The organism is Pseudomonas japonica, assembly GCF_900188455.1.
Lineage (GTDB): Bacteria > Pseudomonadota > Gammaproteobacteria > Pseudomonadales > Pseudomonadaceae > Aquipseudomonas > Aquipseudomonas japonica.
In genome coordinates, this window is record NZ_FZOL01000007.1 from 57,672 (window position 1) to 173,014 (window position 115,343).

Annotated in this window: 95 protein-coding genes, 1 other RNA gene and 1 pseudogene (1 of these 97 only partly in view); 53 read left to right on the forward strand and 44 right to left on the reverse strand. The window is 64.1% G+C overall.

Annotation, left to right across the window (positions count from 1 at the left end; all coding sequences use genetic code 11):
* The 6 genes from carB to grpE form a co-directional block, all read right to left on the reverse strand.
* Positions 1 to 2,854 carry the 5' portion of a carbamoyl-phosphate synthase large subunit gene (carB, locus tag CHB99_RS10845; RefSeq protein ID WP_042125719.1) on the reverse strand. It extends 368 nt beyond the left edge of the window, so only the first 2,854 of its 3,222 coding nucleotides appear in the window; it begins with the start codon at positions 2,852 to 2,854; its stop codon lies off the left edge, out of view.
* A 106-nt stretch (positions 2,855 to 2,960) separates the two neighbouring features.
* The gene (gene carA / locus CHB99_RS10850) at positions 2,961 to 4,097 is read right to left on the reverse strand and encodes a glutamine-hydrolyzing carbamoyl-phosphate synthase small subunit (RefSeq protein WP_042125717.1); all 1,137 of its coding nucleotides are present in this window, start codon (positions 4,095 to 4,097) and stop codon (positions 2,961 to 2,963) included.
* A gap of 261 nt (positions 4,098 to 4,358) precedes the next feature.
* Positions 4,359 to 5,162, reverse strand: a complete 804-nt coding sequence (gene dapB, locus CHB99_RS10855) for a 4-hydroxy-tetrahydrodipicolinate reductase (protein WP_042125715.1) — start codon at positions 5,160 to 5,162, stop codon at positions 4,359 to 4,361.
* 12 nt (positions 5,163 to 5,174) lie between these two features.
* On the reverse strand, positions 5,175 to 6,299 hold the full coding sequence (dnaJ, locus tag CHB99_RS10860; RefSeq protein ID WP_042125713.1) for a molecular chaperone DnaJ: 1,125 nt from the start codon (positions 6,297 to 6,299) through the stop codon (positions 5,175 to 5,177).
* Between the two features lie 192 nt (positions 6,300 to 6,491).
* On the reverse strand, positions 6,492 to 8,411 hold the full coding sequence (gene dnaK / locus CHB99_RS10865; RefSeq protein ID WP_042125711.1) for a molecular chaperone DnaK: 1,920 nt from the start codon (positions 8,409 to 8,411) through the stop codon (positions 6,492 to 6,494).
* A 102-nt stretch (positions 8,412 to 8,513) separates the two neighbouring features.
* Complete coding sequence (grpE, locus tag CHB99_RS10870) at positions 8,514 to 9,080, reverse strand: nucleotide exchange factor GrpE (protein WP_042125710.1); 567 nt, start codon at positions 9,078 to 9,080, stop codon at positions 8,514 to 8,516.
* A 228-nt stretch (positions 9,081 to 9,308) separates the two neighbouring features.
* On the opposite strand from grpE, the gene recN reads away from it, so the two are divergent.
* Positions 9,309 to 10,982 (forward strand): DNA repair protein RecN, encoded by a 1,674-nt coding sequence (gene recN, locus CHB99_RS10875; protein WP_042125708.1) that lies wholly within the window; start codon positions 9,309 to 9,311, stop codon positions 10,980 to 10,982.
* Between the two features lie 58 nt (positions 10,983 to 11,040).
* Here the strand turns inward: recN and fur are convergent, their stop codons facing one another.
* Entirely contained in the window at positions 11,041 to 11,445 is a 405-nt protein-coding gene (gene fur / locus CHB99_RS10880) for a ferric iron uptake transcriptional regulator (RefSeq protein ID WP_042125706.1), read from the reverse strand.
* 97 nt (positions 11,446 to 11,542) lie between these two features.
* On the opposite strand from fur, the gene CHB99_RS10885 reads away from it, so the two are divergent.
* The gene (locus CHB99_RS10885; RefSeq protein ID WP_042125705.1) at positions 11,543 to 12,064 is read left to right on the forward strand and encodes an outer membrane protein assembly factor BamE; all 522 of its coding nucleotides are present in this window, start codon (positions 11,543 to 11,545) and stop codon (positions 12,062 to 12,064) included.
* Positions 12,065 to 12,120: 56 nt separating this feature from the next.
* Here the strand turns inward: CHB99_RS10885 and CHB99_RS30555 are convergent, their stop codons facing one another.
* Together CHB99_RS30555 and CHB99_RS10895 are read right to left on the reverse strand one after the other, a co-directional pair.
* Positions 12,121 to 12,384, reverse strand: coding sequence for an RnfH family protein (locus tag CHB99_RS30555; protein ID WP_084702763.1), 264 nt, complete (start codon positions 12,382 to 12,384; stop codon positions 12,121 to 12,123).
* Positions 12,291 to 12,725 (reverse strand): type II toxin-antitoxin system RatA family toxin, encoded by a 435-nt coding sequence (locus CHB99_RS10895; protein WP_042125703.1) that lies wholly within the window; start codon positions 12,723 to 12,725, stop codon positions 12,291 to 12,293. The genes CHB99_RS30555 and CHB99_RS10895 overlap by 94 nt, the downstream gene beginning before the upstream one ends.
* Before the next feature lie 205 nt (positions 12,726 to 12,930).
* Between CHB99_RS10895 and smpB the strand changes: the two genes are divergently transcribed.
* Positions 12,931 to 13,413, forward strand: a complete 483-nt coding sequence (gene smpB, locus CHB99_RS10900) for an SsrA-binding protein SmpB (RefSeq protein WP_042125701.1) — start codon at positions 12,931 to 12,933, stop codon at positions 13,411 to 13,413.
* Between the two features lie 140 nt (positions 13,414 to 13,553).
* Here the strand turns inward: smpB and CHB99_RS10905 are convergent, their stop codons facing one another.
* Positions 13,554 to 14,318 (reverse strand): GntR family transcriptional regulator, encoded by a 765-nt coding sequence (locus CHB99_RS10905; protein ID WP_042125699.1) that lies wholly within the window; start codon positions 14,316 to 14,318, stop codon positions 13,554 to 13,556.
* 254 nt (positions 14,319 to 14,572) lie between these two features.
* Here CHB99_RS10905 and CHB99_RS10910 point away from each other — a divergent pair, with 254 nt between their 5' ends.
* From CHB99_RS10910 to ssrA, 5 genes are all read left to right on the forward strand, one after another.
* Positions 14,573 to 16,237 (forward strand): lactate permease LctP family transporter, encoded by a 1,665-nt coding sequence (locus tag CHB99_RS10910; RefSeq protein WP_042125696.1) that lies wholly within the window; start codon positions 14,573 to 14,575, stop codon positions 16,235 to 16,237.
* Between the two features lie 69 nt (positions 16,238 to 16,306).
* A complete protein-coding gene (lldD, locus tag CHB99_RS10915) occupies positions 16,307 to 17,452 on the forward strand; it encodes an FMN-dependent L-lactate dehydrogenase LldD (RefSeq protein WP_042125694.1) in 1,146 nt (381 codons plus the stop codon).
* Between the two features lie 78 nt (positions 17,453 to 17,530).
* Complete coding sequence (locus CHB99_RS10920; protein WP_042125691.1) at positions 17,531 to 20,341, forward strand: FAD-binding and (Fe-S)-binding domain-containing protein; 2,811 nt, start codon at positions 17,531 to 17,533, stop codon at positions 20,339 to 20,341.
* 92 nt (positions 20,342 to 20,433) lie between these two features.
* Complete coding sequence (locus tag CHB99_RS10925; protein ID WP_042125689.1) at positions 20,434 to 20,712, forward strand: hypothetical protein; 279 nt, start codon at positions 20,434 to 20,436, stop codon at positions 20,710 to 20,712.
* 95 nt (positions 20,713 to 20,807) lie between these two features.
* Positions 20,808 to 21,199, forward strand: a transfer-messenger RNA (tmRNA) gene (gene ssrA, locus CHB99_RS10930).
* 74 nt (positions 21,200 to 21,273) lie between these two features.
* On the opposite strand, the gene CHB99_RS30075 is transcribed toward ssrA, so the two are convergent.
* Positions 21,274 to 21,771 carry a twin-arginine translocase TatA/TatE family subunit gene (locus CHB99_RS30075; protein ID WP_141137281.1) on the reverse strand — a complete coding sequence of 166 codons (498 nt, stop codon included), beginning with the start codon at positions 21,769 to 21,771 and terminating at the stop codon, positions 21,274 to 21,276.
* A gap of 213 nt (positions 21,772 to 21,984) precedes the next feature.
* Here CHB99_RS30075 and CHB99_RS10940 point away from each other — a divergent pair, with 213 nt between their 5' ends.
* The 3 genes from CHB99_RS10940 to CHB99_RS10950 are packed head-to-tail and all read left to right on the forward strand — an operon-like array spanning position 21,985 to position 25,210.
* Positions 21,985 to 23,604, forward strand: coding sequence for a methyl-accepting chemotaxis protein (locus tag CHB99_RS10940; protein ID WP_042125688.1), 1,620 nt, complete (start codon positions 21,985 to 21,987; stop codon positions 23,602 to 23,604).
* A 29-nt stretch (positions 23,605 to 23,633) separates the two neighbouring features.
* Complete coding sequence (locus tag CHB99_RS10945) at positions 23,634 to 24,794, forward strand: porin (protein ID WP_084702761.1); 1,161 nt, start codon at positions 23,634 to 23,636, stop codon at positions 24,792 to 24,794.
* An 11-nt stretch (positions 24,795 to 24,805) separates the two neighbouring features.
* Entirely contained in the window at positions 24,806 to 25,210 is a 405-nt protein-coding gene (locus tag CHB99_RS10950) for a hypothetical protein (RefSeq protein ID WP_042125686.1), read from the forward strand.
* 138 nt (positions 25,211 to 25,348) lie between these two features.
* Here the strand turns inward: CHB99_RS10950 and CHB99_RS10955 are convergent, their stop codons facing one another.
* Positions 25,349 to 26,089: a thioesterase II family protein gene (locus CHB99_RS10955; protein ID WP_042125684.1), complete on the reverse strand. Its 741-nt coding sequence runs from the start codon at positions 26,087 to 26,089 to the stop codon at positions 25,349 to 25,351.
* Positions 26,090 to 26,235: 146 nt separating this feature from the next.
* On the opposite strand from CHB99_RS10955, the gene CHB99_RS10960 reads away from it, so the two are divergent.
* From CHB99_RS10960 to CHB99_RS11005, 10 genes are all read left to right on the forward strand, one after another.
* Positions 26,236 to 27,516 carry an MFS transporter gene (locus tag CHB99_RS10960; RefSeq protein WP_084702759.1) on the forward strand — a complete coding sequence of 427 codons (1,281 nt, stop codon included), beginning with the start codon at positions 26,236 to 26,238 and terminating at the stop codon, positions 27,514 to 27,516.
* 112 nt (positions 27,517 to 27,628) lie between these two features.
* Positions 27,629 to 29,365, forward strand: coding sequence for a fatty acyl-AMP ligase (locus tag CHB99_RS10965; protein WP_042125680.1), 1,737 nt, complete (start codon positions 27,629 to 27,631; stop codon positions 29,363 to 29,365).
* 5 nt (positions 29,366 to 29,370) lie between these two features.
* The gene (locus CHB99_RS10970; protein WP_052419448.1) at positions 29,371 to 29,643 is read left to right on the forward strand and encodes an acyl carrier protein; all 273 of its coding nucleotides are present in this window, start codon (positions 29,371 to 29,373) and stop codon (positions 29,641 to 29,643) included.
* Positions 29,640 to 30,455 (forward strand): thioesterase family protein, encoded by an 816-nt coding sequence (locus tag CHB99_RS10975; protein WP_042125676.1) that lies wholly within the window; start codon positions 29,640 to 29,642, stop codon positions 30,453 to 30,455. Before CHB99_RS10970 ends, CHB99_RS10975 begins: the two co-directional genes overlap by 4 nt.
* A 63-nt stretch (positions 30,456 to 30,518) precedes the next feature.
* Complete coding sequence (locus CHB99_RS10980) at positions 30,519 to 37,118, forward strand: type I polyketide synthase (RefSeq protein ID WP_167335866.1); 6,600 nt, start codon at positions 30,519 to 30,521, stop codon at positions 37,116 to 37,118.
* Positions 37,119 to 37,135: 17 nt separating this feature from the next.
* Positions 37,136 to 40,321 (forward strand): aminotransferase class III-fold pyridoxal phosphate-dependent enzyme, encoded by a 3,186-nt coding sequence (locus tag CHB99_RS10985; RefSeq protein WP_052419446.1) that lies wholly within the window; start codon positions 37,136 to 37,138, stop codon positions 40,319 to 40,321.
* 80 nt (positions 40,322 to 40,401) lie between these two features.
* The gene (locus CHB99_RS10990) at positions 40,402 to 40,953 is read left to right on the forward strand and encodes a hypothetical protein (RefSeq protein ID WP_141137282.1); all 552 of its coding nucleotides are present in this window, start codon (positions 40,402 to 40,404) and stop codon (positions 40,951 to 40,953) included.
* A gap of 4 nt (positions 40,954 to 40,957) precedes the next feature.
* On the forward strand, positions 40,958 to 41,812 hold the full coding sequence (locus CHB99_RS10995) for a hypothetical protein (protein ID WP_042125673.1): 855 nt from the start codon (positions 40,958 to 40,960) through the stop codon (positions 41,810 to 41,812).
* 62 nt (positions 41,813 to 41,874) lie between these two features.
* A complete protein-coding gene (locus CHB99_RS11000; protein WP_042125670.1) occupies positions 41,875 to 43,374 on the forward strand; it encodes a class I adenylate-forming enzyme family protein in 1,500 nt (499 codons plus the stop codon).
* A gap of 28 nt (positions 43,375 to 43,402) precedes the next feature.
* Positions 43,403 to 44,245 carry an SDR family oxidoreductase gene (locus CHB99_RS11005; RefSeq protein WP_052419445.1) on the forward strand — a complete coding sequence of 281 codons (843 nt, stop codon included), beginning with the start codon at positions 43,403 to 43,405 and terminating at the stop codon, positions 44,243 to 44,245.
* Positions 44,246 to 44,397: 152 nt separating this feature from the next.
* Here CHB99_RS11005 and CHB99_RS11010 read toward each other — a convergent pair whose 3' ends face one another.
* From CHB99_RS11010 to CHB99_RS11030, 5 genes are all read right to left on the reverse strand, one after another.
* Complete coding sequence (locus CHB99_RS11010) at positions 44,398 to 45,765, reverse strand: DUF1329 domain-containing protein (RefSeq protein ID WP_042125667.1); 1,368 nt, start codon at positions 45,763 to 45,765, stop codon at positions 44,398 to 44,400.
* Between the two features lie 15 nt (positions 45,766 to 45,780).
* On the reverse strand, positions 45,781 to 47,697 hold the full coding sequence (locus tag CHB99_RS11015; RefSeq protein ID WP_042125665.1) for a DUF1302 domain-containing protein: 1,917 nt from the start codon (positions 47,695 to 47,697) through the stop codon (positions 45,781 to 45,783).
* 194 nt (positions 47,698 to 47,891) lie between these two features.
* Positions 47,892 to 49,565: a 4Fe-4S binding protein gene (locus tag CHB99_RS11020; RefSeq protein WP_042125663.1), complete on the reverse strand. Its 1,674-nt coding sequence runs from the start codon at positions 49,563 to 49,565 to the stop codon at positions 47,892 to 47,894.
* Positions 49,550 to 51,727, reverse strand: a complete 2,178-nt coding sequence (locus CHB99_RS11025) for a molybdopterin-containing oxidoreductase family protein (protein ID WP_042125661.1) — start codon at positions 51,725 to 51,727, stop codon at positions 49,550 to 49,552. The genes CHB99_RS11020 and CHB99_RS11025 overlap by 16 nt, the downstream gene beginning before the upstream one ends.
* Positions 51,728 to 52,670: 943 nt before the next feature.
* Complete coding sequence (locus CHB99_RS11030) at positions 52,671 to 52,973, reverse strand: hypothetical protein (protein WP_042125659.1); 303 nt, start codon at positions 52,971 to 52,973, stop codon at positions 52,671 to 52,673.
* A gap of 835 nt (positions 52,974 to 53,808) precedes the next feature.
* Between CHB99_RS11030 and CHB99_RS11035 the strand changes: the two genes are divergently transcribed.
* Entirely contained in the window at positions 53,809 to 54,786 is a 978-nt protein-coding gene (locus CHB99_RS11035) for a helix-turn-helix domain-containing protein (protein WP_042130615.1), read from the forward strand.
* A gap of 51 nt (positions 54,787 to 54,837) precedes the next feature.
* Here CHB99_RS11035 and CHB99_RS11040 read toward each other — a convergent pair whose 3' ends face one another.
* Together CHB99_RS11040 and CHB99_RS11045 are read right to left on the reverse strand one after the other, a co-directional pair.
* A complete protein-coding gene (locus CHB99_RS11040) occupies positions 54,838 to 56,712 on the reverse strand; it encodes a tyrosine-protein phosphatase (protein WP_042130617.1) in 1,875 nt (624 codons plus the stop codon).
* 175 nt (positions 56,713 to 56,887) lie between these two features.
* Complete coding sequence (locus CHB99_RS11045) at positions 56,888 to 57,841, reverse strand: LysR substrate-binding domain-containing protein (protein ID WP_042130612.1); 954 nt, start codon at positions 57,839 to 57,841, stop codon at positions 56,888 to 56,890.
* A gap of 135 nt (positions 57,842 to 57,976) precedes the next feature.
* Between CHB99_RS11045 and CHB99_RS11050 the strand changes: the two genes are divergently transcribed.
* Together CHB99_RS11050 and CHB99_RS11055 are read left to right on the forward strand one after the other, a co-directional pair.
* Positions 57,977 to 58,711, forward strand: a complete 735-nt coding sequence (locus CHB99_RS11050; protein WP_042130611.1) for an AzlC family ABC transporter permease — start codon at positions 57,977 to 57,979, stop codon at positions 58,709 to 58,711.
* On the forward strand, positions 58,708 to 59,034 hold the full coding sequence (locus tag CHB99_RS11055) for an AzlD domain-containing protein (protein ID WP_042130609.1): 327 nt from the start codon (positions 58,708 to 58,710) through the stop codon (positions 59,032 to 59,034). Before CHB99_RS11050 ends, CHB99_RS11055 begins: the two co-directional genes overlap by 4 nt.
* Positions 59,035 to 59,041: 7 nt before the next feature.
* Here the strand turns inward: CHB99_RS11055 and CHB99_RS11060 are convergent, their stop codons facing one another.
* The 3 genes and pseudogenes from CHB99_RS11060 to CHB99_RS11065 form a co-directional block, all read right to left on the reverse strand.
* Positions 59,042 to 60,262: an RtcB family protein gene (locus tag CHB99_RS11060; RefSeq protein ID WP_042130606.1), complete on the reverse strand. Its 1,221-nt coding sequence runs from the start codon at positions 60,260 to 60,262 to the stop codon at positions 59,042 to 59,044.
* A 57-nt stretch (positions 60,263 to 60,319) separates the two neighbouring features.
* Positions 60,320 to 60,448, reverse strand: a pseudogene (locus CHB99_RS30080) (PDDEXK nuclease domain-containing protein); the annotation flags it as partial.
* A 39-nt stretch (positions 60,449 to 60,487) separates the two neighbouring features.
* The gene (locus CHB99_RS11065; RefSeq protein ID WP_042130604.1) at positions 60,488 to 60,940 is read right to left on the reverse strand and encodes an Lrp/AsnC family transcriptional regulator; all 453 of its coding nucleotides are present in this window, start codon (positions 60,938 to 60,940) and stop codon (positions 60,488 to 60,490) included.
* 112 nt (positions 60,941 to 61,052) lie between these two features.
* Between CHB99_RS11065 and CHB99_RS11070 the strand changes: the two genes are divergently transcribed.
* From CHB99_RS11070 to CHB99_RS11080, 3 genes are all read left to right on the forward strand, one after another.
* Entirely contained in the window at positions 61,053 to 61,667 is a 615-nt protein-coding gene (locus tag CHB99_RS11070) for a LysE family translocator (RefSeq protein ID WP_042130601.1), read from the forward strand.
* Between the two features lie 534 nt (positions 61,668 to 62,201).
* Complete coding sequence (gene chrA, locus CHB99_RS11075; protein ID WP_042123840.1) at positions 62,202 to 63,386, forward strand: chromate efflux transporter; 1,185 nt, start codon at positions 62,202 to 62,204, stop codon at positions 63,384 to 63,386.
* A 148-nt stretch (positions 63,387 to 63,534) separates the two neighbouring features.
* Positions 63,535 to 65,742 carry a TonB-dependent receptor gene (locus CHB99_RS11080; protein WP_042123838.1) on the forward strand — a complete coding sequence of 736 codons (2,208 nt, stop codon included), beginning with the start codon at positions 63,535 to 63,537 and terminating at the stop codon, positions 65,740 to 65,742.
* Between the two features lie 120 nt (positions 65,743 to 65,862).
* Here the strand turns inward: CHB99_RS11080 and CHB99_RS11085 are convergent, their stop codons facing one another.
* Positions 65,863 to 66,870: a zinc-dependent alcohol dehydrogenase family protein gene (locus CHB99_RS11085; protein WP_042123837.1), complete on the reverse strand. Its 1,008-nt coding sequence runs from the start codon at positions 66,868 to 66,870 to the stop codon at positions 65,863 to 65,865.
* Between the two features lie 142 nt (positions 66,871 to 67,012).
* On the opposite strand from CHB99_RS11085, the gene CHB99_RS11090 reads away from it, so the two are divergent.
* From CHB99_RS11090 to CHB99_RS11100, 3 genes are all read left to right on the forward strand, one after another.
* Positions 67,013 to 67,513 (forward strand): sigma-70 family RNA polymerase sigma factor, encoded by a 501-nt coding sequence (locus CHB99_RS11090; protein WP_042123834.1) that lies wholly within the window; start codon positions 67,013 to 67,015, stop codon positions 67,511 to 67,513.
* 1 nt (position 67,514) lies between these two features.
* A complete protein-coding gene (locus CHB99_RS11095; protein ID WP_042123832.1) occupies positions 67,515 to 68,462 on the forward strand; it encodes a FecR domain-containing protein in 948 nt (315 codons plus the stop codon).
* 105 nt (positions 68,463 to 68,567) lie between these two features.
* Positions 68,568 to 71,039 (forward strand): TonB-dependent siderophore receptor, encoded by a 2,472-nt coding sequence (locus CHB99_RS11100; protein WP_052419412.1) that lies wholly within the window; start codon positions 68,568 to 68,570, stop codon positions 71,037 to 71,039.
* Positions 71,040 to 71,216: 177 nt separating this feature from the next.
* Here CHB99_RS11100 and CHB99_RS11105 read toward each other — a convergent pair whose 3' ends face one another.
* The 3 genes from CHB99_RS11105 to CHB99_RS11115 form a co-directional block, all read right to left on the reverse strand.
* On the reverse strand, positions 71,217 to 71,807 hold the full coding sequence (locus CHB99_RS11105) for an HAD family hydrolase (RefSeq protein WP_042123829.1): 591 nt from the start codon (positions 71,805 to 71,807) through the stop codon (positions 71,217 to 71,219).
* Positions 71,804 to 72,673, reverse strand: coding sequence for an acyl-CoA thioesterase II (tesB, locus tag CHB99_RS11110; RefSeq protein WP_042123827.1), 870 nt, complete (start codon positions 72,671 to 72,673; stop codon positions 71,804 to 71,806). The genes CHB99_RS11105 and tesB overlap by 4 nt, the downstream gene beginning before the upstream one ends.
* 75 nt (positions 72,674 to 72,748) lie before the next feature.
* Positions 72,749 to 73,318 carry a GNAT family N-acetyltransferase gene (locus tag CHB99_RS11115; RefSeq protein ID WP_042123825.1) on the reverse strand — a complete coding sequence of 190 codons (570 nt, stop codon included), beginning with the start codon at positions 73,316 to 73,318 and terminating at the stop codon, positions 72,749 to 72,751.
* Positions 73,319 to 73,427: 109 nt separating this feature from the next.
* Between CHB99_RS11115 and CHB99_RS11120 the strand changes: the two genes are divergently transcribed.
* The gene (locus tag CHB99_RS11120; RefSeq protein ID WP_042123822.1) at positions 73,428 to 74,342 is read left to right on the forward strand and encodes a histone deacetylase family protein; all 915 of its coding nucleotides are present in this window, start codon (positions 73,428 to 73,430) and stop codon (positions 74,340 to 74,342) included.
* 151 nt (positions 74,343 to 74,493) lie between these two features.
* Positions 74,494 to 75,741, forward strand: coding sequence for a TIGR03862 family flavoprotein (locus tag CHB99_RS11125; RefSeq protein ID WP_042123820.1), 1,248 nt, complete (start codon positions 74,494 to 74,496; stop codon positions 75,739 to 75,741).
* 185 nt (positions 75,742 to 75,926) lie between these two features.
* On the opposite strand, the gene rhlE1 is transcribed toward CHB99_RS11125, so the two are convergent.
* Both rhlE1 and yedA read right to left on the reverse strand, forming a co-directional pair.
* On the reverse strand, positions 75,927 to 77,249 hold the full coding sequence (gene rhlE1 / locus CHB99_RS11130) for an RNA helicase RhlE1 (protein ID WP_042123800.1): 1,323 nt from the start codon (positions 77,247 to 77,249) through the stop codon (positions 75,927 to 75,929).
* 58 nt (positions 77,250 to 77,307) lie between these two features.
* Positions 77,308 to 78,231: a drug/metabolite exporter YedA gene (gene yedA, locus CHB99_RS11135; protein ID WP_042123798.1), complete on the reverse strand. Its 924-nt coding sequence runs from the start codon at positions 78,229 to 78,231 to the stop codon at positions 77,308 to 77,310.
* A 143-nt stretch (positions 78,232 to 78,374) separates the two neighbouring features.
* Here yedA and CHB99_RS11140 point away from each other — a divergent pair, with 143 nt between their 5' ends.
* A complete protein-coding gene (locus tag CHB99_RS11140; RefSeq protein ID WP_042123797.1) occupies positions 78,375 to 78,833 on the forward strand; it encodes an Lrp/AsnC family transcriptional regulator in 459 nt (152 codons plus the stop codon).
* Here CHB99_RS11140 and CHB99_RS11145 read toward each other — a convergent pair.
* The 3 genes from CHB99_RS11145 to CHB99_RS11155 form a co-directional block, all read right to left on the reverse strand.
* Positions 78,820 to 79,425: a 3'-5' exonuclease gene (locus CHB99_RS11145; protein ID WP_042123795.1), complete on the reverse strand. Its 606-nt coding sequence runs from the start codon at positions 79,423 to 79,425 to the stop codon at positions 78,820 to 78,822. The two genes, CHB99_RS11140 and CHB99_RS11145, sit on opposite strands and share 14 nt — an antisense overlap.
* Positions 79,426 to 79,434: 9 nt before the next feature.
* Entirely contained in the window at positions 79,435 to 79,914 is a 480-nt protein-coding gene (locus CHB99_RS11150; RefSeq protein WP_042123793.1) for a LabA-like NYN domain-containing protein, read from the reverse strand.
* Positions 79,915 to 80,177: 263 nt separating this feature from the next.
* On the reverse strand, positions 80,178 to 80,888 hold the full coding sequence (locus tag CHB99_RS11155; protein WP_042123791.1) for a DUF2076 domain-containing protein: 711 nt from the start codon (positions 80,886 to 80,888) through the stop codon (positions 80,178 to 80,180).
* Positions 80,889 to 81,028: 140 nt separating this feature from the next.
* On the opposite strand from CHB99_RS11155, the gene CHB99_RS11160 reads away from it, so the two are divergent.
* The 3 genes from CHB99_RS11160 to CHB99_RS11170 all read left to right on the forward strand — a co-directional run bounded on the left by CHB99_RS11160 (position 81,029) and on the right by CHB99_RS11170 (position 84,388).
* Positions 81,029 to 81,694 carry a YciC family protein gene (locus tag CHB99_RS11160; RefSeq protein WP_042123789.1) on the forward strand — a complete coding sequence of 222 codons (666 nt, stop codon included), beginning with the start codon at positions 81,029 to 81,031 and terminating at the stop codon, positions 81,692 to 81,694.
* A 46-nt stretch (positions 81,695 to 81,740) separates the two neighbouring features.
* Entirely contained in the window at positions 81,741 to 82,826 is a 1,086-nt protein-coding gene (locus tag CHB99_RS11165; RefSeq protein WP_042123787.1) for an endonuclease/exonuclease/phosphatase family protein, read from the forward strand.
* A 209-nt stretch (positions 82,827 to 83,035) separates the two neighbouring features.
* A complete protein-coding gene (locus CHB99_RS11170) occupies positions 83,036 to 84,388 on the forward strand; it encodes an APC family permease (RefSeq protein WP_042123785.1) in 1,353 nt (450 codons plus the stop codon).
* A gap of 6 nt (positions 84,389 to 84,394) precedes the next feature.
* On the opposite strand, the gene hrpB is transcribed toward CHB99_RS11170, so the two are convergent.
* Positions 84,395 to 86,914: an ATP-dependent helicase HrpB gene (hrpB, locus tag CHB99_RS11175; protein ID WP_042123783.1), complete on the reverse strand. Its 2,520-nt coding sequence runs from the start codon at positions 86,912 to 86,914 to the stop codon at positions 84,395 to 84,397.
* A gap of 119 nt (positions 86,915 to 87,033) precedes the next feature.
* On the opposite strand from hrpB, the gene CHB99_RS11180 reads away from it, so the two are divergent.
* Both CHB99_RS11180 and CHB99_RS11185 read left to right on the forward strand, forming a co-directional pair.
* Positions 87,034 to 87,453, forward strand: coding sequence for a hypothetical protein (locus tag CHB99_RS11180; RefSeq protein ID WP_042123780.1), 420 nt, complete (start codon positions 87,034 to 87,036; stop codon positions 87,451 to 87,453).
* Between the two features lies 1 nt (position 87,454).
* Positions 87,455 to 88,324 (forward strand): cation diffusion facilitator family transporter, encoded by an 870-nt coding sequence (locus CHB99_RS11185; RefSeq protein ID WP_042123778.1) that lies wholly within the window; start codon positions 87,455 to 87,457, stop codon positions 88,322 to 88,324.
* Between the two features lie 159 nt (positions 88,325 to 88,483).
* Here the strand turns inward: CHB99_RS11185 and CHB99_RS11190 are convergent, their stop codons facing one another.
* On the reverse strand, positions 88,484 to 89,302 hold the full coding sequence (locus CHB99_RS11190) for a DUF6515 family protein (RefSeq protein WP_042123777.1): 819 nt from the start codon (positions 89,300 to 89,302) through the stop codon (positions 88,484 to 88,486).
* A gap of 398 nt (positions 89,303 to 89,700) precedes the next feature.
* Here CHB99_RS11190 and CHB99_RS11195 point away from each other — a divergent pair, with 398 nt between their 5' ends.
* Both CHB99_RS11195 and CHB99_RS11200 read left to right on the forward strand, forming a co-directional pair.
* Positions 89,701 to 90,177 carry an Lrp/AsnC family transcriptional regulator gene (locus CHB99_RS11195; protein WP_009394930.1) on the forward strand — a complete coding sequence of 159 codons (477 nt, stop codon included), beginning with the start codon at positions 89,701 to 89,703 and terminating at the stop codon, positions 90,175 to 90,177.
* A 38-nt stretch (positions 90,178 to 90,215) separates the two neighbouring features.
* The gene (locus tag CHB99_RS11200; protein WP_042123774.1) at positions 90,216 to 90,422 is read left to right on the forward strand and encodes a DUF2788 domain-containing protein; all 207 of its coding nucleotides are present in this window, start codon (positions 90,216 to 90,218) and stop codon (positions 90,420 to 90,422) included.
* A gap of 3 nt (positions 90,423 to 90,425) precedes the next feature.
* Here the strand turns inward: CHB99_RS11200 and CHB99_RS11205 are convergent, their stop codons facing one another.
* From CHB99_RS11205 to CHB99_RS11220, 4 genes are all read right to left on the reverse strand, one after another.
* A complete protein-coding gene (locus CHB99_RS11205) occupies positions 90,426 to 91,055 on the reverse strand; it encodes a pseudouridine synthase (protein ID WP_042123772.1) in 630 nt (209 codons plus the stop codon).
* Positions 91,056 to 91,061: 6 nt separating this feature from the next.
* Complete coding sequence (gene amn, locus CHB99_RS11210) at positions 91,062 to 92,534, reverse strand: AMP nucleosidase (RefSeq protein ID WP_042123770.1); 1,473 nt, start codon at positions 92,532 to 92,534, stop codon at positions 91,062 to 91,064.
* 66 nt (positions 92,535 to 92,600) lie between these two features.
* Positions 92,601 to 94,253 carry an acyl-CoA dehydrogenase family protein gene (locus tag CHB99_RS11215; protein WP_042123768.1) on the reverse strand — a complete coding sequence of 551 codons (1,653 nt, stop codon included), beginning with the start codon at positions 94,251 to 94,253 and terminating at the stop codon, positions 92,601 to 92,603.
* 81 nt (positions 94,254 to 94,334) lie between these two features.
* Positions 94,335 to 96,308, reverse strand: a complete 1,974-nt coding sequence (locus CHB99_RS11220; RefSeq protein WP_042123766.1) for a sensor histidine kinase — start codon at positions 96,306 to 96,308, stop codon at positions 94,335 to 94,337.
* Between the two features lie 260 nt (positions 96,309 to 96,568).
* Here CHB99_RS11220 and CHB99_RS11225 point away from each other — a divergent pair, with 260 nt between their 5' ends.
* The 4 genes from CHB99_RS11225 (at position 96,569) to CHB99_RS11240 (ending at position 100,207) form a co-directional block, all read left to right on the forward strand.
* Positions 96,569 to 97,366, forward strand: a complete 798-nt coding sequence (locus CHB99_RS11225; protein ID WP_042123765.1) for a hydroxymethylpyrimidine/phosphomethylpyrimidine kinase — start codon at positions 96,569 to 96,571, stop codon at positions 97,364 to 97,366.
* 25 nt (positions 97,367 to 97,391) lie between these two features.
* Entirely contained in the window at positions 97,392 to 98,018 is a 627-nt protein-coding gene (thiE, locus tag CHB99_RS11230; protein WP_042123763.1) for a thiamine phosphate synthase, read from the forward strand.
* Between the two features lie 16 nt (positions 98,019 to 98,034).
* On the forward strand, positions 98,035 to 99,318 hold the full coding sequence (gene hemL / locus CHB99_RS11235) for a glutamate-1-semialdehyde 2,1-aminomutase (RefSeq protein ID WP_042123760.1): 1,284 nt from the start codon (positions 98,035 to 98,037) through the stop codon (positions 99,316 to 99,318).
* Between the two features lie 334 nt (positions 99,319 to 99,652).
* On the forward strand, positions 99,653 to 100,207 hold the full coding sequence (locus CHB99_RS11240) for a tetratricopeptide repeat protein (protein ID WP_042123758.1): 555 nt from the start codon (positions 99,653 to 99,655) through the stop codon (positions 100,205 to 100,207).
* Positions 100,208 to 100,213: 6 nt separating this feature from the next.
* Here the strand turns inward: CHB99_RS11240 and CHB99_RS11245 are convergent, their stop codons facing one another.
* Entirely contained in the window at positions 100,214 to 100,540 is a 327-nt protein-coding gene (locus CHB99_RS11245; RefSeq protein ID WP_042123754.1) for a DUF1820 family protein, read from the reverse strand.
* Between the two features lie 206 nt (positions 100,541 to 100,746).
* Here CHB99_RS11245 and CHB99_RS11250 point away from each other — a divergent pair, with 206 nt between their 5' ends.
* From CHB99_RS11250 to lnt, 4 genes are read left to right on the forward strand one after another with little or no spacing between them, the layout of a single operon-like run.
* Entirely contained in the window at positions 100,747 to 101,745 is a 999-nt protein-coding gene (locus CHB99_RS11250; RefSeq protein WP_042123752.1) for a PhoH family protein, read from the forward strand.
* A complete protein-coding gene (ybeY, locus tag CHB99_RS11255; protein ID WP_042123750.1) occupies positions 101,738 to 102,232 on the forward strand; it encodes an rRNA maturation RNase YbeY in 495 nt (164 codons plus the stop codon). Before CHB99_RS11250 ends, ybeY begins: the two co-directional genes overlap by 8 nt.
* A 5-nt stretch (positions 102,233 to 102,237) precedes the next feature.
* Positions 102,238 to 103,077 carry a CorC family transporter gene (locus CHB99_RS11260; RefSeq protein ID WP_042123748.1) on the forward strand — a complete coding sequence of 280 codons (840 nt, stop codon included), beginning with the start codon at positions 102,238 to 102,240 and terminating at the stop codon, positions 103,075 to 103,077.
* 8 nt (positions 103,078 to 103,085) lie between these two features.
* Positions 103,086 to 104,603, forward strand: a complete 1,518-nt coding sequence (lnt, locus tag CHB99_RS11265; protein WP_042123747.1) for an apolipoprotein N-acyltransferase — start codon at positions 103,086 to 103,088, stop codon at positions 104,601 to 104,603.
* A gap of 3 nt (positions 104,604 to 104,606) precedes the next feature.
* On the opposite strand, the gene CHB99_RS11270 is transcribed toward lnt, so the two are convergent.
* The gene (locus CHB99_RS11270; RefSeq protein WP_042123745.1) at positions 104,607 to 105,368 is read right to left on the reverse strand and encodes a YdcF family protein; all 762 of its coding nucleotides are present in this window, start codon (positions 105,366 to 105,368) and stop codon (positions 104,607 to 104,609) included.
* A gap of 126 nt (positions 105,369 to 105,494) precedes the next feature.
* Complete coding sequence (locus tag CHB99_RS11275; RefSeq protein WP_042123743.1) at positions 105,495 to 105,812, reverse strand: hypothetical protein; 318 nt, start codon at positions 105,810 to 105,812, stop codon at positions 105,495 to 105,497.
* A gap of 239 nt (positions 105,813 to 106,051) precedes the next feature.
* Here CHB99_RS11275 and leuS point away from each other — a divergent pair, with 239 nt between their 5' ends.
* From leuS to CHB99_RS11300, 5 genes are all read left to right on the forward strand, one after another.
* The gene (leuS, locus tag CHB99_RS11280; RefSeq protein ID WP_042123740.1) at positions 106,052 to 108,658 is read left to right on the forward strand and encodes a leucine--tRNA ligase; all 2,607 of its coding nucleotides are present in this window, start codon (positions 106,052 to 106,054) and stop codon (positions 108,656 to 108,658) included.
* 66 nt (positions 108,659 to 108,724) lie between these two features.
* Positions 108,725 to 109,330 (forward strand): LPS-assembly lipoprotein LptE, encoded by a 606-nt coding sequence (locus tag CHB99_RS11285; protein ID WP_042123738.1) that lies wholly within the window; start codon positions 108,725 to 108,727, stop codon positions 109,328 to 109,330.
* A 34-nt stretch (positions 109,331 to 109,364) separates the two neighbouring features.
* Positions 109,365 to 110,402: a DNA polymerase III subunit delta gene (holA, locus tag CHB99_RS11290; protein ID WP_042123736.1), complete on the forward strand. Its 1,038-nt coding sequence runs from the start codon at positions 109,365 to 109,367 to the stop codon at positions 110,400 to 110,402.
* A gap of 67 nt (positions 110,403 to 110,469) precedes the next feature.
* Positions 110,470 to 110,634: an alternative ribosome rescue factor ArfA gene (gene arfA / locus CHB99_RS11295; protein ID WP_042123734.1), complete on the forward strand. Its 165-nt coding sequence runs from the start codon at positions 110,470 to 110,472 to the stop codon at positions 110,632 to 110,634.
* A 61-nt stretch (positions 110,635 to 110,695) separates the two neighbouring features.
* Positions 110,696 to 112,006, forward strand: coding sequence for a lytic murein transglycosylase (locus CHB99_RS11300; protein ID WP_042123732.1), 1,311 nt, complete (start codon positions 110,696 to 110,698; stop codon positions 112,004 to 112,006).
* A 183-nt stretch (positions 112,007 to 112,189) separates the two neighbouring features.
* Here CHB99_RS11300 and lipA read toward each other — a convergent pair whose 3' ends face one another.
* From lipA to CHB99_RS11320, 4 genes are all read right to left on the reverse strand, one after another.
* Positions 112,190 to 113,188: a lipoyl synthase gene (lipA, locus tag CHB99_RS11305; RefSeq protein WP_042123730.1), complete on the reverse strand. Its 999-nt coding sequence runs from the start codon at positions 113,186 to 113,188 to the stop codon at positions 112,190 to 112,192.
* Between the two features lie 2 nt (positions 113,189 to 113,190).
* Positions 113,191 to 113,838 carry a lipoyl(octanoyl) transferase LipB gene (gene lipB, locus CHB99_RS11310; protein WP_042123727.1) on the reverse strand — a complete coding sequence of 216 codons (648 nt, stop codon included), beginning with the start codon at positions 113,836 to 113,838 and terminating at the stop codon, positions 113,191 to 113,193.
* Positions 113,838 to 114,110: a DUF493 domain-containing protein gene (locus CHB99_RS11315; RefSeq protein WP_042123726.1), complete on the reverse strand. Its 273-nt coding sequence runs from the start codon at positions 114,108 to 114,110 to the stop codon at positions 113,838 to 113,840. Before CHB99_RS11315 ends, lipB begins: the two co-directional genes overlap by 1 nt.
* A 72-nt stretch (positions 114,111 to 114,182) precedes the next feature.
* The gene (locus tag CHB99_RS11320) at positions 114,183 to 115,343 is read right to left on the reverse strand and encodes a D-alanyl-D-alanine carboxypeptidase family protein (RefSeq protein ID WP_042123724.1); all 1,161 of its coding nucleotides are present in this window, start codon (positions 115,341 to 115,343) and stop codon (positions 114,183 to 114,185) included.

Genomic DNA, 115,343 nt, shown 5'->3' on the forward strand with positions numbered 1-115,343 from the left:
CGTCGTCGCGCACGCTGATGAAGGCGGTACCGCCAGTCGGCAGGCGCTCGCTGGCACCCATCTGGGCCTTGGCGAAGGCTTCGCCGAAGCTGTCGCCGACACCCATGACTTCGCCGGTGGATTTCATCTCAGGGCCGAGGATCGGGTCAACACCCGGGAACTTGGCGAACGGGAACACCGCTTCCTTGACGCTGTAGAAGTTCGGAATGATTTCCTTGGTGAAGCCCAGCTCCTTGAGGGTCTTACCCGCCATCACGCGCGCGGCGATCATCGCCAGCGAAGTGCCGATGCACTTGGACACGAACGGCACGGTACGCGAGGCGCGCGGGTTGACTTCGATCACGTAGATCTTGTCGCCCTGCAGAGCCAGCTGGACGTTCATCAGGCCGACGACACCCAGCTCCAGGGCCATCTTCTTGACCTGCTCGCGGACTTCGTCCTGCACGTGGGCAGGCAGGGAGTACGGAGGCAGCGAGCACGCGGAGTCACCGGAGTGAACACCGGCCTGCTCGATGTGCTGCATGATCGCGCCGATCACCACGTCGGTGCCGTCGCAGACCGCGTCCACGTCCATCTCGATGGCGCAGTTGAGGAAGTGGTCGAGCAGCACAGGGCTGTCGTTGGACACCTGTACCGCTTCGCGCAGATAGCGCTTCAGCTCGTCCAGCTCGTAGACGATTTCCATGGCACGACCGCCCAGGACGTAGGACGGGCGCACGACCAGCGGGTAACCGATATCGCCAGCGGCACGAATCGCTTCGTCTTCGCTGCGTACGGTAGCGTTTGGCGGCTGCAGCAGGTTCAGGCGCTGAACCATCTGCTGGAAGCGCTCGCGGTCTTCGGCGCGGTCGATGGCGTCAGGGCTGGTGCCGATGATCGGTACGCCGGCTTCTTCCAGGGCACGCGCCAGTTTCAGCGGAGTCTGGCCCCCGTAGTGGACGATGACGCCCTTCGGCTTCTCGACGCGAACCACTTCCAGCACGTCTTCCAGGGTCAGCGGCTCGAAGTACAGGCGGTCGGAGGTGTCGTAGTCGGTGGAGACGGTTTCCGGGTTGCAGTTGACCATGATGGTCTCGTAACCGTCTTCGCGCAGAGCCAGCGCCGCGTGCACGCAGCAGTAGTCGAACTCGATGCCCTGGCCGATACGGTTCGGACCGCCACCCAGGATCATGATCTTCTCGCGATCCGACGGGTTGGCTTCGCACTCTTCCTCGTAGGTCGAGTACAGGTACGCCGTGTCGGTGGCGAACTCGGCGGCGCAGGTGTCGACGCGCTTGTACACCGGGAACACTTCCAGCTTGTGGCGGTGGCGGCGCAGGTTCTTGTCGGTGATGCCCAGCAGCTTGGCCAGACGCTGGTCGGAGAAGCCCTTGCGCTTCAGGCTCAGCATCAGTTGTTTGTCGATGGCGGCCAGACCCAGGGTCTTGACCTTCTCTTCTTCCTTGATCAGGTCTTCGATCTGGATCAGGAACCAGTGGTCGATGCTGGTCAGGGCGAAGATTTCGTCGCGGGTCATACCGGCACGGAAAGCGTCAGCCACGTACCAGATGCGCTCGGCGCCCGGTACGGTCAGTTCGCGCTTGAGGATGCTCGGGGTTTCCGGGTTGGCCAGGTCGACTTTCGGATCGAGGCCGCAAACGCCGACTTCCAGACCGCGCAGCGCTTTCTGCAGGGATTCCTGGAAGGTCCGGCCGATGGCCATGACTTCACCCACGGATTTCATCTGGGTGGTCAAGCGAGCGTCGGCTTTCGGGAACTTCTCGAAGGCGAAGCGTGGCAGCTTGGTGACGACGTAGTCGATCGACGGTTCGAAGGACGCCGGAGTGCGACCGCCGGTAATGTCGTTCTGCAGTTCGTCGAGGGTGTAGCCGACCGCCAGCTTGGCGGCGATCTTGGCGATCGGGAAGCCGGTGGCCTTCGAAGCCAGGGCGGACGAACGCGATACGCGCGGGTTCATCTCGATCACGACCATGCGCCCGGTGTCCGGGCAGATGCCGAACTGGACGTTGGAACCGCCGGTCTCGACGCCGATCTCGCGCAGCACCGCCAGGGAGGCGTTGCGCATGATCTGGTATTCCTTGTCGGTCAGGGTCTGTGCCGGTGCGACGGTGATCGAGTCACCGGTGTGCACGCCCATCGGGTCGAAGTTCTCGATGGAGCAGACGATGATGCAGTTGTCCTTTTTGTCGCGGACCACTTCCATCTCGTACTCTTTCCAGCCGATCAGCGATTCGTCGATCAGCAGTTCCTTGGTCGGCGACAGGTCCAGACCACGGGCGCAGATTTCTTCGAATTCTTCACGGTTGTAGGCGATACCGCCGCCGGTGCCGCCCATGGTGAAGGACGGACGGATGATGCACGGGAAGCCCAGCTTCTCGAGGACCGCATTGGCCTCTTCCATGCTGTGGGCGATACCGGAGCGCGGGCATTCCAGGCCGATGGCCTTCATTGCCTTGTCGAAGCGCGAACGGTCTTCGGCCTTGTCGATGGTGTCGGCGTTGGCACCGATCATTTCCACACCGAATTTTTCCAGGACGCCTTCGCGCTCCAGGTCCAGGGCGCAGTTCAACGCGGTCTGGCCACCCATGGTCGGCAGCAACGCGTCTGGACGCTCTTTCTCGATGATCTTGGCCACCGTCTGCCACTTGATCGGCTCGATGTAGGTGGCGTCGGCCATGGCCGGGTCGGTCATGATGGTGGCCGGGTTGGAGTTCACCAGGATGACGCGGAAACCTTCCTCGCGCAGGGCTTTGCAGGCCTGGGCGCCGGAGTAGTCGAATTCGCAGGCCTGGCCGATCACGATCGGGCCGGCGCCGAGAATCAGGATGCTTTTAATGTCTGTACGTTTTGGCATGGTTGTCACTCAAATCCGCAGGTCAGTCGGCAAGCCGTCTTGAACAATCTTGGTCAGGCGCGCCTGAACCGGACCGAGCCGGTTCAGGGCCTTCTCGCAGGGATGCTTAGCGGCGCTTGGCCATGGCATCGATGAAGCGATCGAACAGTGGCGCGACGTCGGTCGGGCCAGGGCTGGCTTCAGGGTGGCCCTGGAAGCTGAACGCGCTCTTGTCGGTGCGCTCGATGCCCTGCAGGGTACCGTCGAACAGCGACTTGTGGATGGCGCGGACGTTGCTCGGCAGGGTCGCTTCGTCGACGGCGAAACCGTGGTTCTGGCTGGTGATCATCACCACGCCGGTGTCCAGGTCCTGGACCGGGTGGTTGGCACCGTGGTGGCCGTGACCCATCTTCACGGTCTTGGCGCCGGAGGCCAGGGCCAGCAGTTGGTGACCGAGGCAGATGCCGAAGACCGGGACTTCGGTCTCGAGGATCTCCTTGATCGCCTGGATCGCGTAGTCGCAAGGCTCCGGATCGCCAGGGCCGTTGGACAGGAACACGCCATCAGGATTGAGGGCGAGGACTTCGCTGGCCGGGGTCTGCGCCGGCACGACGGTCAGGCGGCAGCCGCGGGCGACCAGCATGCGCAGGATGTTCAGCTTGACGCCGTAGTCGTAGGCGACGACGTGGTACGGCAGGTCGGCGGCTTCGATGGTCGGGTGGCTGTCGGTCTTCAGTTCCCAGACGCTGGAGCGCCACTCGTAGGAAGCCTTGGTGCTGACCACCTTGGCCAGGTCCATGCCCTTCAGGCCCGGGAAACCGCGGGCAGCGGCGATGGCGGCTTCTTCGCTGATGTCGTCACCGGCGAGGATGCAACCGTTCTGCGCACCCTTCTCACGCAGGATGCGGGTCAGGCGGCGAGTGTCGATACCGGCGATCGCCACGACGTTGTTGGCTTTCAGGTAGTCGCTCAGGGACAGGGTGTTGCGCCAGTTGCTGGCGATCAGCGGCAGGTCACGGATGACCAGGCCAGCCGACCAGACGCGGTCGGATTCGGCATCTTCCGGGGTAGTGCCGGTGTTGCCGATGTGCGGGTAAGTCAGGGTGACGATCTGTTGCGAGTACGAAGGGTCAGTCAGGATTTCCTGATAGCCGGTCATTGCGGTGTTGAACACCACCTCACCAACGGTCTGACCGTCGGCTCCAATGGCTTCACCGCGAAAAATGCTGCCATCGGCAAGGGCGAGTATGGCTGGCTTAGTCAAGAAGACCTCCCGTAAATCAAGCCTGAAGGGGCGATCGCAGGTTGCAAAAAAGCGGAATGACGTATAGACACGTCACCCCGCTTTCTTCGTCGAATTATCTGCGCGCTTTTAGTGGACACACTAAAGCTGTAGCTTACAGAAAAACGCTTTTTTGGTCTACCACTGATGTGTCTGAAAGACGCAGGAATGCGACAGGGCGCATCTTGAGGCGGGATTGCAAAAAGGGGCCGCTCACGGCGACCAGCCCCTTTCGCTCGTGGATCAGTGCAGTTCGAGCACGTCCTGCATGTCGTACAGACCCGCCTCACGACCGTCGAGCCACATGGCCGCACGCACCGCCCCCTTGGCGAAGGTCATGCGGCTGGAGGCCTTGTGGGTGATCTCGACCCGCTCGCCTTCGGCGGCGAACAGCACGGTGTGATCACCGACCACGTCGCCGGCACGCACAGTGGCGAAACCGATGGTCTGGCGATCGCGGGCGCCGGTCTGACCTTCGCGACCATAAACGGCGACTTCGCGCAGATCGCGACCCAGCGCCGACGCCACCACCTCACCCATGCGCAGCGCAGTCCCGGACGGCGCATCGACCTTGTGCCGGTGATGGGCCTCGATGATCTCGATATCCACCTCGTCGGCCAGCACACGCGCCGCGGTATCCAGCAGCTTCAGGCAAAGGTTGACACCGACACTGAAGTTGGCGGCGAAGACGATCGGAATCTCCTTGCCCGCCTCCGCCAGCAACTGCTTCTCTTCAGGCGAGAAACCGGTGGTGCCGATGACCATGGCCTTGCCCGCCTTGCGGCAGAACGCCAGGTTTTTCAGGGTCACCGACGGGTGAGTGAAGTCGATCAGCACATCGAACTCCTCGCCCACCTTCGCCAGGTCGTCCGAGATCGGCACACCGATCCGCCCCAGCGCAGCCAGCTCGCCCGCATCCGCACCAACCAGCGTGCTGTCCGGACGATCCACCGCCGCCGTCAGGCCTGCGCCCGGAGCCTGCTGGATCGCCTCGATCAGGGTCTTGCCCATGCGCCCTGCCGCGCCCATTACCGCAATACGTCGCATGTCCCGTTCCTTTTACAGATCGCCGAAGAAGCGTTTCACACCCTCGAACCAGCCACTGGCCTTGGGCGAATGGGAACTGTCGCCTTCCAGGGAAGCACGCAGCTCTTCCAGCAGTTCACGCTGGCGACGACTCAGATTGACCGGCGTCTCCACCGCAACACGACACATCAGGTCGCCAGCACCACCACCGCGCACCGGAGCGACACCCTTGCCGCGCAGGCGGAACTGCTTGCCGGTCTGGGTGCCCTCCGGAATCTTCAGCTTGACCCGACCGTCGAGCGTCGGCACTTCCAGCTCGCCACCCAGGGCCGCGTCGGTGTAGCTGATCGGCACCTCGCAGAACAGGTGCTTGCCGTCGCGCTGGAAGATCGAGTGCTCGCGCACGTTGATCACCACGTACAGATCGCCCGTCGGACCACCCTGGGTCCCGGCCTCGCCCTCGCCGGAAAGGCGGATGCGGTCGCCGGTATCGACGCCAGCCGGCACCTTGACCGAGAGGGTCTTGTACTCTTCGAGGCGCCCCTCGCCGTGGCAGGAGTCGCAAGGATCGGTAATGATCTTGCCCTGGCCCTGGCAACGCGGGCAGGTCTGCTGGACCGAGAAGAAGCCTTGCTGCATGCGCACCTGACCGATGCCACCGCAGGTCGGGCAGGTCGCCGGCGAAGAGCCTTTCTTCGCCCCCGAACCGTCGCACGGCTTGCAGTTGACCAGTGTCGGCACACGGATATTGACCGTGGTACCGCGCACCGCTTCTTCCAGGTTCAGTTCCAGGGTGTAGCGCAGGTCGCTGCCGCGCTGGGCGCCGCCGCGGGAACCGCCACGACCGCCACCGAAGAAATCACTGAAGACATCGCCGAAGATATCGGAGAAGTTGGCACCGCCGAAACCGGCACCACCGCCACCCATGCTCGGATCGACGCCGGCGTGACCGTACTGGTCATAGGCCGCGCGCTTGCTCGCATCGGAGAGGACTTCGTAAGCCTCGTTGGCTTCCTTGAATTTCTCTTCCGACTCTTTGTCGTCGGGATTACGGTCCGGGTGATGCTTCATCGCCAGACGGCGATAGGCCTTCTTCAGATCGGCCTCGCTCGAGCCTCGCTCGACTCCCAGAACCTCGTAATAGTCACGCTTCGCCATGGTTCTCTGCACTCTTGAGGACGTTCGGCAAACCTCTGCGCATCCGCGCTGTGCCGTCAGCACCGGCAATGGGGCCAGTACTGGAAAAAATTCGGGTATTCCAGACACGCCAACGCGGGAGCAAGCCCCCGCGCGGCGACATCCTACCAGTCAACGTCAAACCTCAGTCAACCGGCCGACAACAAGCAGCAATTACTTGTTGTCTTTGACTTCTTCGAACTCCGCGTCGACGACGTCGTCGTGCTTGGCGTCGTCAGCCTGCTGCGCCTGGGCACCCGCTTCCGGCTTCTCGGCCTGCTCGGCGTACATCTTCTGGGCGACCGGAGCGGAGACCTTCGACAGCTCTTCGATCTTCGCCTCAATGGCAGCCTTGTCGTCGCCCTTGACCGCCGCTTCCAGCGCGGTAACGGCAGCTTCGATGGCGGACTTCTCGTCTGCAGTCACTTTGTCACCGGCATCGGCGACCATCTTGCGAGTCGAGTGGACCAGCGCATCACCCTGGTTGCGGGCGGCGGCCAGCTCTTCGAACTTGCGGTCTTCCTCGGCGTTGACTTCAGCGTCGCGGACCATCTGCTGGATTTCTTCCTCGGACAGACCGGAGTTGGCCTTGATCACGATGGACTGCTGCTTGCCGGTAGCCTTGTCCTTCGCGCCGACGTGCAGGATGCCGTTGGCGTCGATGTCGAAGGTCACTTCGATCTGCGGAACGCCACGTGGCGCTGGCGGGATCTCGGCCAGGTCGAACTTGCCCAGCGACTTGTTCTGCGCGGCTTGCTTGCGCTCACCCTGCAGGACGTGAATGGTCACGGCGCTCTGGTTGTCGTCGGCGGTCGAGAACACCTGCGACTTCTTGGTCGGGATGGTGGTGTTCTTCTCGATCAGCGCGGTCATCACGCCACCCATGGTTTCGATACCCAGGGTCAGCGGGCTGACGTCGAGCAGCAGAACGTCCTTCACATCACCGGCCAGGACCGCGCCCTGGATAGCAGCGCCCATGGCGACCGCTTCATCCGGGTTGACGTCCTTGCGAGCTTCCTTGCCGAAGAAGTCGGCAACGGTTTTCTGTACCAGCGGCATACGGGTCTGACCGCCGACCAGGATCACGTCGTCGATCTTGCTGACGTCGATACCGGCGTCCTTCATGGCGATGCGGCAAGGCTCGATGGTGCGCTGAACCAGGTCTTCGACCAGCGACTCCAGCTTGGCGCGGGAGATCTTCACGTTCAGGTGCTTCGGACCGCTGGCATCGGCAGTGATGTACGGCAGGTTGACGTCGGTCTGCTGGCTGGAGGACAGCTCGATCTTGGCTTTTTCAGCGGCTTCTTTCAGACGCTGCATGGCCAGGGGATCGCCCTTCAGGTTCATGCCGGTTTCTTTCTTGAACTCGTCGACGAGGTAGTCGATCAGGCGAATGTCGAAGTCTTCACCACCGAGGAAGGTGTCACCGTTGGTGGCCAGCACTTCGAACTGATGCTCACCGTCGACTTCGGCGATTTCGATCACGGACACGTCGAAGGTACCGCCACCCAGGTCATAAACGATGACGGTGTGGTCACCCTTGGCCTTGTCCATGCCGTAGGCCAGCGCGGCAGCGGTCGGTTCGTTGATGATGCGCTTGACGTCCAGACCGGCGATACGACCGGCGTCCTTGGTCGCCTGGCGCTGGCTGTCGTTGAAGTACGCAGGAACGGTGATGACCGCTTCGGTCACTGCTTCGCCGAGGTAGTCTTCGGCGGTTTTCTTCATCTTCTTCAGGACTTCGGCGCTGATTTGCGGCGGAGCCATTTTCTGGCCGTTGACTTCGACCCAGGCGTCGCTGTTGTCAGCCTTGACGATCTTGTACGGAACCATCTGGATGTCTTTCTGCACGACGTCTTCTTCGAAACGACGGCCGATCAGACGTTTTACCGCGTACAGGGTGTTGTGCGGGTTGGTGACGGCCTGACGCTTGGCCGACTGGCCAACCAGGATTTCGCCGTCATTGGCGTAAGCGATGATCGACGGCGTGGTGCGAGCGCCTTCGGCGTTCTCGATCACCTTGACGTTGCCGTTTTCCAGAATGGAGACGCAGGAGTTGGTGGTCCCCAAGTCGATACCGATGATTTTGCCCATGTTAACTCTCCCGAAACTTTGGATTTGGTTGCCGCAGCGGTGGTTGCCAACTGCGGTAGCACTTAAACGCTTGACACCTAGATGGGGGTCAGCCAGCTAATTTCAAGCCTTCTCGTCGATCGAAGGCGAAACAGGAGCCGGCGACTTGCTGACCACGACCATGGCCGGGCGCAGCAGACGTCCGTTGAGCTGATAACCCTTCTGGAACACCTTGAGCACGCTGTTCGGCTCGACGTCGGCGCTTTCCTGCATGGCCATCGCCTGGTGCTGCTCGGCATTGAACGGTTCGCCGTGCGGGTCGATAGCTTCGAGATTGAAGCGCTTGAGGGTGTCCTGGAACATCTTCAGGGTCAGCTCGATGCCTTCGCGCATCGGACGAATGCTTTCGTCGTCCGGGCTGGACAGTTCCAGGCCACGCTCCAGGCTGTCGATGACCGGCAGAAGGTCGCCCGCGAACTTCTCCAGGGCGAACTTGTGGGCCTTTTCCACGTCCTGCTCGGCGCGGCGGCGCACGTTCTGCAGGTCTGCCGCGGTACGCAGAGCCTGATCCTGGGCGGCAGCGACCTGCTCTTCGAGCAGCTGTACGCGCGCGACCAGATCCTCGCTACCCGCTTCGGCGTTGGTTTCGACGTTCGGATTCTGTTCGTCCAGCTTCTGCTCATCAGCCATGAAATATCTCCTCTCAATGTCGTCGGCGAGCTCGACTCGCGCATCTGCCGGCCTATATGGGGTCGCAAACAGCGGCTTCAAGGGCGATTGAACATCAATGTGGCAAAGACATAACTGTCCGCGATCAAAAACCGGCGCGGACAAGCGAATCGAACTAAAGGCAGGCATTGTCAGAAAATTCCAAAACACTGTATAAATAACCAGATCAGATCTCTGGGAGCCGCCCGCATGCTGGTGCACCTGTCCATTCACAACTACGCCATCGTCGAACACCTCGACCTCGAACTCGCCCGCGGCATGAGCGTGATCACCGGCGAAACCGGCGCCGGCAAGTCGATCATGCTCGATGCCCTCGGCCTGACCCTGGGCGACCGTGCCGACAGCGGTGTGGTGCGCCCAGGCGCGGACAAGGCGGACATCCTCGCCACCTTCGACCTGGACGACATCCCCGAGGCCCGCGCCTGGCTCACCGAGCGCGACCTGGACAGCCAGGGCCCGTGCATCCTGCGCCGGGTGATCACCGCCGAAGGTCGCAGCCGCGGCTATATCAACGGCACCCCCTGCCCCCTCGGCGACCTCAAGGCGGTGGGCGAACTGCTGATCGATATCCACAGCCAGCATGAGCATCAGTCGCTGCTCAAGACCGATACCCACCGCCGCCTTCTCGACGAATATGCCGGCGCCACCGACCTGGCCCGCCAGGTCCAGCTGGCCGCCCAGCGCTGGCGGCAGACCCGCACCGAACTGGACCGGCTGTGCAACTCCGGCGACGAGCAACGCGCCCGCCACCAACTGCTCAGCTACCAACTGGAAGAGCTGGACAATCTCGGCCTCGGCGAGAACGAACTGGAGCAACTGGAGCAGGAACACAAGAACCTCACCAACGCCGAGGCGCTGTTCGGCATCTGCCGCCAGGTCATCGATCACTGCAGCGAGAGCGACTCGGGCAACGTGCTCAGCGCCCTCACCGCCAGCCTCAACCGCCTGACCGCGGTACAGAACGCACCACGCGCCCTGGGCGAAGCGGTGAACCTGATCGCCAGCGCACAGATCCAGGTAGAGGAAGCGGTGGGCGAGCTCAATCGCTTCCTCGACAACTTCGACGCCGACCCACTGCGCCTGCAGCAACTGGAAGAGCGCCTCGACACGCTGTACACCCTGGCACGCAAGCACCGCGTCCACCCCAGCGAGCTGATCCCGCTGCAACAGCGACTGGGCGAGGAACTCGAAAGCCTGAACGCCAACGACGAATCCATCGAGCGCCTGGAAGAAGAACTCAAGGCCTACGCCCGTCATTATCAGGAAAAAGCCAGCGAACTCAGCGCCCTGCGCCAGGCCGCCGCGACCCAGCTCGCCGCGGCGGTGGAGCAGGAGATCCAGCGCCTGGGCATGCCAGGCGGACGCTTCTGCATCGAACTGCGCCCTGGCACCGGCGAGGATCTTCATCCGCACGGCCGGGAACAGGTGGAACTGCTGGTCAGCGCCAACCCTGGCCAGCCACTGAAAGGCCTGGCGAAAGTCGCCTCGGGTGGTGAGCTTTCCCGCATCAGCCTGGCGATACAGGTGATCACCGCGCAGACGTCGCGCATCCCGACCCTGGTCTTCGATGAAGTGGACGTAGGTATCGGTGGCCCCACCGCGGAGATAGTCGGCCAGCTCCTGCGTCGCCTCGGAGAACGCGGCCAGGTGCTGACCGTGACGCACCTGCCGCAAGTCGCGGCGCAGGGCCATCACCACCTGTTCGTGCACAAAGTGCGCAACAGCGATGCGACTCACACTGCCGTGGCCAGCCTGGGCAAACGCGAACGGGTCGAGGAAGTCGCGCGGATGCTTGGCGGTATCGACCTGACCAAGGAATCCCTGGCCCACGCCAAGAAGATGGTGGTGACCAGCAAGGGCTGATCACCGGAAACAAAGAAGGCGACCCTGGGGTCGCCTTCTTTGTTTCCAGCACAAGTGATTACTTCTTCTTGCGCACGTACAGCACCAGATTGTGATCGACCAGCTCGTAACCGTGCTGGGCGACGATTTCCTTCTGGCGCTTCTCGATTTCAGGATCGAAGAACTCGATCACCTCACCGGAATCCACGTTGACCATATGGTCGTGGTGGCCGCCGTCGGCCAGTTCGAATACCGCATGGCCGCCGTCGAAGTTGTGACGCACGACCAGGCCAGCCGCCTCGAACTGGGTCAGTACACGGTAGACCGTGGCCAGGCCGACATCTTCTCCAGCTTCCATCAATGCCTTGTAGACATCTTCAGCGCTCATGTGGCGCTGCTCGGTGGAGTCGAGCATCTGTAGGATCTTGACTCGAGGCAGGGTTACCTTGAGACCGGCTTTGCGCAGTTCGCTATTTTCAACCATGGTCAGCTTTCTCGCCGATGCTGCTTCGCAGCTTCTCTGAATACGGGTATGATCGGGGTTTACGTTGTCCAGCCAAGATAGTGGAAGTCGCCCACCGATGCAAAACACCAAGCTCTTGCTAACCAGCCTCACCCTCGTGGGACTGCTCGCACTCGCCGGTTGCTCGTTTCCCGGGGTTTACAAAATCGACATCCAGCAGGGCAATGTCGTAACGCAAGACATGATAGACCAATTGCGCCCCGGAATGACCCGTCGGCAAGTAAGGTTTATCATGGGCAATCCGCTGATCCAGGACACTTTCCACACCAATCGCTGGGACTATCTCTATAGCCTGCAACCGGGTGGCGGCGAGCGCCAGCAGGAACGCATCAGCATCTTCTTCAATGAAAACGACCAACTGTCCAGCCTGTCCGGCGACTTCATGCCGGGCGTGAGCCGCGACCAGGAAATCCTGGGCAGCGAAAGCGGCACCACGGTCAGCCAGCCTGAGCAACAGGCCCAGCCAGTGAAAGAAGACAAACCCGCACGTCCGGGCTCGCTTGAAGAGAAGATCCAGCGCGACGTCGACACCATCGAAGTCATGCCGGTTCCGGTTCAGGAACCACTGCGCACGGAGTGAATCCGCCGCAGACAAAAAAGCCCGAACAGTGTTCGGGCTTTTTTATTGCCGGTACTTCAGCGCCGTTCTTTCCTGTAGAAACGCTTCGCCTTGTCGGCGCGCTGCTTGCGCGCCTCCTTCGGATCGACCAGCAACGGACGATACAGCTCGATGCGATCACCGACAGCCTCACGCCCTCGACAGCTGCTCGGGCGTTGCGTAAACCACTTCCACCCGCAACATCGCCTCAGCCATTGAGCTGCTTGGCCCGCTGGCAGAACGCATCGACCAAGGTGTTGGCCGCCTGGTTGAACAGCGGCCCGAGGGTCGCCTTCACCAATGCACCGGAATACTCGAAGGACAGGTCCAGGCTGATCTTGCAGGCCTTCTCGCCGAGCGGCTTGAACACCCAGAGACCATGCAACTGGCTGAACGGGCCTTCTTCAAGATTCATCTCGATCGACTGCCCCGGCACCAGCACATTGCGTGTTACGAAATGCTGACTGATCCCTCCCTTGGCCACGTCGACCTTGGCGCGCATATGGGTCTCGCTTTCCTCCAGCACGGTGCTCCCCGAGCACCAGGGAAGGAACTCCGGATAGCGCTTTACATCATTGACCAGATCGTAAAGTGCCTGAGCGGGATAAGGCAGCAGGGCCGACCGTTGAATATGGGTAGTCATCCAGGCGTCATGTCCAAAACTGAGCAAAAAACAGAGCGGCGACACTAGAACAAAGAATAGGCGCCGATCAACTGGCCGATTGCCACATAGCGGGTGACAACAGCGGCCGCGCGAAAAATCCGCGCATTGTCCGGGATTCGTCTCGATGGCTCAAGCTCACCGCCCCGTAGCCGGCGGCGCAACGACTGCCTATAATGCCGCCCCTATGGCCAAACAAAAGAAACATCCGACAGGGACCATCGCGCAGAACAAGAAAGCGCGACACGATTACTTCATCGAACACAAATTCGAGGCCGGACTGGTCCTGTCCGGTTGGGAAGTAAAAAGCCTGCGTGCCGGCAAGGCTCACCTGGTAGACAGCTACGTGCTGCTCAAGGACGGTGAAGCCTGGCTGATGGGCAGCCACATCACTCCGCTGACGACCGCCAGTACCCACGTCATCGCCGACCCGACCCGCACCCGCAAGCTGCTGCTCAATCGCCGCGAGCTGGAGCGTCTGTTCGTGGGCGTGCAGCAGAAGGGTTACACCTGCGTCGCGCTGTCCATGTACTGGAGCAAGCACCTGATCAAGTGCGAGATTGCGCTGGGCAAGGGCAAGAAGGAATACGACAAGCGCGATACCCAGCGCGAGCGTGATTCCGATCGCGAACTGCAGCGCGCGGTACGGAGCAAGGGGCGGGACGACTAACGCTTCCAACGCCTTCAAGGGCCTCATCGCCGGCAACGCCGGCTCCCACAGGATTGTGTCGATCACCGGATACCGGCCAGATACAAGACCCTGTGGGAGCTGGCGTTGCCAGCGACAGGGCCAGCAGCAACACCTTCAATTCAGCGCTTGCGCCGCTCCGCCCGCGCCACCCGCTGCACTTCCTGGCGCACCTCCTCCAACACTTCCTGAACATACAGAATGTGCCGGCTCGACACTTCGCGGGCATCCTGCGCACGCCCTTCGACAATCGCCAGATACAAGTCGCGGTGCTGACTGATCAGCATGTCGCGAGTCTCGGTGCGCTGTTTGTACATACCACCGATATTGGTCACCACATTGCGCTTGAGCAGGTCGAACAAGCCACGGATGGTGTGCAGCAACACGGCGTTATGGCTGGCCTCGGCGATAGCCAGATGGAAACGCGCATCGGCCGCGCCCTCCTCGGCCCGGCTCACTTCGTCATGGCGGGTATAACAGTCCTGCAAGGTATCGAACGCCGCCTTGAGCCGCTCCCGATCGACATCCGTCGCGCGCATCGCCGCGTAGTAGGCACATGACGCTTCCAGGGTATGGCGGAACTCCAGCAGATCGCGCTGCGCTTCAGGGTTGCTTTCCAGCAACTGCAGCAGCGGATCGCTGAAGGTCGTGCCCAGCGACTCGGCCACGTAGTTGCCCCCGCCCTGGCGACTGACCAGCATGCCCTTGGCCACCAGTTTCTGGATGGCCTCGCGCAGCGACGGACGGGAAACCCCGAACTGCTCCGCCAGTACCCGCTCCGCCGGCAGGCGCTCGCCCGCGGTCAGCGTGCCCTCAAGAATCATCCCTTCCAGTCGCTCGACGATGTCGTCGGACAAACGGCGCTGGCGGACCTGATCGAAAACCATCACGTGCTCTCCACAATCCCGAGTCAGTTCGGGGCCGCCTATTCTGGCGCATCCAGCCCTCCACCACACCCATCAGTTGGCAAGTTTCCTTACCACTCAGACAAATCCCGTCACCACCTTTCGACGAAAGTTTTGCAGGGACAAATTGACACACCCGCGGCGAGGCTTTTACCCTAGCGCCTCGCCATTGTAAATTGGTCTTACCAATTATCCAATGCCAGCGCCTTACCAACAACAATTAGGGGCCACCCCATATGCAAACCTGGCAACAACTCTATAGTCCGCTTGGTAGTCTTGGCCTGTCCGCCCTGGCGGCGGTCATCCCAATCGTATTCTTCTTCCTGGCGCTGGCCGTGTTCCGCATGAAGGGACACATCGCGGGCAGCATCACCCTGGCCCTGTCGATCCTGGTGGCGATCTTCGCTTTCCAGATGCCTGCCGACATGGCCTTCGCCGCCGCCGGTTACGGTTTTGCCTATGGCCTGTGGCCCATCGCCTGGATCATCGTCGCCGCGGTATTCCTCTACAAACTGACGGTCAAGAGCGGCCAGTTCGAAGTGATCCGCAGCTCGGTGCTGTCGATCACCGATGACCAGCGCCTGCAGGTCCTGCTGATCGGCTTCTGCTTCGGCGCCTTCCTCGAAGGCGCGGCCGGTTTCGGTGCGCCTGTCGCCATCACCGCCGCCCTGCTCGTCGGCCTGGGCTTCAACCCGCTGTACGCCGCCGGCCTGTGCCTGATCGCCAACACCGCGCCGGTCGCCTTCGGCGCCCTGGGCATCCCTATCATCGTCGCCGGCCAGGTCACGGGGATCGACGCGTTCCACATCGGTGCCATGACCGGTCGCCAACTGCCGCTGCTGTCGCTGTTCGTGCCGTTCTGGCTGGTGTTCATGATGGACGGCCTGAAAGGCGTGAAAGAGACCTGGCCAGCCGCTCTGGTCGCCGGCCTGAGCTTCGCCGTCACCCAGTACTTCACCTCGAACTTCATCGGCCCTGAACTGCCGGACATCACCTCGGCCCTGGCCTCGCTGATCTCCCTGACCCTGTTCCTCAAGGTCTGGCAGCCGAAGAACTCCTTCACCACCGCGACCGCCAGCGTCGGCGCCGCCGTGGTCCGGGGTGGCAGCCAGCCGACCCCGTACAGCTTCGGTGAAATCTTCAAGGCCTGGTCGCCGTTCCTGATCCTCACCGTGCTGGTCACCATCTGGACCCTGAAACCGTTCAAGGCCGCATTCGCCAGCGGTGGCGCGATGTACAACTGGGTGTTCAACTTCGCCATCCCGCACCTGGACCAACTGGTGATCAAGAGCGCACCGATCGTCGCCAACCCGACCGCGATCCCGGCAGTGTTCAAGCTGGACCCGATCTCCGCCACCGGTACCGCGATCTTCCTGTCCGCACTGATCTCGATGCTGGTGCTGAAGATCAACCTCAAAACTGGTCTGACCACTTTGAAGGAGACCTTCTACGAGCTGCGCTGGCCAATCCTGTCGATCGGCATGGTCCTGGCATTCGCCTTCGTCACCAACTATTCGGGCATGTCCTCGACCATGGCTCTGGTCCTGGCCGGTACCGGCGCCGCGTTCCCGTTCTTCTCGCCGTTCCTCGGCTGGCTGGGCGTGTTCCTGACCGGTTCGGATACCTCGTCCAACGCCCTGTTCAGCTCGCTGCAAGCCACCACCGCGCACCAGATCGGGGTCAGCGACACCCTGCTGGTCGCGGCCAACACCAGCGGCGGCGTGACCGGCAAGATGATCTCGCCACAGTCCATCGCCGTGGCGTGCGCCGCCACCGGCCTGGTCGGCAAGGAATCGGACCTGTTCCGCTTCACCCTCAAGCACAGCCTGTTCTTCGCCACCATCGTCGGCCTGATCACCCTGGTCCAGGCTTACTGGCTGACCGGCATGCTGGTTCACTAAATTGACAGGGGCCGGGTGCGTTGCGACGTACCCGGTAGCCGCCCTCTCAACCAAACGCTGCGAGATCCCATGATCATTTCCGCCTCCACCGATTATCGCGCCGCGGCCCAACGCAAGCTGCCGCCGTTCCTGTTCCACTATGCCGACGGTGGCGCCTACGCCGAGCGCACCCTGCGCCACAACGTCGAAGACCTGGCCGGGATCGCCCTGCGCCAGCGCGTGTTGAAGAACATGTCCGAGCTCAGCCTCGAAACCCGCTTGTTCAACGAGACCCTGAGCATGCCGGTGGCCCTGGCCCCGGTCGGCCTGACCGGCATGTACGCCCGGCGCGGCGAAGTACAGGCTGCGCGCGCGGCGGCGGCGAAAGGCATTCCGTTCACCATGTCCACGGTGTCGGTGTGCCCGATCGAGGAAGTCGCACCGGCCATCGACCGGCCGATGTGGTTCCAGCTCTATGTCCTGAAAGACCGCGGTTTCATGCGCAATGCCCTGGAGCGGGCCAAGGCCGCCGGCGTCACCACGCTGGTGTTCACCGTTGACATGCCGGTGCCCGGTGCCCGCTACCGCGACGCCCACTCCGGCATGAGCGGCCCGAACGCGCCGTTGCGCCGCGTCTGGCAAGCCATGACCCATCCGCAATGGGCCCTGGACGTCGGCCTGCTGGGTCGTCCGCACGACCTCGGCAACATTTCCAAATACCGTGGCAACCCCACCGGCCTGGCCGACTACATCGGCTGGCTGGGCGCCAACTTCGACCCGTCCATTTCCTGGAAAGACCTGGAATGGATTCGTGAATTCTGGGATGGCCCGATGGTCATCAAAGGCATCCTCGACCCCGAGGACGCCAAGGACGCGGTGAAATTCGGTGCCGACGGCATCGTCGTCTCCAACCACGGCGGTCGCCAGCTCGACGGCGTGCTGTCCAGCGCCCGCGCCCTGCCGGCAATCGCCGACGCGGTGAAGGGCGACCTGAAGATTCTCGCCGACTCCGGCATCCGCAGCGGCCTCGACGTGGTGCGCATGATCGCCCTCGGTGCCGACAGCGTGCTGATCGGCCGCGCCTTCCTCTACGCCCTGGCCACCCACGGCGAGGCCGGGGTGAAGAACCTGCTGGAGCTGTTCGAGAAGGAAATGCGCGTCGCCATGGTGCTCACCGGCGCCAAGTCGATCAGCGAGATCAGCCGCGAATCGCTGGTCCGCGAACTGGGCGCCTGAGCGCGCCCGTCACACCCTACCGCCTGATTGACCGGGGCACGCGACGCAGCAGACGCCGCGACCCCGCGAGGAGACTGCATGAGCCTGCCCGCCGCGTTCCTCCGCGAGGCCGAGCGCCTGATCCCCAGCGAGCGCCGTTTCGACGATCCCACCTCGACCCTGGCCTTCGGCACCGACGCCAGCTTCTACCGACTGATCCCGAAACTGGTGGTACGCGTCGAATCCGAAGACGAAGTGGTCGGCCTGATCAAGCTCGCCCAGCGCGAGTGTGTCCCGGTGACCTTCCGCGCCGCTGGCACCAGCCTGTCCGGCCAGGCCCTCAGCGACTCGGTGCTGATCGTCCTTGGCGACAACTGGAACGGTCGCGAGATCCGCGGCCAGGGCGAGCAGATCCGTCTGCAGCCCGGCGTCATCGGCGCCCAGGCCAATGCCTGGCTGGCGCCGTTCGGACGCAAGATCGGCCCCGACCCGGCCTCGATCAACGCCTGCAAGATCGGTGGCATCGTCGCCAACAACGCCAGCGGCATGTGCTGCGGCACCGCGCAGAACACCTACCACACCCTCGCCGGCCTGCGCCTGGTGCTCGCCGACGGCACGCGCCTGGACAGCGAGGACCCGGCCAGCGTGGCCGCCTTCGAAAGCAGCCACGCCGTCCTGCTCGCGGAACTCGCCCGGCTCGCTCGCGAGACCCGCGCCAACACCGCCCTGGCCGACCGTATCCGGCATAAGTACCGACTGAAGAACACCACAGGCCTGTCGCTCAATGCACTGGTCGACTACGACCAGCCACTCGACATCCTGCAGCACCTGCTGGTCGGCTCCGAAGGCACACTCGGCTTCATCAGCGCGGTGACCTACGACACCGTGCCCGACCACCCGCACAAGGCCTCGGCGCTGATCGTTTTCCCCAGCGTGGAAAGCTGCTGCCGCGCGGTGACCGTGCTCAAGCAACAGCCGGTGTCCGCCGTGGAACTGCTGGACCGCCGCAGCCTGCGTTCGGTGCAGAACAAGCCGGGCATGCCGGAATGGGTGAAAGGCCTGTCGGACAACGCCTGCGCATTGCTCATCGAATCCCGTGCGGCCAGCCAGACCCTGCTGCATGAGCAACTGGCGCAGATCATGGCGTCCATCGCCGATTTCCCGCTGGAGCAGAAGGTCGACTTCAGCGAGGACCCGGCGGTCTACAACCTGCTGTGGAAAATTCGCAAGGACACCTTCCCGGCGGTCGGTGCGGTGCGTCAGACCGGTACCACGGTGATCATCGAAGACGTGACGTTCCCGGTCGAGCAACTGGCCGAGGGCGTCAACCGCCTGATCCAGCTGTTCGACAAGCACCACTACGACGAGGCGATCATTTTCGGTCATGCCCTGGAAGGCAACCTGCACTTCGTCTTCACCCAAGGCTTCAACAGCGCCGCGGAAGTGGCGCGCTACCAGGCGTTCATGGATGACGTCGCGCAACTGGTGGCGGTGGAGTTCGGCGGCTCGCTGAAGGCCGAGCACGGCACCGGGCGCAACATGGCGCCGTTCGTCGAGCTGGAATGGGGCCGGGACGCCTACCAGCTGATGTGGCAGCTCAAGCGCCTGCTCGACCCCAACGGCATCCTCAACCCGGATGTGGTGCTCAGCGAAGATCCCGATATCCACCTGAAGAACCTCAAGCCGCTGCCGGCCGCCGACGAGATCGTCGACAAGTGCATCGAGTGCGGCTTCTGCGAACCGGTGTGCCCGTCCAAGGGACTGACCCTGAGCCCGCGCCAGCGCATCGTCATGTGGCGCGATATCCAGGCCAGGAAACGCGCCGGCGAAGATACCTCGGCACTGGAGCGCGACTATCAGTACCAGGGTATCGACACCTGCGCCGCCACCGGACTGTGCGCCCAACGCTGTCCGGTAGGGATCAACACCGGTGAGCTGGTGAAGAAGCTGCGCGGCCAGGTCGCCCATCACGGCAAGACCGCCGACTGGCTGGCGGAGCATTTCCATACCGCGTTGAGTGGCGCGCGCCTGACCTTGCGTGCCGCCAATGGTGCGCGTCGCTTGCTCGGCGCACCGCGCCTGAGCCGGATCAGCAGGTCGCTGAGCAAGGCCAGCAACGGGCGCCTGCCGCAATGGACGCCCGCCATGCCGCAGCCATTGAAGAATCCGCTCGCCAGCATTGCCAGCAACGACGCGCGGCCACGGGTGGTCTATCTGGCCGCGTGCGTCTCGCGGGTAATGGGCCCGGCGGCGGGCGATCGCGAACAGACCTCGCTGCTGGACAAGACTCGCGGCCTGCTGGAAAAGGCCGGCTACCAGGTGGTCTTCCCGGAAAACCAGGACAGCCTCTGCTGCGGTCAGCCGTTCGCCTCCAAGGGATACGCCGAGCAAGCCGAGCACAAACGCCAGGAGCTGATCAGCGCCTTGCTGCACGCCAGCCGCGGCGGTCTCGACCCGATCTACTGCGACACCAGCCCGTGCACCTTGCGCCTGGTCCAGAATCTGGCCGAAACCCGGCTCGACCTGTACGACCCGGTGCGCTTCATTCGCAGCCACCTGCTGGACAAACTGGAGTTCACCCCGCAGGACGCGCCGATCGCCGTACACGTGACCTGCAGCACCCAGCACCTGGGCGAAAGCCAGGCGCTGATCGACCTGGCGCGTCTGTGCAGCAAGCAGGTGGTGATTCCGGAAGGCATCCACTGCTGTGGTTTCGCCGGCGACAAGGGCTTCACCACACCGGAGCTCAACGCGCACTCGCTGCGCAGCCTGAAGGACGCGGTGCAGTATTGCGAAGAGGGGATTTCCACCAGCCGCACCTGCGAGATCGGCCTGTCGACCCATGCCGGTATCGACTATCACGGACTGGTCTACCTGGTGGACCGGGTGACCCGTCCGCGGGCGCTCTGACCGGTCATGACATTCCTGTGAACTCCTTGGCGAACGCGGCAGTCCACCCATCAGGCCCCTCTTCCCGAGGCCTCCCAGCCAAGGAGATTCACATGAAGCGTACTGCGATTACCGGACTGTTCATGACCGCCGCACTGCTTGCCTCCCCTGTGTTCGCGGCGGACGACCTGTGCACGGCCAACCTGCAGAAGATCGACGATCAACTGGCCAGCCTCGGCGCCACATCGGAAGACCTGGTCAAATCGGTCAAGGAACAGGCCGACGATGCGCGGGCCGCGAAAACCGCCGGCAACGACAAGGATTGCATCGCCCTCACCAGCAAAGCCCTGCAGGACCTGCAGAACACCACCAAGGGTGGCGGCAGCGAGTGAAACAGAGCATCCGGGCGATGGTATACGTCGCCCGGATGATGTCGTATAATCCGCCTCACGCGCTTGAAAAAGCGTCAGCTTAGAGCAGAAAAAATGGGGCCGATTAGGATTCGACGCCGGTAACGAAACTCTAGGTGCATGCCGAGTTGGTAACAGAACTCGTAAATCCACTGTTGCAACTTTCTATAGTTGCCAATGACGAAAACTACGAGGGTTACGCTCTCGCTGCGTAAGCAGCCGAGCCCGCTCTCCTGGTAGCTTCGGCTCCAGCAATCATCAGGGGATGCCTGTAAACCCGAAATGATTGTCATACAGAACAGGATCGCCGTGCAGTACGTTGTGGACGAAGCGGCTAAAACTTACACAACTCGTCCAAAGCACCCTGCCCGTCGGGCGGCTGCGGATTAACTCAATAGACACGGCTAAGCATGTAGTACCGACAGCGGAGTACTGGCGGACGGGGGTTCAAATCCCCCCGGTTCCACCAAACACCTTACAAAGCCCCAGTTGATGGGGCTTTGTGCTATCTGGACTCAGCGTTTTGGCCGGTGCCCCCCCTCTTTAGCCATCGCGCCGTCTGGAATCCACCCGCTGCTCATCGGCGAGCAGGCCATCCGAACTGTCTCTGACCGACTCGCGAAATCCTTTGATCACCTCGCCCAAGTCGCGACTCAAGTACCGCATACGTTTGCCGCCGAACAGCACCAAGACGACCAGCAAGATCACCGCCCATTCCTCCTCCATGCGCGTCGCGACCAAGTGCTTCGTGCCGTATGCGCATGCCCGCCGCTTTTTTTCTTGCACGAAATCAAAACTTCTGTATTTTGCATAACACACGAAATAATAAATAAACCGCAACCATGTGGTGAGGGCTAGGATGGACTTGGGAACCAAGGCGCTGTCGCTGTCCAAAGGGGCGCGAAGGTCCCGTTGCAACCGTTGGGGAACGCAGCTCTGCAACCGGCTGCTGCTTCCGGAACCGACCATCCCCAGCCCGGAGAAACGCAGGCGGCTTTTCTTCCTCGAGCGGCTGAGCGACGCCCAACGGAGTGCGATCAATACGTCCTGGCCACGCCTGGGCGGGAGCGCGCCGGAATGAAACGCGGTCCGCCCGACATCCCCTGGCACTGATCGCACCTCCAATGGCTTGAGCGCACGCGACCCGGCGGGCGCCTCCTGACTTTTCGAACGACGCACTCGCGGCCACCCAACGGCTGTGATGGCTTCGCCTGCGCGAGCAACGCCCCTTCCCCCTTCGCGAGCAAGGACCCTATGCCCAAAGCCATGTCGCTGACCCTGAAACTCTCCCTGCCACCGGCCGTGGCCCTGACCGGCCTGCTGCTTTTCGTTGGCTACACCGCGCTGCAACTGGACAACAACGACAGCCGGCTGGTAGCCCTTGAAACGCACAGCTACCCCACCCTGGAGACTGCCGACCGGGCGATCTTCCAGTTCTCGCGCATTCCCGGCCTGCTCAACGGTGCGGTTGCCGCCGGCGAGCGCGATACCCTGGAGGAAGCCCGCAAGACCCTGGCCGATGTGAACGCCAGGTTGAACGAACTGACGTCACTTTCAGATGGCCAGACCAACAGCGACGAAGCGCTGAACGCCTGGTCGGTCGCCATCCGGAACTACGCAGACAATGCGGTGACGACCTCCGAGCAATTGCTCGGCGGAGCAGCCTTCGAGGACCTGCGGCCGAACCTCGATCGGATGGCGACGGACCTCAAACGCGCGCAGACGGCCGGAGACCGGTTTCGCCAGCAGGTCTACGGCGATTTCCAGGCCAGCCTGACCCAGGTGCGTACCGATAACGCCACCACCACCCACGTCGGCTACCTGCTCAGCCTTGCCCTGTTGCTGCTGGTCAGCCTCGGCTCGGTGCTGGTGATCCGCCAGGTGATGAACAACATCCGTGGCGTGATCGCCTCGCTCAGGGCCATCGCCACTGGGGATGGCGACCTGACGCGGCATGTCAGCGTCGATTCGCAGGATGAAATCGGCGAGATGATCGGTCTGTTCAACGGCCTGCTGGACCGGCTGCAGGGCACCATCCGCAAGATCATCGAAACCGCCAGCCCGCTCGAACAGATGTCCCGGGAGCTGCACCGGCTGACCCAAGGCGCCGAGCAAAGCACGCGCTCTCAACAGGAACGCACGGAGTCCATCAGCCGCGATATCGGCACCATGACCGGCAGCATCCAGGAGGTGGCGCAGCGTTCACGGCAGGCCTCTGAAGAAGCCAGTGCCGCCACCCGCCAGGCCGACGAGGCCCGGCAGAACATCGATAGCCTTTCCTCCAGCATCGGCGACCTGGGCAACAACGTGCTCGGTTCGGTACAGGCCATGCAGAAACTGGAAGAAGAGACCCAGCAAGTGGGCACCGTGCTGACGGTGATCCGCAGCATCGCCGAACAGACCAACCTCCTGGCCCTGAACGCAGCCATCGAAGCGGCGCGCGCCGGCGAACAAGGTCGTGGTTTCGCCGTCGTCGCCGACGAGGTGCGCAACCTCGCGCAGAAGACTGCCGCCTCCACGGCGGAGATCCAGAGCATCATCCAGCGCCTGCAGAGCAGCGCCCATAACGTCTCGAACGCGATGGCCGTGAATGGCGCCAAGGCCAGGGCCAGCATCGAGCGCTCCGACCAGGCCACCCTGACCCTCGAAGCGATCACCCGTGCCGTTCGCCAGATCGATGAGCTGAACGCGGGCATCGCCCGCTTCACCCACGAACAGATCGGGCTCTCTCGTTCGATCCAGCAGGACACCGAGGTCCTGCAGCAGGACACCGAGGCCACCACCCGCGGAGCCGACGCCACTGCGCGTCTGGGCGAACAGCTGGTGGACACCGGCGAACACCTGCGCAGCGCCACCGCCCAGTTCCGCATCTGACCTTTCCCAACCACACGAGCAGTAAGAGCATGCAAGGTATAAGAACACTCGGTCTGGCCAGCCTCATTGTGAGCGCCCCTGCCATCGCCCTGGAGCAGGGTGAACATCGCTTCAATGGCTTCGGCACCGCCGGCTTCACCTACCTGGGGGGGGAGGACGCCGGACGCAGCTATGGCATCAACGGGCAGACCACCGACTCCTGGCGTGGCGACCAGCTCTCCAAACTGGGAGCCCAGCTCCAGTACGGGCTGACCGATACGCTGGGCGTCACCGTCCAGGCCACTGCCAAGCCGGAGCGGGACACGTGGAAAGGGAACCTGGAGTGGGCCTACCTCTCCTGGGCCGCCAGCGACCGTCTGACCCTGCGTGCAGGCCGTCTGCGCCTGCCGGTATACATGCACTCGGAAACACTCGATGTCGGCTTCACCCACCCCTGGCTGCGCCTGCCGGACGAGGTCTACAGCCAGGTCCAGCTGAGCAACTACGAAGGCGGCGATCTGCTCTACAGCCTGCCCATCGGTATCGGTTCCCTGGCGTTCCAGGTGGCCGGCGGCCAGGCGGTCAACCGCAACGTGTTCGCCCTGGATGACCTCTACGACATCGACTACAAGAAAGTCTTCGCCGCCAACGTCACCCTGGAAACCAGCGATTTCGGTGCCTTCCGCGTGGGCTACGCCGAAGCCGATATCGACGCCGACCTCACCAGGTCGGTAATCGCGCCCGGCGGCGTGCCGGCCAGCGTCGGCTTCAAGCGCCTGGACCAACAGAAGACCAAGTTCACCTCCATCGGCTACCAGTACGACAACGGCACCTGGATTTCCTCCAACGAATGGACCAGCAACAACAGCGAGGCGGACCAGGAAGGCAGCATCGACGCGTTCTACGTCATGGGCGGCCGGCGCTTCGGCGACGTGCTGCTGCACCTCACCTACGCTCAACTGGACGAAGACCGCGGCCGTCAGAGCTCCTGGACCTATGGCGTGAATTACAACCTGACGCCATCCGTCATCCTCAAGGGTGAATACAAGCGAGTCGACACCCGTGGCACTGGCTACCGCGGCGTGTTCGTCGAGGGCGCCCAGGAAACGTTCGACCACGCACTCTACGCAGCGAGCAACGGCGCGGCAGGCGTGCCTGCGCGCAACTACGACGGCGACATCCTCAGTGTCGGCATCGACTTCGTGTTCTAAGGAGTGCCCTCATGAAGCCATTCATCACCGCCCTGCTCGCCACCGCCCTGGCAACGGCCTCGGCCTTTGCCCATTCGGAAACGGTCGTTATCGCGAATGCCGGCGCCAGCGCCTCGCCCTCTCAGTCGGACGTGGCGAACATCTTCCTCGGAAAGGACACCAGCCTCAAAGGCATCGACCAGAAGGGCTGGAACCCCACCAAAGAGAAATTCTACGGAGCCGTCACCAACAAGAACGAGGCGCAGCTCAAGTCCTACTGGTCCGGCCTGGTGTTTACCGGCAAGGGCCAGCCGTTACCGAGCGTTGCCGACGACGCAGCCGTGGTTGCTCTGGTCGGCGCGGAAGCGAACGCCATCGGTTACGTCGACAAGACTGCTGTCAACGATAAGGTGAAAGTGCTCTTCAGCCTGCCCTAGCCACACTTTGCCCATCTGCTGACCGCCTCGCCGGCCCGCGCGTCCGGCGGGACGGTCAGGGTCGGCTCTACTCAAGCAGGGACGGCGCCAGGACCCCACCCAAGCCATGAACGCGATGGTCAGAGGGCTCACAGGCCACTAGGCAGTCTCTCCCAGCACGCTCGCGATCATGCTCGTCACTTCGCTGACGTTGTCGTCGAGATAAAAATGCCCGCCAGGGAACAGATTGATCCGGGTACTGCCTTCCACATGGGCCCGCCATGCGACCAGGTCGGCAGTAGGCGCCAGCGGATCATGGGTACCCCCGAACAGGTAGAGATCGCAGCGAAGTTTTTCGCCCGAGCCAGGCTGCCAGGTCTCCAGGGCTTCCAGGTCGGCGCGGATGATCGGCAGGAAATGATTCAGGACATCCGGGCGCTCCAGCAATGGCGCTGGAATTCCATCGAAGGCCTGCAGGGCCTCGACGAGTTGTCGGTCTGGCAGCCTGTGCAGAAGATCCTGCACGCGAATATGCGGCGCTCTACGTCCAGAAATGATCAGTGCTTTCGGGAGCGGATAGCCGCGCGCCTGCAACTGCCGGCCAAGTTCGAACGCAACCGTTGCCCCCATGCTGTGGCCAAAAAAATAGTAAGGCGCTGCCAGTTGCGGCGCGATCTCCTCAACCAGTGTTGCCAACAGGGCCTTCAGGTCTCTGCATAGCGGCACTGCGCTTTTCATTCCCCGGCCAGGATATTCAAGGGGAACCACCTGAACAGAGGCAGGCAAGCGCTTTTTCCACGCGATATAGCGTGCCGTGGTGCCACCCGCATTCGGAAAGCAAAAGAGTTTGGCTGGATGTGCTGGTTGTGCCTCGGGAGCGCATGAGGAATGAGGTTTCATAACGTATGCCCGTGGGACGGTTGGTCCCGAGACACAAAGCCAACAAGATTCATACTATCGATATCTCTTCTACTTAACTATTCATGGAAATGATTTTGGTTTTTTAGAAATAACCACCATGCATACTTTGGAACACAGAGTGACCGATGGATATTCCAGAGTCATTCTATGGACAAGAAATTCTAAAAGAAAATCAAAAAGATAGAATTTCATTCATAAGGAGATGCCGCGTGCGGACAAGTCCATGGCTTGCGTTGTTCATACTCTTTCTAGCCCGTGTGGCATTAGGGTTTCAGTTTCAATCGGTAGTGTCGATTGCACCTGAACTCATGGCCACCTTCAGCGTGAACCACACCGCCATAGGAACCCTTGTCGGGCTCTTTACCTTGCCGGGTCTGGTCTTTTCCCTGCTGGCTGGCGTGATGGGCAAGCGTTTCGGTAACAAACTGGCCGTATCTGGCGGTTTGATATTAATGGTCAGCGGTTCGGTCTGCATGGCACTGGCACCAGACTTCCTGGTGCTGTCCATCGGACGATTGCAATGTGGGTTTGGCGCCATCGTCTTGTTTGTCCTGTTGAGCAAGATGGCGGCGGACTGGTTCACAGGCAAGCAACTGGGCATCGCCATGTCGGTGATCATCAATGGCTGGCCCATTGGTATCGGCGCAGGCCTGCTGACTCATCACTTGATCGCCGAATCTCTGACCTTCAACGCCGTGTTCTGGGCAAACGCTCTGGTCGCGGGCGTGGTGTTGCTGTCGATGCTGGCGCTGTATCGAAACCCTCGCGTCGAGCGTCAGGCCAGCGTAGCGCCGTTATCACGCATCTCTCGCCTCGAAGTCTTGCAGGTGAGCCTCTCGGCCATTGGCCTGACACTCTATAACGCCGCGGTGGTAATGATCCTCAGCTTCGTACCGGGGATGTTCATTGCCAACGGAACAGCGCCGCTAACAGCAGGTTCTCTGGTCAACCTGCATATTCTGGTGTCCATCGCTGGCGTAACCGTGGGGGGAATCCTCTCGTCGAAAAACAGTCGATTCCTGTCAGCGGGTATTTCTCTTCTTATCTGCTCGTTCGTATTGGCATCTCTCGCCTTGGCGCAAACCAGCAACGCCTTCTTCAATACACTGTTCATCGCAACGGGATTCGTAATCGGCATTCCTGCCGCGTTATTGATGACCTTACCCACCACGGTACTTGCACCGGCCAACAGGGATGTAGGCTTTGGTATTCTCTACACCTGGGTTTATGGCGGACTTGCATTATTGATGGTATTGGTCGGCCATGTGCAAACGGTCTATCAGATACCCTCGGCACCCGTCATATTGGCCGCAATTCTTTTGATACTCACGCCAGTCTCCACCTGGATGTTCGTTACGCTGACACGCCAGAAAGAAAATCCAAAAGTTACAGCCCCCTCGGTGTGAGACATATCACTCGAACATAATTAAACATTATCGTCACACGACCAAACCATACTTACGCCATACCTTAGACGTTCCATATCGCCAACTACTGCTCTGCAATAGAGAGGTAATCATGCGCCTGAGAAATATACTTTCCTATTTGGAATATCATTCCGCTCAACAGGGCGATAAAGCAGCTTTCATTTATCTGGAACAGGGTGAACATGAAGCCGAGCGCATTTCTTTTGCGCAACTTCAGCAGCAGTCCTACACCTTGGGGGTTGCACTGGCCGGGACGTTCGAGCGTTCGAGCCGAGTGCTGATCGCATTGCCCGACGGCATCGATTTCATTCGAGCATTTCTCGGCGCGCTGTATGCCGGGCTGATTCCGGTTCCAGCCAAACCGGCCCTGAACAGTGAATCAGAGGCGAAGCTGATTCGCATCGCGGAAGACAGCCAGGCGCAAGGCATTTTCATGGTGCCGGGCCCCCTCGAGGCTCAGAGTCCGGAGCTGTCTCACGCCCTGGGCCGAATGCAGCTTCTCGTCAGCGAGGCACTTATCTCGAGGGTGCCGAGCGACCAGTGCGCGGGTATCGAAGGCCAGTCATCGTGCGGATCGGAGTTGGCATTCCTGCAGTACACCTCCGGCTCGACCGGCCATCCCAAAGGGGTCATGGTTTCGCATGACAACCTGCTGGCCAACGAGGACATGATGTCCTGGGCCTGGGCGACGACTACCGATGACGTCATCGTGTCGTGGCTGCCGATGTTCCACGACATGGGTTTGATGGGTTCGGTGCTGTTGACCATATTCTCGGGAGCGCAATGCGTACTGATGAGGCCAACGGCCTTTGTCCAGCGCCCGGCACGTTGGCTGGAGGCCGTGCAGACCTACGGCGGCACGATCACCGGCGGTCCCAATTTCGCCTACAAGATGCTGGCAACCGAGCGGGTAACTCACTCTTTCGAGCACCTGAACCTCTCGACGCTCAAGGTTGTTTACTGCGGTTCGGAGCCCATCTCGTCAGCGGTGGTGCAGAAGTTCCTGAAAGCCTATGAGCGCTTCGGTCTGCGTGCCGAAACGTTCAGCCCCAGCTATGGCATGGCCGAAGCGACACTGATGGTGTCGGGCGGCAGGTTGGGTCATGTGTACTCCACCCTGGCAATGGATGCGGTGACCGGCATGGCCTTGCCGGGAGAAAACCCGGAAGAGGCCCGTCCTGGTATCAAACAGGTGATTGCCTGTGGCGTGAGCATGCCCGACCAGCAACTGCGCATCGTCAACCCGCACACCCGGCGCCAGTGCGCCGAATTTGAAACCGGTGAGATCTGGGTAGCCGGCCCACATATCGCGCTGGGTTACTGGAACAAGCCCGAGGCCAGCGAAGACAGCTTCGCAGCCATCATCGAGGGCGAACCGGCGCAACGCTATCTGCGCACAGGCGATATGGGCTTCCTGGCAAATGGCGAGTTGTACATCAATGGGCGCATCAAAGAGCTCATTATCATCAATGGCAACAACTACTACCCGCAGGATATCGAAGAGACCTGCTCGGCCTCGCACCCGGCGCTCGGGCCACGCGCCGCGGCGTTCGGCGTGAACAGCCACAGCGGTGAAGAGATTGTGATCGTCCAGGAATTGTCCAAGTCCCTGCAGGACGAGCTGACGTCCGGCCATCTGGATGAAATCACCTCCAACATCCGCTCCTCTGTCTATCGCAAGCATTCTCTCCCGCTCAAGGAAATCATTTACGTGAGGAACAACGGCATTCCGCAAACCACCAGCGGGAAGATCTGTCGTGTCAGTTGCCGGCGCAATTATGAATCCCGTTCACTCGCGGCCGTTGGCCTGACAGCGTCGGAGGAATGAACGCGATGTCACCTGACAAACCCAGCGTGAACGATTGGCTGAGCCAATACCTGAGCAGCGAGCATTCGATCGATCCGCGCACGATCCGACTGAAAACCACATTCAGTGAACTCGGGCTCGACTCCGCAACAGGCGTAGCGCTGACCCTGGACGTCGGGGATTGGCTGGGTATCGAGGTCGAGCCGACGGTGATCTTCGATTATCCGACTGTCGAGTTGTTTTGTACCCACGTGGAACAACTCCACGCCCAGAAGCTGAACGAGAGGAAGCGGTCATGAAGTTTCTCGAAGCATTGCGTCAGGCACCAGGCGAAGTATCCGAACCCGGCAGTCTGTCCATTTCCGATCGCTGGGACATTCTCGGCTACCCCAATGGCGGCTATCTCGCTGCCCTTGCCGCCGCGACCATGGCCCAGGTTACCGGCCCTCATCAGGATCCCCTGACCCTCAGTGCGCACTTTCTCGGGCACCCGACAGCCGGGCCGGCCCGCGCCGACGTGCAGCTGGTGGACAGCAAGAAGAGCCTGTCTCGCACCCTGATGAGCCTTGCCCAGAACGGCGCGGCGACAGGCCTGTATACCGGCACCTTTACCGATTTCTCCCAGGCCAGAGGGGACACGCTCGCCAGTAGCCGCTGCCGCAGCCTGCCAGACATTGCCAGCTTCGTCCCACTGCAGGACTTGCCACACTTGCCATTGCCTCCCGCCTTCGCCAGTCGCTTCGACCTGCGTGTGCGGCCCGAGCTGCTGAGCAAGCCCGACCCGCGCAACAAAGCGGAAGTTGAAGGCTGGATCAGCTTCAGCGACGACATCGAGCCGGACTTGTACAGCCTGATCCTGTTTGCCGATGCCTTCCCGCCGACCCTGTTCTGCGTACTCCCCCCGCAAGCCTGGGGTTCCATCCCCACCCTCGAATACACCGTGCATCTGAAGGCGCACCCCTGCCCAGGGCCGATCTACGGGCGCTTCGTCACCGAGCACATGGTCAGCGGTTTTCTGGAGATCGACGGCGAGCTGTGGGATTGCGAAGGCAACCTGGTCGCCGTTTCGCGCCAGGTAGCCAAGTCAAGGCTGACCTCCAGCGCGGCTTAACCCAGAGGCGGTCAACACCGCCTTCCCCCAAATCAGTCAATGCGTCTTTCAAGGAAGAGGGATATGGATCGCACTCCGTCTACCCCCATTGCAGTTGTAGGGATGGCTTGCCATTTTCCCGGTGCCACTGATCTCGATAACTTCTGGTCCTTGCTTGAGCAGGGCGGCCGGTCGATCAGCCAACTGACCTGCGATCGCTGGAACAATCCGGCCCTCTACAACGCCAGGGCGGGAACACCGGGCAAGCTGGCGACCCAGGCGGCCGGTCTGATCGACAACTTCGATCGCTACGACTATGCCTTCCTGGGATTGTCCAAAGTCGAAGCGCAAAGCACCGACCCGCAACAACTGCTGGCCCTGGAAACGACGTGGCGCGCACTGGAAGACGCCAATATTCGCCCCTCGAATCTGGCGGGCAAACGCGTTGGCGTTTTCATGGGGGCCTCGGGCAACGATTACGAAGCGATGCAAACCACACGCATCGACACATTGACCGCGCATTCGGGCACCGGTACCAACGCAAGCATCATCTCCGCGCGCATCGCCTATGCGCTGGACCTTCGTGGTCCGGCCATGACCCTCAATACGGCCTGCTCGTCTTCGCTGGTGGCTATCCACGAGGCTTGCCTGAACATCCAGGCGGGACTGTGCGAGAGCGCCGTGGCGGGCGGTGTGCACCTGATGCTGATTCCCGGCACGACGGTGGCCGTGTCCCAGGCCGGGATGATGTCACCTCAAGGGCTGTGTAAAACCTTCGACGAAAGCGCTGATGGTTACGTCCGTGCCGAAGGCTGCGGCATGGTCATGCTCAAGGATTTGCGCAAAGCGCAGGAAGACGGCGACCGCATCTACGCCGTCATCAAAGGGTCGTCAGTCAATCAGGATGGCTTGACCAACGGTCTGACCGCGCCGAACCGTCGCGCCCAGGAGCAGGTCATTCTGCAAGCGCTGGAGCGGGCTGGCGCCACGCCCGACGACATCGGTTATGTCGAGGCGCACGGCACGGGTACGCGCCTGGGCGACCCTATCGAAATCAATGCGCTGAAAGCCCTCTACGGGGCCTCCACGGAGGACGCAGCGCAGTGCTACGTCGGCTCGGTGAAGGCCAATATCGGCCACCTGGAACCGGCCGCGGGTGTCGCAGGATTCATCAAGACCGTATTGCAACTGCATCGGCGGACCATTCTTCAGCAGCCCTCCACCGGCACGCTCAATCCGTTGATCCAGTTGGGTGGCAGCCGTCTGGCCATACCGCGCGAGAACCTGAAGTGGCAACAAGCGGACAGGCTCGCGGCCATCAGTGCCTTCAGTTTTGGCGGGACCAACTGTCACCTGATCGTGGGCAGTCACGCGGAGCCTGCCGTGGAGGCCGAGGCCCGGATCGAGCAAAACCATCTGCTCCTGCTGTCGAGTAAAAGCGAGAAGGCCCTTCCGGCATTGATCGATTCCTATATCCGGGCGCTGCAAACCGAAGGGCAGCCTTCGTTGCGAGATCTGTGCGCAACGACCGCGAACGGCCGCGAGCACTTCGACTATCGCGTGGCGATTACTGGCGCCAACCCTGCTGGCTGCATCAAGAAATTGCAGGCACTTGACCTGGCAAAGGTCGATCGTGCTGGCGAAGGCCTGAAAATCGCTTTCCTCTTTTCCGGGCAGGGCACTCAGTACTTTTCCATGGGGCGTGCGCTCTATGAGCGATACGCCGTGGTTCGAGAGTGGATCGAGCGGGGCTCCGTATTGATCGAGCGAGCACTCGGCGTGAAGGCTCAGGATATTCTCTGGGATGACCCCAGCCTGGATCTCAACCGTACCGCCCTCACGCAGCCGGCGCTCTATGTCCTGGAAGTGGCCATTGCCAAACTCTGGGAGAGCTTCGGCATCGTGCCGAGCAGGGTGGTGGGACACAGCATCGGTGAGTATGCGGCGGCCTGTATCAGCGGCGCTTTCTCGTATGAAGTCGGCCTTGCGCTGGTCCTGGCCCGTGGCCAGTGCATGGAAGCACTGGGTGTGGACGGCAATATGCTGGCTGTCAAAGGTACCCGGGCCGAGGTTGCAGCGATTTGCGCAAGGCTGTCCCCAAACCTGCACATTGCAGCGATCAATACCGCGGCGGACACGGTTGTGGCGGGCCTTGCGCCCGACATAGCGGCCTTGAGCGCTCATTTGACCGCCGAGGGCTTCGCCGTCTTCCCGCTCAAAGGCAATCGACCTTTTCACAGCCCGCACATGGCGCAGGCCGCAAACGAATTCCTGGCCACTGCCCGGCGCGCCGAATTCACGGCCGGTCGCATTCCGATGCTGGAGAACGTCGGTGGGACGCGAGTTGGCGAGTCGGGCCTGACTGCCGAGTATTGGGCGAAGCAGATCACCAGCCCCGTGGACTTTCTGGGATGCATCCAGCACGCCGACCTGACGGATGTCGAGGTGTTCGTCGAGATCGGCCCTGGCTCGACACTGCTGGGCCTGACGAGGGCATCGCGAGAGGGATCGAGCACGCTTTACCTGCCGTCGTTATCGTCCCGTGACAAGGCGGACGAGACGCTCTTGAGTTCACTGGGAAATCTCTATTGCCGGGGAGGTGCCGTCGACCTGGGGCCGCTCTATGGCAGCGAGCGCCGAGCATCGGTGCCGGGTCATCCTCTGCTGAGGGAACCCGTCCTGACCAATCTGGACCCCGCGCGATGGGCGCCAGCGCTCGCGCCCCAACCCGTCCATGCCGTTCAATGGTCGCCAGTGAGCCGCCCTGTTCCCGCGTCGATGTCGGCCGATGCCCCCGTGCTCGTGCTGCAGGGTGCTGAACCCTCCTCGTCGCTTCGGGACAACTGGCGCTTCGTCTCGTTCGGGCAATGGCAGGCGAGTGGCGCGACCCGGTTTGTGGACGCCAACAGCGCGCCGCGCATTGTCGTACTGCCCTGCTTTCTTGCCGAGCAAGCCGCGCAATATGGCGATGTACCTGCCGCGGCCCGATTGACGATGTCGGCGCTGGCAACCGTCAGGAGCGTGCATCAGGCCTCGCCTGCCGCGCTGAACATGACCTTCGTGCTGCCAGCGGAAGGTTCCATGCAGGACCTGCCGTGGAGCGCCATTCCCGGTGCCTTGAAGTCGGTGCAACTTGAGCTGCGCAATGCCGAGTTGAAGTCGGTATTCGTCCCCGCGCACGCACAGACAGAGCTCTTGCCCGAAGTGGTCGAACTGAGCGGGGTCAAAGGCAGCGAGGAATATCGCCTCGACGAAAACGGAACACAGGCACTGCGCCTCTTGCCCACGAGCATCGCCGCGGGCCGTCAGAGCATCTTGCCGACCCATGCCTATGTGATCAGCGGCGGTACCGGCAGCATCGGCGTGTCGTTGGCCCACGCGCTGCTGGAAAAAGGCGCCGGACAGGTGCTGCTGCTCAGCCGCAGCCAGAGCGATACCAGCGCACGCAGTGAGCGCCTGGCCCAACTGCTGGCCAGCAACAAGGTGCGCCTGGTGCGGACCGACGTGACGGACTACGCACGCTTGCTCGATACCTTGCGCCAGACCCACGCTCTGACGTTGCCCGTCGATGCGGTGTTCCATGCCGCCGGCCTGACCTCGCAAGTGTCCTTCGAGCAACTGACCCACGAGGACGTTGCCCAGGTGCAGGCCAGCAAGACCCAAGGCACGCTGGCGTTGTTCGAAGCCGCGCGGGCGTTGGGTGCCAGGCGCTTCATCAGCTTCTCGTCGATTTCTTCTCTCTGGGGCGCGCCGCAGTTGGCGCATTATTCGAGCGCCAATCGCTACCTGGACGCTTTCACCACCTTTGCCCACGGGGCCGGGCCGCAGCTTCTCGGCATCAACTGGGGCCCTTGGGGTAGTGATGGCATGGCCTCCGCGGAGTCACTGGCCGCGTTCGAGCGCATCGGCATTCATGCCCTGGAACCCAAAGCCGCCCTGCACTGCCTGTTCGACCTGCTCGATGCCGGGACTTCGGGGCAATTCATGGTCTGCGATGCCGACTGGGAGCGCTTGGCCGAGCAATACGCCACCCGTGGTGCGGCGGGTATTTTCCAGGCATTGCAGGCGCCGCTCGCAACGCCAGCCTCGCCGACGGCAGCTGCCGTGCGGACGACGGCGAGCGCCGAGCCGCTGGCGGTTGGCGAGTTCGTGACGCAGGCGATCGCCACCTTGCTCAATGAGGATGTCAGCAACATCGACAGCGGCGATTCGTTGCATGAACGAGGGCTGGATTCGCTGGCTGCCGTGCAGCTGCGCAATCAATTGGAGAAGCAGTTCGGCCTGACGCTGCCAGCGACGCTTATCTTCGACTTCCCCACCATCGAGGCCATTACCGGCTACATCACTCGGCAGATCGTGGCGGTCTCGCCGGTGCCGGAGCCCCCGCGGCAGAAGTCCTCGGTGCCGGACGATACGCGCATCGCCATTGTCGGAATGGGCTGCCGCCTGCCCGGTGACGTGGAGTCGCTGGAAGATTTCTGGGAGCAGCTGTGCTCGGGCAAAGATGCCATGCGGCCGATTCGGGAACGCTGGGCAAGCGCGCCGTTCTCGCTGGATGTGACGTCGTTGCCGGAGGATGTGCTGGCGTTGAAGGCCGGCCTGTTGTCAGGAATCGAAGGATTCGATCACCAGCTGTTTGGCATCACCGCCACCGAAGCCCGGTACATGGACCCGCAGCAGCGCCTGGCCCTGGAGCTCGCCTGGCGCTGCATCGAATCTGCTGGCTACAAACCGTCGGAGCTGGTGGGTCAGAAGGTAGGGATCTATATCGGCGTCGGTGCCAACGAATACCGAAACCTGTGCCTGAAGGATCCTGAAAGTTATCCCTACCTCAGCACCGGCAATGCCCTCAACGCGATTGCCGGCAGGGTGGCCTATCACTTCGGTCTCAAAGGTCCGGCCGTTACCATCGATACGGCCTGCTCGTCCTCGCTGGTCGCCATTCACCAGGCCGCGCAGGCCCTGCGCAATGGTGAGTGCACGCTCGCACTGGCCGGCGGCGTCAACTCCCTGCTCTGCCCCGATACCTTCATTTCCCTGGCACGCGCCAGGATGCTTTCGCCGCACTCGCGCTGCGCCACCTTCGACAGCACCGCCGATGGCTACGTGCGCGCCGAAGGGGGGGCGATGCTGCTGCTCAAGCGCCTTGGCGAAGCGGTTGCCGCGCAGGAAAGGGTGCATGCGGTGATTCAGGGGTCGGCGATCAATCAGGACGGCCGAAGTGCCAGCCTGACCGCGCCCAACGGGGCCTCGCAACAGGAGGTCATCAGCGAGGCGCTGGCCAGCGCGGGACTGACACCGGCCGATGTCGACTGGATAGAAACCCACGGCACCGGCACCGGATTGGGCGATCCCATCGAGCTGCAGGCACTGGACGCCGTGTACGGCGCAGAGGGCAAGACACTGACGGTAGGCGCGGTGAAATCCACCGTCGGGCACCTGGAGGCGGCGTCCGGAGTGGTGGGGCTGATCAAGATCGTCTGCGCCCTGGCTCACGATGCGATCCCGCCCAACCAGCACTTCACTGCGCTGAACCCCAATTGCCACGGCTTGCGCTCCAGGGTGCAGGTCCCCACCCAGGCATTGAAGTGGGAGCGGCAAGCCAACCGAGAACGCATCGCGGCCGTTAGCTCCTTTGGCTTCAGCGGCACCAATGTGCACATGCTGATTGCCGAGGGCGTCAGTCCGACGGTTGATGCCCGCGACGCGGTGCCGGCAAGCAAGGCGTTGCTATTGCTTGCCGCCAACTCCGGCAAAGCCCTCAAGCAGCAGATCGAGGCACTGAGCCGGCTGCCCGAGGCGGCCCTCCACGATGCGTGCGCGGAAAGCCTGTGGCTGAAGGACCCCGCACGTTTCCGGCAGGCGTTGTGTGCCGACACTCCACGGGCTCTGCACGATGCGCTGAACCGGCTGGCAGCGCAGGACACCCACGAGAAAGCACCGGCATCCCCCGCCGCAATCCTTCTGCCCGTGGCCCTGTCGAATACCAGTCTGCGGAGCGTTCGAACCCTGTATGCCGAGCAGGCACTTTTCCGGGAGTCTCTGAACGACTGCTGCACCAGAGCGGGCGTTCGCCCGGACGCGTTGTGGCAGAGCGAGCTGAACCCTCACGACCGGCCGGCATTGACGGTGGTGCTCAATGCCGCGTTGCTGAGGTTCTGGACGGCGCTTGGCGTAAAGGCAAGCTTGCCCGACAGCGGCATGGCCCCCCTGGTCCGAGCCTTTGTCGAAGGGCAGGACGTGTCGGCGCAAAGGGCGCTTTCGCAGGCCGCGGCAATCAGCTCCGCGGATGATTTCGAGACCTGCATCGCCAGCTACCGCGAATCGGGCAAGACGGTGCTGCTGTCGGGCGTCCAGGCACAAGGTTGTGTTGATTGCCTCGACCTTGCGAATGCGCTGCCGGCGCTGTTCATGCGTGGCTTCAACATGAAGCTGGAGAGTTTGTCGGAGGCTCGCAGACCCCGCACGCGGCACTTGCGCTACGTCTTCGATCGCCAGCCACATTGGCCACATAGCCCCGTCGCGCCCAGGCCGGCCGAACGCCAGACCTCATGGCACAGCCCGGCCCACGACGCTGACATGTCGCTGCCGCCTGAAGAAATTCACCTTGTGCTGACCCAGCAGCTCAACGCGCTGCACAGGCACATGGATGTGATGTTGTCGCTTTCCAAACAAACCCCCTAACACGGAACGTCAGTGCTATGAATTTCGATCAGATTGCTTCTGAGGTGATTCCTCGTCTGTCAAAGATCATCGGTCTCGGAGACAACGAAGAAATCTTGCTGGAGGACTCGTTGCTCGACACGGGCGCGGACTCGCTGATGGTGTTGAAGTGCGTCGACTTCATCAACGATCGATATGGGGTCTCTCTGACGACGGCACAGGTCTATGAAGAGCTCGAAACGGTCGGCGGCATCATCAGCGCCATCGTGGCGCAGTTGCCGGCGCAGGCGCCACGGGTGGAAGCCGCGGTCGCCGCAACGGTGCGCGCAGACGTCGCGCCGGCCCTGCCTGTCGAGCAACCTGGCAGCTACGAGGAGGCCCCCTCGACAAGCCGTGATGTGTTGATCCACACCCTGCTCAAGTCGCAGATGGACTTGATGAGCAAGCACCTCCAGCTCCTCCACGCGGCGCCGCAAGCGTCCACCCTGGCGGTCGCGGCGGCTGCGCCCTCCCCCGCGAAGACCGCGGACCAGCGCCCTGCTCCCGGCCCGGCGCCGACGCCGGACGCGCAAGCGCCCCAGCGGGAAGACCGCTTCAACGTGTTCAGCGCGCGCAAGAACGCGCAGAAGATCGTCGACCCGGAACAACAGCAATACCTTGCCGGTTACGCCGAGACCTACTCCGAGAAGCACCGCTCGTCGAAGGCGAAGACCGACCAGTATCGACCAGTGCTGGCGGACAACCGGGCCTCCGCCGGCTTCAGGCCCGGCACCAAGGAAATCCTGTTCCCATTGCTGGCAGACCGTACCGACGGCGCTCAGTTGTGGGATATCGACGGCAACCGCTTCATCGACATCACCATGGGCTTCGGCGTCCATCTGCTGGGCCATGGCCCGGCGTTCGTGAAGTCGAAGATGATCGAGCAGATCCAGACCGGCATGCCTATCGGGCCGCAATCGCCCCTGGCCGGCCGGGTGGCGGAGCTGGTGACCGAGCTGACCGGCCACGAACGGGTTGTCTTCTGCAACTCGGGTACCGAAGCCACGATGACGGCGGTTCGGCTTGCCCGGGCCCACACCGGCCGCTCCAAGATCGTCGTGTTCAGCGAGTCGTACCACGGCACGTTCGACGGCTTCCTGGCGCGCGCTTCCGCCGCCCCAGGCGAAGGGGCTGGCGGCATCTCGGTGGGTCGAGGCATTCAGCAGTCGTCGGTGCAGGACACCCTGGTGCTCGAGTACGGCGAGCAGCTCTCTCTCGACACCATTCGCGCGCAGGCCTCGGAGATTGCCGCGGTCATCGTCGAGCCTGTGCAAAGCCGTCGCCCGGCCCTGCAGCCCCAGGCGTTCCTGGCTGAGCTGCGCGCAATCACCCATGACAGCGGAATCGTGTTCCTGTGGGACGAGGTCATCACCGGCTTCCGTATCGCCCCCGGAGGGGCCCAGGAACATTTCGGCATTCGGGCTGACCTGGCGACCTACGGCAAGATCGTCGGCGGCGGAATGCCGATTGGCCTGGTCGCCGGCAAGGCTGCCATCCTCGACGGGATCGATGGCGGCACATGGCAGTACGGCGACCAGAGCGCCCCGCAGGTCGAGCCGATCTTCTTCGCCGGCACCTTCTCCAAGCACCCGCTGGCGATGGCGGCGGCGGTGCAGACGCTGGAGCACATCCAGCAGCACGCGGCAACGCTGTACAGCGATCTCAATCGCCTGACCGGAAACCTGGTCGAACGAAGCAACGCGCTGTTCAAGCGCCTTGGCGTGGACATCCGGGTAGAGCATTTCGGCTCGCTGTTCCGTTACGTGTCCAAGCGCAATCTCGATCTGTTCTTCAGCCACCTGCTGTTCAACGGTGTGTTCGTCTGGGAAGGGCGCAACTGCTTCTTGAGCACGGCCCACACGGAAGCGGATATCGACGCGATCGTGGCGGCGACTCAAGCGGCGCTGCAGCCTCTGATCGCGCACGGCTTCATGCCGGCCGCGCCTGCGCTCTCGCAGCGCACCGCAACCGTCTGGGAGCGGCGCTTCATCCAGCTTTGGCAAGCCCCCGAGCACGCGTTGAGCGTCAACATCGGCGGCGGGATCTTCTTCCCCGGCGATGACGACAGTGCGGCCCTGGCGCAGGCGGTCACCCGTGCTGTACGCAACGCCGACGCCGTGTTGTCGCGTTTCGACGCCACGGCGCAGCAATGGCTGGTGGTATCCGGCGAGATCACCCCCCAGGTGGTTGAACTCAGTGGCTATGGCGATGCCATCGAGCACACCGTCCTGGACGATCTGGTTGCCAGCGAGCAGCAGATCCCGTTCGCGGCCGATGGCAGCCAGCAACTGCGTGCCACTGTCTTTGTGCTTCGAGGGCAGGGCCTGCTCCTGTGCCTGACGGCAAACCATGCCGCTTGCGACGGGGCCGCTCTGGCGACCCTGAGCGAGCGGATCGTCAGCCTGTACCGCGGGGAAGCTGGCGAAAGCCTGAGCAGCGACCTGCCACTTCTGCAGACGCTGGAAAGCACTTATCGGCATTCGCCACAGTTCGATCTGGACCGGGAATTCTGGCTTCCGAAAATCGCTTATCTGCAAGGGGTTGCCTATCGCCCTGTCGAGCGGAACTGGCAGCAGCCGAGTCACCGCCAGGTGGTGCGGTTGCCGCGCCAGGCCGTCGCTTCGATTGCGCGCAGCTTGAAGATCACCCCGTTTGCCTGGCTCCTGTCCTGCTTCGCGCGCGGCCTTCGCACGTCGGCCTGGGCCGATGCCGGGTTGCTGGCGGTGCCCTTCGGCAATCGAGGCAAGCCGTTGCAGCAGACCCTGTGTCAGGTCACCAACCTCCTGCCGCTGCTGCCCGTCGACCACACCGATGCCGCCAGCGCGGCGAAGCAAGTGAGCGGCCTGCTGGCACGTCTGGCCGAGCATGCGGCCTATCCGGTTCTGACTGGCAACCACGACTCGCTGCCGGTATTCGCGAGCATCAACTGGGAACCCATCGACCTGGCTGACAGCAACGACAGGGGCATGCGCCTGGTCCACGGAAGTCAGCGCCTCACCGAGTTTCCCCTGGAGATGAACATCTACTCGGGGACCGATGAGATTACCGTCGTCGTGGACTTCATCCCGCCCCTGGCCGAGCACCTCGATGCATGGCTGCAGGACGCAGTGGCTCAAGCCACCACGGCCCTCGAACCAGCATCCCCTGCCCCTGCCACCAGCAGCATCCTGGAGCCTGCACAATGAACAGTCGGACAAATACCAATCCCGTGTCGTGGACGTTTGTGTCCCTCGCAGCCCTGGGTTGCCTGGGGGTCCTCCTGACCATGCTGGCGCTGCTGGGCTTTACCGACAAAGCGTTTGTCTACGCCATCCGGGTGATCGTCAAGATCGCTTTCACCTTCTTCGCCCTCTCGTATATCGCCGCGCCGTTGTATCGATTTTCCAGCGGCCGCGTAGCGACATTCCTCATGCGCCACCGGGCGACGACGGGGGCCGCGTTTGCCGCGTGCCATTTGACGGCGGGCATCTCCATCGCCTTCATCTGGGTCAACTTCCGCTACGTCATCGAGGCCATTTCAACGCCCGTGGATCGCGTGCTGGGGCTTATCGCGCTGAGCTGGATCGCGCTCATGCTGGTGACCTCCAGTGCCCGCGTGCAGCAGGCCATCGGTAGCCGGGCGTGGGGGCTGATCCACAAGTACGGAATGATGCTGATCTGGACCGGCTACATGCTCGACTACGGTCGACGCGCCCTCCAGTGGCACCCCGTGTTCGGCCTCTTCGTGGCCATTCTCCTGACCATCCTGGTTCTCCGCCTGGCCTCCCTGTTTGCCAAGGGGGCTTCTTCTAAAACTCAACACGTAGTACAGGGATAACACTATGACGCACGTACATTTGGACGCACGCACCCAGGCACGCAAGGCTATTCGTGAAGCGCTGCCGGAAGTCACCTGGCTGGAGAACGAAGCGTTCACCAGAGACTTGTGTGACGTGGTGCAAGCGCACCGTTTCTGCCGCCATCCGTTGATCGACGCCATGAACACCTGGGACATCGATCTGGCCTGGCTCAAGCCGTTCTACCTGGACACCGTGAATGCGATTTCAGGGCGCTTCACCGACTATCTCGTGCAGGCCATGCTCAACTGCTCGGCGCTGCAACCGAAGCTGGGGGCCCGCGCAGCCAGCGCGGCGCGGTTCCTGTTGCAGATCAACACGCTCGATGAACTGGGCTTCGCGCCCGGTGAGCACGACGGCAATTTCTGCGGCGACCCCGACAACGGTCATTTGAATCAGTTGCTGAAGGTGATGGCCGACATCGGCATCAGCGAGCGCGAACAGGCCGCTTACGTGGCCTCCGCGGCATCCGATGACGTAGCGCGACTGATCGACCAGCATCGACACGATCACCTGTACCTGGCGACCGTACTGGCGGTGCTGGAATCGTCACTCAACCCTTGGACCGAGTGCTGGGCCCGAGGCACCGCGATCGCGACCGGCATGGATACCAGCCAGGGCTACCACGCGATTCATACCGCGGACCACGAGGGGCATCTGATCGACGACGATCACTCCGAAGACAGCTGGTACATCGTGCGCCAGGCGCTCACCGCGCCGGACCATGAGCCCATTCGCCAGCTGACGTTCGAAGTGCTGGACAAGCTGGAACGCTATGCCGACTACCAACTCGGCTTGCTGGAAGCACAGCGCGGCAAGACCGGCGCTGGCAACGAGTAACGGCCTGATCATCAACCCTTGGGCCGAGGGTTTCCCTCGGCCCTGTCTTCAGGTACGAAAACGTGATCGATTCCTCCCCCTCCCTTGTTGCGGCGATCAACCACTGGGCCGCCACCTGCCCAGACGAGCCCGCGTGCATCGAGGGTTCGACTGAACTCAGCTGGGCTGACTTCAGCAAGTATGTGCAAGCCGCCATCGAGCGGTTACCCGCCGATGCCGGCTCCACCGTCGGGCTGGTGGCCGGCAACAACGCTGAGCACATGGTCTTCGCCTGTGCCGTGATTGCCACGGGTCGGGCATTCCAGACCTTCCCCGTGGATGTGGCCGACGATGTGCTGGCGGTGCTGCTCAGGAACAGTGGCGTCGCCCAGCTCTTCACCGATGATGAAAACAAGGCGCGTTGCCTGGCGCTGGTCGAGCCAGATATCGACGTCATGGCGATACAGCGCAATCAGCTCCCGGGATTGGGCGACGGCGTTCCATGCCTCCTGCGGGACAACAGCCCCCAGGGCAACGACGATCTGAGCATCGTCTTCAGTTCAGGCACCACGGGACAGCCCAAGGGCATCGTGCACAGCGCTGCCGCCCGCCGGGTGGTGGCCGAAGCGGTCGCGGGGCTTGGCTTGACCCGCGGGGCGGTGAACCTGGTTTGCCTGCCGATGCACAACAACCTGTCGATGGTCACCTGGCTGTCGGCGCTGTGGAATGGCGCCTGCAATGTCGTGCTCACCCGCTTCGACCCGGTCGAACTGGGGCAGGCCGCCTTGCGCCGTCGGGCCACCCACCTGGTCATGAGCCCGCTGCATTACCGCGAACTGTTGTCGGCGCCTGTCGACCGTCAAACACAGTTCGCCAGCCTGCACTTGCATATCTGTTCCAGCTCCCGCCTGCATGCCTGGGAAAAGCGCCAGGTGGTGGAAGGCCTGCCCGGGCGTTTCGCCGAAATCTATGGCGTCACCGAAGGCGGGGTCGGGACGTTGCTCGACTGTTCCGCGGAGCCCCGGAAGCTGCATACCGTGGGCAAGCCTTTGCCCGGTTACGACATGCGGATCATCGACGAGCAAGGACAGGAAGTTGCGCACGGCGTGGTCGGCAGGATTGTCGGGCGCAGCCATTTCATGATGACGCGCTATGCCTCGCACGGCTCGATGGAGGTGTGGACAGCGCCGGGCATGGCTGAGGACCTTCCGCCCTTCATCGTGCCTGGCGATCTTGGCTACCTGGATGCGGAGGGTTACCTGGTGGTGTGCGACCGGGCAATCGATGCCGCCATGTGGCAAGGCAACCCTGTGTTCCCTTCGGACATAGAAGCCTTCATCGCAGCCGAATACCAGGCCCGCGACGTGGCGGCAAAGGTGTACCGCGACTCGGCCGGAGACCTGGAAAGCGTTGCGATCTATCTGGTTCCGACTGCAACGGTTTCGTCATCGCCAGAAACCGTCATGGCCAAGGTGGACGCCCGCTTCAACCTGGATGGAAGGCTTCGACTTCACTTCGTCGAGGCCCTGCCACGCAATGCGATGGGCAAGATTCTGCGTCACCGGCTGGCAGAGCCAGCGTGAACAACATTGTTTCGAGGAGGCTGACAGTATGGGTTCGAATGCTAGCGAGACCGCGCAGCACTATGCCGGCAAGGTTGCAGTTGTCACGGGGGCCAGCAGTGGAATCGGCCAGGCGCTGGTAGTGCAATTGATCGCCAGCGGGGCCCGGGTGTTTGCCGTGGGCCGGGACACGGAGCGTCTTGGTCAGTTGCACACGTTGTCGGCGGCAGCTGGCGATCGACTGATCACCGGCGCCTTCGATGTGCAGGACGAAGCGGCGTGCGAGCAACTGATACAGCAGTGTGTCAGCGCTTTCGGTTGCCTGGACCTGCTTTTCTGCAATGCCGGTCAGGCGATGAAAGGTGCTTTCCTGAGCGCAAGCAGCCCCCAGGCCAGTACCGCGATCATGCGCATCAACTATGACCCGGTGGTCTACCTGAGCTTCCATGCGCTGCCCCACCTGATCCGTTCGCAAGGGCACATCACCGTGACCGGAGGGATCGTCAGTCATGTGGGCCTTCCCGAGTTTTCGGCGTACTGCGCGTCCAAGCACGCCGTGCGCGGATTCATCGAGTCGCTGCGTCGGGAAGTGTCGGCGCAGGGTGTTTCCCTGACCCTGGCAAGCCCCGATACGGTCCGCACGGCAGTGCGGTCCAATATGCTGGACGCCTCCGGCAAGGCCAGCCCCCTGGGTTACGGCGACGAGAACGCCATGTCGCCAGATCGTTGCGCGGCGCTGATTCTTCAGGCGACCCAACGGCAGAAGAGTCATGTGTTGCTCTCAAGGCGAGCGAAAATCCTCAACCTCCTGCAATTTGCCCTTCCCTCCGTGCTTCAGAAGATGCTCTCGGGCTCGTTCGAACGGCAGAGGAAGGCCAGCGTTGCAAATTGAGCTCCTGTCCCGGGAAGTGATGTAACCGAACTCACCGAAGCACCCAGCGGGCGATCACCCTCTGTCCTCGCCAATCCCCTCGGGGCGCTGTTCGCCAGTGATACCTGACAGCGAACAGCGTCCCAAGGGACAGATGACCCGATCAGCGTCGCCTATCGAATGCCAGTGCTGCGCAACGCCGCGGCGGTGTACTCGGCAGTGCTGGACGTGAAGCCGAACTCGATGGGTTGCTTCTCTTCGTTGCGCATGCCGGCGACGAGGTAGCGGCCGCTGACCAGGTCATACAGCGTCTCGGTACCCAGCCAGGCGATCTGCCGATCGTACATCGGCTCCAGGTGACCCTCCGCGGTGCGCCAGAGGGTGCCGCGGGCGTCGTAGTGATCGGCCAGGGCGATCTGCCAACTGTCTTCGTCGACGAAGAACACCCGCTTGGCGTAGATGTGACGCTCGCCTGGCTTGAGGGTCGCCTCGACCTGCCAGACCCGGTGCAGCTCGTAGCGGGTCAGGTCGGCGTTGATGTGCCCGGGTTTGACGATATCCGTGTACTTGAGGTCCGGTGCGTCGAGCTTGAAGCTGTTGTAGGGAATGTAGATCTCGCGCTTGCCCACCAGCTTCCAGTCGTAACGGTCTGGCGCGCCGTTGTACATGTCCTGATTGTCGGCGACGCGCTGGCCTTCGGAGGCGGGATAGGGACCATCATAGGCAACCTGCGGAGCCCGGCGAACACGCCGCTGACCGGCGTTGTAGATCCAGGCCATGCGCGGCTCCTGCACCTGGTTGAGGGTTTCGTGCACCAGGATCACGTCACCCGCCTGGCGGGCGGGTGCCGTCACCAGTTGCTTGTAGTAGAAGAGCACGTTGCCCGGATGGGCCGGATCGTAGTCGGTGACGCGATCACGGAAGGTGAACTGCTGCTTGAAGTACACCGGCACGAAATCACCATTGGCCAGCGGCGTGGCTTGTACATGCGTGCGCCTGGCACTGCCGCCGCGGTAACGGGTGATGTGGTTCCACACCACTTCCAGACCGTTCTGCGGGATCGGGAAGGGCACGGCGGTGGAGAAGTTCTCCAGGCCGTTGCCGCCATCCACCATGAGGGTCCTGGCCGCGTTCTCCCTGGCCGCCTGGTAGACGGCGTCAGGTGCGTTGGCAGTACGGTGGGTGGTGTAGACCGGAATCTTGTAGGTGTCCGGGTAGCGCTTGAACATCGCGACCTGGCCGGGCGTCAGATGGTCCTGGTACTGGGCCAGGTTCTGCGCGGTGATGGTGAACAGCGGTTTCTCGTTGCCGAAAGGATTGCTGAGAAAACCCGTGGCGCTGAGCGTGCCCACATCCTTGGGCAGACCGCCGGTCCAGGCCGGAATGGTGCCCGCGGCGTTGCCGGCCATTTCGGCCCCCAGCGGGGTCAGGCTGCTGCCCAGTTGTCCGACCTGTTCGGGACTGACTGCAGCGAAGGTGGATTGACAGGCAAGGCTGAACGACAGCGCGAACAAACGCGCCCGGGTGCTGGTATTGATCATGCTATTGAGCTCCACTTAGAACGACACGCCAAAACTCAAGGCAACGAAGTCGCGATCGATGCTCGAGTTGTAATCACCGCCGAAGAAGTTGGTGTAGGAAAGTCCGGCGCTATAGGTACTGAGGTAGCTGGCGTCCAGGCCAAGGCTGACGGCCTTGGCCCCTTCGTTGAACACCCCGTTCGGGCCGTAGCCGTCGACATCGTGGGACCAGGCGATGCTGGGTCTCAGCTCGATGCTCGGGATCAGATTGTTGTATTCCCAGATCATCCGGGCGCGGTAACCCCAGGAAGTGCTGGTGACGAAGCCATCGTCCTTGCAGTACTTGCTGACGTTCTCCGCGGTAGCGCTCCCCAGAGACCCTGCATTCAAGGTCTGGCAAGTGCCATTCGGCAGAGGGCCGGGGCCGAAGATCGAATCCCGTCCATAGCGAACCTTGCTGGTGCTTTCCAGGCCGCCGACATGGACGACACCGAGCTCGCCCACCACGGTCAGGCGATCGGCGCCCATGACCTGGTCGAAGAAATGCACCAGAGTGGTCTGAAACTGAGTGATCTCCTTGCGCCGATAACCCGACAGCTCAGAGCCGGGACCGGCGGGCAACAACGAAGCCTCGGGCATCAGTGGCGCCAGGCTGGCAAGCAGGAGATCGGTAGCGTTCACCTGGACCGGGGCGTTGGGCCGATAGCTCAGCTCGCCGCTCCAGGCCGTGCCGGTGGACAGGGTCGTGGAAAAGCTCAGGCCGTACAGCTGGATGTCTTCGGGGTACTCGACGAAATACTCGCCGCGACCAAACGCGGAAACAGGCAGGAGCGCCGGAGCCAGCGCGGTGGCGACCGGTTCCGGGATGCCAGCGCCCACCAGGGAGCCCGCCAGGCCCGCAGCGTCGTATGCACTGGCGGGTGCGTTGGTTGCGCTGAAGAACGGCGACCGGCTGTGGTAGTTGATGAAATAGGCGCCGAACTCGGTGTCCAGCGGTTCGGATACGTAACGCAGCGCGGTGCCCCACTGCCCACCATCGCGTGCGTCCTTGTCACCACGCCGGCGCACGATGATGCCCTCGTCCGGGGCGCCCCACATCACGCCACTGGCACCGAGCGCACTGAGTGCGGCATCGCGGTAAGCCGCCGGCAGGGCGCTGCTCAGGTGAGAGCGGGTCTGCCCTACCGCGAGGTTGTTGTCGCAGCCATCGGACATCACGTCACTGATCGAGAAGAAGGTGCCGCAGTTGTCGAGAACGGTCTGATCCCACTCCAACTGGTAGAAGGCCTCGGCCGACAGGGTGTCGGTCAGGCTCTGGGACACGTAGAACATGTTGACCGGAATCAGCCCCTCCTTGATCTCGGCACCGGGGCGACGGAACGCGGCAACATCAATCGGGTTGATCGCGTTGATACCGTTCTGGATGAACGTGCTTTCCCCCCAGCTCACCACCTGCTTGCCCAGGCGCACGCTGCCCGGCAGGTCGGCAATGGTGTAGTTGTGATACACGAAGGCATCGAGCAACTGGGCGCCGGAGGACTTGGCGCCTTCCTTGCGACCGTTGTCGTCGATGTTCTTGAAGGGGCGGTTCTCGTCCTTCAGTTCGAAGTCGTACCAGTACTTGCCGCGCAGGAAGATGCCGGTATCCCCGTACTTGAGTTCAAGGTCGTGGAGGCCCTTGAATATCTTCGAAAAGGTCGCGCCCTTCTTGAAGTTCAAATGGCCGTCATCCGCGGTCTGGGACAGGCCGTCTCCACCGTTGTTGGCCCCGATCAGGTCAGGGTCGGCGCTCTGCGTCGACCAACTGGTGCCGACGGACAGGTTGGAGTCGAACTGCCCTTCGATTTCGCCGACCGTGAAGGTCAGCGCACCGACGTCCTGGCTGGTGAATGTGGCAAGGGTCACGGCCAGGGCAAGCGGGGCCTGTCGCCACGGTTTTGGTCTACTGATCATTGCGTTCTCTACCTCTTGTTATTGTTTTGGCGATATGTAGAACTGCTGTTTTTCCGGGCACGACAAGGCCCGTTGACCGATCGGAAAATCAGCCAATCACATGACACGGGTGAGTTAGTTCAACGGGTTAGCCGGGTTGGGATCGGGCATTGGGGCAAGTACTCTCCGTGTACAAATGGGTACGTCCACTTCTTCTATTCATTCGTTCGACCGCCATGTGCGACCTCGAGCATCTCGGACACAGCGGTCAGTTTTACCCGTGGCCGGTTCCGAGGCCTGGCCAGGTCCCTCTCGTACAGGTCGATCGCCTTCCACCCCGCGTAGTTCACTGCGAGTGGCTGGCGTAGCGCGATCAGTGCCCGGAGTTCGTCGCTGCCATGCCTGGGCGCCGTGAGCCGACCTGCCGCGAAATCCTCGAGCAGCCCCCGAACAGTTTCCGCCGCGCACTTCTTGTTGGTGCCGATGACGCCCGACGGACCACGCTTTATCCAGCCCGCGGTGTAGATGCCTTGAAGCGCAATGCCCGTCGCCGGATCGATGACGCGACCGCGGTCGTTGGGCAAGGTACCCGTCGCCTCGTCGATCGGAAGGCCTGGCAGTTTCTTCCCCTGGTAGCCGATGGAGCGCAGAACCAGGCCACAGGCAATGGCCTCGGCCTTACCGGTCGCTTGCGCCCTCGACCGGCCACGGTCGTCGATCACCAGTTCGTTCTGCTCGATGCGCAACGCGCTGACACGGTTCTCACCGAGGATCTCGGTGGGCGAGCCCAGAAAACGCAGAACGAGGTGTTTCACGCCTTGCCTGCGTGGCCGCCCGGCCAGCCTGGCAAGGATCGCCTCCTTGAGCGCGGCGATCGCAGGGAGGTCGGCTTGCGGTGCGGCCTTGGCATCGACACTGACGTGAAAACCATGGTCGAGCAGACCGAGCAGCTCGGGCGTGGTGAAGGCCGCCTGGGCCGGTCCACGCCGCCCCAGGACGACGACCTCCTTGATCCGGCTTTTCGACAGTGCCTCCAGCGCGTGATCGGCGATGTCGGTGCGTGCCAGGTAATCGATGTCGCTGGCGAGGACCCGCGCGACGTCCAATGCCACGTTGCCATTGCCAACGACCACCGCGCGCTCGGCCGACAGGTCGAAGTGCCGATCGGCGAAGTCGGGGTGGCCGTTGTACCAGGCGACGAAGTCGGTGGCGGAGTGACTGCCCGGCAGTTCTTCCCCCGGGATATTCAGTTTTCGGTCATTGGAAGCGCCGACCGTATAGATCACGGCGTGATGATGCGCGAGCAGTTCGTCGTGGGTAACGTGTTCGCCCACAGTGACATTGAGATGGAACTGCAACCCATCGAGACCGGCGGTCCGCTCGAACAGCTCGGTCATCAACTTGGTCTTCTGGTGGTCGGGAGCGACACCGAAGCGCACCAGCCCCCATGGCGTGGGCAGCCGTTCGAACAGGTGGACTTCAGCACGAATACCGCTGTGCGACAGCAGCTCTTGCGCCGCGAAGGATCCAGAGGGTCCGGACCCCACGATGGCAACCCGCAACGGCCCGCGTTCGTCGACGTCGATCCTGGCCTCGGGGCGTTTGTAGGGGGCGGCGGAGTACAGCTTTCGACCCGGGTCGGCGAAGAACTGTCGGTTCAATTCGAGGTACGGCTTGCTGGCTGCATCCAGGCGATCGTCCGGCACGATCGCTTCGACAGGGCAGGCGTTTACGCACTGCCCGCAGTCGACACAGGCATCGGGATCGATGTAGAGCATTTCCGCCGTCGCGTACGCGGACTCCTCGGGAGTGGGATGGATGCAATTCACCGGACATGCCGAAACGCAGGAGGCGTCATTGCAGCAATTCTGGGTTATGACATGGGGCATGCTGCATCTCCCTGGGTGACGACCGCCGCGACCTCGACTCGTACAGGAATTCCGTTCAGTACCGACATGGCGGCCAGCTTTTCGAGGTCTTCCGGCCGGGTGGACGCGAGCAGGTTCGACGAGACACCTCCCGCGGCAACAGCGCGCTGCCAGCCTCCCGCGTGGCCCCAGCCGTGGGGCAGCGCGACGGTCCCCGGCACCAGGTCATCGGTCAAGGTCACCGGCACCTCGATCGAACCGGCCCGGGAGGTGATCCGGGCGTTCTCGCCCTCCGCCAGACCGGCCATCCGCGCATCGGCCGGGTTGATCCTCAAGGTGAGTTGCCGCGCTGCCGGCATCAACCGCTCGGTGTTGTGCAGCCAGGAGTTGTGCGACTTCATCTCGCGCATGCCGATGAGTCGCAGGGGCAGGTCGGGCGTGTCGAACTGCTCCGACTCCAGCCTTGCCAGCTCGGACATGATGCGCAGGTCGGCCAGAGGGATCTTGTGATCCGGGGTGAGAATCACCTCATCGAGCGGCGCCAGCGGTATTTCTTCATGGAGCACTACGCCATGGGGGGCGTGCTTGAGCAGTTTGCGCCACGACCATCCGCTTGGACGCAGACCATACAGATCACCACCCTTGCCGAACCGGAGCATCATGTCCCACAGGGTTCTGGGGTGCGTGCGCAGCCCAACCCGGGCGAACTGACGCTGAACCCAAGCGGAATCGGCACTCCCCAGGCCCATTCTCCGGGCGATCTCGTCGAGGATCTCCCACTCCGGTCGGCACTGGCCGATCGGCTCGATAACCGCTTCGGTGGCCTGCAGGGCCGGGCGGATATGATGACCGCTCAGCAGCAGCCCCAGATCCTCGCGTTCGTACATGGTGGTGACGGGCAAAACGTAGTCGGCATGTCGGTTGGTTTCGTTGATGTAGATATCCAGCGCGAAGACGGTATCCAGTTGGGACAGCGCATCGGCGAGACGCGTGCCGTTCGGGGTGGTGTTCACACAGTTCGACGCCAGCAGCGCCATGCCGCGAATCTGCCCCGGGCCGGGTGTGAGTATGTCGTCGGCGAGCGCGTTGGCCGGGAGCATGCCCAGGGCATCGGGCAAACCCGAGACGCGCGTGTGGATCTGGTCGTACGTCGCCAGTTCCTTGAACTCGATGGCCGGAGACCATGACCAGACCCAGCCGCCGGGACGCTGCAGGTTACCGGTGACGATGTTGATGTAGTCCTGCAGAACGTTGACCAGCGTGCCGAACTTCTGCGTGCAGGTCCCGGTCCGGCCGTACACCACCGCAGCCTTGGCCCGCCCGATCGCTTCAGCGACCTCGGTCACGACAGCGGCGCGAACGCCAGTGATCGGTGCTGTTTTCGCTGGGGAAAAACGCTCGACAACGCTGCGCAACTGGTCGAAGTCAGTGGTCCACTGCCGGATGAAATCCTCATCGCACAACTGCTGCTTGACCAGTACGTGCAGGATCGACAGCAGGAACCATGCATCCGTGCCCGCGCGGATCGGCACGTACTCGAAGGCCTTCGCGGTCTCCGTGCGCCGCGGGTCGACCACGATGACCCGGCCCCCGCGCTCGACGACGCCACTCAAGTGCTCACGGATACGCGGATCAACCAGCAGGCTGCCTTTCGAGACCCACGGATTGGCGCCAATCAACATCAGCACGTCGGTGCGGCAATAGTCGGGAATCGGAAAATGGCCGCAGTTGGCGTAGAGAATTTCGGTGGCGGCGATGCGTGACGCGGCGTCCTCCGAGTTCACCCCGTAGAACCAGGGCGTGCCGATCGCTGCCTGAAAACCCTTGGCCCGCAGGACACCTGAATAGGTGAACGCCAACGGATTGCCAACGGTCAGCGCAATGGACTCGGGACCGAACTCACGGCGCAACCGCGCCAAACGTGCGGCGATGTCGGACAAGGCCTGGTCCCACGTCGTCGGCTCGAACTCGCCGGGGCCGCCCACTCTGCGCATCGGTACTGTCACACGATCGGGGTCGTTGACGACCAGCGGCATCCCCACGCCTTTGGTGCAGGCAAATCCTTTGCTGTGCGGGTTGTCCTTGTCTGGCCGCAGGGATACCAACTTCCCCTCTTCAACCGTGGCAACCATGCCGCACATCGGATCGCAAATACGGCAGAAAGTGACTTTCTCTTCGCGCATGCCCCCTCCCTGGCTTCAATACCTGCAATCTGCATTGCACCTACTGGACCGTTGCCCCCAATTGATACGCCCACCGTTTTCGGTAGTGCCTTGGCGTCTTTGGTTAATCTGGCATTTCAGCCTTTGGCGGAGCGCGATCACGCAAGTGTCCAAAAATTATTATACCGTTCGTTACGAATAATCAACCTCTCATTTCCATTCAGGGAAATTCGCAAGCGATCGCACGAAGACCGGGCGTTTACACCGAGTTGCGCAGCCCAGTGCGCATATGGACTTTCCCAACAACTAGCGCTGTCGATGCGGTCGCATGCAGACGTTGCCCTGCCGGCTGATTGCGTCAGATTCGCAATGCGCGGCGCCACGTCGCCGGCACGATCATTCTCGGAAAGCGGGTAGACGGGCTTGGCCAAACCCCTTGAAATTCGCGTCGGTCACTCTCTTCGAAGACAACGCATTCAGCACTGCGCTCGACTGCCGCTCACTTCAAGCAGAAGTTGCACTTCTGTCCGCCGGCGGACTTGATCATCACGAGCCATCAGAACAGGGAGAACACCGATATATCCCAATGACAGCCAGGACAATGACAGCCATCGCCCTCATCCTCGCAATAAAGCTCATCGGAATCGTAAACACACCGTGGTAGACGCATCGCCTATATCATCTTGGCCACGCTTGAATCTTGAACTTTCCATCTACCAACACAAGATGAACAACTTCATTCGTGAAACCCGGTGAACGCTGTCAATATCTTTTTCTTGCACTATCACGCATTCAAGCGCTTGGGATATTCCGTCTTTAAACGGGCACCTGGTTATATTGATCACGGCACTCATGACACCGCAGACACTATGCACTTTATAAATCCAGGCATGCCCAGCCAAAGAATAAAAAAGCCCGCCGTGTGCGGGCTTTGTATCTGCAGGAATGACGGAGCGCGCGGGCTTTAACCCTGCGCTTGCTTCTGGGCAATGCCCCTCAACATCGACTCGGCCAACGCCCGTGCCGCCTCCAGGGTGTGCTGGGTCGCCCACAGCAGGCCGGCCAGGCTGTTATCCCTGACGGCGTCACAGGCCTGGAAATTGGTTTCGTAAGCAGAGCGCAGCATGACGGCGAGATGAGCCAGGGCCTCGTCGACTTCGGCTCCGGCGCAGACGGCGAACAGGGGCGGATGGTGGCCGTCGCAGGCGGCGAATGGGGTGTGGACGGTGAGAGCGCGAGCGGGTGGATCGGGGACAAGCTTTTTCATGACGATCACCTTGCAGTTCGGGCTGTCACGAGTCGCTGTCAAACGAACGGGTGGCAGCTGTACGCGGGTTGACAGACCGAGGCAAGGTAACCCGGCGCGCACGAGTGCGCCCCACGTACAGCCGCCATGACAGAAGCCCCAGCAAAGACGCTGCGACGTGAAATGGATGCTGATGGAAACCTTGCACGGCCTGTCAAAACCGGTCGCTGGAAATCAACGACGGTGGCAAGACTAGGCAGCGATTCCCCGGCACGCAACGACTGAAAGGCCGCGGAAGTATGCTTGGGAAATTGCCTACATAAAAGTCGGAGATGGGTGAAGTTTCGTAGCTGTTTATGGCAAGTCAGGTGATAGAGCGATACGTCTTTGAGGCTTGCCGGGAACCGTATCAAGGCTGCCAGGCGCCGGTCTTGAGTGTTGTAGCGCCCGTGAGATCGAGCGCCGCCCGCGCGGCGCATCGCGACGGTTCGGCGCCCCGACGCGCTCGCTCCTACATTTTTTGCAACGTGCCATGGCCTGTGGGATTTGAGTTGTCAGCCCTTGGCGCCTGGCGACCTATCGCGGGGAAGCTTTTGGGGGCGGCGCGATGCCGCGTCGTACACACAAGGCGGTCAACCATGGCCTGACAGACATAGGCACGTTGCAAAAAATGTAGGAGCGAGCGTGCTCGCGATGCGCCGCGCGGGCGGCGCTCGATCTCACGGGCGCCGCAAGGCTTGAGGCAGGCACCTGACAGCCTCGACGCGATTTCCCACCAGAGGACAGCGGTGCATCATCAACCTGTAACCCCCCTGCCCTACGCTGTCGGTCCCCCAGAGTCCCCCGAAGACCAACCATGAATCTGGCCCCCACCCGCTCCCGCGCCGCCTTCATGATCCGCTCCGACAACATGAGCACCGACGAATTCGGCGCCCTGTTCACCCGCCTGTTCGGCAATCTCTATTCCGGCATGCCACGCCCGGATCGCCAGGTGGCCATCGCCGGCGTCTACGGTCGCTACGACGGCGTGAGCTTTCGCAACCTGAGTTTTCGTGGCGACTTGCTCACCGAATTGCCCGACGCCGACGACGAGATCACCTTCGTCTTTCCCACCGCCGGCCGCATCGTCTTCCGCCAGTCCAGCGAAACCGTGGGCACCCCACGGATCGCCCTGGCGGTGGAAAAGACCGCGGTGAATTCGGTGGGGTTCATGGACGGCCACTCGCAGTACGGCATGTCGATCCGCCGCTCGCTGTTCGCCCGCCGCCTCGCCACCCTGCTGGACAAACCGATCGTGCACAAAGTGCGCTTCCGTCCGGTGGTGGACCTGAACGCCGACGCCTTCCAGGGCATCAAGGCCATCGTCGGCATGGCTACCGGCAACGAATTCGAGCAGTTGATGAGCGCCAGTTCGCTGATGCCCAGCCGCCTTCAGGAAATGCTCGTGGATTCGGTACTGGAGGTCTGGCCGCACAACTACAGCGACGCGCTGAAGCGCCCGGAAAAGCTGATCGCGCCACGCCATGTGAAGCTGGCCGTGGAGTACCTCCAGGAGCACCCGGACGCGCTGGTCAGCGGCAGCGAGCTGGCCGAGCTGACGAATGTCAGCCTGCGCGCCCTGCAGGAAGGCTTTCGCCGCTTCGTGGGCACCTCCATCGTCGCCTATCAGCGCCAGGTACGCCTGCAACGGGCCTATGACGCGCTCAAGCAGGATGCTTCGCCATCCGTCAGCGAAATATCCCTGGCCCTGGGCTTCACCAACGTCGGGCGTTTCTGTCAGTACTTCCAGAACGCCTACGGCATCAGCCCGGCCGATCTGCGCAAGTACGGCTGAAAAACGCGGACGGCCCGCCGCACGCGATGCGACAGGCCGCCCGCACCGGCATCAGAACTGGTAACTGGCCTTCAGGTTGCCGCTGGCCCCATGGCTGTCACCACCGGCGATCACACCCACTTCGGCACCCACGGTGAAATCACCCAGCCCGGCATTCAGGCTGAACGCGCCGCTGAACTGGTCACGGCTGTCGAAAGCGGCACGCTGGGTAACATCCAGGCCCAGCAGATGGCCCTGGCTGTCGACGTTGTGATCGCCCAGTGCATGCTCGTAGCCCACTTCGATAACCGGGGTCAGTTGCCAGCCACCTCCCAGGCCCTGCGGCGCGAAGGACGCCTTGAGGTTGGCCACGGCACTGCGTCGGGTTTCCTTCAGGCTGTCCACTTCCAGCGCCAGCTCGCTGCCCTTTTCCTGGAAGCCGTCGAGGTCGATATGGCTGACGCGCACGCCCAGGCCTGGCTCCAGGGTCACGCCGGACATCGGCAGGCGATAACCCAGGACGAGACTGGCACCAGTCAGTGTGCCGTCGGTGTCGCCCTTGGCCGTGCCGAGACCGCCGCCCAGATCACGCTTGCTGTCGTAGTCGACGCGCCCACCACTCACAGCGGCTTCGACGAACAGGCCACGCTCCAGACTGTCGAGGGCGAAACGGCCACCGACCTTGACGAACGTCAGGTCGGTGTCCACATCCCCACTGGCCGCACCGACGCTGCCGCGGCTGTAGCCGAAGCCGGCGTGGGCACTGAGCTGCTCGGAGAAACGCTGGGTCAGGCCGACCATCATGCCCTGGGTGTGCTCGCTGCTGCTCGCCGCGCGGGACGAGCCGTCGGTACCCTGGTAACCGGCCAGGGCGGTTGTCCACAGGCGGTACTGGCCGATCTTCAGCTCGGTACCACTGGCGAATGGCGCGGCAGCCTTGTCCAGCAGGGCGCCCTGGCGCAGCAGGTAGCTGGCGGCATCGGCGTGCACCTGGCCGCCGACGGTGGCCTCGACGCCGCCCAGGGTGCCGGCGTCGATGGCCGATTGCAGGTAGTAGTTGTACGCGCTGTAGTCGCCGGACAGGCTGCTGTTCTGCAGGTCCGACAGCAAGCGCGCCCCGGCCGCCGAGTTGCCCTGCAGGCCAGCCATGCCCGGCAGGCTGTTGTAGAAGACCATCTTGCCGCGCAGCACGTAGAGGGTTTCCTGGGACAGGCCCAGGCCGGTCTTGAGGTAGTTGTCCATGCTGCCGTATGCCGCGATGACCTCGTCGAGACCGGCCTGCAGGTAGCTGGCCTGCACGCCGAGCAGCGGCGCGTAGATCGCCGCCATGCGCGCCGGCATCGCCGCCAGGGTCGCGGCGACGCGGGCGGCGGTGTAGTCGTTGGTGGCCAGGTAGTTCTGCATGATGGTGGCGTTGTCGACGCCGGCGATGCTCAGCAGCACGGCGGCGGTCCAGCCGGTGCGGTCCTTGCCGGCGGTGCAGTGGAACAGCGCGGCACCATCGGCGGCCGCCAGTTCGTTGAAGAGCACGGCGAACTGGCCGCGCATGCCGGCGTCGCTGACGAAGGCCCGGTTGGTCTCTTCCATCATGGCCACGGCCTGGGCCGCGCTGGTGAAGGAAATGGTGGTGACGTTGGCGCCGGAGGTGGTGCTGCCGATGATGTCGATGTTCTGGTATCGGGCGCCGCTCGGCAGGGTATCCGGGGTCGCCGCGATCTCGCTCGGCGTGCGCAGGTCGTAGACATTGCTGATGCCCAGGCTGTTGAGCAGCGCCAGGTCGCGGCCTTTCGGGGTCAGGGCGTTGGAGCGGTAGAACACCCCGGCGCGCATCGTCCCGTCATTGGCGGTGGTGTAGGCGGTGGTGGTTCCGGCAATGTCGCGGAAGTTGTCGATGCCGGCCAGCCGCGGGGTGTCGAGGGTGTAGGTCTCGGCGGCGTGGGCGGCCATGGACAGGCTGAGGGCAGACAGGGAAAACAGAACACGGAGCAGCACGGCACAAGCCTCTTTGAGCGGGATGAGGCGGCTACTATCGTCAGGCTTGTGTGAGCGAATATTACAAAACGCCATCACGGAAAAATCGCAGCGCGATCTGTCCGTGGGGTGCGTGTTCTGTCCGTAGCGACTAGCTGAACTGGGCGATCAACCACTCCTTCAGACGCAGAAAAGCCGGATCGTCGGCTTTTTCTTCCTTGAAGATCAGGTAATGCACCGTGTCCGCGAACACCAGTTCTTCGCTGAGCGGACGCACCAGTCGCCCTTCGCGCAGCAGATCGCCGACCAGGTGTTCCCAGCCCAGCGCCAGCCCCTGATCGTCCAGCGCCATCTGCATCAGGAGGACGAAGTCGTTGCTGCTGAAACGCTGCGCGGGCTCGCCCGGAGGAATCTGCGAGCCATGGGACTGCATGGCAAACCAGACGTCCCAGTCGACCTGTTCGGACAACTGCGAGCGGCCGTAGGGGTTGAGGTCCAGCAGCACGCCATTGCGCACGCCCTCCAGGGTTCGCGCCTCGGGGTGCGCCTGCAGATAGCGCGGCGAACACACCGGATACACCACCTCGTGAAACAGCGGGACGCGCTGATAGCCGGGGCGCAGGTCGAAGATCTTGGTGATGTAGATATCCGGCTCGCTGCCCGGCTCCATCGCCAGGAAATGCTGGGTGGTGATCACGTTCACATCGATATCGGGATGGGCGCCGAAGAAGTCCTTCATCCGGCGCGTCAGCCACAACCCGGAAAAGGCCGGCGAGCAGCACAGGGTCAGGCTGCGCTTGTCGCTCTTCTCTCGCCGAATCCGCTCGGTGGCCTGGGAGATGTTCAGCAAGGACAGCTGCGCGGCATCGAACAGCGTGGCGCCCGCGGCGGTGAGGCTGACCTCGCGGCCCGTGCGGGTGAACAGCTCGGTACCGAGATACAGCTCCAGGTCGCGAATCTGCCGGCTGATCGCCGCCTGGGTCACGCACAGCGCCTCGGCGGCGCGGGTGAAATTGCGGTACTTGGCCGCCGCGACGAAGGAGCGCATGGCCTTGAACGAGGGCATGGCGATCAGCGAGTGGTCCGGCGGGGCATTTCTAGCCATAACAAAAACTGCCTGGTTTCGCGAAAAAAAAGTCGATTCAGCGGGTTCTGAGCGAGCCATACACTGTATCGCACGACAAAGACCGACGCGCCTGTCATGCGGTCTGTCAGAACAATACGACGAGCAGGAGGCGACATGCCTTTTCACACGGGACGGGACGCGTTCATCCAGGGAGTCCGCGCGCTGATGCCACTGACGCCCGGCGTAATTCCGTTCGGGCTGGTCACCGGGGTCATGGCGATCAAGATGGGCATGAGCCCGGCCATGGCCATCGGCATGACCCTGATCTTCTACTCCGGTTCGGCGCAGATGGTCGCGCTGCAGCTCATCCACAGCGGCGTGGTGCCGGTGGCGATCGTGGTCACGGCGCTGATCATCAACCTGCGTTTCATCATGTACAGCGCCTCCCTGGCGCCGCACCTGCACACGTTGCCACGCCGCTGGACCTGGCCGCTGTCCTACATGCTTTCCGACCAGTCCTACGCGCTATGCACCCTGAAGTTTTCCGCCGGCGAGCTGGGCCGCTTCGGTCACCACTACTACGCCGGCACGGCGCTGGCCATGTGGCTGGCGTGGAACCTGTCGGTGGTGGCCGGCGTGTACCTCGGCGCGAGCATTCCGCAAAGCTGGTCGCTGGGCTTTGCCATTCCGCTGTCGTTCCTCGCCCTGCTGGTGCCCGGCATCCGCAACCTGCCGAGCCTGGCCGCGGCCATCGTCGGCGGCAGCATCGCCGCGCTGGCGGTGGACCTGCCGTACAACCTCGGCCTGGTGACGGCGTCGCTCGGCGGCGTGATCGCCGGCGTTACCGCGGAGAGCCTGCGCAAACGATCGTCGGAAACGGCATTCCAGAGCGAAGGAGAACGCTCATGAGCGATCTGGCCTTGTGGGGGCTGTTCCTGCTGATCGGCCTGGGCACCTTCGCCTTGCGCCTGTCCTTCATCGAGCTCTACGGCAACCTGCGGGTGCCACCACTGGTGACCCGCGCCCTGGCGTATGTACCGGCCAGCGTGCTGGCGGCACTGGTGCTGCCGGCCGTCGTGTACCCGCAAGGGCATGGCGATTTCGTCATCGGCAACCCGCAGATTCCCGCCGCGATCATCGCCGCCGGGGTGGCCTGGAAAACGCGCAATACCGTTCTGACCCTGGCGGTGGGGATGGGCGCGTTGTGGGGCTTGCAGATGCTGATGGCGTGAGCGGGCCTCAGCCCTTCACACAGACCACCTGCCGCAACGTATGCACCACCTCCACCAGCTCGCGCTGGGCATGCATGACCGCGTCGATGTCCTTGTAGGCCATGGGGATCTCGTCGATCACCTCCTTGTCCTTGCGACACTCGACATGGGCGGTGGCGCGAACCTGGTCCGCCACGCTGAACTGCTTCTTCGCCTGGGTCCGGCTCATCGTGCGGCCCGCGCCGTGGCTGCAGGAGCAGAACGCCTCCTCGTTGCCCAGGCCGCGCACGATGAAGCTCTTCGCGCCCATGGACCCGGGGATGATGCCGAGCTGGCCCTTCTGCGCCGACACCGCGCCCTTGCGGGTGACCAGAATGTCCTCGCCGAAATGCCGCTCCTTCTGCACGTAGTTGTGATGGCAGTTCACCGCTTCGAGATTGGCCTCGAACGGCTTGCGGATCACCGTGCGCGTCGCCGCGATCACCGCGCGCATCATCAGCTCGCGGTTCTGCCGGGCGAAGTCCTGGGCCCAGCCCACCGCCTCGACATAGTCGGCGTAATGCCGGCTGCCTTCCTCGAAATAGGCCAGGCTGCGATCCGGCAGATTGGCGAGGTGCTGGCGCATATCGGCCTGGGCCAGTTCGATGAACAGATTGCCGATGGCGTTGCCCACCCCGCGCGAACCGCTGTGCAGCATGAACCACACGCGGTCGGCTTCATCCAGGCAGACCTCGATGAAGTGATTGCCGCCGCCGAGGGTGCCCAGGTGCGCGCGGTTGTTGGTCTTTTCCAGCTTCGGGTACTTGTCGGTGAGCGCCCTGAAGCGCCCGGCCAGGCCTGCCCAGACCTGCTCGGCGTGCGCCGGCACCTGCTCCCAGGCGCCCTGGTCGCGGCGGCCGAAGGTCTTGCCGTGGGGCACCGCCTGCTCGATGGCGCAGCGCAGGCCGAACAGGTTGTCCGGCAGGTCGGCGGCGACCAGCGACGTACAGGCGGCGATCATCCCGCAGCCGATGTCCACCCCCACCGCCGCGGGGATGATCGCGCCCTGTGTGGGGATCACGCTACCGATGGTCGAGCCCTTGCCCAGGTGCACATCCGGCATCACCGCCAGGTGCCGGAAGATGAACGGCAGGCGCGCGGTATTGAGCAATTGCTGGCGCGCCTCCGCTTCCACCGGCACGCCCTCGATCCAGGCCTTCACCGGCTTGCCGTTGGCGACTTCGAGCAGTTGGTAGGTTGTGTCTTTCATGTTGGTGTTCCTGTAAGGCGGCCAGCCGGCACGCTCAATGATCGCCCGCGGTATTCAGACCTCCAGAACACCTGGGTGAGTTTGTGTCACCACTGGTGTCACTTTTGCCGATGACAACACACTGCGCTCGAACAGCGCAGTCTTGAGTTGCCGCTCGAGATCACGCTTGGACCACTTTTCCTGGATCGGCCAGACAGATCGCCTTTTATCCGCCGACTTTTCCTGTCAAAGCGGCAGCGCCCTGCCCTGGATCACCTGCTTCATCACCAGCGTCGAGCTCAGGCGCTGCACGTTCGGCAAGCGCGCCAGATGCTCGTCGTACAGTTGCTGGAACGCCGACAGGTCGCGGGTGACGATGCGCAGCATGTAGTCCGGGTCACCGAACAGCCGCTGCGCTTCGAGGATCTGCGGGATTTCCGGGAGCGCGGCCTCGAAGGCCTGCACGGCTTGCTGGTGACCTTCACGCAGGGTGACGAAAACGATCGCGGCAAAACTCAGCCCCAGTTCGGTGGGCGACAGGTAGGCGCGATAGCCCAGGATCACCCCGGACTCCTCCATCGCCCGCACCCGACGGTGACACGGCGAGAGACTGAGGCCGACGCGCTCGGCCAGTTCGGTCAACGACTGCCGGCCATCCCGTTGCAGCTCGGCAAGAATCTTTCTGTCGATGCGATCCATACGCAAGAATCTTCCACCTGGTTAGCGAAACCACAGGATATACGAAAGATAATTCCCACGACGCTTGCGTACTCTTCTGAACAGTCCTCAGCGAACTATCGGGAGTTTCCAAGTGACTGTCAGTGTGCTGGCCGCGTTCTGGGCGGTGTCGTTTCTGTTCGTGATCACCCCCGGGGTGGATTGGGCCTACGTCATTTCCGCGGGCATTCGCGGGCGCTGGGTCGTGCCGGCGGTGGCGGGGCTGCTCTCCGGGCACCTGCTGGCGACGCTGATCGTCGCCGCCGGCGCCGGCGCACTGCTGGCCAGCAATCCCGCGGCACTGGCGGCGATGACCGTGGTCGGCGCGCTGTACCTGCTGTGGATGGGCATCAACCTGCTGTGCAAGCCTTCGGCCCCCGCGGCCAGCGAGCAGAAGGCGGAATCCTGGGCGAGCTGGGCGATCCGCGGGTTCTGTGTCAGCGGGCTGAATCCCAAGGTCTTCCTGCTGTTCCTCGCCCTGCTCCCGCAGTTCACCGATCCGCTGTCGAACTGGCCGGTAGCGACGCAGATCATCGCCCTCGGCCTGCTGCATGCGGTGAGCTGCGCGATCATCTACCTGCTGGTCGGCTACAGCGCCCGCAGCGTGCTGCAGACCCGGCCGAGCGCGGCGAAAAATGTCAGCCGCGTGTCCGGCCTGGCGATGATCGCCATCGCCGTGGTGCTGCTCGCGGAACGCCTGTTCGCCTGAGCGATACCGCGCGTGCCAGGCGCGCTCATCCCGCCTTGATGAGCATGGATATCTACACAAAGTTGAGGGCCTGGCGGGAAACCGCATAAAGGCCGCTTGGTGCCTGTCTTGAGTCTTGCAGCGCCCTCCAGATCGAGCGCCGCCCGCGCGGCGCATCGCGAGCTCGCTCGCTCCTACATTTTTTGCAACGTGCCATGGCCTGTGAGAGCGGCGTTGCCAGCCTTTGGCGCTTGGCAATTTATCGCGGGGAAGCTGTTGGGTCGACGCGATACCACGTCGTACACACAAGGCGGTCAACCATGGCCTGTCAGGCATAGGCACGTTGCAAAAAATGTAGGAGCGAGCGAGCTCGCGATGCGCCGCGCGGGCGGCGCTCGGTCTGGAAGGCGCTGCAGGGCTCAAGACAAGCACCTGGCAGCCCTGATGCGGTTCCCCGCCAAACCTTCGAAGATGTGTAGATCCCCATACCCCGACAAGGTGGGCAATGTCATCGCGTAATGCTCAAATGGCCGTTTTCGCCCGTGGAGCCGCACGATGTCCCGACCGTTGGAGATTTTCCTGGTGTTCCTGCGCCTGGGCCTTACCTCGTTCGGCGGTCCGGTTGCCCATCTGGGCTATTTCCACCGTGAGTTCGTCAGCCGTCGGCGCTGGATCGACGAAAACGCCTACGCGGATCTGGTCGCGCTCTGCCAGTTCCTGCCCGGGCCGGCCAGTAGCCAGGTCGGCATGGCCATCGGCCTGTCGCGGGGCGGCTATCGCGGCGCCCTGGCCGCCTGGACCGGGTTCACCCTGCCCTCCGCGGTGTTCCTGACACTCTGCGCCCTGGGCATTGCCAACTACCCACAGACGTTGCCAGCCGGTCTGCTGCACGGCCTGAAGATCGTCGCCGTCGCCGTGGTGGCCCAGGCGGTATGGGGCATGAGCCGCATGCTGTGCCCAGACCTGCCGCGCGCCGTGCTGATGCTGCTCTGCGCCGCACTGACCCTGCTGCTGCCGACGGCCTGGAGCGCACCGCTGCTGATGCTGCTCGCCGGCCTGGTCGGCGCGCTGGCCTTGCGTGCGCCCCCAGGCAGCGCCGGCCAGTCTCTGCCGGTAGCCCTGTCGCAGCGCCATGGCGCCGTCTGGCTCGGCCTGTTCGCCATGCTGCTGCTCGGTTTGCCTTTGCTCGACAGCGCCCTGGACAACCCGCTCCTGGCCCAGTTCGATGCGTTCTACCGCGCCGGTTCGCTGGTGTTCGGCGGCGGTCATGTGGTGCTGCCACTCCTGCAGGCGGAAGTGGTGCAGCCCGGCTGGATCGACCGGGATACCTTTCTCGCCGGCTACGGTGTGGCCCAGGCAGTACCGGGGCCACTGTTCACCTTCGCGGCCTTTCTCGGCGCCTCGATGCAGATCGGCGCGTCCGGCTGGGGCGGCGCCGCATTGTGCCTGGTGGCGGTGTTCGCGCCCTCGTTCCTGCTGATTGCCGGCGCCCTGCCATTCTGGGCGCGGGTGCGCCAGCAGGCAGCCATCCGTTCGGCGCTCATGGGCGTCAACGCGGCGGTGGTCGGCCTGCTGCTCGCGGCACTCTGCGACCCGCTGTGGGGCAGCGCCATCCTCGGTCCGACTGACGCCGCGCTGGCGCTGGTGGCGTTCCTCGCCCTGCAGGTGCTGCGCGCGCCATCCTGGCTGGTGGTGTTGGCGGGCGCGCTGGCCGGCTGCTGGATCCCCGCCCCGCTGTGAACGGCCAGTTACCAGAAGCCGGCATGTTCCGTGGGCGTTCGACGATTTTTGGATCCAAGAATAATTATCATGTAGCAATGTAAATTATTTGTAATTGTGAAAAATTCGTAATTTAATCGCGCCCAGTTTTTAAAAGGGAACGATTCTCATGAACAAAAACAGCACCTCCGCCTTGCCTCCTCGTCGCCTGCTGGCCTCGGCCATCGGCCTGGCCGTCGCCTCTTCCGCCACCGGCGCGCTTGCCGACCAGGCCAAGCCTGTCGAACTGGACAGCCTCAAGGTCCAGGCCGCGCAGGACCAGGGCTCGCGCACCGAACAATCGGCCTCGGCGAAATACACCAAGCCGCTGGTCGACGTGCCACAGACCATCACCGTGGTCCCGCCCAAGGTGATCGAGGAGCAGCAGGCACTGAGCCTGCGCCAGGTGCTGTCGAACGTTTCCGGGATCACTTTCAACGCCGGTGAAGGCGGTGGCGGCTCTGGCGACAGCATCAACATCCGCGGCTTTTCGGCCAACAGCAACATCCAGATCGACGGTCTGCGCGACAGCGCCCAGACCACCCGCAGCGACACCTTCAACATCGAGCAGGTCGAGGTCATCAAGGGCCCGAACTCGGTGTTCGGCGGCGCCGGCACCACCGGCGGCAGCATCAACGTGATCAGCAAGCAGGCCAGGGACCAGGCCTTCACCCGCCTGGGCGGCAGCGTCGGCACCGACAGCTACTACCGCATGACCCTGGACAGCAACCAGCCGCTGGAAGGTGTGGGCCACGACAGTGCGTTCCGCATCAACCTGATGGGCCATCAGAACGACGTGGCCGGTCGCGACGAGATCGACCGCGAGCGCTGGGGCATCGCCCCGACCCTGCGCCTGGGCCTGAGCGAAGACACGCGCCTGACCCTGAGCGCCTTCCATCAGAAGGACGACAACCTGCCGGACTACGGCGTCCCGGCACTGGACGGCAAGAAACTGGCCGGCGTCGACCGCGAAAGCTACTTCGGCTGGAAGAACCTGGACAAGGAAGAGATCGAGCAAAGCTCGTTCACCGCCAACCTGGAACACGACTTCAACGACAACCTGCGCATCCAGAACATCACCCGCTACAGCCAGGTGGCCCGCGATACCGTGGTGTCGGCGTCCCACGTCAACACCGTCGGGGTTCCGGCCGGTCGCTACCTGCCAGCCGGTCCGCAGGCCTACGGTCGCGACGCGACCACCGAAATGTGGATCAACCAGACCAACCTGATCGGCAATTTCGACGTGCTGGGCATGCGTCACGACGTGGTGGCGGGCGCGGAAATCTCCCGCGAGACGCTCGACCTCAAGACCTACAACCACGGCCTCGGCACTTCGCTGTACCCGCGCACCGGCTATGACCTGAGCAACCCGCCCGGCCACTGGAACGGTGCCGCGCCGAAAACCGTCAGCGGCTACACCGAGACCGAGCTGACCAACCGCGCGCTGTACGTCTTCGACACCATCGCCCTGCATGAGCAGTGGGACCTCAACCTCGGCCTGCGCTACGACCGCTTCGAAGGCGAAGCCGATGGCTACTCGGCCGCCCATGTGCGCACCTCGACCTTCGAGTCCAGCGACGACAAAGTCAGCGGCCGTGCCGGTCTGGTCTACAAGCCGGCGGAGAACGGGCGCATCTACCTGGCCTGGGGCAACTCCTTCAACCCGTCCGCGGAAAGCCTGGCATCCAGCGGTGGCGGCCTGAGCGCGGCGACCGAAGACCTGCAACCGGAGAAGAACGAGACCTGGGAACTGGGTACCAAGTGGGAGCTGCTGGACAAGCGCCTGGAACTGGACGCGGCGATCTTCCGCGTGACCAAGGACAACGCCCGGGAAACCATGGCCGACGGCTCGACGCAACTGGCCGGCAAGCAGCGCGTGCAAGGTGTTGAAGTCGGCGTGACCGGCCACATCACCGAGCAGTGGGACGTGTTCGCCAACTACACCTTCCTCGACAGCGAGACCCTCAAGGCCGCCAACACCGCCGCCGGTATCGCCCGTGAAGGCCAGGCCCTGGGCAACACCCCGCCACGCTCGCTCAACCTGTGGACCACCTACGAGTTGCCGGCCGGCTGGACCCTGGGTTACGGCGCGCGCTACGTCAGCGAGCGCAACGTCAGCTCCAGCACCACCGCCAAGCTGGACGACTACTGGGTACACAACGCCATGGTCGCCTACAAGGTCAACGAGAACCTGGACCTGCAGCTGAACGTCAACAACCTGTTCGACAAGGACTATGTCGAGCGCGTGCGTCAGCAGAACGGTACGGCGGCACGCTCGTCGGCGATCGAGTACGGCGATGCCCGCTCGGCGATCCTGTCGGCGACCTACGCCTTCTGATCACGCGATACGGGGCCGCCTCGCGGTCCTTTCGCGGTAGTTCGACGTCCTGAAAAAGCCAGCGCCCACAACAGTGGGCGCTGGCTTTTTCGCTATGGCCTGCACCGCAGGCCCGCGGCGTCAGAACGTCAGGCAGATCTTGCCGAAATGCCGGTTGCTTTCCTGATACTGGAACGCCTCGACGATCTGCTCCAGCGCGAACACCTTGTCCACCACCGGACGCAGGCCGTTGGCATCGATGGCGCGAATCATCGCCTGCTGCTGCGCGCGGCTGCCCACCAGCACACCCTGCAGGCGGATCTGCCGCACCAGCGCCTGCACCAGCGGCAACTGCCCGGCGACACCGCTGAGGATGCCGATCAGGGAAACATGCCCGCCGATCCGCACCGCGGTCATGGACTGCTCCAGGGTCTCCGGCCCGCCCACTTCGATCACATGATCCACGCCGCGATTGTCGGTCAGGGCGCGTACCTTCTCGCCCCAGTTCGGCGTGCTGCGATAGTTGATCACCGCGTCGGCACCGAGGCTTTTCAGCCGCTCCAGCTTCTCGTCGCTGGAGGAGGTGGCGATCACCGTGGCGCCCGCCGCCTTGGCGAACTGCAGGGCGAAGATCGACACCCCGCCGGTCCCCTGCACCAGCACCGAATCACCGGGTTTGAGCGAGTCGTCGGCCATCAGCGCGCGCCAGGCGGTCAGGCCGGCGGTGGTCAGGGTCGACGCTTCGGCGTGGCTGTAGCCCTTCGGGGCACGGGTGAAGGAGGTGGCGCGGGCGGTCACCACTTCGCGGGCGTAACCGTCGATGCCGTCGCCCGGCACCGTGGCGAAACCTTCCACCAGCGGCTGGCCGTCCAGCCAGTCGGGGAAGAAGGTGCTGACCACCGCGTCGCCCACGGCGAACTCGCTGACGCCCTCGCCCACCGCGATCACCTCGCCGGCACCGTCGGCCATGGGGATGCGCGGCGCGCTCGGGCCCCACATGCCGCTGACCACGGCGAAGTCGTGATAGTTGAGGGAGTTGGCGTGCAGACGCACGGTGATCTCCCCGGGCGCCGGAGCCGCTGCTTCGCTGTGGCCGACGACGACGTTGGCGTAACCGCCGCCGGGTTGCACGTAGATGGCTTTGCTCATGACCTCTCCTTGTTCGAACCATTGCAGATGACAGTGCAGCAGTCTTGGTCCGACGCCCGACGGGGTCAAGCGCGCGCGCTTGCACAATCGACAAATAGGCCACAATATTGCGACTCATTATCAATTACCTCTCGCCCTGCCCATGTCCACCTCCGAACACGCTGCCCTGCATGTCCTGTACAGCGAACACAATGGCTGGCTGAAGAGCTGGCTGCGCGCCCGCCTGGGCAATGCCGCCGATGCCGCCGACCTGGCCCAGGACACCTTCATCCGGGTGCTCAACGCCCGCAATGTCCAGAGCATCCGCGAACCGCGCAGCTACCTGGGCTCCATCGCTCACGCGCTGATGGTCGACCGCTTTCGTCGGCGCGCCGTGGAGCAGGCCTATCTCGCCGAACTGGCGCTGCGCCCGGAACAGACCTTCGACTCCCCGGAAACCCGCCTGCTGATCCTGGAAACCCTGGTGGCGGTGGACACCCTGCTCGACGGCCTCGGTGAGCGGACCCGCGGCATCTTCCTCTGCGTCCAGCTCGAAGGCCTGACCTACGCCGCCACGGCGCAGCGTCTGGGCGTATCGCTGAACACGGTGAAGAAGCACCTGGCCCGCGCCATGACCCATTGCCTGCTGCTGACGGACGACTGACATGGCCCAGCCGCTAGACCTGCAGGTTCTCGAAGCCGCCGCCCAGTGGTATGTCCGCCTCAACGCCGGCGCCCCGAACGCGCGCCTCCTCGGTGCCTGGCAGCAGTGGCTGGAGCAGAACCCCGCGCATGCCCGTGCCTGGGCCCGGGTGGAGAAGGTGCAGACGCGGATCGGTCAGTTGCCGGTGGAGGTCGCCCTGCCGACCCTGGCCGGGGTCCGCGCACGGCGCCGGGCCGTGCTCAAGACCCTCGCCCTGCTGCTGGCCACCGGCGCCAGTGCCTGGGGCCTGCGCGACAGCGACACGGCCCAGTCCCTGCTCGCCGACGTGCGCACCGGCAAAGGCGAGTTGCGCCGTATCACCCTCGCCGATGGCAGCCAGTTGCAGGTCAACACCGACAGCGCCCTGGACCTTCGCTACGACGACACACAGCGCCTGCTGTATCTGCATCAGGGTGAGATCAGCGTGCAGACCGCCGGCGATCCTCGCAGCAGGCCCTTCCTGGTGCAGACCCGTGAAGGCGTGGTGCGCGCCCTCGGCACGCGCTTCTGCGTGTACAGCGTCGATGGCTGCAGCCAGGTCAGCGTGCAGCAGCACGCGGTGGAGATCCGCGCCCGGGCAGGCACGCAATCGGCATTGCGCCTGGAAGCCGGGCAAAGCGTGCGTTTCGATCGCCACGGCCTTGCCCCGGTCACCCCCACCGCGCCCGGCGCCGATGCCTGGACCCAGGGCATGCTCAGCGTGATCGACTGGCGCCTGGCCGATTTCGCCCGCGAACTGCGCCGCTACCGCCCCGGCATCGTCCGCTGCGACGCGCGGGTCGCGGACCTGCGCCTCACCGGCGCGTTTCCGCTGAACGAGACCGATACGGTGCTGCACAACCTGAGCGCTTCGCTGCCCGTCAGGGTGCGCTTCCTGACCCGCTACTGGGTCAGCATCGAGGCGGTGTGAAAATATTTGTGTGATGGGGGTGGCCATTTTCGCCCGGCAGAACGGCTACGGAAGAAACCTGGCCCTGAGCGCCGCCTTCCGTCCCGTCCCTGCAAGGAAAACCGCATGCCCCCGTTCCGTCCGCGAGCCTCCACTTCTCTGCTGCGTGCCGCCCACCTGGCGCTGTTCGGGCTGCCCGTAGCCGCCGGGCTGCTCAGCGTCCTGCCCGGCCAGGCCGTGGCCCAGAGCGCGAGCCAGCAGTTCCAGATCGCCGCCGGCCCGCTGGGCACCGTGCTCAGCCTGTTCGCCACCCGGGCCGGGATCACCCTGTCGTTCGATGCGCGTGACACCCAGGGCCGGCAATCCAGCGGACTGCAAGGTGCGTACAGCGTCGAGGAAGGCCTGGCACGCCTGCTCGCGGGCAGCGGGTTGCGCGCGCAGCGCAGGGACAACGGCGGCTATGTCCTGGTCCCCGCCGCCAACGCTGGCAGCGTCGAGCTGGGCGCGACCAGCATCGACGGCCAGTTCCTCGGCGAAACCACCGAACACTCCGGCAGCTACACCAGCGGCGTGACGCGCACGGCGACCAAGCTGCCGCTGACGATTCGCGAGACGCCGCAGTCGATCACCGTGGTCACCCGCCAGCAGATGGACGACCAGGGCGCCCAGAGCATCGCCGACGTGCTGCGCAACACCCCCGGCGTATCCGCGCAGTCCTACGACAGCGACCGTACCGAGTTCTCCAGCCGCGGCCTGGTCATCACCAACTATCAGTACGACGGCGTCAACAGCGTTTACGACGGGGTCTACAACGAGGGCGTGACGCATGTCGACATGGCCATCTACGACCGCGTCGAAGTGCTCAAGGGCGCGACCGGCCTGATGACCGGTTCCGGCGATCCCTCGGCCACGGTCAACCTGATCCGCAAGAAGCCCACCGGGCAGTTCCAGGCGTCGCTGACCGGCAGTGCCGGCTCCTGGGACAACTACCGCGGCGAGGGCGATATCTCCGGCCCGCTGAACCAGAGCGGCAGCCTGCGCGGGCGCTTCGTCGGGGCGAAACAGGACGGCAATGGCTACCAGGACCATTACCAGATGAAGAAGGAGGTCTGGTACGGCATCCTCGAAGCCGACCTCGGCCCGCAGACCCTGCTCACCGTCGGCGTCGACCAGCAGACGACCACGCCGCGCGGCACTTCCTGGACCGGCAATCCGGTGTACTTCAGCGACGGTACCCGCACCGACTTCTCGCGCTCGTTCAACCCCGGGGCCGACTGGAGCCGACGCGACTTCCAGAGCCGCACCTTTTTTGCCAGCCTGGAGCAGGCCCTGGCCAACGACTGGAGCCTCAAGCTCAGCCTCAACCAGATGCAGTCCGACCACGATACGCGCCTGGCCTCCGCCAGTGGCGGCAACCCCGACCGCGCAACCGGCGACGGCATGTTCTTCTACTGGGGCCGCTGGGAGGGACACCGGGTCCAGAACAACGCCGACCTGAGCCTTTCCGGTCCGTTCAGCCTGCTGGGGCGCGAGCATGACCTGGTGCTCGGCTTCAACAGCACGACCTCGCGCCAGACCGGCGACACCTACGACACCAGCCTGTTCGCCATGGTCCCGGGGAGCATCTACGACTGGCGCGGAGACATCGCCGTGCCGGTGTTCCCGAAGAACGGCAAGTACGAACAGAACAAACGCCAGAACGGCGCGTACATCGCGACGCGGCTGAAGCCGGTCGACGACCTGTCGCTGATCCTCGGCACCCGGGTCAGCACCTTCAAGTACGACGAAACCTACAACTACGACGGCCTCAGCCCGAGCTTCCCGGACAGCCAGGCCGACTACGAGCAGCATGGCGTGGTCACGCCCTACGCCGGCATCGTCTATGACCTCGACGACATCTGGTCGGTGTACGCCAGCTACACCTCGATCTATCAGCCGCAGACCTACAAGGACAGCGCGGGCTCGACGCTCGATCCGGTGGAAGGCAAGAGCTACGAAACCGGGCTCAAGGCGGCGTTTCTCGGCGGCCGGCTGAATGCCAGCCTGGCGCTGTTCCGCATCGAGCAGGACAACGTCGCGCAGTCCATCGGCACCAATCCGCTGACCAACGAAGGCATCTACAAAGCCATCGATGGCGCCACCACCAAGGGGGTGGAGCTGGAGATCGCCGGCGAACCGCTCGACGGCTGGAACCTCGGTGCCGGCTACACCTACGCGCGCACGCGCGATGCCGACGAGCAACGCATCTTCGGCTTCCCGATGAGCACCAGCAAACCCGAGCACCTGCTGCGTCTGTTCAGCACCTACCGCCTGCCCGGCGCGCTGGAGCGGGTCACCGTCGGTGGCGGGCTGAACTGGCAAAGCGCGTTCTACGGCAATATCTGGAACCCCGCGAGCAACGACTACAGCCGCATCAAGCAAGGCGGATACACCCTGGTCGACCTGATGACCCGCTACCAGCACGACGAGCACCTGAGCTTCACGCTCAACGCCAACAACGTGTTCGACAAACGCTACCTGAGCGGGCTGGGGAACTTCGATACGACCTGGTACGGCGAGCCGCGCAATCTGATGCTCACCACGCGCTGGGATTTCTGAGGGGTACTACGGGGACCGCTATGCGGTCCTTTCGCGGCGGTTCGGCGCCCCGACGAGCCGCGCTCCCACGAGGGACATAGCCGCCTGCGCGAATCCGCCGATCCCATGAGGGCGGCGGCCCAGCCACCTGTAGGAGCTGGCTTGCCTGCGAACGGCCGCGCAGCGGCCGCAAGGCGCCTACCCGAGCAGCGCCCGCAACGCCCGGCAATCCGCGGCATGCCAGTCGGTCAGCTCCGGCCACGGGTTGTCCGGCAGATTCACCAGCACCGTGCGCGTCCCCGCCGCGCGACCGCAATCGAGGTCGAAGCGGTAGTCCCCCACCATGACCATCTCCGCCGGCGACACCGCCCAGGTTTCGGCCAGCTTCAGCAACCCGCCCGGATGCGGCTTAGGCGGCGCTTCGTCGCGGCCAAGGATGCTGTCCACCGGGAAGCAGTCGGCCAGGCCGATGGCTTCCAGGGTGACATGGGCCAACTCGCGGGCATTGCGGGTCAGGATGCCCAGCCGACAACCCCGCTCGGCCAGACCGCGTACCAGCTCCACCGCGCCGACCGCCGGCTGCGAGGCGATCGCCAGGTCGCGTTCGTGCTCCAGCAACCAGGCGTGCTTGGCCTGTGCCTCCTCCGCCGGCAAAGCGGCAAGGTGGGTGAGGATGTCGTCCTCGGGCGGAATGTTCAGCGCCACGCGGATCGCGGCGAAGTCGTGCACGGCCACGGTCAGGGTGCCGTCCATGTCGAACACCCAGTGGCGAATCCGCGCGAGGCTCATGCCCAATCCTTGCGATGACGGATCAGCCCTTCCTGACAGGACGACGCCACCAGTTTGCCCGAGCGATCGAAGATGCTGCCCCGGGTGAAACCGCGACCGTTGCCGGCCCACGGACTGTCCATGGCATACAGCAGCCACTCGTCCGCGCGCAGGTTGCCGTGGAACCACAGGGCATGGTCGAGGCTGGCGATCTGCATGTCCGAGTGCCAGACCGACTTGCCATGAGGTATCAGCGAGGTGGTCAGCAGGCCGAAGTCCGAGGCGTAGGCCAGCATGTACTTGTGCAGGGCCTGGGGGTCCGGCAGGGTGCCGTCGGCGCGGAACCAGGCGTACTTCACCGGATCGCCCGGCTTGGGATTGAACGGGTCTTTCTCGGTGACCGGACGCACCTCGATCGGCTTGGCGCAGAGCAGCTTGTCGCGGATCGACTCGGGCAGGCGGTCGGCCATGGCCTGGGCCACCTCCACTTCCGTGGGCAGGTTTTCCGGACCGACCACATCGGGCATCTGGCCCTGATGCTCGAAGCCTTCTTCGTCGTACTGGAACGAAGCGCTGCAGGTGAAGATCGGGTTGCCCTTCTGGATCGCGGTCACCCGACGGGTGCTGAAGCTGCCGCCATCACGCACGCGATCGACCGAATAGACCACCGGCATGCTCGCATCGCCGGGACGCAGGAAGTAGCCATGCAGGGAGTGCACGTGCCGATCCTCCTCGACCGTCTGGCTGGCCGCCGACAACGACTGGCCAAGCACCTGGCCACCGTAGAGCTGGCGAAAGCCAAGGTCCTGACTACGGCCGCGGAAGAGGTTTTCCTCGATCGCTTCCAGACTCAACAGATCGACCAGATCGTCCAACACATGGCTCATTCGAGATTCTCCAAAGCAGGGCCCAGGCGGCAAATGATACAGGATCTGTCATTGCTGGCCCGTATGTTCGCTGATTCAGCCGCGCAGGGTCGCCTGCCACTGGGCGCGGTCGATCCGGTACAGCACATGCGGGCGCAGTGGATGACCGGGTTCGAGTTTCGGGTGCTCGAAATCGCCGGCGGGGTCGGCCTGCATGCCGATGGCCTGCATGACCTTCTGCGAGGCCAGGTTGTCGCGGGTGGTGAACGACACCACCTCCTGCAGGCCGAGCTGGGCGAACCCGCAGCGCAGGCTGGTCCAGGCCGCCTCGCTGGCGAAACCCAGGCCCCAGTGACGCCGGGCCAGGCGCCAGCCGATCTCCACCGCCGGGGTGAAGGCGGCGTCGAAACCCACGTTGAGCAGGCCGGTCATGCCGATGAAGGCCCCGGTGTCCTTGCGTTCCAGGGCCCACAGGCCAAAGCCGTATTCGGCGAAATGACCGCGGATGCGCCCGATCAGCGCGGCGCTTTCCAGGCGGCTCAGCGGCGCCGGGAAATAGCGCATCACCTGCGGGTCGGCACACAACGCGGCGAACTCCTTGAGGTCGTCGTCCTGCCACTGGCGCATGACCAGGCGCGCACTTTCCAGTTCCAGTATCGGCGTCATCGAAAGCTCCAGAATCCTCGGTCTCGCAGTCTACAGCGTAGGCAGGCAATGCTGGCGCTGCCCGCCGCGCTACTGGCAAGATCGCCCGGTGCCCACCGCCGGACCCGCCATGCGCCTGCCTCTTGTTTATCACGACGACTACAGCCCGGAGTTTCCACCCGAACACCGCTTTCCGATGGACAAGTTCCGCCTGCTCCACGATCACTTGATCGCCAGCGGACTGACCACCGACGCCGCGCTGCTGCGCCCGGAGATCTGCCCCAACGACATCCTCGCCCTGGCCCACGACCGCGCCTATATCGAGCGCTACATGAACGGCGACCTGTCCCGCGAGGACCAGCGCCGCCTTGGCCTGCCCTGGAGTGAAGCCCTGGCCCGACGCACCGTGCGCGCCGTGGGCGGCTCGCTGCTCACGGCTGAGCTGGCCCTGCAACACGGCATCGCCTGCCACCTGGCGGGCGGCACCCACCATGCCCATTACGACCACCCGGCGGGCTTCTGCATCTTCAACGACCTCGCGGTGATCAGCCGCTACCTGCTGGAGGCCGGACGGGTGCACCGGGTGCTGATCTTCGATTGCGACGTGCACCAGGGCGACGGCACCGCGCGGATCCTCGAAGACACTCCGCAAGCCATCACCGTGTCGCTGCACTGCGAACAGAATTTCCCCGCGCGCAAGGCCCGCAGCGACTGGGACATCCCGCTGCACCGCGGCATGGGCGACGCCGAGTACCTGAAGGTGGTGGACGATGCCCTGAACTACCTGCTGCCGCTGTACCAGCCCGACCTGGTGCTGTACGACGCCGGCGTCGATGTGCACAAGGACGACGCCCTCGGCTACCTGCAGCTCACCGACGAAGGCGTCGCCTCCCGCGATACCTGCGTGCTGCGCCATTGCCTGGGGCGCGATATCCCGGTGGTCGGAGTGATCGGGGGCGGCTACAGCAAGGACCGCGAAGCCCTGGCGCGGCGCCACGGTATCCTCCATCACTGCGCGCAACAGGTGCTGGATTACCCACAATGACTGTGGAACCGCTTGTGGATAACCTGCGGGAAAGCCGTTTTGCCCCCGTGAAACCGGGGCTGCGCGGCAACTGAACATTTTTTGTACAGTGCCTTGCCCGGCGCGCCTCGGGTAGAATGGCCGGCTCACTTATCCCCAGCCTGCCGCCGCCATGACCGATTCCCGCGCTACCCTCCCCGCCCACGTCGCCATTATCGGAGGCGGTCCCGCCGGCCTGATGGCGGCCGAAGTCCTCAGCCTGGCCGGGGTGCGGGTCGATCTGTACGACGCCATGCCCTCGGTGGGGCGCAAGTTCCTCCTGGCCGGGGTCGGCGGCATGAACATCACCCATTCCGAACCCAAGCCCGCCTTCGTTTCCCGCTATGCCGAGCGCGCCGACGAGATCGCCGCGCTGCTCGAAGACTTCGACGCCGAGACCCTGCGCGAATGGATTCACGGCCTGGGGATAAGTACCTTCGTCGGCACCTCGGGGCGGGTGTTTCCGACGGACATGAAAGCCGCGCCGCTGCTGCGTGCCTGGCTCAAGCGCCTGCGCGACGCCGGGGTGGTTATCCACACCCGGCATCGCTGGCTGGGCTGGAACACGGATGGCAGCTTGCGAATCGGTTATCCACAGGGCGAACTGGTGGTCCGCGCCGATGCCGTGATCCTCGCCTTGGGTGGCGGCAGTTGGGCCCGCCTGGGTTCCGATGCAGCCTGGCTGCCATGGCTGGCCGAGCGGGCTGTGGATATCGCCCCGCTGCAGGCGGCCAACAGCGGTTTCGAAGTGACGGCGTGGAGCGATCTGCTCAAGCAGAAGTTCGCCGGGGCACCCTTGAAGAACATTGCCCTGAGCCTGCCGGGCCACGAACCACGGCCGGGCGAGTTCGTCCTGACCGAGACCGGGGTGGAAGGCAGCCTGGTGTACGCCTGGTCGGCGCAGATTCGCGAAACCATCAACCGCGAAGGCCGCGCCACGCTGTTGCTGGATCTGCTGCCGAACAAGCCTGTGGACAAGATTGCCGCGGCGCTGGCGAAACCGCGCGGGTCGCGGTCGATGGCCAGGCATCTGCAGGGGCAGTTGGGGCTGGATGGGGTGAAGGCTTCGCTGTTGCGCGAGCTGACCGGGCCGGAGGTGTTCGCTGATCCACTGAAGCTGGCGGCGGCGATCAAGGCCTTGCCCATCGAACTGGTACGGCCGCGGCCGCTGGATGAGGCGATCAGTACGGCGGGCGGTGTGAGGTTCGAAGCGCTGGACTCGGGGTTGATGCTGAAACCGGTACCGGGCGTGTTCTGCGCCGGGGAGATGCTCGACTGGGAAGCACCGACCGGGGGGTATCTGCTGACGGCTTGCTTTGCCAGTGGCAGGCAGGCGGGGTTGGGGGTTCTAAACTGGCTTGCCGAGCCCCGTCCATTGTAGGAGCTGGCTTGTCGTGTGACGAACCACTGCGAAGGACCGCGCAGCGGTCCCGGTTCCCAATTTGTAGCTGGGAAAAAGCCATTGGCCTGGCTGTAGATCAGGAACCGGGACCGCTTCGCGGTCCTTCGCAGTGGTTCGTCACACGACAAGCCAGCTCCTACAAGGGTCAGGCGAGCCCGGTGTTATCAGGGCTTGCGCTTCTTGGGCCCGGTATTGAAAGCCGGCACCTTGCGCACCGCCTTGGCCGCCACCGGCGCATCACCGCTGTCGGTCCAGCGCCCGAGGCTGCCCTTGGCCCCACTCTGCTTCGGCTTCTTCGGTTTCTTCGGCTTTTTCAGGATCTGCCCGCTGGCATCGGTCACCGGCACCCGGTGATCCGGCTCGAAGCCCGGCTCGTCATGCCGCGGCAAGGTCTTGCGGGTCAGGGTCTCGATCGCCGAGAGCAACTGCACTTCATCGGCGCAGACCAGCGACAGCGCCTCGCCGGTATTCCCCGCCCGACCGGTACGGCCAATGCGGTGCACGTAGTCCTCGGCAACGATCGGCAGGTCGAAGTTGACCACCAGCGGCAGGTCGTCGATGTCCAGTCCGCGTGCCGCCACGTCGGTGGCCACGAGAATCTGCACTTCCCGCGCCTTGAAGCTGTCCAGCGCGCGCTGGCGGGTGGCCTGCGGACGATCGCCATGAATGCCGTCGGCGTTGATGCCCATGCCCAGCAGGCGTTCGACCAGTTGATCGACACCGTTGCGGGTCTTGGCGAAAACCAGCACCTGGCTCCAGCGCTGCTTGCGCAGCAGGTGGCAGAACAGCTCGGTCTTGCGCTTCTTGTCCACCGTGACGATCCACTGCTTCACCGTGCTGGCGGTGACATTGCGCGGACTGACTTCGACGCTCAGCGGCTCCTTGAGCATCTGCCCGGCCATCAGGCGGATCTCGTCGGAGAAGGTGGCGGAGAACAGCAGGGTCTGGCGTTTCACCGGCAGCGCGGCGTAGATCGAACGCAGTTCCTCGGCAAAGCCGAGATCGAGCATGCGGTCGGCCTCGTCCAGCACCAGCGCCTGGAGCTGGTTGAACTTCACCGCGTTCTGGCGGAACAGGTCGAGCAGCCGACCCGGAGTCGCCACCAGCAGGTCGATGCCCTTGCGCAGCTTCATCATCTGCGGGTTGATGCTGACGCCGCCGTACACCGCGTAGGTGCGCAGCGGCAGGTGCTCGGCATATTCGCGGATATTCTCGTGGACCTGCTCGGCCAGCTCGCGGGTCGGCACCAGCACCAGCGCGCGCACCGAGTTGCTGGCGACCTGGGCGCCTTCCAGGGTCAGGCGCTGCAACAGTGGCAGGGCGAAACCGGCGGTCTTGCCGGTGCCGGTCTGGGCCGCGGCCATCAGGTCGCGGCCGGCCAGCACGGCGGGAATCGCCTGGGCCTGGACCGGCGTCGGGGTGTTGTAGTTCAGGCCGTCGAGGGCGCGCAGCAGCGGTTCGATCAGGCCGAGTTTGGCGAATGTCATGGCAATACCGTCAGGGGAAATCGTGCAATGGCGCGGAGTTTACCCTGTTCGCCGACGATCACCGAGTGCCGGACATCTCGCCTTCGACCGCCGCCGCCTGCGGGACCCTGCGCCACTGCGGGAGCCCGATCAGCACCACCGCGCCGATGATCACCGCCATCGCCAGGCACTCCTCGGCGCCGATCTGTTCGCCGGCGAAGAGAATCCCCAGCAGCACCGCCACCGCCGGGTTGACGTAGGCGTAGCTGGTGGCCGCCGCCGGACGCACATGCTTGAGCAGGTACATGTAGGCGCTGAAGGCGATGATCGAGCCGAACACCACCAGATACGCCAGCGCGCCCCAGCCCGCGGCGGTGGGCATCTGGGTCAGGCGCTCGCCACTGAAGAAGCTGCTCGCCAGCAGCACCACGCCGCCCACCAGCATTTCCGCGGCACTGGCCATCGGCCCCTGGGGCAGCGGCAGGCTCTTGCTCCACACCGAACCGAACGCCCAGGACGCCGCGGCGAACAGGATCAGCGCCGCGCCCAGCGGGCTGGCCTGCAGGTTCGAACCGAGGTTGAGCAAGGCGATGCCGGCCAGGCCCATGAAGATCCCGGCCCATTCCAGGCGGGTGTTGCGCTGGCCCCAGAGCAGGCCGAACAACAGGGTGAACAGCGGCACCGTGGCCACCGCCAGCGCCGCCACGCCGGAAGCGACCCCGGCATGCTCGGCCACCGTCACCCCGCCGTTGCCGCAACTGAGCAACAGGAAGCCGATGACCCCAGCCGCCTTCCACTGTTGCCAGGTCGGGGCCGGCACTCCGCGCCAGCGCAGGAAGCCATACAACAGCGCACCGGCGACCACGAAGCGCACCCCGGCCATGAGCATTGGCGGCCAGGACTCGACCCCGATGCGAATGGCCAGGTAGGTGGAGCCCCAGACCAGGTACAAGGCAAGGAAGGCACCGATCAATAACCAGGGAAAACGACGGGAGGCAGACATGGGGGGCTCGAATTTGAGTAGTTGTGGCGTTAGTTTAAAAAGCCACGCGGGTAAAATTAAGTTTCAAAATATGCTTATCCAGCCCCTGGACTTTCGAAAGAACGGATCTTTCAGACCTTTCCCTTTGTTTTAACGAGACCCCCATGGACAAGTATGATCGCATGCTCCTCGCCGCCCTTCTGGAAAACGGCCGCGCCTCCTTCGCCCAACTGGCGCGCACCGTCAATCTGTCGGCCCCGGCGGTGGCGGAACGGGTGGCGAAGCTGGAAGCCAGCGGGGTGATCACCGGTTATCAGGCCAAGGTCGACATGAGCAAGATCGGCCTGCCGATCCAGTGCGTGATCGAGCTGCGCCTGGCCAGCCACGGCAACCAGCAGGCCTACGAAGCGCTGACGCAGATTCCCCAGCTCACCGAATGCCACCGGGTCACCGGTGATCCCTGCGTGATCATGCAGGCGGCGGTGGGGTCGATGCCGGAGCTGGAAGAGCTGATCAACCGCGTGGCGCAGTTCGGTTTCAGCAAGACCTCGATCATTCTCTCCAGCGCGGTGGAGCGGCGCGTGCCGCTGGGGCAACTGGAGAAGAAAGCTAACGGTGCTTGAGCAAGGCCTCGCGGACCTTGGCGGCGGGGACCTTCTGCAGCTTGCACAGGAAGGCGTGGTCGAGTTGCTGCACTCCGTGGGTCTGGCGCAACTCGCCGACCAGGTGCTGCAGCAGGTTGGCGGCCATTTCCGCGTCGGCCATGGCCCGGTGCGCGGTGCCGGTGTCGGGCAGCCCGGCCCAGCGGGTCAGGGTGCCGAGCTTGTGGTTCGGCGCCGCCGGCAGCAGGCGCCGCGACAGCAGCAGCGAACAGGCGAAAGACTGGCCGCGGCTGCGACCGATACGGCCTAGTTCGTAGTCCCAGAACTTCTGGTCGAAGGCGGCGTTGTGCGCCAGCAACGGAGTGTCGCCGACGAACTCGGCCACTTCGTTCATCACCCGCTCCACCGGCGGTGCGCTGCGCAGCATCGCCGTGGTGATGCCGGTGAGTCCGGCGACGAAGGCCGGCACCGGCACGCCGGCGTTCATCAGGCTCTGGTAGCGCTCGACGATGCGCCCCTGCTCCAGCATCACCACCGCCACCTCGGTGGCACGGCAACCGGCGCCGGGGGTGATACCGGTGGTTTCGAAGTCGATGACGGCGATACGTTCCAAGAAAAAACCTCAATGCTTGAGCAAAAGCGCGCCTTCGACGGGCACGTAGCGACTGGCGGCGCGGATCAGCGAGTTGGCGGTGAGCCCCGGCACGCCGTAGGCCACGGCCTCGACACCGTGGCGCTGGATGACCCGCTCCAGCAGCAGGTCGAAATCGCCGTCGCCGGAGGCCAGGACCACCTGGTCGACCCGGGCGGCGGCATCCACCACATCGAGGGTGATGCCCACGTCCCAGTCGCCCTTGGCCGAGCCGTCGCTGCGCTGGATATAGGGCTTGAGCTTCACGGTGAAACCGAGGTTGCGCAGGATCTGCTGGAATTGCTGCTGCTTGCTGTCGCCCCGGTCGATGGCGTAGGCGAAGGCCTCGACGATCTCGCCGTCACGGCTGACCTCGGCCCAGAAGGCGGCGTAGTTGAAATGGCAGCCATAAGCCTGGCGCACGGTGTAGTAGAGGTTCTGGACGTCGACGAACAGCGCGATTTTCTTCATCACAACCTCCTTCTCGCTGGGCCTGGGCCGATAAAGGCGCCCAGTATGCCAGTGTGGAGGCGCTGCTGCTTGGTGTGATCGACGGCGCCCTCCCCGTGTGATCGGCTGGCGACCTCCCCGTAGGAGCGAGGCTTGCCCGCGAAAGGACCGCGAAGTGGTCCCGATCCAGATGCCGCTGAGCGACAGCCAAATTGGGTTGTCAGGTTTAGGGACCGCTGTGCGGTCCTTTCGCGGGCAAGCCGCGCTCCTACGGGGAGAGGACGTCAGACGTAATCATCGTCCGAGAAGAAACCGCCGCTGTCGTCGTTGTAGCTGCTGTCATCGGCCACATAGCGCTGGCTGTCATCGTTCCAGCCCCCGCCCTGATCGCTGGCCGGCGCCGGCTCTTCCTTGATCACCTCGACGACTTCCTCGGGCTGCGCGTTGTGATGGAACAGGCTGCTGATGCCCTGCGCCAGCATCACCCCACCCGCCACACCGGCAGCGGTCTGCAAGGCACCGCCGAGGAAGCTGCTGGCCCCGCCGCGCGCAGGGGCAGCCTGGGCTTGCGGCGGTGGCGCGCCCCAGTTGGATTGCGGCGCCACACCGCCACCGCTACCCGGGCCATCACGCCAGCCGCCCGAGGACGAAGGTGGCGCGACCGCCGCTGGCTGGCTCGGCGCCGGACGGGCACTGGAACCGAAGATGCTCGACAGGAAACCACCACCGCCCTGCTGTGCTGGTGCGGGATTCGCCGCCCTGGCCTTCGCTTCGGCCAGTTCGGCCTGGAGCTGGCGGTTCTGTTCGTCGAGGCGCTTGAGCGCCGCTTCCTGGACCAGGATCGCCTGGGCCATGTAGTAAGGCGCGGCGGCATGCTGCTGCACGAGGCCGGCGATATGCGCCTGGGCCTCGGCATCGCGCGGGGTGCCTTCGGCCTCGGCCTGGCGCAGCCTGGCGAACAGGCCCTCGATCAGGTTCCGCTCTTCGTGATTCATGACGCGACCTCTCTGCTGTACGGGTTGCAGTGAACATAGGGACAAGCATCCGCGTTTCAATACACCCTGCGCATGAAACTTTGTTCAGGTTCGACCCCTGAGCTAAAGTGACCGCCTGCTCCGGACACCGACATCGACCCATGAATCCCCTCTCCGTTCTACGCGACTCCCTGTACTTCTTCCGCCGCCATCTGGTCAGCATCGCCGGCCTGTGCCTGCCGCTGGTGATCCTCGAAGCCCTGTGCACCCAACTGCTCTACAGCCAGCTGGAGGACAACGCTTCGCAGGGCTACGGCCTGCTGGTGGGCCTGCTGTTCTATCCGCTGTACAGCGCGGCGCTGATCCTCTACCTCGACGCCCGCACCGACGGCCACGAACCGCTCAAGCGCAACCTGCTGGCCCGCGCCGTGCAACTGTGGCCATCGTTCGCCCTGCTGGTGATGCTCAGTTCACTGCTGATCATGGCCGGCATCTCGCTGTTCATCCTGCCGGGCATCTGGGTGATGACCAACCTGGTGTTCGCCGAGTACCTGCTGGTGCTGCAAGGTCGCGCGCCGATGGCCGCCATGCGCGAAAGCTTCCAGATGGTCAACGGCAACTTCTGGCGGATCCTGATGTGCATGCTCGGGGTCATGACACCGCTGTGGCTGTTCAACGGCATCACCCTCGGCCTGCTGCCGGAGCAGGTGAGCCCGGCCCTGGAACTGCTGGTCAATGTGGTCAACAGCTTCCTGCAACTGTTCAGCACCGTGGTGCTGTTCCGCCTGTACATGCTGATCAGCGAGTCCACCCCGGCGCGTTCCTGAATCCGGGGGCTATGCTCAACCGTCAAACCCGACCTGTCCGAGCCCGATGACCCGACTACTGCGCAACGCCCTGCTGCTGCTTCTGCTGATCGCCGTCCTGCTCTGGCTGCTGGCCTGGCAGGCGGGCTGGCGGCCCGAGCCGCTGGAGGAGGTGCCGGTGGCGTGCACGGGCCCGGCCAAGCCATTGGTGCCAGGCCAGCAGTTGAAGGTGATGACCTGGAACCTGCAGTACCTGGCCGGCAAGCGCTACGTGTTCTGGTACGACGAGGCCGCCGGCGAGGACACCCGCCCCACCGAAGAAGACCTGGCCTTCAACCTCGATGAAGTGGCGCGGGTGATCCGTGCCGAACAGGCGGATATCGTCCTGCTCCAGGAGCTGGACAAGGGCGCCAAGGCCAGCGACTACCAGGACCAGCTCGCCCTGCTCCGCGAGCGTCTCGCCGACCTCTATCCCTGCGCCGTGCAGGCCTGGGACTGGAAAGCCGAATTCGTTCCCGACCGGCACATCGCCGGCAGCGTCGGTCGTACCCTGGCCACCCTCAGCCGCTACCCGATCCAGCAGGCCCAGCGGGTGCAGTTGCCGCGCGCGTCCGACAATGTCCTCAGCCGCCTGCTCGAACCGCAGCAGGCCGTGCTGGTCAGCTACCTGCCGCTGCGCGAAGGCGGGCAACTGGCGGTGCTCAATACGCAGTTGGCTCGGCACCTGCCGGGCAACGATGTGCAGCCGCGCCAGGTGCGCGAACTGGAGACCTTGCTGGACCGCTTCGAACGGCAGGGCACGCCGTGGATCGCCGGTGGTGATTTCAATCAGTTGCCGCTCGGCCAGTACCGCCGCCTCAAACCCGAGCAGCGCCGCTTCTATGCGCCCGACAGCGAACTGCACCGGCTCTGGGACAAGTACCCGATGATCCCGGCCAACGCCGAAGCCACCGGCGCGTATCGTCAACAGTGGCTGACCCATTTCCCCAATGACCCGCGCCTGGACGCTCCGGACCGGACCCTCGACTACCTGTTCCACAGTCCGAAGCTGAGGCGGGTCGCCGCGGGGGTCGTGCAGCAGGACACCCTGGCGATCTCCGATCACCTGCCGGTGCTGGCGCGGCTACTGCTGCCGACGCCGCCGGAGTCCTGAAGGCCCTCAAGGACCACCCGCAAGCACCGGGCAGCCGACGATGCAACCCGGCAATCCCACCTTGCGGCGATGCAACATCAATTCGCTAACCACGCCCGCCCCCGGCTGCTAGCCTAGGCCGCAAACACGGATTGACCGGCAGGTATCGCCACCTCACCCATGCGCGATTCGATTGCGTGCGACCCTATAAAAAATACAAAGGGACATCCATGAGCAGTAACCACCACACGACTCCGGCCGGTGGCGACGAACAGCTTCGTCGCGTGCTCGGCCTTCCGGCCCTGGTCTTCTTCGGCCTGGTCTACATGGTCCCGCTGACCATCTTCACCACCTACGGCATCGTCACCGAAACCACCGGTGGCCGCACCGCCGGCGCCTACCTGGTGACCCTGGCGGCCATGCTTTTCACCGCGGCGTCCTACAGCATCATGGTCAAGCGCTTTCCGGTGGCGGGCTCGGCGTACTCCTACACCAATATCGCCTTCGGCTCGAACGTGGGCTTCCTCGCCGGCTGGTCGCTGCTGCTGGATTACCTGTTCCTGCCGATGATCAACTACCTGCTGATCGGCCTGTTCCTCAACATCGCCTTCCCCGCCGTGCCGACCTGGGTCTTCGTCATCGGCTCCATCGCCCTGGTGACCCTGCTCAACGTCATGGGCATCCGCTCGGTGGCCAAGGCCAGCAACCTGATCGTCGGCGCCCAGGTGGTCTTCATCGGGGTATTCGTCGCGCTGTCCTGCAACTCGCTGAGCAACGGCCCGGTGGACTGGCTGTCGCCGCTGCTCGGCGATGGCAGCAAGCCAGGCTTCGATCCGCTGATGGCGGGGGCGGCGGTGCTGTGCCTGTCGTTCCTCGGCTTCGACGCGGTCTCGACCCTGGCCGAGGAAACCCGCGATGCACGCCGCAACGTACCGCGGGCGATCATGCTCACCACCCTGGCCGCCGGCGCGCTGTTCACCCTGCTGGCCTACCTCAGCCAGCTGGTGATCCCGGGCAGCCATTTCGAGAACACCGACACCGCCGCCAACGAAGTGATGCTGAAGATCGGCGGCCAGTTCCTCGCCAACTTCTTCACCGCGACCTTCGTCGCCGGCAGCCTGGGCTCGGCCCTGGCCTCGCAGGCGGCGGTATCGCGGATCATCTACAGCATGGGCCGCGACAAGTTGCTGCCGCAGCGCGTCTTCGGCAGCCTGTCGCCGCGCTTCGGCACGCCGATCAACGCCACCCTGCTGGTCTCCCTGGTGTCGCTGATCGCCCTGGTGATCGATCTGGGAACCCTGGCCTCGCTGATCAGCTTCGGCGCGCTGGCGGCCTTCTCGGCGGTGAACATGGCAGTGCTGCGCACTCACCTGCCGGGCAAGGGACAAGAGCGCAATGTGCTGCTGCACGGTGTGGTGCCACTGGTGGGGCTGGGCCTGACCCTGTGGCTGTGGACCAGCCTGTCCAGCCTGACCCTGAGCATCGGCCTGAGCTGGTTCGGCGTCGGCGTGCTGTACCTGCTGGTCCTCACCGGCGGCTTCCGGCGCAACGTCAAGGTCGCCGACTTCTCCGAAGCCGGCTGATCCCTCTCAAGTCCCGCGCGGCTTAGCCCGCGCGGTGGCTTCCGCCACCAGTGGATCATCCGGCCAGTAGTGCTTCGGGTAGCGCCCCTTCAGGTCTTTCTTCACCTCGCTGTAGGTGGATTTCCAGAAGTTCGCCAGATCCTGGGTCACCTGCACCGGCCGCCGCGCCGGCGACAGCAGGTGCAGCAGAACCTGCTGGCGGCCCTGGGCGATACGCGGGGTGTCGGCGAGGCCGAAGAGTTCCTGCAGGCGCACCGCCAGCACCGGCGGGTGCTCGCTGTAGTCGATGCGGATGTTCGACCCCGAGGGCACGCTGAGATGGACCGGTGCCCACTCGTCGAGGCGCTGCGGCAGCGGCCAGGGCAGCAGGTTGCGCAGGATCGACGAGAGGTCGAGATTGGCGAAATGACTGAGCCGGGTGACCTTGCCCAGGTAGGGTTGCAGCCAGTCCGCCAGGGTCGCCAGCAGGGCATCGTCGCCAAGGTCCGGCCACTCGCTGGTGCCGCCGCTGGCCAGGTCCAGTTGACGCAGCAAGGCCACCCGCGCCTGCCACTGGCGCAACTCCGGGGTCCATGGCAGCAGCGCCAGGCCCTTGCGCCGGACCAGGTCGAGCAAGGCGCGGGCGCGGGCCTCGTCGTCGAGGCCGGTCAGCGGCTCGCGCGCGAGAATCAACTCACCGACCTTGCGCTGGCGTTCGGCGCGCAGGACGTTTTCCTTCTCGTCCCATTCCAGTTGCTCGACCACGCTGACCTGCTCAGCCAGCACCTCGTCGAACAGCGTCGGGTCGAGTTCCGCCGCCAGGTAGATGCGCTCCTCGCGCTGGCCCTGGCGGCTGCCAAGATCGGCCACCACCAGCCACGCCTGCTTCATCAGCGCATCGACTTCGCCGAACTGCGCGGCGCGGCCATTGGCCAGGCGATACTCCGCGCCACCGGCCCGACGCTGCTGGGCGACCCGGTCCGGATAGGCCAGCGCCAGCAGCGCGCCGAGCCAGCGCGGGTGCTGCGGATCGCTCACCGCCGCGCCGGGTTTGTCGCGCAGGAAGCCGCGGTATTGCCGGGCCAGTTGCCTGGCCCGCTGGACGCCACCCTGGCTGCCGCGCGCGGCGCGGGTCTCGCCGCTGAGCAGGCTCAGGCGGCTGTGCAGGTCGGCGCCGGCGCCACGCAGAATGTCGCGCTCGCCCAGCAAGGCGGCGACATCGCAGGCCATGGCGCTCAGGCCGAGGTCCTGACCGCGCAGCAACAGATGGGCGATGCGCGGGTGAGCCGGCAGTTCGGCCATGGCCTGCCCGTGCGCGGTCAGACGCTCGTCATTCAGCGCGCCGAGCCTGCGCAGCAGATCCTGTGCCTGGCTGTAGGCAGCGGCTGGCGGAGCATCGAGCCAGCGCAATTGCCCGGGCGTCACACCCCAGCGGTTCAGTTGCAGGGCCAGGCCGGCAAGATCGGCGTGAATGATTTCCGCCGTGCCGTAGGCGGCCAGTTGCTCGTGCTGGGCTTCCGACCACAGCCGATAGCACACCCCCGGTTCCAGACGTCCGGCACGACCGGCACGCTGGGTGGCGCTGGCGCGGGAGATGCGCTGGGTGTCCAGACGGGTCATGCCGCTGCCCGGGTCGAATCGCGGCACCCGCGCCAGACCGGCATCCACCACCACGCGCACGCCGTCGATGGTCAGGCTGGTCTCGGCGAGATTGGTCGCCAGCACCACCTTGCGCGTGCCCGCCGGCGCCGGTTCGATGGCGGCGCGCTGGGCGGACAGGTCCAGTTCGCCGTGCAGCGGACAGAGCAGGATATCGGCGCGCTCGCCCAGGGCGTCCTGCAACGACTGGTGGACCCGGCGGATCTCCGCCTGACCCGGGAGGAACACCAGCAGGCTGCCGCTCTCGTCGTCCAGCGCCTGCAGCACGGTGTCGGTGACCCGTGGCTCGATGAACTCGCCGGGCTGGAACGGCCGACCCCAGCACATCCGCACCGGGTACATGCGTCCTTCGCTGCTGATCACCGGGGCGTCGTCGAGCAGCGCGGACAGACGCTCGCCTTCGAGGGTCGCGGACATCAGCAGGATCTTCAGCGGCGGCTCGTCGCGCAGCAGCTCGCGGCCGTTCAGGCTCAGGGCCAGGGCGAGGTCGGCGTCGAGGCTGCGTTCGTGGAATTCGTCGAAGATCAGCAGGCCGACACCGTCCAGCGCCGGGTCGTCCTGCAGGCGGCGGGTGAGGATACCTTCGGTGACCACTTCGATACGGGTTTTCGGACCGACCTTGCTGTCCAGGCGGATGCGATAGCCCACGGTTTCCCCGACCTTCTCGCCCAGCTCGCTGGCCAGGCGCTCGGCGGCGGCGCGGGCGGCCAGGCGGCGGGGTTCGAGCATGAGGATCGTCTGTCCCGCCAGCCAGGGTTCGTTCAGCAGCGCCAGCGGCACGCGGGTGGTCTTGCCGGCGCCGGGCGGCGCTTCGAGCACGGCTTCGTGACGCTGGCCCAAGGCTTCGCGCAGTGCCGGCAGTACGACATCGATCGGTAAGGAAATCATGGTAGCCCTCAAACAGTCGGGCGAGTATAACGGCGAACCCGGCCTGCCCTATCATGGTCTTATGCCCTGAAGCCGGCGTTTTGCCGGTATCGTTGCGGCTTTCCCTGCGGAGACTTTCAATGCGTATTCCCTCCCGTGTCACTGGCGGTCTCCTGATCGCGAGTCTGCTGACCCAGCTCACGGCCTGCGGCACCCTGTTCTACCCTGACCGTCGCGGTCAGATCGAAGGCAAGATCGACCCGGTGATCGTCGCCCTCGACGCGGTCGGCATCCTCTTCTACGTGATTCCCGGGCTGATCGCCTTCGGCATCGACTTCGCCACCGGTGCCATCTACCTGCCGGGCGGGACGACCGCGCAGGTCGCCCCGGAAAAGCTCCAGCACGCCATCGGCGCCGACGGCAAGGTGGACAACAGCCGTCTGCAGGCCATCCTCGAAAGCGAGCTGGGCCAGCGCCTGCCGCTCAACGACCCACGCCTGATCCAGCACAAGGGCAGCGTCGAGCAACTGGCGGCCTACGGCCTGGTCCCCGCCGCCTGACATGACCACCTCCCGCGAACACGCGCGCCTGCTGCGCCTGGCCACCAGTGCCTCGCTGGCGGTGGCCTGCATCCTCATCGTCAGCAAGGCGATCGCCTGGTGGCTGAGTGGCTCGGTGAGCCTGCTGGCCGGCCTGACCGACTCGCTGCTGGATGGCGCGGCGTCGCTGCTCAACCTGCTGGCGGTGCGTTATGCGCTGCGCCCCGCGGACGAAGATCATCGTTATGGACACGGCAAGGCCGAGGCGCTGGCAGGGATGGCCCAGGCCTTGTTCATCGCGGTGAGTGCGGTGCTGATCGGGTTCCAGGCCTTCGAGCGCCTGCAGGATCCGCAGCCGCTGGGCAATACCGGACTTGGTGTGGCGGTGATGTTGTTGTCGCTGCTGCTGACCGTGGCCCTGCTGATGCTGCAGGGCCGGGTGATCCGCATCACCGGGTCCACCGCGGTGCGCGCCGACTCGCTGCACTACCGTTCCGACCTGCTGCTCAACGGCAGCATCCTGGTGGCGCTGCTACTGGCGGCGTTCGGCTGGCCGCAACTGGATGCGTTCTTCGGGCTGGGGATTGCCCTGTACATCCTCTGGAGCGCGCTGAGCATCGCCCGGGAAAGCTTCGCCACGCTGATGGACGAGGAACTGCCGGCGGATGTCAGCGAACGGATGCTGGCGCTGGCCTGCGCGGTGCCGGGGGTGGCGGGAGCGCATGACCTGCGCACGCGAGTGTCGGGGAGCCGCTGGTTCGTCCAGGTACACCTGGAATTGCCGGGATCGTTGCCGCTGACCCGGGCCCATGCCTTGTGCGACGAAGCGGCGGCGGCGATCAGCCGGGAGTATCCGCGGGCCGAGGTGCTGGTGCATGCGGATCCGGTCTGATCGTTGACACAATCTGCGGACTGGCCTCGTAGGAGCGTGGCTTGCCCGCGAAAGGACCGCAACGCGGTCCCAAACCGGTGACGCTCGGATTGGGCCTGCTTTGCAGGCCTTCGCGGGCAAGCCACGCTCCTACGACGGGACAGTGCTAGGCCCGTTACATCAGTTGACGCTATACCCCCGCCCCGCCATGCACGCCCCCAGCGCCCGCCGATAGGTATCCGCCACCTGCGCCGGTGGCGCCTGGTTGGCATAGGCCGGATCGAAACCACTCTGCTCCACCGCCCAGCGATGGCACTGGTAGCGATCCTGCTCGACCTGCTGCGGCGGCTGCCCCTGCATCGGATAGGCGATCACGTCATAGCCGCTCTGCACCGGCATCGGCTGCTGCACCTGCGGCGGATTGACCACCACGTATTCGCGGCTGTCCTGCTGGTACTGGTAATAGGTATCCGCCACCAGGAAGAACAGCGCGCCACCAATCCACATTTCCCGCGCATAGTCCGGCAGGTAATTCACCCGCACACCGTAAGGCGGCGTCACCACCACGTACCCCGAGCCATGCGGGCGATACCAGTAACCACCGGAGTAGAAATAATCCCGCCCGCGATACGGCACTTTCCAGTAGCGATCCGGGAAACGATCGATGGCATGCCCCGGCCGATACTGCGGCCCCGGGCCCCAGCCATTGCCATGACCACTCGGGCGGCCCGCCCAGTTCGGCTGCTCGCCACGCGGACCGGTCTGCCAGTGCGGATTGCCGTCGTTGCGTCGCGGGATGTCCTGGTAATAGCCCTGGCGCGGTTGCTGGGTCTGCCACACCTCGCCCGGCTTGGATTGCAAGGGCGAACCGGAAGGCCGCTGCTCGCCTTCACCGCGCCCCTGATGCTCGCCGCGAGGGTCGTGCTCGCCTTCGGCATGGACGTTCAGGCTCAGGCACAGCAGACCGATGGCTGCCAGGGGCCAGATACGCAGTTTCATGCTGTTCCTCTATCAACGTAGGAAGATTCTCCGCGCACTCTAGCAGGCAGGATTGGCGCCAGCAGGTGAAATCTCGGACATAAAAAAGGGCGACCCCATGGGGTCGCCCTTCGAGAAACTTGTCCTGGCTCGACGCTCGTGACGCCGGCTCACCTCACGCCTGTCTTGTGGACCGCGTGCAGCCCGGGGGCCAAGCACAACCCTGTGGGATTGCTGGCCGCGACCGTCCTGCTTGGGTCGGTCGCCGTGGACATGTGTCCGGGCAGTGATTCTGGAAACAATGATAGGGAAACCGTGATGGCAGCGGATTGCGAAGATTGCGGAAGAAAACACCACTTGCGCAATATTTCTCCAATTATTAATAATTGTCAGCAATTCATACAGAAAAGGCCTGATCCATGAGCAAGCTGGACCGCTATGACCTGAGCATCCTCGCCGAATTGCAGCGCGACGCGCGCATCTCCAACCAGGAACTGGCCGAGCGCATCGGGCTGTCGCCGTCGCCCTGCTCGCGGCGGGTCAAACAGCTGGAAGACGACGGCTTCATCTCCCGCCAGGTAGCCCTGCTCGACCGCAAGAAGCTTGGCCTGAGCCTGACCGCCTATGTGCTGATCGGCATGGACCGGCACACCCCCGAGCGTTTCGAGACCTTCGAGGCGGCGATTCGCAACCTGCCGCAGGTACTGGAGTGCAGCCTGGTCACCGGGATGGACGCCGACTACCAGCTCAAGGTCGTGGTGCCGGACATGGACCACTACCAGAAACTGCTGCTCGGCCACCTGACCCGGATCGAGGGTGTCACAAGCGTTCGCTCGAGTTTTGTCCTGAATCAAGTGTTGGCGAGCACCGAGCTGCCCCTGACTCACCTGCGGTAGGCGTATAATCCGGCGCCTCACACTGCCGGAGAGAATCGATGGATCCTGTGCTGTTCGAAGAGTGGATGATGACCATCCTGGTCTCCATCCTGATTGCCTTCATGGGCTTCATCGTCTATGACCTGGCGAAGAAGTCCAAGGCCGGTAAATTCGGCACCTTCATCCTGTTCTTCGTGCTCGGCCTGGGTATCTTCGCGTTCATCGTCAAGAGCGTGGTGATCACCTACATCGAGATGAACAAGTAGGTCTCAGCGCCTCGCCGGAACGTCTTTCCACTGCCCCGGTTCGAGCCCGTCCAGTATCCAGTCGCCGATCCTCACCCGCACCAGGCGCAGGGTCGGCAGCCCCACCGCCGCGGTCATTCGTCGCACCTGGCGGTTGCGTCCTTCCTTGATGATCAGTTCCAGCCAATGGGTCGGCACGCTCTTGCGAAAGCGCACCGGCGGGTTGCGCGGCCACAGTTCGGGCTCGTCGAGCAGACGGGCCTGGGCCGGCAGGGTCGGGCCGTCGTTCAGCTCGACACCGTCGCGCAGACGCTGGATCTGCTCGGCGCTCGGCTCACCTTCCACCTGCACCCAGTAGGTCTTCGGCAGCTTGTGCTTCGGGTCGGCGATGCGCGCCTGCAACTGGCCGTCGTTGGTCAGCAGCAGCAGGCCTTCGCTGTCGCGGTCGAGGCGCCCGGCGGGATAGACCCCGGGCACCGCGATGAAATCCTTGAGCGTCGCCCGCCCCTCGCCATCACTGAACTGGGTCAGGACGTCGAAGGGCTTGTTGAACAGGATCAACCGCGGCTCGGCCGGCGGCGCCTTGGGCTGGCGTCGCGGACCGGCGGTTTTCGCCGCGGGGCGGCGCGGCGTGGAGCGTGGGGGTAACGGCATGAAACCTCAGCGGAACGGCGGCTCGTCGAAACTGCGCAGTTTACGCGAGTGCAGCGAGTTCAGTTCGGTGCGCAACAGGTCGAGGGCGGCGATGCCGATCTTCAGGTGCTGGCTGACCGCGCGGTTGTAGAACGCGTTGGCCGCGCCCGGCAGCTTGATCTCGCTGTGCAGCGGCTTGTCCGAGACGCACAGCAGCGTGCCGTAGGGCACCCGCAGGCGATAACCCTGGGCGGCGATGGTGCCGCTTTCCATGTCCACCGCCACTGCCCGCGACAGGTTGATCAACGGGCGCTCCTGGGCCCAGCGCAGCTCCCAGTTGCGGTCGTCGTAGGTCAGCACGGTACCGGTGCGCAGGCGCTTCTTCAGTTCGTCGCCACGCTCGCCGGTGACCTGCGCCGCGGCCTCCTGCAGCGCCAGCTGCACCTCGGCCAGGGCCGGGATCGGGATGTTCGGCGGCACCACGCGGTCGAGAATGCCGTCGCGGCGCATGTAGGCGTGGGCCAGCACGTAGTCGCCGATGGTCTGCGACTGCCGCAGGCCGCCGCAGTGGCCGATCATCAGCCAGCAGTGCGGACGCAGCACCGCCAGGTGGTCGGTGATGTTCTTGGCATTGGACGGACCGACGCCGATGTTGACCAGGGTGATGCCATCGCCATCGGCGGCGATCAGGTGGTAGGCCGGCATCTGGTAGCGGTGCCAGACCACGCCGGCGACCAGCGCCTGCGCCTCGCCGTTGTCCATCGCCTTCTCGATGATGACGTTGCCCGGCAGGACCATGCGCACGAAACGCGGGTCGTCGCGCAGTTGCTCCAGGCCGTGGCTGATGAACTGGTCGACGTAGCGGTGGTAGTTGGTCAGCAGGATCCACGGCTGCACATGGCGCCAGTCGCTGCCGGTGTAGTGCACCAGGCGCCGCAGCGAGAAGTCCACCCGCGCGGCGTCGAACAGCGCCAGCGGCAGGGTTTCGGCATTGCCCCAATCGTACAGGCCGTCGGCGATGCCGTCGGTGGCGGCGGACAGGTCGGTGCTCGGGAAGACCCGCGCCAGCGCCGCGGCGGTGATGCCGGAACCGGCCAGCTCATCACCCTGCTCGACCACGTAGGGATAAGGGATGTTCTGGTCGCTGACACCGACTTCGACGCGCACGGTGAAGTCGTTCATCAGCGGCCGCAGCTGATCCAGCAGGTAACCGCGAAACGCCGCCGGGTGGGTCACGGTGACGCTGTAGGTGCCCGGCAACTGCACCTTGGCGTAGGCCCGGGTGGTCGCGGGCACTTCGCCATGGCAGTGGTAGGTCAGACGCAGTTCGGGATAGCGGAACAGCGAACGCTCGTCGGCGTCCGGCTCGGTACGGTCCTTGAGGTAGCGCTTGAGCGCCTGGCTCAGGGCCGCGGTGGCGGTTTCATGCAGGACCGCGAGGCGGTCGACGGCCTGCTCGGCGGTTTCCACGACAACGAAAGCTTCATCGAAACGGGTCACTGGTTACTTCCTGTCTGACATGCAGGCTTCCATCTTGCCTACATCCGATTGCAAAGGCACGTACGTTCACAGCGGCCAGACCGGTGTCGCCCGTTGCACCAGCGCAGCGACATCGACACCGCGCGGCAAGGTGCCGTAGACCCGCCCGCCCTCGCCCAGGCGACTGCCGATGAAGGCATCGCTGACCGTGGCATTGCCGGCTTCCAGCAACAGCTTGGCCTGCAGGCCGACAGCGATGTCCTCGGTCAGTTGCCGGGCGCGGTACTGGATGTCGCCGGTGTCGGCGAAGGCAGCCTTGAGGCTGGCGATATGCGCGGCCAGACGGCGGTCGCCGTGACCATCGCCCAGCTCGTCGAACAGGCTGTCGAGCACGCCCGGTTCCTTGGACAGGGCACGCAGCACATCCAGGCACTGCACGTTGCCGGAGCCTTCCCAGGTGGAGTTCACCGGTGCCTCGCGGTAGAGGCGCGGCAGGATGCTTTCCTCGACATAGCCAGCGCCGCCCATGCATTCGGCGGCCTCATTGATCATGGCCGGGGCGCGCTTACAGATCCAGTACTTGCCCACTGCCGTCACCAACCGCGAGAAATGCGCCTGGCGCGGGTCGTCGAGATGATCCAGGGCCTGGCCCATGCGCAGGCTCAGGGCCAGCGCCGCTTCGCTTTCCAGAGCCAGATCGGCGAGCACGTTCTGCATCAGCGGCTGCTCGGCCAGTACCCGCCCGCCGACCTGGCGATGGGCGCAGTGGTGCGCGGCCTGGGTCAGGGCCTGGCGCATCAGGGCGCTGGAACCGACCATGCAATCGAAGCGGGTCATCGCCACCATCTCGATGATGGTCGGCACGCCGCGGCCCTCCTCGCCGATCATCCAGGCCAGGGCGCCGCGCAGTTCCACCTCGCTGGAGGCGTTGGACCAGTTGCCCAGTTTGTTCTTCAGGCGCTGGATGTAGAACTGGTTGCGCTGATCGTCCGGACGGTGGCGCGGCAGCAGGAAACAGCTCAGCCCCTTGTCGGTCTGCGCCAGGGTCAGGAAGGCGTCGCACATCGGTGCCGAACAGAACCACTTGTGGCCGACCAGCTCATAGGCCTGGCCCGGCCCCGACGCACCCACCGGATAAGCACGCGTGGTATTGGCGCGCACATCGGTACCGCCCTGCTTCTCGGTCATGGCCATGCCGAGGGTGACGCCGGCCTTGTGCCGGTCGCCGACATTGCGCGGGTCGTACTCGGTGGCGAGGACCTTGGGCAGCCAGTACTCGGCCAGCTCCGCTTGCAGCTTCAGCGCCGGCACGGCGGCGAAGGTCATGGTCAGCGGACAGCCGCTGCCGGCTTCGGCCTGGCTGTGCAGGTAGGTCATGCAGGCGCGGGCGACATGGGCGCCGTCCCGCGGTTCACGCCAGGGCAACGACGGCAGGCCATGCTCGATGGCCGTGCGCATCAGTTGGTGATACGCCGGATGGAATTCCACCAGATCGACACGGTGGCCGTAGCGGTCATGGCTGACGAACTGCGGCTTGTTCTGATTGGCGAGGAAGCCCGCCTCCATCAGCGGCCCACCGGCCAGGGCGCCGTACGCATCGATCCGCGCCTGCGCCCAACCCGCCCCGTAGCGACGCCCCCACTCCTGCAACGGCAGGTCGAGGCGGTAGAGGTTGGCGCCGTCCAGGGCGGGCGGCTGATTGGTCACCTGGTGGGTTTCAGCGTACTGATGCAGGTTCATCCGAGGGCTCCTGATCGATAGGACGTGTCTGAAAAATCCAGTGAATCACGCCCGCCCCCGGACACAAAGTGACAAAAATGCCTAACGCGGCGCGATATATCCCCCGTCCAGCGCGGCCGCGACAGGCAGCGCGACATGCAATTCGAAACTGCTGCCCTGCCCCGGCACCGAGCTGTGCCGCAACTGTGCGCCGAGCAGATCGGCGAGCTTGCGGCAGATTGCCAGGCCGATACCCAGGCCACCGTATTCACGGCTCATGGAGCCGTCGACCTGGAAGAAACGCTGGTACAGCAGCGCTTCGTCCAGTTCGACGAAGCCGATGCCGCTGTCGCGCACGGTGAAGGTCAGCGCCAGCAGGTGCTGGCTGGCCTGACCGCGGACCTGCAGGCTGACGCCACCGCGGTGGGTGAACTTGATGCCGTTGTCCAGCAGGTAACCGAGGCACTGCGCCAGCTTGTGACGGTCGCCCAGCAGGCGATCCGGCAGGTCGTCGGCGACGTCCAGGTGCAGCAGCAGGTCCTTGTCCATGGCCGGTGAGATGAAACGCGTGCGCAGCTCCTGGACCAGCCCGCGCAGGCTGAGGGACTCCACCCGCGCGACCAGACGCCCGGCCTGCAGCTCGCTGAGGATGAGGATGTCGTCGACCATGCGCATCATGTTCTGCGCGGCGATGCTGGCGGTGTGCTGGTACTGACTCAGCTCCGCGCCCATGGGCAAGCCCTGCATCAGTTCGAGCGAGCCGATCACGCCGTTCATCGGCGTGCGCAGCTCATGGGTCACGGTGGCGAGGAACTGGTCCTTGAGCTGGTTGCTGTGGGCCAGTTGGTGGTTCAGCAGCTCAAGCTTCTGCCCGGCTTCGCGCAGCACCCGCGCGCGCTCCTCGCGCATGGCGTTGATGCGGTCGGCCAGGGCCAGGGACAGCAGACCGACCTCCAGGGCCGCGCCGATCTGGCTGGCGTACATGGTCAGGAACACGTTGGGCAGATAACCCAGGACCATCAGGGTGTTGATCAGCCCTCCGAGCAGGAAGGCGCTCCAGGCGATGATGAAATAACGCGCCACGCGCACCCCGCGCCACCAGGCGAACAGCCCGGCGGCGAAAATGCACAGGGTGAAGGCCAGCGCCAGGGCAGTGGCCAGGCGCAGGGCCAGGCCATAGTCGGACGCCAGCGCCATCACCATCACCAGCGCCGAACTGGCCACCAGCATCAGCAGCAGCCGATCGAAGGCGCGGCTGAGCCGGGCCATGCCGAGGAAACTGCGGGCGAACTGACAACCGAACAACCCCGCGGCACCGATGAACAGCGGCGTCGCGGCGTTCGCCCACCACGGGCTGTTCGGCCAGAAGTACGCCACCGCGGCGCCATTCACCGACAGTTGGTAAAGCCCGAACGAGGCGATATAGAGGATGTACCAGAGGTAGCTGGTGTCACGCACGCTGACATAGATGAACAGGTTGTACACCAGCATGCCCAGGAGCACGCCGTAGATCAGCCCGAGCACGTAGATCTTCGCCGGCAACGCCTCCAGGTAGGCCTGGGTCGACCACAGGCTCAGCGGGGCCTGGACCGAGCCGGCGCTGTGCAGGCGCAGATAGACGGTCAGCGCCTGGTCCGGCCGCATCGGCAGCTCGAACACGTAGTTGCTCTGCTCGATCTGTCGGCTGGCATAGGGCAAGGCATCGCCGGTGCGCTGGACCAGTCGATAACTGCCGCTGGCGTCCGGCAGATAGAGCTCCAGATGATCCAGCGGCGGATAGGCCAGTTCGAGCAACCAGGTGCGTGGCGCGGCCTCGGGCATGGCCAGATAGTGAAGATCGACCTTGAGCCAGAACACCGAACTCGAATAGCCGGCATTGAGCACATCGGCCTGATGCGCAGTGAAGTGACGAGCGAAGTCCGGTGCGCTGACCTGGGCGATGGAGGCACTGCCATCAGGGTCTTCGAACACCTGCATGACGCGGCCCAGTGGCAGGTTTCGGGTCGAGTCGTCGAAGTCGACGGCTCCGGCCAGCAAGGGCAGCCAGCCCAGCAGAATGATCAGCAAATAGCGCATACAGCCCCAGCGTGGCCTGATCGGTCGCGTCGTGGTGCCTCCAGTCCCTTGAGACGACGAAATCCGTCAGTGCCTGATGTCATTTTCAAAGCACGCTAGCATAGCCTTTTCGGATGATCGACAGCCAGGCAAAAATACGCAGCAGAGGCTCTAGCCCGGTGATTACAGCGATTTTCAAGAAATTTGCTGACCAGCTGATCAGAAAACCGCTTTGCAACGGCAGACCCGGCAAAAGCGTTTGGTGGTAAGCTCGCGCACCTATGAATACCTACAGCTCCCGCCCCGTTGTCCTCTGTCTCTCCGGCCACGACCCCAGTGGCGGCGCCGGCCTGCAGGCAGATATCGAAGCCCTGATCGCCCAAGGCTGCCACGCCGCTCCGGCCGTGACCGCCCTGACCGTGCAGGATACCGTCAATGTGCAAGACTTCCGCGTGCTCGACCGCGAGTGGGTGCTGGCCCAGGCCAACATCGTCCTCGCCGACTCGCAGGTCGCCGCGGTCAAGCTCGGCATGCTCGGTTCGCTGGAGATGGTCGATACCGTCGTCGAGCTGCTCAGCGCCCATCCGCACCTGCCCCTGGTCTGCGATCCGGTGCTGCGTGCCGGTGGCGGCGGGCGCCTGGGCAAGGACGAAGTCGGCTACGCCATGCGCGAACGCCTGCTGCCGCTGGCCACCATCGCCACGCCGAACCTGCCGGAAGCGCGCATCCTCGCCGAACTGCCGCAGGGCAGCGCCGACGAATGCGCGGAAAAACTCCTGCCGTACGTCGAGCACCTGCTGATCACCGGCGGCCACGGCGACGAAACGGAAATCCACAACCGCCTGTACAGCCGCGACGGCCAGCGTCACACCTGGACCTGCCAGCGCCTGCCGGGCAGCTACCACGGTTCCGGCTGCACCCTGGCCAGCGCCCTGGCCGGCCGCCTGGCCCTCGGCGAGCAACTGCACAGCGCGGTGCGTTCGGCCCTCGACTACACCTGGCGGACCCTGCGCGACGCCGAACAACTGGGCAAGGGCCAATTCGTGCCGCGCCGCCTGCCGTTGGATTTCTGCTCCTGAAACATTGATCGCTGTGAGGCCTGTAATGAAGCTACGCGGTTTGTATGCCATCACCGACAGCCAGTTGCTGGCCGGGCGGTTTCTTCCTTATGTCGAAGCGGCCCTCGACGGCGGCGTGACCCTGCTGCAATACCGCGACAAGAGCGACAACCAGGCACAGCGCCTGCGTGAAGTCGAAGCCTTGCTGCACCTGTGCGAGCGCTACAAGACCCAGCTGATCATCAACGACGACGCCGAACTGGCCGCGCGCTTCGGCGTCGGCGTGCACCTGGGCCAGACCGACGGCCCGCTGACCCCGGCACGCACCCTGCTCGGCAGGGACGCGATCATCGGTTCCACCTGCCACGCACAACTGGAACTGGCCGAACAGGCCGCCAGCGAAGGTGCCAGCTACGTCGCCTTCGGTCGCTTCTTCAACTCGCAGACCAAACCCGGCGCGCCCGCCGCCGACATCGAGCTGATCCGCCGGGCCAAGGCCCGGATCAAACTGCCGGTGGCGGTCATCGGCGGCATCACCCTGGACAACGCCGCACCGCTGGTCGAGCACGGCGCCGACCTGCTGGCGGTGATCCACGGCCTGTTCGGTGCCGACAGCACCCAGGAAGTCAGCCGTCGCGCGCGCGCCTTCAATGCCCTCTTTTCCAGTATCTGATTCGAGAGAGACCACCATGTCCCGTTCCGAAAGCCTGTTCGCCAACGCGCAGAAGCACATCCCCGGTGGCGTCAACTCGCCGGTGCGTGCGTTCCGCAGCGTCGGCGGCACCCCGCTGTTCTTCAAGCATGCCGAAGGCGCCTACGTCACCGACGAAGACGACAAGCGCTATGTCGACTACGTCGGCTCCTGGGGCCCGATGATTCTCGGCCACGGCCACCCGGACGTGCTGGAAGCGGTGCGCAAGCAACTGGTCCACGGCCTGTCCTACGGTGCTCCGACCGCCATGGAAACCGAGATGGCCGACCTGGTCTGCTCGCTGGTGCCATCGATGGAAATGGTGCGCATGGTCAGCTCCGGCACCGAGGCGACCATGAGCGCCATCCGCCTGGCCCGCGGCTACACCGGCCGCGACAGCATCATCAAGTTCGAGGGCTGCTACCACGGCCACTCCGACAGCCTGCTGGTGAAGGCCGGCTCCGGCCTGCTGACCCAGGGCGTACCGAGCTCCGCCGGCGTTCCCGCCGACTTCGCCAAACACACCCTGACCCTGCCGTTCAACGATATCGACGCGGTGGCCAAGTCCCTCGCCGAGGTCGGCCAGCAGGTCGCCTGCATCATCGTCGAGCCGGTAGCCGGCAACATGAACTGCGTGCCACCGGCACCGGGCTTCCTCGAGGGCCTGCGCAGCCTGTGCGACCAGCACGGCGTGGTGCTGATCTTCGACGAAGTGATGACCGGTTTCCGCGTTGCCCTCGGTGGCGCCCAGGCCCACTACGGTGTCACGCCGGACCTGTCGACCTTCGGCAAGATCGTCGGCGGCGGCATGCCGGTGGGCTGCTTCGGCGGCAAGCGTCACATCATGGAACAGATCGCCCCGCTGGGCCCGGTCTACCAGGCTGGCACCCTGTCCGGCAACCCGCTGGCCATGGCCGCCGGCCTGACCACCCTGAAGCTGATCAGCCGCCCGGGCTTCCACGACGAGCTGAGCGCCTTCACCAGCCGCCTGCTCGACGGCCTGCAGCAGCGCGCCGATGCCGCCGGCGTACCGTTCGTCACCACCCAGGCCGGTGCCATGTTCGGCCTGTACTTCACCGGCGCGGACGACATCGTCACCTTCGACGATGTGATGGGCAGCGATGTCGAGCGCTTCAAGCGCTTCTTCCACCTGATGCTGGAAGGCGGCGTGTACCTGGCGCCGAGCGCCTTCGAGGCCGGCTTCACCTCGATCGCTCACGGCGAAACCGAGCTGAAGATCACCCTGGACGCCGCCGAACGCGCGTTTGCCCAGCTGAAGTAAGCAAGCTAGCCCGCGGACTACCCTCGTAGGAGCGTGGCTTGTCGTGTGACGAACCACCGCGAAAGGAGCGCATAGCGCTCCCGACAATCTCGTTGGCTGGAGGATTCGGGGACCGCTGCGCGGTCCTTTCGCGGGCGAGCCCGCTCCTACAGGTGTCGCGCAAGCCATAGGACGATCACCTACCTGATCGTAGGAATCCCCCTCAACCCTGCGCAACAATTGCGTCGCATCGGCAGAAAATCTGGTAAAGACTTTGTAAGGTTGGCGCTGCTTAACCCATAATGTGCCACCAGACACACATTGGCCGCAGCTTTGCAGAGGTAAGTCGATCACCATGAACCGCGCCGGCCGCGCCCTCGCCCTGGGCTGCCTGTTGCTACTTCAGCCCCTGCTGGCCATCGCGGCGGGCGGGGGTAACTCGTTGCTGATCCCCACCACGGGCCGCTGCACCCTCAACACGTCCCCCGAAGAACTCGCCGATGCCGTGAGCCGCTGCAAGCAGGCCGCGCAATCCGGCGACGCCCAGGCCCAGTACGAACTGGGCGACTTCTACTACGAAGGCAAGAGCGCCCCGCGCGACCTCAATCAGGCACTCAACTATTTCGAGCAGGCTTCGCTGCAAGGCCACGCCGATGCGCAGTTCAAACTGGGCACCATGTTCTACCGCGGCGAAGGCGTACCGGCGAACAATATCCAGGCGTATATCGTGCTGAAGATGGCCGCCGTCAACGGTGCCGAGGATGCGCTGGACCTGGCCGACCAGGTGTCGGCGCAGATGCAGCGCGATGAACTGGAGACCGCCACCCAGGTGCTGGGGCAGATCTTCCGCAAGTACCTGCTGGAGCTGCAGACCGTCGACGGTCGCACGCCCTTCTCGCCGCTTCCCTGAAGCGCCTTATCTTTCCGGCATCGGCATGGGGAACGGCATGACATTGCCGACGCCCTTGGCATCGCTGATCTTCGGCGTGCCCAGACGCTCCACCTCGTCGATGCGCACGATCGAGTGCATCGGCACGAAGCTGCGGGTCACCCCTTCGAACTGCGCCTTCAGCTTCTCTTCGCTGGGATCGACCACCACCTGGGTGCGCTCACCGAAGACGAACTCCTCGATTTCGAGAAAACCCCACAGATCGCTCTGGTAGATCTGCTTGGCGTACATCTCGAACACCTGACCCTGGTTGAGGAAGATCACTTTGTAGATGGGGGCTTCGCGCTTGGACATGGTCGGCAGGCAGAATGACTGGCAAAAAGGGCGCGAATGATAGCACAAGGGCCATCGACCAACGGCACGATCCCGGTCGAGGCAAGATAACCGTTTCGTCAACTTCCGCTGCAATAATCCATTGATCGTTTCAGCGCTTTCGCGGCTCCGCAGTCGGCGTTATCCTTGAAATCATATTTCTTGCCCAAGGGCGGCTTAAAACAACCTTGAACGCACCTATCGAACCCCATCGTTTCATTCTCGAGCCCTTCGAGGCTCACCGCTTCGCCAACCTGTGCGGTCAGTTCGACGAGCATCTGCGCCTGATCGAACAACGCCTGGCCATCGAAATCCGCAATCGCGGCAACCAGTTCGAGCTGATCGGCGAACCGCGGGTCACCTCCACCGCCGAGCAACTGCTGCGCCGTCTCTATCGCGAGACCAAGGCCACCGAGCTGTCGCCGGAAACAGTTCATCTGTACCTCCAGGAATCCTCCGTCGAAGCGCTGGAAAACCCCGCGCACAACGAAGTCAGCGTATCGCTGCGCACGCGCAAGGGCGCCATTCGTCCGCGCGGTCTCAATCAGCAGCGCTACGTCAAGGAAATCCTCGGCAACGACATCAACTTCGGCATCGGCCCCGCCGGTACCGGCAAGACCTACCTGGCCGTGGCCTGCGCGGTGGATGCGCTGGAGCGCGAACAGGTGCGCCGCATCCTGCTGGTGCGCCCGGCGGTCGAGGCGGGCGAAAAGCTCGGTTTCCTGCCCGGCGACCTCGCGCAGAAGATCGACCCGTACCTGCGCCCGCTCTACGACGCCCTGTACGAAATGCTCGGCTTCGAACATGTGGCCAAACTGATCGAGCGCCAGGTGATCGAGATCGCGCCGCTGGCCTACATGCGTGGCCGTACCCTGAACAACAGCTTCATCATCCTCGATGAAAGCCAGAACACCACCGTCGAGCAGATGAAGATGTTCCTCACCCGCATCGGTTTCGGTTCCACCGCCGTGATCACCGGCGACATCACCCAGGTCGACCTGCCGAAAGGCACAAAATCGGGCCTGGCCCATGTCATCCAGGTGCTCAAGGACGTACCGGGCATCAGCTTCACCCACTTCCAGCCCAAGGACGTGGTGCGCCATCCGCTGGTGCAACGCATCGTCGAAGCCTACGAGCGCTTCGATGGCGAGCAGGCCAAGGCCGAAGGCACCCGACGCGATGCTTGAACTGGACCTGCAAGTCGCGACCGAAGCGGCCGCGCCCGATGAAGCCCTGTTCCGCCGCTGGTGCGAGCTCGCCTTGCGCCAGCGCACGGCCGACTCGGAGATGACCATCCGCCTGGTGGACGAAGCCGAAGGCCGCGAGCTGAACCACACCTACCGGCACAAGGACTACGCCACCAACGTGCTGTCCTTCCCCGCCGACGTGCCCGACGACATGCTCGACATCCCGCTGCTGGGTGACCTGGTCATCTGCGTCGCGGTGGTCGAGCGCGAAGCCGCCGAGCAAGGCAAATCCCTCGAGGCCCACTGGGCACACCTGGTCATCCATGGTTGCCTGCACCTGCTGGGCTACGACCACATCGAAGACGATGAGGCCGAGGAAATGGAAGCACTGGAACGAACGTTGCTTGCCGAACTGGGTCATCCGGACCCGTACGCCGACGACGAACACGACACACCTCAAACCGATATCTGCAAGGATCACGAGTAACCGCCATGAGCGAAGATCGATCGAGCAACGGGCAAAAGTCATGGCTGGGCAAGCTGACCCAGGCTTTTGCCCATGAGCCGAAAAACCGCCAGGAGCTCCTTGAGCTGCTGCGCGAAGCGCACCAGAACAAGCTGCTCGACAGCGAAGCCCTGACCATCGTCGAAGGTGCCATCCAGGTCGCCGACCTGCAGGTCCGCGACATCATGGTGCCGCGCTCGCAGATGATCAGCATCAAGGCCTCGCAGTCACCCCGCGAATTCCTTCCGGCGATCATCGAAGCCGCGCACTCGCGCTATCCGGTGGTCGGCGAAAGCCACGACGATGTTCTCGGCGTTCTGCTCGCCAAGGACCTGTTGCCGCTGATCCTCAAGGAGAACGGCGACAGCTTCAACATCAAGGACCTGCTGCGCCCGGCCACCTTCGTGCCCGAGTCCAAGCGCCTCAACGTGCTGCTGCGCGAGTTCCGCGCCAACCACAACCACATGGCCATCGTCATCGACGAGTACGGCGGCGTGGCGGGCCTGGTGACCATCGAGGACGTGCTGGAGCAGATCGTCGGCGACATCGAGGACGAACACGACGTCGAGGAAGACAGCTACATCAAGCCGCTGCCCAGCGGTGACTTCCTGATCAAGGCACTGACGCCGATCGAGAACTTCAACGAGTTCTTCGACAGCGAGTTCTCCGACGACGAGTTCGACACCGTCGGCGGCCTGGTCATGAGCGCTTTCGGCCACCTGCCCAAACGCAACGAAACCACCGAAATCGGGCCTTACCGCTTCCGTATCCTCAACGCCGACAGCCGGCGGATACATTTGCTGCGCCTGACTCCCGTCACCCGTTAAGGACAACCATGCGCTGGATCACCCGCCCCGGCTGGCCCGGTAACCTGCTGGCCGTGGCGGCCGGCGCCCTGACCACCCTGACCCTGGCCCCGTTCGACATCTGGCCTCTGGCCCTGGTGGCTCTGAGTCTGTTCTACCTCGGCCTGCGCGAGCTGAGCCCGCGCCAGGCCCTGGGTCGCGGCTGGTGCTACGGCTTCGGCCTGTTCGCCGCCGGCACCTGGTGGATCTACGTCAGCATCCACGACTACGGCGGCGCTTCGGCGCTGCTGGCCGGCGCGCTGATGCTGGCGTTCTTCGCCGCCATCGCCTGGTTCTTCGCCCTGCCGGCCTGGCTCTGGGCCCGCTGGCTGCGACGCAACGAAGCGCCGCTGGCCGACGCCCTCGGTTTCGCCGCGCTGTGGCTGGCCCAGGAAGCCTTCCGTGGCTGGTTCCTGACCGGTTTCCCCTGGTTGTATGCCGGCTACAGCCAGCTCGACGGCCCCCTGGCCGGGCTCGCGCCGCTGGGCGGCATGTGGCTGATCTCCTTCACCCTGGCCCTGAGCGCCGCGCTGCTGTGCAACCTGTACCGCCTGCGCCAGCGAAAATCCTTCTTCGCCATCGGCGTTGCCCTGCTGATCGGTCCCTGGACCCTCGGCCTGGCGCTCAAGGACCACGCCTGGACCACCCCGTCCGGCGATCCGCTGCGGGTCGCGGCGATCCAGGGCAACATCGAGCAGAGCCTGAAGTGGGAGCCGAGCGAACTGCGCCGGCAACTGGAGCTGTACCGCGACATGAGCTTCACCAGCAAGCCGGTGGACCTGATCGTCTGGCCGGAAACCGCGGTGCCGGTGTTCAAGGACACGGTCCAGGGCTACCTGGACATGATGAGCGGATTCGCCGCGGACCGGCATGCGGCATTGATCACCGGCGTTCCGGTGCGCCAGTTCGAACACGGACAACGTCGCTACTTCAACGGCATCACCGCGATCGGCGAGGGCGACGGCACCTACCTGAAACAGAAGCTGGTGCCGTTCGGCGAATACGTTCCCCTGCAGGACCTGCTGCGTGGCCTGATCGAGTTCTTCAACCTGCCGATGTCCGACTTCGCTCGCGGCCCCGCCGACCAGGCGCTGCTCCAGGCCAAGGGCTACCAGCTGGCGCCGTTCATCTGCTACGAAGTGGTCTATCCGGAACTGGCCGCGAGCCTCGCGGCGCGCAGCGACATCCTCCTGACCATCAGCAACGACACCTGGTTCGGCAAGTCCATCGGCCCCCTGCAACACCTGCAGATGGCGCAGATGCGCGCCCTGGAAGCCGGGCGCTGGATGATTCGCGCGACCAACAACGGCGTGACCGGACTGATCGACCCGTTCGGTCGCATCACCGCGCAGATCCCGCAGTTCGAGCGTGCCATCCTGTATGGCGAAGTGGTGCCGATGCAGCAGCTCACGCCGTATCTGCAATGGCGCTCCTGGCCGCTCGCCATCCTCTGCGTGGTGCTGCTGGGCTGGGCATTGCTGGCCAGCCGTATCGCCAGAACGGTGTAGGCCTCAGTAGAAAAGCCGGTAGCCGATCAGGCCAGCGACTTCATTGAAGAGCTGGCCGTTCTGCCACACCGCCTTGCTGTCTGGTACCCAGCCAGCGAACGGCCGTCCGTGATCCCCCCCCAGGAACCCCACGGGCGCCGGCACCACCTCGAAGCCGGCGCGCTGGAAACTCCAGACGGAACGCTGCATATGCCAGGCCTGGGTCACCACCACGACCCGCCTGATACCTTGCGGCTGCAGCATCGCCGCGCTCAGCTCGGCGTTTTCCCAAGTGGTACGGCTCTCTTCCTCCAGCCAGCGCACCGGAACCCCGAAGTCGCGCTGCATGACCTCCGCCATCAAGCGTGCTTCGCTGGGTGGCGCGCCGTAGTGCAGGCCACCGCTGGTCAGCACCGGCAAGCCGGACGCCTTGGCCAGTTGCGCGGCATAGCGCATGCGCTCCACGGCGACGCCGGTGGGCTGGTCCTGCATGCCCCAGGCGGGATCGCCGCGTTCACGGCCAGAGCCGAGAATCACGATGGCATCGGCCCGCTGGGCCAGTCCCGCCCACTCATCCAGGCCTAGCGGCGGCAGCGTTTCGATCCGTTGGGCAAGATGCTGCGCCACCAGCGGCGAACTCATCAGCCACAGCCCGCCCAAACCGGCAAGAAAACACAGGCGCGCCGTGCGCGGCCAGGACTCGCGCAGCCACCAGGCAGCGATGAGCAAGAGAAGCAGGACACCGGGCGGCATCAGCCATTGTTTGATGAAGAAACGCAGAGGCATCGGGCATCTCCCTGAAAAATGCTCGAAGCCTAGAGAAATAGGCGCCTGACAACAATTGCCAGGCGCCGTGAAGTAGAAAGAATTCGCGTGGCGCACTCCATCCTGCGCCGTTGATATGCCGAACGGTTATTTGAAGTGCAGCGTTCTGGATTTGAGCGCTGTGGCGGAATCGGCCTTGTCCTTGAGCCAGATGACCCGGCTTGGGGCTGGCGTTTCCTCTTTGGTCAAGACACCGGAAAGGTACTGCCCGCGGGCCGGAGCGGCCTCGAGGTAGGCTTTGATGACGTCGAACTCGGCCCGGCTCAGACCGCGCAGTTCCAGTTCGGCAGGCATCTCGTCGCGCAATCGGACCGAGGCGCGGGCCACATCCAGGGCCAGTCCGAGACGGTCGATCAGGCGTTCGTAGATTTCCGGTTTCGGTGCATGCTGCTGCGACTCTCCCATCCGTTCACCTCATTGAAGATAGAATTCATCTCCCCCCACACCTGAGCTTAGCGCCACCCGTGAAACGGGCCGGATGCCGCGACCAACGGCCCCTGGCGCGGCCTGGCGTGCAATCAGGGTTTCCCACGACTGCTGGGGCTCATGTATGCTACGGCGTTCACTCTTGACACCGGATTGCCGGGCGAAACGGTTTCCGACCGGCCTGGATAAGGTCTCCCATTTCTCAGCGCAAAGTAGCCATGCACGAACACTATCAGCCCCGCGAAATCGAAGCCGCCGCCCAGTCCTACTGGGACGAGCACAAGTCTTTTGAAGTCAGTGAACAGCCAGGCAAGGACACCTACTACTGCCTGTCGATGTTCCCGTACCCGAGCGGCAAGCTACACATGGGCCACGTGCGCAACTACACCATCGGCGACGTGATCGCGCGCTACCAGCGCATGCTCGGCAAGAACGTCCTGCAGCCGATGGGCTGGGACGCCTTCGGCATGCCGGCGGAAAACGCCGCGATGAAGAACAACGTCGCGCCAGCCAAGTGGACCTACGAGAACATCGCCTACATGAAGGCCCAGCTGAAAAGCCTGGGCCTGGCGATCGACTGGTCCCGCGAAGTCACCACCTGCAAGCCGGACTACTACCGCTGGGAGCAGTGGCTGTTCACCCGCCTGTTCGAAAAAGGCGTGATCTACCGCAAGAACGGTACTGTGAACTGGGACCCGGCAGACCAGACCGTACTGGCCAACGAGCAGGTCATCGACGGCCGCGGCTGGCGTTCGGGCGCGCTGATCGAGAAGCGCGAAATCCCGATGTACTACTTCAAGATCACCGACTACGCCGATGAGCTGCTGGAAAGCCTCGACGAGCTGCCGGGCTGGCCCGAGCAGGTCAAGACCATGCAGCGCAACTGGATCGGCAAGTCCCGCGGCATGGAAGTGCAGTTCCCCTACGATGAAGCCAGCATCGGCCAGGCCGGCGCGCTGAAGGTCTTCACCACCCGTCCGGACACCCTGATGGGCGCGACCTACGTCGCCGTCGCCGCCGAGCACCCTCTGGCCACCCTCGCCGCCCAGGGCAACCCGGCGCTGCAGGCGTTCATCGACGAGTGCAAGAGCGGCAGCGTCGCCGAAGCCGACATCGCCACCCAGGAGAAGAAAGGCGTCGCCACTTCCCTGCTGGTCCGCCACCCGCTGACCGGCGAAAAACTGCCGGTATGGATCGCCAACTACGTGCTGATGCACTACGGCGACGGCGCGGTCATGGCCGTTCCGGCCCACGACGAGCGTGACTTCGAATTCGCCGGCAAGTACCAGTTGCCGATCAAGGCCGTGGTCCGCACCAGCGCCGGCGACGAAGTCGGCAGCGAGTGGCAGGCTGCCTACGGCGAGCATGGCCAGCTGATCAACTCCGGCGAATTCGACGGCCTGGACTTCGCCGGCGCCTTCGACGCCATCGAAGCCGCGCTGATCCGCAAGGAACTGGGCAAATCCCGCACGCAGTTCCGCCTGCGCGACTGGGGCATCAGCCGTCAGCGCTACTGGGGCTGCCCGATCCCGATCATCCACTGCCCGTCCTGCGGCGACGTGCCGGTACCGGAAGACCAGTTGCCGGTCACCCTGCCGGAGAACGTGGTGCCGGACGGCGCCGGTTCGCCACTGGCACGCATGCCCGAATTCTACGAATGCACCTGCCCGAAATGCGGCAGCGCGGCCAAGCGCGAAACCGACACCATGGACACCTTCGTCGAGTCGTCCTGGTATTTCGCCCGCTACGCATCGCCGAACTACGAAGGTGGCCTGGTCGATCCGAAAGCGGCCAACCACTGGCTGCCGGTCGATCAGTACATCGGCGGTATCGAACACGCCATCCTGCACCTGCTGTACGCGCGCTTCTTCCACAAGCTGATGCGTGACGAAGGCCTGGTCAGTTCCAACGAGCCGTTCAAGAACCTGCTGACCCAGGGCATGGTGGTCGCCGAGACCTACTACCGTGTCGCCAGCAACGGCGGCAAGGACTGGTTCAACCCGGCCGACGTCGAGATCGAGCGCGATGCCAAGGCCAAGATCATCGGCGCGCGCCTGAAGACCGACGGCCTGCCGGTGGAAATCGGCGGCACCGAGAAGATGTCCAAGTCGAAGAACAACGGCGTCGACCCGCAAGCGATGATCGATGCCTACGGCGCCGATACCTGCCGCCTGTTCATGATGTTCGCCTCGCCGCCCGACATGAGCCTGGAATGGTCCGACTCCGGCGTCGAAGGCGCGAGCCGCTTCCTGCGCCGCGTCTGGCGCCTGGCCCAGGCCCACGTTGGCCAGGGCCTGCCGGCCAAGGCCGACTTCAGCGCCCTGAACGACGCCCAGAAAGCCGTGCGCCGCGCCACTCACCTGGCGATTCGCCAGGCCAGCATCGATGTGGGTCAGCACCACAAGTTCAACACTGCCATCGCCCAGGTGATGACCCTGATGAACGTGCTGGAAAAGGCCTCGCAGGACACCGAACTGGACCGCGCCCTGATCCAGGAAGGCCTGGAAGCGGCAACCCTGATCCTCGCGCCGATCACCCCGCACATCAGCCATCAGCTGTGGCAAGCCCTCGGTCACCAGGGCGCGGCGATCGACGCCGGCTGGCCAGCGGTGGACGAAAACGCGCTGGTGCAGGACAGCATCCAACTGGTCATCCAGGTCAACGGCAAGCTGCGCGGCCAGATCGAAATGCCGGCCGGCGCCAGCCGCGAGGACGTCGAAGCGGCCGCGCGCGGTAACGAGAACGTGCTGCGCTTCACCGAAGGCCTGACTATTCGCAAGGTCATCGTGGTCCCCGGCAAGCTGGTCAACATCGTCGCCAACTGACAGGAGCGAGCGCCCCGCGGGGCGCTCGCACAGAAAAGTCCCCAAAGGTTTCCAGGGAGCAACAAGATGATCAAACGCAATCTGCTGGTGATGGGCCTGGCCGTGATGCTCAGCGCCTGCGGTTTTCACCTGCGTGGCACCGCTACCAACGACCTGGCGATCAAGGAACTCGACCTGAGCGCCCGCAACGCCTATGGCGACACCGTCAACCAGTTGCGCGACCTGCTGAAAAGCAGCGGCGTCAACGTACACGCCGGCGCGCCGTACAAGCTGGTGCTGACCAACGAGACCGATACCCAGCGCGCGGCCAGCTATGCCGGCTCCGCCCGTTCGGTGGAATACGAGCTGCAGACCCGACTGTCCTATGACATCCAGGGTCACAACGACACCGTGCTGCTCAGCGACAACCTCGAAGTGCAGAAGACCTACGTGCACGACGGCAACAACATCACCGGATCGACCCAGGAAGCCTCCCAGGTCCGCAACGAAATGCGTCGTGACCTGGTCCAGCGCATGGCCCAGCGCCTGCAACAGCTGACCCCGGAACGCCTGGACGAGCTGCAGGCCAAGGCCGACGAACGCGCTCGCGCCGAAGCTGAAGCCCTGAAAGCGGCGCAACGCGCCCAGGACGCCCAGCCTCAGCAGTCGCCACTGGAAGTCCCGGCCAACTGAGCCTGAACGGGGCGCTTCGGCGCCCCGACTCTTTATGAAACTTGCCCCCGCCCAACTCAACAAGCACCTGCAAGGCACACTCGCCCCGGTCTACGTCGTCAGCGGCGACGACCCACTGCTGTGCCAGGAAGCCGCCGACGCCATTCGCCAGGCTGCTCGCCAGCAGGGCTTCGACGAACGCCAGGTATTCAGCGCCGACGCCAACTTCGACTGGGGCACGCTGCTCCAGGCCGGCGCCAGCCTCTCGCTGTTCGCCCAGAAGCGCGTGCTTGAACTGCGCCTGCCCTCCGGCAAACCCGGCGACAAGGGCGCCGCGGCGCTGATCGAGTACTGCTCGCGCCCCGCCGACGACACCCTGCTGCTGATCAGTCTGCCCAAGCTCGATGGCAGCGCGCAGAAAACCAAGTGGGGCAAGGCGCTGGTCGAAGGCCAGCAGGTCCAGTTCATCCAGATCTGGCCGGTCGATACTCAACAACTGCCGCAGTGGATCAATCAGCGCCTGGCCCAGGCCGGGCTCGCCGCGCAGCGTGACGCCGTGGAGCTGATCGCCGCGCGGGTCGAAGGCAACCTGCTGGCCGCCGCTCAGGAAATCGAAAAACTCAAGCTGCTCGCCGATGGCAACACCATCACCGTGGAAACGGTGCAGTCCGCTGTCGCCGACAGCGCGCGCTTCGATGTCTTCGGCCTGGTCGACGCCATTCTCAACGGCGAAGCGGCCCACGCCCTGCGCATGCTCGAAGGGCTGCGCGGTGAAGGCGTGGAGCCGCCGGTGATTCTCTGGGCCCTGGCCCGCGAGCTGCGGGTCCTCACCGGCCTGGCGCAGCAATACAGCCAGGGGGTGCCGCTGGAGAAGGCCTTCAGTCAGGCCCGGCCGCCGGTCTGGGACAAGCGCCGCCCGTTGATGAGCAAGGCCCTGCAACGCCATTCCGCACAGCGCTGGGGCCAACTGCTGCACGATGCCCAGCGCATCGACGCGCAGATCAAGGGCCAGGCCCAGGGCTCGCCCTGGACCAGCCTGACCCGCCTGTCGCTGCTGATGGCCGGGCAGCGTCTGGCATTGCCCGCCGAATAAGGGTCTTGCCGGGAGGGTTCGGCAGTCCTATAGTGCGCGCGAATCCACCCCGCCAGGAGCTCCAGGCATGCCCAAGAAACCGGCAAAATCCCGGCCGAACAAGGCCAAGTCCATCATCGCCCAACCCCTGTTCCGCAGCCGCCAGGAACGTCCGGGCAAAGGCAAAGGCAGCTACCGCCGCGAAGCCTTCCAATCGAGAGATTGGGAGGCTTCGTCCTTTATGGCGGCATGAAAGCAGGAAAGTCACAGGCATGGTATGGTCGTCACCTGACCCGTATTACCTGGATTCGTGCATGCCCCTCTGCCTTACCCGTCGCTGGCAACTTCGCCACCTGACCGCTGCTTCCAGCCTCGTTCTGCTCGTCGCCTGCGCCGAACACCCGACCGCCGCCGACGCCCTGCCCATCGCTCCGCTGCCCGCCGCCCCGAGCGTGATACAGCCGACGCCCAACGCCGATATCGAAGTCCAGCCACAGCAGACCTTCGCCGAGTGGCAGGCCAGTTTCCGCCAGCAGGCCTTGCAGGCGGGTGTAGCCCCGAGCCTGTTCGACCGCATCTTCGCCGGCATGACCCCGGACATGGACGTGATCAAGGCCGACCGCAGCCAGCCCGAGTTCACCCGCCCGGTCTGGGAATACCTCGACGGCGCACTGTCGCCGGTGCGCGTGCGCAACGGCAAGGCCTTGCTGATCCAGAACAGCGAACTGCTGGCGCGCATCGAGCAACGCTATGGCGTCGACCGCAACGTGCTGGTGTCGGTGTGGGGCATGGAAAGCAACTTCGGCCAGTTCCAGGGCAACAAATCGGTGATCCGCTCCCTCGCCACCCTGGCCTACGAAGGCCGGCGCCCGGCGTTCGCCCAGGCGCAATTGCTGGCGGCCCTGAAGATCCTGCAGAACGGCGACATCGCGCCCGAGGCCATGCGCGGCTCCTGGGCCGGCGCCATGGGCCAGACCCAGTTCATTCCGACCACCTACGATACCCACGCGGTGGATTTCGACGGTGATGGCCGCCGCGACATCTGGAACAGCTCCGCCGACGCCCTCGCCTCCACCGCGCACTACCTGCAGAGCTCGGGCTGGCAGCGAGGCCAGCCGTGGGGCTTCGAGGTCAGCGTACCCGCCGGCTTCGACTACTGGATCGCCGATGGCACGCAGCGCAAGACCGTCGCCGAGTGGCTGCGCCTGGGCCTGCAACTGCCTGCCGGCAGCCGCCTGCCCGTCGGTGGCGAACAGCTCTCCGCCGCGCTGCTGCTCCCCGCCGGCTACCGTGGCCCGGCGTTCCTGGTGCTGGACAACTTCCGCGCCATTCTCAAGTACAACAACTCATCGTCCTATGCCCTGGCGGTCGGCCTGTTGAGCGAGCGTTTCGATGGCAATGGCTATATCCGCGGCGCCTGGCCGAAGGACGACCTGCCACTGAGCCGCAGCGAGCGCATCGAGCTGCAGGACCGGCTCAATGCCAGTGGACATGACGCCGGCAGCGCCGACGGCATCATCGGCGCCAACACCCGCAAGGCCATTCGCAATGCCCAGCAGGCGCTTGGCTGGCCGGCGGATGGCTATCCGACGCACAAGTTGCTCGATAGCTTGCGCCAGCGCTGAGATCTATTGCTGACACCGGATTTTGTAGGAGCTGGCTTGCCTGCGAAGGCCTGCACAGCAGGCCTACTCCAAGCGCCACCGATGCAAGACCTTCGCAGGCAAGCCAGCTCCTACAGGACACCCCCAAAGAAAAAGCCCCCGCACTTTCACAAGTGCGGGGGCTTTTTCATGCAGGGCCGCTGATCAGAGCTTGATCTTGGCCTCGTGCGCCTGCTGGTCGGCGTGGTACGACGAACGCACCAGCGGCCCGGAAGCGACGTTCTTGAAGCCCATCCGGTAACCTTCCTCGGCGAACCAGGCGAAGGTGTCGGGGTGGACGAAGCGCTGCACCGGCAAGTGGCTGCGCGATGGCTGCAGGTACTGGCCGAGGGTCAGCATGTCGATGTTGTGCTCGCGCATGCGCTGCATCACTTCGATCACTTCTTCATCGGTCTCGCCCAGGCCAAGCATCAGGCCGGACTTGGTCGGAACGTGCGGCACGCGCTCCTTGAACTTCTCCAGCAGGGTCAGCGACCACTGGTAGTCCGAGCCCGGACGCGCGGCCTTGTACAGGCGCGGCACGGTTTCCAGGTTGTGGTTGAACACATCCGGCGGCTCCTGGGCGGTGATGTCCAGGGCGACGTCCATCCGGCCACGGTAATCCGGAACCAGGGTTTCCAGCTGGACGCCCGGCGACAGCGCGCGGATCTCGCGGATGCAGTCGGCGAAGTGCTGGGCGCCACCGTCACGCAGGTCGTCGCGGTCCACCGAGGTGATCACCACGTACTTCAGGCGCAGGTCGGCGATGGCGATCGCCAGGTTCTTCGGCTCGTCGACGTCCAGAGGCTTCGGTCGGCCATGGCCGACGTCGCAGAACGGGCAGCGACGGGTGCAGATGTCGCCCATGATCATGAAGGTCGCGGTACCGCCGGAGAAGCACTCGCCCAGGTTCGGGCAGGACGCCTCTTCGCAGACGCTGTGCAGCTTGTGCTTGCGCAGCAGTTGCTTGATCCGGTCGACTTCCGGGGAAACCGGGATGCGCACGCGAATCCAGTCGGGTTTCTTCGGCAGTTCTTCGGTAGGGATGATCTTGACCGGGATACGCGCGACCTTTTCCGCGCCGCGCAGCTTCACACCCGCTTCAACCTTCGGCCGGGGGGCCGGTGTCACGGTGCTTTGCACCGGATCTTGCACAATAGTCATATTCAGTCGATTCCGCCCGCAAGGGTCGTCTGCTCAGCATAATCGAGGTGCTTGACCAGCTGTCCGCGCAGCCTTGCCCTTACCTCGGAGAGTTCGATCGGACCTGCCTGGTCGCGCAGCTGGGTCATGGCCAGCCCCGCATACCCGCAGGGGTTAATTCGGCGGAATGGCGCAAGGTCCATGTCCACATTGAGGGCAAGGCCATGGAACGAACAGCCATTGCGAATCCGCAAGCCGAGGGAGGCGATCTTCGCTCCGTCGACGTAAACACCCGGCGCATCGGGCTTGGCCGCCGCTTCCACGCCATAGCTGGCGAGCAACTCGACCAGGCAGCGCTCGATGCGCGTCACCAGGTCACGCACGCCGAAACCGCGCCGGCGCACATCCAGCAGCAGGTAGGCGACCAGTTGGCCAGGGCCGTGATAGGTCACCTGACCGCCGCGGTCCGTCTGCACCACCGGGATATCCCCCGGTACCAGCAGGTGCTCGGCCTTGCCGGCCTGGCCCTGGGTGAATACCGGTGGATGCTCCACCAGCCAGATCTCGTCGCCGTCGCCGGGCTTGCGCTGGTCGGTGAACCGGCGCATCGCTTCGAGCACCGGTTCATAGGGCAGCAGGCCGAGGTCGCGGAAGCCGAGGATCGTGGACATCAAAGCACCATGTGCACGAAACCGGTCGCGCGCAGGGCACTGTTGATATCGCGCAGCTGGTCTTCGCTGGTGGCTTCGATGTGCAGTTGAACGGTGGTGTAATTGCCGGAGCTGCTCTGGCGTTCGGCCAGGGTCGTGATGTCGACCTTAGCGTGCTTGCTCAGGATCTCGACTACGGTGTCCTTGAAGTTGACCACCGTATCGCCGATCACCTTGATGGCGTAGTCCGGGCAGGGAAATTCGATTTTTGGCGCTTTGACGTCATCGCTCATGGCGGAAACGGCCTCGTAAGCCGTGGCAGCAACAACGCCCCTGCGGATTGCAGGGGCGTGCAGGTCACGATATCAGTTGAACAATCCGTAGAAGAACAGGCGGATGCTATCCCACACCCGACGGAAGAAACCACCTTCCTCGACCGCGTCCAGCGCGATCAGGTCGGCGCTGTGAACCACGTTGTCGTCCAGTTTGACTTCAACTTTACCGATCACGTCACCTTTGGCGATCGGCGCCATCAGTTGCGGGTTCATGGTCATGCTCGCGGCCAGTTTCTTCAATTGGCCTTTAGGCAAAGTCATGCTCAGGTCTTCGGCCAGACCGGCCTTCACCTGGTTGCTGGTACCTTTCCAGACCGGCGCCTGGGCCAGTTCGGTGCCCTTCTGGTAGAAGGTCTGGGTTTCGAAGAAGCGGAAACCGTAGGTCAGCAGCTTCTGGGTCTCGGCGGCGCGGGACTGCTCGCTGTTGGTACCGAAGACCACGGCGATCAGGCGCATGCCATCGCGAACGGCGGACGACACCATGCAGTAGCCGGCTTCGTCGGTATGGCCGGTCTTCAGGCCGTCGACGGTCTTGTCACGCCACAGCAGCAGGTTGCGGTTGGGCTGCTTGATGTTGTTCCAGTAGAACTCTTTCTGCGAGTAGATCGCGTAGTGGGCCGGATCTTCGTGGATGATCGCGCGGGCCAGCACGGCCATGTCGTGGGCCGAGGAGTAGTGCTCCGGGTGCGGCAGACCGGTCGGGTTCATGAAGTGGCTGTTGCTCATGCCCAGGTCGCCGGCGGTCTTGTTCATCATGTCGGCGAAGGCGTCCTCGCTGCCGGCGATGTGCTCGGCCAGGGCCACGCTGGCGTCGTTGCCGGACTGGATGATGATGCCGTGCAGCAGGTCACTGACGCTGACCTGGGTGCCCACCTTGATGAACATCCGCGAACCGCCGGTACGCCAGGCGTTCTCGCTGACGGTCACCGGATCGTTCTCGCCGATCTGGCCGCGACGGATGTCCAGGGTCGCGATATAGGCGGTCATCAGCTTGGTCAGGCTCGCCGGAGGCAGACGCTGGTCGCCATTGTTCTCGACCAGGATGTTGCCGCTGGAGGCTTCCATGAGCACGTAGGACTTGGCTGCCAGTTGCGGCGGCGACGGCATCATCTGCTCCGCCGCGAAGGCGGCAGGGGTGATCAGCAGCGGAACAAGCAGGCAAAGGCGTTTGGCAAAGGTGGTGATGTTCAT

Excerpts from the sequence above, each read along its gene's own strand:
- CHB99_RS11215 (WP_042123768.1), bottom strand. The coding sequence starts at position 94,253 with ATGAACCTGCATCAGTACGCTGAAACCCACCAGGTGACCAATCAGCCG.
- CHB99_RS10885 (WP_042125705.1), top strand. The coding sequence starts at position 11,543 with ATGCAAAACACCAAGCTCTTGCTAACCAGCCTCACCCTCGTGGGACTG.
- CHB99_RS10895 (WP_042125703.1), bottom strand. The coding sequence starts at position 12,725 with ATGACTACCCATATTCAACGGTCGGCCCTGCTGCCTTATCCCGCTCAG.
- CHB99_RS10980 (WP_167335866.1), top strand. The coding sequence starts at position 30,519 with ATGGATCGCACTCCGTCTACCCCCATTGCAGTTGTAGGGATGGCTTGC.
- lipA (WP_042123730.1), bottom strand. The coding sequence starts at position 113,188 with ATGACTATTGTGCAAGATCCGGTGCAAAGCACCGTGACACCGGCCCCC.
- chrA (WP_042123840.1), top strand. The coding sequence starts at position 62,202 with ATGTCCCGACCGTTGGAGATTTTCCTGGTGTTCCTGCGCCTGGGCCTT.
- CHB99_RS11195 (WP_009394930.1), top strand. The coding sequence starts at position 89,701 with ATGAGCAAGCTGGACCGCTATGACCTGAGCATCCTCGCCGAATTGCAG.
- CHB99_RS11040 (WP_042130617.1), bottom strand. The coding sequence starts at position 56,712 with ATGGCCGCCCACGCCGCCGAGACCTACACCCTCGACACCCCGCGGCTG.
- CHB99_RS11010 (WP_042125667.1), bottom strand. The coding sequence starts at position 45,765 with ATGATCAATACCAGCACCCGGGCGCGTTTGTTCGCGCTGTCGTTCAGC.
- CHB99_RS11095 (WP_042123832.1), top strand. The coding sequence starts at position 67,515 with ATGGCCCAGCCGCTAGACCTGCAGGTTCTCGAAGCCGCCGCCCAGTGG.
- ybeY (WP_042123750.1), top strand. The coding sequence starts at position 101,738 with ATGCTTGAACTGGACCTGCAAGTCGCGACCGAAGCGGCCGCGCCCGAT.
- CHB99_RS11170 (WP_042123785.1), top strand. The coding sequence starts at position 83,036 with ATGAGCAGTAACCACCACACGACTCCGGCCGGTGGCGACGAACAGCTT.
- hemL (WP_042123760.1), top strand. The coding sequence starts at position 98,035 with ATGTCCCGTTCCGAAAGCCTGTTCGCCAACGCGCAGAAGCACATCCCC.
- tesB (WP_042123827.1), bottom strand. The coding sequence starts at position 72,673 with ATGAGCCATGTGTTGGACGATCTGGTCGATCTGTTGAGTCTGGAAGCG.
- CHB99_RS11030 (WP_042125659.1), bottom strand. The coding sequence starts at position 52,973 with ATGAAAAAGCTTGTCCCCGATCCACCCGCTCGCGCTCTCACCGTCCAC.
- grpE (WP_042125710.1), bottom strand. The coding sequence starts at position 9,080 with ATGGCTGATGAGCAGAAGCTGGACGAACAGAATCCGAACGTCGAAACC.
- CHB99_RS11180 (WP_042123780.1), top strand. The coding sequence starts at position 87,034 with ATGCGTATTCCCTCCCGTGTCACTGGCGGTCTCCTGATCGCGAGTCTG.
- CHB99_RS11045 (WP_042130612.1), bottom strand. The coding sequence starts at position 57,841 with ATGGCTAGAAATGCCCCGCCGGACCACTCGCTGATCGCCATGCCCTCG.
- CHB99_RS11205 (WP_042123772.1), bottom strand. The coding sequence starts at position 91,055 with ATGCCGTTACCCCCACGCTCCACGCCGCGCCGCCCCGCGGCGAAAACC.
- CHB99_RS10910 (WP_042125696.1), top strand. The coding sequence starts at position 14,573 with ATGCAAACCTGGCAACAACTCTATAGTCCGCTTGGTAGTCTTGGCCTG.
- CHB99_RS10950 (WP_042125686.1), top strand. The coding sequence starts at position 24,806 with ATGAAGCCATTCATCACCGCCCTGCTCGCCACCGCCCTGGCAACGGCC.
- lipB (WP_042123727.1), bottom strand. The coding sequence starts at position 113,838 with ATGTCCACGATCCTCGGCTTCCGCGACCTCGGCCTGCTGCCCTATGAA.
- CHB99_RS10960 (WP_084702759.1), top strand. The coding sequence starts at position 26,236 with ATGGATATTCCAGAGTCATTCTATGGACAAGAAATTCTAAAAGAAAAT.
- recN (WP_042125708.1), top strand. The coding sequence starts at position 9,309 with ATGCTGGTGCACCTGTCCATTCACAACTACGCCATCGTCGAACACCTC.
- CHB99_RS11285 (WP_042123738.1), top strand. The coding sequence starts at position 108,725 with ATGATCAAACGCAATCTGCTGGTGATGGGCCTGGCCGTGATGCTCAGC.
- CHB99_RS11275 (WP_042123743.1), bottom strand. The coding sequence starts at position 105,812 with ATGGGAGAGTCGCAGCAGCATGCACCGAAACCGGAAATCTACGAACGC.
- CHB99_RS10990 (WP_141137282.1), top strand. The coding sequence starts at position 40,402 with ATGCTGGCGCTGCTGGGCTTTACCGACAAAGCGTTTGTCTACGCCATC.
- CHB99_RS11015 (WP_042125665.1), bottom strand. The coding sequence starts at position 47,697 with ATGATCAGTAGACCAAAACCGTGGCGACAGGCCCCGCTTGCCCTGGCC.
- CHB99_RS10970 (WP_052419448.1), top strand. The coding sequence starts at position 29,371 with ATGTCACCTGACAAACCCAGCGTGAACGATTGGCTGAGCCAATACCTG.
- CHB99_RS11025 (WP_042125661.1), bottom strand. The coding sequence starts at position 51,727 with ATGCGCGAAGAGAAAGTCACTTTCTGCCGTATTTGCGATCCGATGTGC.
- yedA (WP_042123798.1), bottom strand. The coding sequence starts at position 78,231 with ATGTCTGCCTCCCGTCGTTTTCCCTGGTTATTGATCGGTGCCTTCCTT.
- CHB99_RS10925 (WP_042125689.1), top strand. The coding sequence starts at position 20,434 with ATGAAGCGTACTGCGATTACCGGACTGTTCATGACCGCCGCACTGCTT.
- dnaK (WP_042125711.1), bottom strand. The coding sequence starts at position 8,411 with ATGGGCAAAATCATCGGTATCGACTTGGGGACCACCAACTCCTGCGTC.
- leuS (WP_042123740.1), top strand. The coding sequence starts at position 106,052 with ATGCACGAACACTATCAGCCCCGCGAAATCGAAGCCGCCGCCCAGTCC.
- CHB99_RS11315 (WP_042123726.1), bottom strand. The coding sequence starts at position 114,110 with ATGAGCGATGACGTCAAAGCGCCAAAAATCGAATTTCCCTGCCCGGAC.
- CHB99_RS11005 (WP_052419445.1), top strand. The coding sequence starts at position 43,403 with ATGGGTTCGAATGCTAGCGAGACCGCGCAGCACTATGCCGGCAAGGTT.
- CHB99_RS11065 (WP_042130604.1), bottom strand. The coding sequence starts at position 60,940 with ATGGATCGCATCGACAGAAAGATTCTTGCCGAGCTGCAACGGGATGGC.
- CHB99_RS11220 (WP_042123766.1), bottom strand. The coding sequence starts at position 96,308 with ATGCGCTATTTGCTGATCATTCTGCTGGGCTGGCTGCCCTTGCTGGCC.
- CHB99_RS10985 (WP_052419446.1), top strand. The coding sequence starts at position 37,136 with ATGAATTTCGATCAGATTGCTTCTGAGGTGATTCCTCGTCTGTCAAAG.
- CHB99_RS11300 (WP_042123732.1), top strand. The coding sequence starts at position 110,696 with ATGCCCCTCTGCCTTACCCGTCGCTGGCAACTTCGCCACCTGACCGCT.
- CHB99_RS11060 (WP_042130606.1), bottom strand. The coding sequence starts at position 60,262 with ATGAAAGACACAACCTACCAACTGCTCGAAGTCGCCAACGGCAAGCCG.
- CHB99_RS11165 (WP_042123787.1), top strand. The coding sequence starts at position 81,741 with ATGACCCGACTACTGCGCAACGCCCTGCTGCTGCTTCTGCTGATCGCC.
- CHB99_RS10975 (WP_042125676.1), top strand. The coding sequence starts at position 29,640 with ATGAAGTTTCTCGAAGCATTGCGTCAGGCACCAGGCGAAGTATCCGAA.
- holA (WP_042123736.1), top strand. The coding sequence starts at position 109,365 with ATGAAACTTGCCCCCGCCCAACTCAACAAGCACCTGCAAGGCACACTC.
- CHB99_RS11105 (WP_042123829.1), bottom strand. The coding sequence starts at position 71,807 with ATGAGCCTCGCGCGGATTCGCCACTGGGTGTTCGACATGGACGGCACC.
- CHB99_RS11115 (WP_042123825.1), bottom strand. The coding sequence starts at position 73,318 with ATGACGCCGATACTGGAACTGGAAAGTGCGCGCCTGGTCATGCGCCAG.
- CHB99_RS11055 (WP_042130609.1), top strand. The coding sequence starts at position 58,708 with ATGAGCGATCTGGCCTTGTGGGGGCTGTTCCTGCTGATCGGCCTGGGC.
- thiE (WP_042123763.1), top strand. The coding sequence starts at position 97,392 with ATGAAGCTACGCGGTTTGTATGCCATCACCGACAGCCAGTTGCTGGCC.
- CHB99_RS11225 (WP_042123765.1), top strand. The coding sequence starts at position 96,569 with ATGAATACCTACAGCTCCCGCCCCGTTGTCCTCTGTCTCTCCGGCCAC.
- lldD (WP_042125694.1), top strand. The coding sequence starts at position 16,307 with ATGATCATTTCCGCCTCCACCGATTATCGCGCCGCGGCCCAACGCAAG.
- CHB99_RS11035 (WP_042130615.1), top strand. The coding sequence starts at position 53,809 with ATGAATCTGGCCCCCACCCGCTCCCGCGCCGCCTTCATGATCCGCTCC.
- CHB99_RS11120 (WP_042123822.1), top strand. The coding sequence starts at position 73,428 with ATGCGCCTGCCTCTTGTTTATCACGACGACTACAGCCCGGAGTTTCCA.
- CHB99_RS11150 (WP_042123793.1), bottom strand. The coding sequence starts at position 79,914 with ATGAAGAAAATCGCGCTGTTCGTCGACGTCCAGAACCTCTACTACACC.
- CHB99_RS11140 (WP_042123797.1), top strand. The coding sequence starts at position 78,375 with ATGGACAAGTATGATCGCATGCTCCTCGCCGCCCTTCTGGAAAACGGC.
- CHB99_RS11270 (WP_042123745.1), bottom strand. The coding sequence starts at position 105,368 with ATGCCTCTGCGTTTCTTCATCAAACAATGGCTGATGCCGCCCGGTGTC.
- CHB99_RS10940 (WP_042125688.1), top strand. The coding sequence starts at position 21,985 with ATGCCCAAAGCCATGTCGCTGACCCTGAAACTCTCCCTGCCACCGGCC.
- CHB99_RS11155 (WP_042123791.1), bottom strand. The coding sequence starts at position 80,888 with ATGAATCACGAAGAGCGGAACCTGATCGAGGGCCTGTTCGCCAGGCTG.
- CHB99_RS11100 (WP_052419412.1), top strand. The coding sequence starts at position 68,568 with ATGCCCCCGTTCCGTCCGCGAGCCTCCACTTCTCTGCTGCGTGCCGCC.
- CHB99_RS11020 (WP_042125663.1), bottom strand. The coding sequence starts at position 49,565 with ATGCCCCATGTCATAACCCAGAATTGCTGCAATGACGCCTCCTGCGTT.
- CHB99_RS11080 (WP_042123838.1), top strand. The coding sequence starts at position 63,535 with ATGAACAAAAACAGCACCTCCGCCTTGCCTCCTCGTCGCCTGCTGGCC.
- CHB99_RS11085 (WP_042123837.1), bottom strand. The coding sequence starts at position 66,870 with ATGAGCAAAGCCATCTACGTGCAACCCGGCGGCGGTTACGCCAACGTC.
- CHB99_RS11190 (WP_042123777.1), bottom strand. The coding sequence starts at position 89,302 with ATGAAACTGCGTATCTGGCCCCTGGCAGCCATCGGTCTGCTGTGCCTG.
- CHB99_RS11090 (WP_042123834.1), top strand. The coding sequence starts at position 67,013 with ATGTCCACCTCCGAACACGCTGCCCTGCATGTCCTGTACAGCGAACAC.
- CHB99_RS11125 (WP_042123820.1), top strand. The coding sequence starts at position 74,494 with ATGACCGATTCCCGCGCTACCCTCCCCGCCCACGTCGCCATTATCGGA.
- CHB99_RS11260 (WP_042123748.1), top strand. The coding sequence starts at position 102,238 with ATGAGCGAAGATCGATCGAGCAACGGGCAAAAGTCATGGCTGGGCAAG.
- CHB99_RS11320 (WP_042123724.1), bottom strand. The coding sequence starts at position 115,343 with ATGAACATCACCACCTTTGCCAAACGCCTTTGCCTGCTTGTTCCGCTG.
- CHB99_RS10920 (WP_042125691.1), top strand. The coding sequence starts at position 17,531 with ATGAGCCTGCCCGCCGCGTTCCTCCGCGAGGCCGAGCGCCTGATCCCC.
- CHB99_RS10905 (WP_042125699.1), bottom strand. The coding sequence starts at position 14,318 with ATGGTTTTCGATCAGGTCCGCCAGCGCCGTTTGTCCGACGACATCGTC.
- CHB99_RS11185 (WP_042123778.1), top strand. The coding sequence starts at position 87,455 with ATGACCACCTCCCGCGAACACGCGCGCCTGCTGCGCCTGGCCACCAGT.
- CHB99_RS11245 (WP_042123754.1), bottom strand. The coding sequence starts at position 100,540 with ATGTCCAAGCGCGAAGCCCCCATCTACAAAGTGATCTTCCTCAACCAG.
- CHB99_RS11240 (WP_042123758.1), top strand. The coding sequence starts at position 99,653 with ATGAACCGCGCCGGCCGCGCCCTCGCCCTGGGCTGCCTGTTGCTACTT.
- smpB (WP_042125701.1), top strand. The coding sequence starts at position 12,931 with ATGGCCAAACAAAAGAAACATCCGACAGGGACCATCGCGCAGAACAAG.
- CHB99_RS10955 (WP_042125684.1), bottom strand. The coding sequence starts at position 26,089 with ATGAAACCTCATTCCTCATGCGCTCCCGAGGCACAACCAGCACATCCA.
- CHB99_RS11160 (WP_042123789.1), top strand. The coding sequence starts at position 81,029 with ATGAATCCCCTCTCCGTTCTACGCGACTCCCTGTACTTCTTCCGCCGC.
- CHB99_RS11050 (WP_042130611.1), top strand. The coding sequence starts at position 57,977 with ATGCCTTTTCACACGGGACGGGACGCGTTCATCCAGGGAGTCCGCGCG.
- CHB99_RS10945 (WP_084702761.1), top strand. The coding sequence starts at position 23,634 with ATGCAAGGTATAAGAACACTCGGTCTGGCCAGCCTCATTGTGAGCGCC.
- lnt (WP_042123747.1), top strand. The coding sequence starts at position 103,086 with ATGCGCTGGATCACCCGCCCCGGCTGGCCCGGTAACCTGCTGGCCGTG.
- hrpB (WP_042123783.1), bottom strand. The coding sequence starts at position 86,914 with ATGATTTCCTTACCGATCGATGTCGTACTGCCGGCACTGCGCGAAGCC.
- arfA (WP_042123734.1), top strand. The coding sequence starts at position 110,470 with ATGCCCAAGAAACCGGCAAAATCCCGGCCGAACAAGGCCAAGTCCATC.
- CHB99_RS11200 (WP_042123774.1), top strand. The coding sequence starts at position 90,216 with ATGGATCCTGTGCTGTTCGAAGAGTGGATGATGACCATCCTGGTCTCC.
- dnaJ (WP_042125713.1), bottom strand. The coding sequence starts at position 6,299 with ATGGCGAAGCGTGACTATTACGAGGTTCTGGGAGTCGAGCGAGGCTCG.
- CHB99_RS10995 (WP_042125673.1), top strand. The coding sequence starts at position 40,958 with ATGACGCACGTACATTTGGACGCACGCACCCAGGCACGCAAGGCTATT.
- CHB99_RS10965 (WP_042125680.1), top strand. The coding sequence starts at position 27,629 with ATGCGCCTGAGAAATATACTTTCCTATTTGGAATATCATTCCGCTCAA.
- rhlE1 (WP_042123800.1), bottom strand. The coding sequence starts at position 77,249 with ATGACATTCGCCAAACTCGGCCTGATCGAACCGCTGCTGCGCGCCCTC.
- dapB (WP_042125715.1), bottom strand. The coding sequence starts at position 5,162 with ATGCGACGTATTGCGGTAATGGGCGCGGCAGGGCGCATGGGCAAGACC.
- fur (WP_042125706.1), bottom strand. The coding sequence starts at position 11,445 with ATGGTTGAAAATAGCGAACTGCGCAAAGCCGGTCTCAAGGTAACCCTG.